Genomic DNA, 115,343 nt, shown 5'->3' on the forward strand with positions numbered 1-115,343 from the left:
TCCGAAATTGAAATTGTTGGAGAGCTTCCTCAAAATATTAGTATTCAAAATGTAATATTAGATCATGATGGAACTATTTCAACATTGCGCGAAGGCTGGGAAACCGTAATGCATAAAGTAATGATTGAAGAAATTTGCGGTGATAAATTACAAGAAATATCTTCTAATGAATACAATCGACTTTCAGTTAAGTGTGATAAATTCATTAATGATACAACCGGAATTCAGACAATTATTCAAATGATGGGTTTGCAAGATATTATCCTAGAAGAAGGTTTTATTCAAAAAGAAAAAGTAAAAACTCCAGCCGAATATAAAGCAATTTATCTTGATAATTTGATGTTTAGTGTTAATGATAGAATAAAAAAATTTGAAAATGGTGAACGTTCAATTCATGATTTTACAATTTTAGGTTCAGTTGAAATGTTAAAAAAAATTCATGAAAAAAATCTTAAACTATTTTTAGCAAGCGGAACAGATGAAGACAGCGTAGTTACTGAAGCTAATGCTTTAGGTTATGGGAATTTATTTTCGGGTGGAATTAGAGGTTCAAAAGGAAATGAAATTGGTGATGCAAAAAAAATAGTTATAAATAGAATTATTGAAGAGGGAAATTGTAAAGGTGAAAATTTAATGGTAATTGGCGATGGTCCGGTTGAAATAATTGAAGGTAGGAAAGTTGGCTCTCTATGCATTGGTATTGCATCAGATGAAGTTAGAAGACATGGAATGAATTATAAGAAAAGAACACGTTTGATTAGAGCTGGTGCACATATTATTATTCCGGATTTTTCTCAACTCAATTATTTATTAAAAATTATATTCAAAAATTAAAATTGTATGAATAAAATTTTATTGCAGCATAATTGGAAATTAATTTCTTCGGATAAATTATCAAATTCAAATGGTAAAGAAATATCAACAAATAAAATTAATTGCGAAAATTGGTATGATGCAAAAATACCTTCAACTGTTTTGGCAACTTTAGTTGAAAATGGAGTTTATGAAAATCCTTATTTTGGTACAAATCTAAAAAATATTCCAACTGAACAATTTAAAATTCCTTGGTGGTACAGAACAGAATTTGACTTAGATGAATTTCAAAGAAATCAAAATATTCAAATAAATTTTGATGGAATTAATTACAGTGCAAATGTTTGGTTAAACGGTAATTTAATTGCCGATAAAAAAACTTTTTTTGGTGCTTACAGAAGATTTCAATTAAACATAAATGATTTTTTAAATGTTGGCAAAAACATTTTAGCAATTGAAGTTATTCCGCCCAAACCCGGTGATTTTACTATTGGATTTGTTGATTGGAATCCTAATCCACCGGATAATAATTTGGGAATTTTTAGAGAAATTTCACTGCAATTTAATAATGGAATTGAGATAAAAAATCCGTTTGTAGAAAGTGAAATTGATTTAACTAATTTGAAATTTGCTAATCTTAAAATTTCTTCAGAAGTTATAAATCATCTTAACAAAAAATCAAGTTGTGAATTAGTTGGACAAATTGGAAATATTAATTTCTCTCAAACTATAAATGTTGAAGCAAATCAATCTAAATTAATTATTTTCGATTCAAAAAATATCCCTCAATTAAATTTTGAAAATCCAAGAATTTGGTGGCCGAATAATTTAGGTGAACCAAATCTATATGAGTTAACTTTAAAAATAAATACCGATGAAAAAATTTCAGATGAAATTTCAACAAAATTTGGAATCAGAAAAATTGAAGATTACATAAACGAGGGCGGTCATCGCGGATTTAAAGTTAATGGACATAAATTATTGATTAGAGGTGCTGGTTGGACAGATGACTTATTTTTGCAAGATACTCATGAATCGTTAACCACGCAGATTCAGTATGTAAAAGATATGAATTTAAATTGCATTCGCTTGGAAGGGTTTTGGGGAAAGGATCAAAAACTTTATGAACTTTGTGATGAAAATGGAATTTTAATAATGATCGGCTGGAGCTGCCAATGGGAACATAAAGAATATTTGGGAAAAGAAGTTCATCCAAAGTACGGCGGTGTAATTGAAAAAGATGAGATTGAATTAATTGCACAATCTTGGGAAGATCAATTATTATGGCTGAGAAATCATCCTTCAATATTTGTATGGACAATTGGAAGTGACATGCTGCCTCATCCGGATTTAGAAAAAAGATATATTGAAACTTTTAACAAATATGATAAAACTCGTCCTTACTTAAATTCAACGGGTGGTGTTGGAAGTGATCAAGGCATTATAACTTCAACAGAAATAATAAGTGAAATTAGTGGATCATCAAGAGTAAAAATGCTCGGACCATATGCCTATACTCCGCCAATTTATTGGTACACAAATAAAAATTTAGGCGGTGCTTATGGATTTAATACTGAAACTTGTCCCGGCGCAAATGTTCCGCCAATAGAAAGTCTTAGAAAATTTATTCCCCAAAAAAATCTTTGGCCAATTGATGAAGTTTGGAATTATCATTGCGGTAAAAATTATTTTTCACATATTAATAGAACTCAAATTGCAATTGAAAAAAGATATGGCAAGCCAAAAAGTGTTGAAGATTTTGCTTACAAATCTCAAATGTTGAATTACGAATTAATGCGACCAATGTTTGAGGCTTTTCAGGTAAATCAAAAAAATGCCACTGGAATAATTCAATGGATGCTTAACTCGGCTTGGCCAGAATTGTATTGGCAATTATATGATACTTTCTTAATGCCGAACGGAGCTTATTTTGGTGCAAAAAAAGCTAATGAACCAATTAAGTTAATTTATAATTATGATGATGAAAATATTTATTTAGTAAATAATTCACTCAAAGATCTTGAGAATTATACAGCTGTTATAAAAATATTTGACATCAATTCAACACTAATCTTAAATGAAAAAATAAATGTTTCCATTGCTAGGGAATCAGTAATGAAAATTTTTACAATTCCTCAGAATTTAAATTTTACAGAAGTTAATTTCTTAGATATGAAACTTTTCGATAAATCAGAAAATGAAATATCGAATAATTTTTATTGGTTATCTATCCAAAAAGATATTTTGGATTATGAAGCAAAAGTTGAAGGATGGAATTATTATACTCCAAGCAAGCAATTTGCAGATTTTACCAAAATAGAAAATATGTCTAACGTATTGATAAATCTTGAATATATAATCATTGATGAAAATAAAATTTCGATAAATCTCGTTAACAAAAATAATGTAATTGCATTTTTTATTGAAATATTACTTTTTGATATTACCACAAGTGAAGTAATCTTACCAATTTTGTGGAGTGATAATTATATCAGCATTTTACCAAAAGAAAATAAATTGATTGAAGCAAAAATTTTAAAGAATCAAAAAAACGAAAATGTTGAAGTTAGACTTAAAGGTTGGAATTTAAAATAAATTTTTAAGTAAATAGGCGAGGAGAAAATGGCAATATTAGCAATAAATGGCGGCAATCCTGTTAGAAATATAAAAACAAATCCTTGGCCTGCATGGCCTGTTTGGGATAAAAATGAAGAACAAAGTTTGCTAGAAGTTTTACACAGTGGAATTTGGTCATATAATGGTCCAAAAGAAATTCAATTCAATAAAATGTTTGCAGAATTTACTGGAACAAAATATTGTATATCAGCAGCAAATGGAACAGTAACATTACAATTAGCGCTTGAATCTCTCGGAATTGGATTGGGCGATGAGGTCATTCTTCCCGGATTAACTTGGCAAGCTACTGCAGCAACTATCCTTGATGTAAATGCAACACCAATTCTTGTTGATGTTTGTGAAGATACTTGGTGTATTGACCCAAAAGAAATTGAAAAAGCAATCACTCCAAAAACAAAGGCTATTGTTCCGGTTCATCTTTATGGAAACTTTGCAGATATGGATGCAATTATGGAAATTGCAAAAAAATATAATCTTTACGTAATTGAAGATTGTGCTCATAAACATGGCGGTGAGTGGAAAGGTAAAAAAGCCGGAAGTATTGGCGATGTTGGAAGTTTTAGTTTTCAACTTTCAAAACATTTAACTGCTGGTGAAGGCGGAGCTTTAACAACTAATAATGAAGAATTAGCTGATAAATTAGATGGATTGAGAAATTGTGGAAGAAGACCGGAAAAAGAAGATTTGCAAAATACAGATAAGGGAGCGGGAGTTTATTTTGATGAAGGAAATTTTATACAATCCGGAAATTATAGAATTACCGAATTTCAAGCTGCAATATTAGTTGAGGGAATGAAACGACTTCCAGAACAGAATAAAAATAGAGATGAAAATGGCGTTTATATAAATTCTCTGCTAAAAAATATTCCCGGAATTTCACCAATGAGAAGAGATGAAAGAGAAACAAAAGTTGCATATTTTAATTTTACATTTAGATATATCAAAGATGAATTTAAAAATTTGCCGATTGAAAAATTTAGAAATGCATTGAGTTCTGAACTCGGAGTTTCCGTTGAACCTTGTTACGAGCCATTAAACAATGCACCTTTGTATGTCCCTCATACAAAACCTTCGCGACACAAATTAAACGATCAATATTGGAATGATATAAATCCGGCAAGATTTTCTTTACCAGTATGTGAAAAAATTTATAAAGAAATATCAGTTTGTTTTCATCATAAAATTTTAATGGGAACGAAAAAGGATATGGATTTAATTGTTGATGCAATTAAAAAGATTTATAATAATGTTGAAGAATTGAATTAGTGTTGGAAAAATGAAAAAAATAAAAATTGCGTTAATTGGTTGCGGATATATTTCGGAATACCATACAAGAGGTTTACAGCAATTAGAAAATGTGGAAATTGTTGGAGTTGTTGGTCTACCGATTGAATCAGCTAAAAATTTTGCAAAAAAATACGGTATAAAAAATTATTCAGATAATTATCAAGATTTTTTGAATGATAAAACTATTGATGCTGCAATAATTAGCACACCAAATAAATTTCATTCACCGTTTGCAATTGAATTTTTGAATCATGGAAAAGATGTTTTTATTGAAAAACCTATGGCAATTAATCCAATTGAAGGTGAAAAAATAAAAAATGCGGCAATTGAAAATAATAATCTTGTTATGGTTGGACATATGTGGAGATTTGATATTGAAGTGAATTTCATTAAGGATTTGGTTCAATCTGGTAAACTTGGAAAAATTATTAAAACGAAAGGCTATGGAATCCATGAAAATTGGGGACCTGAAGGTTGGTTTACAAATAAAGATTTAGCTGGCGGTGGTGCATTAGCGGATATGGGAGTTCATGCAATTGATACTGTAAGATTTATTCTTGGAGATCCCAAATCAAGAGAAGTTTATGCAAAAATTGGGACATATTTTGGGAATTATAATGTTGATGACAGCGGAATCATTATAATAACTTGGGAAAATGGAATCTCTTCAATAATTGAGAGTGGTTGGTGGCATCCGCATATGGATGGACCTGAAGCAAGCACGCAAATTTTCGGAACCGAAGGTTATGCTTCTCTTTTCCCAACAATTGTTAAGATGAAATCCGGAGAAATTATTGAAGTTCCCAAAACAGAAAAAAGTGAACATTGTGACCAAACAATTTATTCTGAACAAATGAAAAATTTTGTTGAAAGTATTATTTTTAATAAACGACCTAATCCCGGAATATTAGAAGGACAAGAAGTAATAAAAATTGTTGATGCAGCATATAATTCCGCTAATTCTGGAAAAGTAATTCATTTATAAAATTTTTGGAAAAACATTGAAAAAAAAACAAATTATTGGTATAGATTTAGGTGGTACTAATATAAGACTCGGTTTAGTTGAAGGAAACAAAATAATAAAATTATTTACAAACAAAATTTCATCCAAAGAAAATCAAGATTTAATAGTAAATGAAATTACTCTTGTCATTTCAAAAATAATCACAAAAAATGTAAAAGGAATTGGAATTGGAGTTCCAAGTATTGTTGATATAAATAATGGAATTGTTTATGAAGTTCATAATATTCCATCGTGGCGAGAAGTTCATCTAAAAAAAATAATTGAAGAAAAATTTGGAGTTCCAACATCAGTTAACAACGATGTGAATTGTTTTGTGCTTGGTGAAAAACATTTTGGTAAAGGTAAAATTTATAAGGATATAATTGGGCTTGCAATGGGAACCGGTTTAGGTGGCGGAATTATAATTGATGGAAAATTATACGCCGGAAAAAATTGCGGTGCTGGTGAATTTGGTCTAATGAAATATCTTGATAAAAATTATGAATATTATTGTAGTGGACAATTCTTTCAATTTAAGTATGGAATGAAAGGGGAAGAAGTTTTAACGAATGCAAAAAATAAAGATGAAAATTCACTAAGAATTTTAGAAGAATTTGGTGAACACATGGGTAATTTAATAAATTCGATAATGTATGCGTTAAATCCGGAATTAATTATTTTGGGAGGTTCAGTTAGCAAAGCATACAATTTCTTCAGAAAAAGTATGTTTGCAAAAATAAATGAGTACGAATTTAAGACACAATTGAAGGAAATTAAAATAGAAAAATCAGTATTAAAACATTCAGCTATACTAGGAGCTTCATCACTTGTAGAAAATTAAAAAGACTGAAAATAAACAATTCCTTAACATTACCTTAATACTCTTGTAACATAAGCTGAGTAAAATTAAAAACAGATTTTATATCGAATGAAATAAGTTATTGCAAAAAGGTTATGGAGCTTTTTCACTTGACAAATTATTTAAATATTGTTAACATTGAGTTAGGCAATCGTTTGCATTAAAATTTTCAAGGACATTAAAGTAATTTATTTACGATTTCCATTTCCATGAATCTTATTTTCCTTTGTTTCATCTGTTATGAATGTAAATATTTATTCACATAATTTTCAAAAAACTTAACGGGAGGCAGTATGAAAAAACCTTTGCAGCTTTTAATCCTATTGGTAATGCTTTTTTCTTTTTCCAACGGGTATTCACAAATTTTTATGGATGGGGATGATTCGGATTGGACAAATGAGCCAGTTCTATTTCAAGCTCCTAATAATGAAGATGGAGTTTTTCCAGCTGAAGTTGGTGCCGTTGTAAGTGATATTGTTGATATTAAAGAAGCTAAAGTAAAAGTTGTTGGGAATGTAATGTATGGACTTTTAAGATTTTGGGGAGGTCCTGCATGGCCTAATAATGCTTATCAAAATGATCATGGCGGTGTAGTTTATAATGAATCAAGAGGTTATTATCATTTTCTTCTTGATTTAGATAATGATGCAGCAACTGGATGGAATACTGCATGGTATGAAGCACATTATACTCCGGTTGGTTATTTAATTGCTCAAGGTGTTCAAGGACAAGAGGCGATTGGTGCAGAAGTAATGCACGAATGGGGTGCGAGAACTAATGATGATTGGAAAGTTGCAAATGAAGGTGCCAATCCGATTAGAAACCTTGATCATTGGTTTGCTGATTATTCTGAATATAATGGCGAAACCGATTTGGGAAGTGATTATGAAATTTTAAATATAACAGTACCAAATGCTGATTCAGCAAAAGTAATTAGCTGGCAAGGTTCTGCAAAAATAAATAGTAGTGATGATGAAACATTAGTGAGTAATTCAATTTCATATTGGGTTGGTCATGCATGGGGTAATGATTTCTTAGAATTTGGTTATGAAATTACTCCTGTGAAAAAATATTTTGCAAACAAAGGAATTGACTATTTTAATCCTGGTGATGTAATTGGAATTTGTGGAATGACAGAAACACCAATTGATGATTGGGGTGTTGATATGACTACTCGTGGTGAATACACTCTTCCAAATGAATTGGTTTCTCGTTCAACAAAATTTACATTTGATGGGGATGATTCAGATTGGGCATCATTACCAGTAATTTTGAGTGCACCTAATAATGAAGACGGTGTTTTTCCTGCTGAAGTTGGTGCAGTTGTTACAGATATAGTTGATATTAAAGAAGTTAAAGCAATGATTGATGAGGAAAATATTTATTGGTCTTTAAGAATGTGGGGTGGACCTTGTTGGCCAAATAATGCATACCAAAATGATCATGGTGGTGTTGTTTATGATGAATCAAGAGGTTATTACCATATTCTTATGGATATTGATAATGACGTAGCTACTGGATGGAATGTTGCTTGGTATGAAGCTCATTATACTCCTGTTGGTTATTTAATAGCACAAGGCGTTGAAGGACAAGTTGCAATTGGCGCTGAAGTTATGTTGGAGTGGGGTGGAAGAACAAATGATGATTGGAAAGTAGCTAATGAAGGTGCAGCACCTATTAGAGGATTAGACTATTGGGCAGCAGACTATTCAGAATATAATGGTGAAACAGATCTTGGTTCTGATTATGAAATTTTCAATTATGAAGTAATGGATAAAGATAGTGTAACTATTGTTCAACATGATGGATTTTTATTATGTAATTCCAGCGATGATCCAGCAACAATGGATGGACAACCTGATTGGATGGCACATGCTTGGGGAAATGATTTCTTAGAAGTAGGTATGTCACTTCGCACATTAAAAATGTATTACAAAAATAAAACTGGAGTTGATTATTTTAATGTTGGGGATGTAATTGGAATTTGCGGAATGAACGAAACTCCAATTGATGATTGGGGTACAGACATGACTACCCGCGGCGAAATTTCTGTTGTTACAGATGTTAAACAAGAAAATCAAAACTTAATTTCAAGCAATTTCGTTCTTAGAAATAATTATCCAAATCCATTTAACCCAGAAACAAATATAAGTTTCTCAGTTCCAAAAGTATCTGAAATTTCATTAAATGTTTATAACTCATTAGGACAAAAAGTAAAAACATTAATTAGCGGAAAAATGATTTCCGGAAATCATTCAGTTGTTTGGAATGGAAAAAATGAATTTGGAAATAATGTTCCCAGCGGTATTTATTATTATAGATTAGAAGCTGGCTCAAACTCAATTACCAAAAGAATGGTATTGTTAAAATAAAACTCTTCAATTGGGTGAATGGAGAATTCTTTCTCCATTCACTAATATTATTTCAATTGCTATCTTAGTAAAAAAAATCAAAATAATTCTGAACTAAAGTGGTTGGGTACTGAATAATATGTTGAAAAATTTTCTATTTATATCCGTAATCATTTTAATGTTTTTTTGGAATTGCACAAGTAATAATCAAGAAACAGTTTTAGCTGAATTTGAAAACGGAAATGTAATACAAAGTGAGTATATAGATCATTACCTATTAAGTACAAAGTTTAAACCCGAAAAACTTCCTACAAAAGAAAATCTTGAAGAAATTGTTGTAAACAAAGCTTTGGAAAAAATTTCTGTTCAAGAAGCAATTTTTAGAAACATAGAAAAAGATTCAATTTATATAAATATTATTAGAAATAATGAACGTAGACTATTGTACCAGCATTTTATTCAGAAAGAAATTAGTCCTAAAATTATTTCTGATAGTTTAATAAATAAATTCTACACAGAATTTACACCACAATATAGAATGCGTTACATAATGCGTCCATTTCTTGAAACTTCAGATAAAAATTTTCATAATTTACAACAAAATGAAATTAATAAAGCTTACGGACTTTTGAATATTGGAAAAAGTTTTGAAGAGGTTGTTCAGCAATATTCTCAAGATATATCAACAAATAAAAAAGGCGGGGACCTTGGCTGGATAATTCGGGAATCAATTGGCGATGATTCTATCCGCAAAGTAATGGATACTTTGCAGCAATTTAATTTTTCTAAACCATTCAAAGGATACGGCGGGTATTACATTTTATATAAAGGTGATAAAAGAGATGTTGAAGTTCCAGCATTTGATGAAGCAAAGCAGAAAATTTGGCAGTCACTTTATCACAGTAGAAAGGTTTTTATTCAAAATAAGATTGATGAAAAAGTGAAAGATTTGGAACTTAAATATTATTTTAAAATATTTAGCGAAAGATTTGATAGAATTCTATCAAGCAAAGAAAATTCTAATAATGTAGAAATTAATTTTGATCAAATATTAGAAAAAGAACAAAATTTAGTTTTGGCAGAATATTTAGATGGAGTAATTTATTTAAAAGATATTTTTTCTGATAGAAAGAAATCTCCAACAAATAAAGAAGAATTTTATAATAGATTTGAATCTATAAAAGAGCAGCATCTAATTTCGAAATTTGCAAAAGAAATAGAATTTGATGAAGATGAAGAAATTTCTAGTCAAATTAATAAGATGAAATCTTCACTACTTAGTTCATTATTGTATCAAAAAGAAGTAAAAGATAAAGTAAATTCAGAAATGCAGAATGTTTCAAATTTATCCAGTTTAGAAAAAGTTAAATATAGAAGCGAGAAAGAGAAATCTCTGAGATCTGAATTCGAAAAATATTTGAAAGAAAAATATAAATTTAAGTTTGTTGATTCAAATTTTGAATCAGCTTTAAAAAGAGCAACAGAATTAAAAGCTGAACAAAATCTTAAGAAATAAAATTATTAGCTAAAAGATTTTTAGAAAAAATTTTAAATTGATCAAAAAATTTTCAAAGATAATCTATAGGTTAAAGAATGATATTGTTAAAATATAAATCAATCTTTTCATTCCTAATTCTAATTATATCACAATTAACATTATTTGCCGGGTCAACCGGAAAAATTGGCGGGAAGGTAATTGATGCCAGAACCGGAGAACCATTGTTTGGTGTTAACGTTGTTGTACTTGATGCCGGCGGGGTTGGCTCTGCGACCGATGTTAATGGTGAATATATTATTATAAACTTACAGCCAAATTCATATAAATTAAGATTTTCAATGATTGGTTATAAAACTGTGGAAATTTCCGATGTACGAGTTTATATTGATAGAACTGTAAATCTTGATGTAAAATTGGAAGAAGCAATTATTGAAGGTGAAGTAGTTCTTGTTGTTGCAGAACGAGAAGCAGTTGAATTAGACCGAACAAATTCAGCTTCATATGTAAATAGTGATGAAATTGAATCTCTTCCGGTCTCAACTTTAGATGAGGTTATTCAACTTCAAGCCGGTGTTATTAAAGATGCAAGCGGTAATTTACACATACGCGGAGGAAGATCAAGAGAAATTTCTTACATGATTGATGGTGTTCCAGTTACAAATACTTTTAGTCAAAGTGGTGGATCAAATGTAAATGTTGAAAATAATTTTATTCAAGAATTGCAAGTAATAACTGGAACATTTAATGCCGAATATGGTTCTGCACAATCAGGTGTAATAAATGTTGTAACAAAAGTTCCTGAGCAGAATTTTTCTGGAACAGTTGAAGCGTTAACCGGAGGATATTATTCACCAAATTCACCAATGTATGTCGGAGGTTTGGATGATTTTGATCCAATGAACGAAAGCGAAGTAAAATTTTCGATTTCTGCACCGGTAAAATTTTTCCCGGAAAGTTTTGGAAAACTTGGATTTTTATTTAATGGAAGAATAGAAGATTCAAAGGGATATTTAAATGGTGAAAGAAGATTTATGCCGGAAGATGGCTGGGAAATTGCAGTATATAGAGAATGGTATAGAGCAAGATTTGATCCTCCTGATCCTTTAGTTATTCCATTGCCGGATTCACTTCATACCGGAAATGGCAAAATGGTAAATATGGAAACATTTAAGAATTATAACTTCAATACAAAATTAGTTTACCAACCATTTGGTGGTTTAACAACTTCATATAGCATTTTTTATAGTAACCAAGAATCAAGGGATTTTAGTAATAGTTGGAAATTTTGCCCGGACGCTGTTCCAACAACCTATAATGATAATATAACTCATATGTTTGTAATGACGCATACTCCTACTGATAATATTTATTACAATCTCAGATATTCATACCAAATCAATAAAGAAAAAGAATATATGTATGAAAGTGCTGATGATCCGCGATATCAAACAAATGCAGTAAATCAATGGGATCCCGGAGCAAGCACTGGTTTTGATTATGGCGGAATTCAAAGTTGGGATAGAAATTGGTTTGATCAAAAAATACATCTTGTAAACGGTGATTTAACATGGCAAATAAATAAGGTACTTGAAGTAAAATTTGGTTTTGAAGGTAAATCTTATAATATTCATTACAAAAATGCACCAATGAAAGAAGTACTCGGACATGAAATAATGCAATTCCCATACACTCAAAGTGAAATTAGAGCCTTCGAATTACCATATTATGAGTTTAGAGAAGCTACCAGAAATTATGCTTATGGTACAATACTTTTGCGTGAAGCACATCCGGATAGTTCTGCTGATGATTTATTTTATATTGATTATAGCCGCAAACCAATTGAAGGAGCCGCATTTGCTCAAACTACATTAAATATGGGAGAAATTGTTTTAAATGCCGGTTTAAGATTTGATTATTTTGATTCAAGAGATCGTTATGCTCCAACTTATTCTAATGTAATGCCGGAACTTGTTGGCGATGATCAATATTATGTCGATGTAAAAAGTAAGTATCAATTTAGCCCAAGATTAGGATTATCATTTCCGATTTCAGATGGTGGTGCTTTAAGATTATCATACGGTCATTTTTTCCAAACACCTAGTTATGAAAAAATGTTTGATAACCCAGTCCTTCCGCATTACAATCAGTTTAGTATTGCAAACAGAACAATAGGAAATCCAAATTTAAAACCGGAAAAAACTGTTCAATATGAAATTGGTGTTCAGCAAGCACTAAATAATGAGCTTTCAATGGAATTAAGTGTTTACTATAAAGATATTAGAGATTTATTAGGAATTGAATTATTAACTCTTAGTAATGCTACCGCATTTAGCAGATACATAAATAAAGAATACGGGCATTCTTCGGGCTTAACTTTTGCGTTAAACTTCAGATCAGATGATGGAAGATTTACAAGTGGAATAGATTACACTTATATGATTGCAAAAGGTTCATCATCTTCTGCAGATGCATTATTAGCTGTTCAAATTCTTTCTGGCCCAAGTCAAGGAGCTTATACATTGGCTACAAGAAATATTGAATTTTTAGATTGGGATCAAACCCATTCTTTAAATGGTTCATTTAGCTTTAAACCGTGGGAAAGGACAATTTTAAGTATTTTAGGAAGATTAGGTTCAGCATTACCTTATACTCCTTCAACTATTGACTACGCTTTAGAATTACCAAGTGGATGGTGGTCAAATATTGATAGAAGACCAATTAGATGGAATATTGATATGAAAATATCAAACGGATTTACATTATTTGATTTAAATTTTATTGCAAGTTTAAATATATATAATGTTCTAAATCATCTTGAAGAAAACCATGTTAACTCAATTACAGGGCGTGCTGGTCCAAACGCATATATTCCTGAAATTGGTGAAAGACGATATGAAAGAATTGATGAAGTTGGTGCATTTACACATGATGAAGCAGATTATAATCCATCATGGTATTCTAGACCAAGATTTATTCAAATTGGATTAGGGATTCAATTTTAATTAAAAATTATTTTAAGAAAAAATATGAAAACATACATACTTTCAATATTTATTTTACTTTGTTCTGCGTCTCAATTATTTTCACAAGTTAGTTCAAATGATTTAGGATATAATACTGATGCGAATAAACGCGGCTCAAATGCTGCTGCAATGCTTGGTATTGGAATTGGTGCCAGAGCAGAAGCAGTTGGGGGAGCATTTGTTGCAATTGCTAATGATCCTTCTGCATTATATTGGAATCCAGCTGGAATTACTCAATTATCGTCAATTTCAGTACAAGTAACAAAAACTGAATGGTTTGTAGATACTGATTTTAGTTCACTTGGATTAGTTATACCGGTACCATCCATTGGTGGTTCATTAGGATTTCATCTTGCAATGTTAAATTATGGAGAAAATCCGGTAAGAACTGTTTTTAGACCGGAAGGTAATGGCGAAACATATTCAGCATCAGATTTTGTAGCTGGATTATATTACGCTATGAATATAACTGATAGAGTTTCTGCAAGTGTTGGGGCAAAATATTTTAGACAAAGTATTTGGCATGTAAGCGGTTCTGCATTCGGCTTTGATATGGCAATATTATTTCAAACCCCAGTTAATGGTTTAAAACTTGGTGGAACAATTAGTAATTTAGGAGCAGAATTTGGATTATCTGGAAGGGATTTAACTGGAATTATTGATGTTGACGGTCGTAAAACTGTTTATTTAAATAATGATAACGTACCAATTAATCTTGCCACTGAAACCTATGCACTTCCATTATTGTTTAGGTTTGGTGTAGCATATGAAATGGAACTTGATAACAATAATTCAGTAACTTTTGGAAGTAATTTGAATCATCCAAGTAATAATGTTGAGACTGTTGACTTTGGTGTTGAAGCAAAAGTTTTTAATTCTTTTTATTTAAGAGGCGGTTATCAATCACTTTTTTCTGATACTGCTGAAAATGGGTTAACTTTAGGTGCTGGAATAAACTATAAAATTCTTGATCTCGCAACATTCACTGTTGATTATTCATGGTCGGATTGGGGAGTATTAAGTTCAGTAAATAGATTTTCAATTGGAATTAGTGCATACTAAAAAAATAATTTTGTAGAATTAGTAAAACAGGAGATTTTAGGTGTTATTACTTAAAAATATTAGATCAATAAAATTATTTTCGTTTTTATTCATAACAATAATACTTTTGGTTCATTCTGAAAATAAATTTTATGCACAGGTATCAGGTTCTACTTCGGATTCTCACCCAATGCATTGGGCTAGGTACTGGGCTCGCGGATTATTTGATAGAAACCTGATTTATACATCGGTATGGAATGTTGGAAATATCACTGATGCTGGAATGCAAGGTGGAGTAGGAATGCGATGGCCCGGAAGTGAAGGTTTAAATTATTTATCAGGTGCGAACTTTTTAGTTGCTGCTTATGTAACGGATATGGCATCTTTGGAAGGAAAAATTGTCCCCGAAACTTGGGATGGCGAACAATTTGGGATATTAAGTAATGCATATTTACCTCACGTGAGTAATGCAACAGTTGCTCAATTATCATCAGATAGAACTCATCAACAAATATGGCAACCAATTCCAGGATGGTTTAATGATGGATTTTATGGTTATATATGGGGTATTAATGAAGATGTTAATGGTGACGGCGAACTATCACCAAGTGAAGATGTAAATTTTAATGGAAATCTTGATTTAAATTTAGATCCACCTACGAGTATTCTTAAAAGTATGGCAATTAGTACAGACAGGCGAACATGGCCACAATTTTGGCCTGGCGGTTCTTATGTTGGTGATCCTCGTCCTCCTGCAGGAAGACCACCAAGAACAATAATTGCTGGACCAAGAGCTGGTAAATGGAATGGGGAGTATAAAGCAGGAACCATAGCCGATCAAGAAACTGTATATATGTTAGATGACCATGAAAATGATTATTGGGAAGATTATACAACATTGCGGTATTGGCCATTGAAAAACTCAGATGGAACTCCAAACACAACAAAATGGAAAGATCCTGATGTAAATAAAATTAGTGTTAGAGGAATGGGCGTAGAAGTTGAATCAAGAACATATGCTTGGTTTCATCCTTTGGCGGAAGACATTTTAGTTTCTGTATATCGAATTAGAAATTATAGTGACTATAATCTAAATAGAGTAGTTACGGGAATGTGGGCAGATGCAAGTATTGTTCAAAGTACATTTAATGCTGTAGATTATGTTGTTGCAGAATTTGGAACTGGCGACGAGGGAAGATTGGCATTCGATATTTTATATCAATGGCATAAATTTCCGGATCAATTAAATACATATCAGAAAGTTGGAGTTTATGGATTTGCATTTTTAGAAAGTCCTGGAATTGAAGATAACGGAGTTGACGATGATAAGGACGGACTTGTTGATGAAAGTATGTTTGATAAAATAGATAATGATGGCGATTGGGAATCTTTCAGTGATACAGGTTTACCTTCAATAGAAGGAACTTCCGGAAATGGGTTATGGGATACCGAAGATAAAAATCTAAATGGTGCATTGGATCCAGGAGAAGACGTAAATAAAAATGATAAATTAGATTTTGAACCTGTAAATGATGATAGAGGTACAGACGGAGTTGGACCAGATGAAAACGGATGGCCCGGACCGGATAACGATGGTAGCGAAACCAACGGCAGAATTGATATTGGTGAATCGAATTATGATATTACAGATATTGATGAAGCAGATCAAGCTGGTTTGGGACACATTTATGTATATGAGTCTAATAAGGAATTGAGAAATCAAAAAGGTTTTTGGGAAAAATATTTAAGTAAAGTTGAAGAACCTGAAATAGAAGAAACGGATGACGACATAGTTTTTATATTCGGTGCCAAAGATGTAAAATTGGAAACAACAGACGCACTTGAACAAGCTCAAAGACCGGTTTGGAAAAGATTTACAATTGCTCTTTTAATGGGTGAAGATCAAGAAGATATAGTTAGAAACAAATCAACTATGCAAAGTATCTATAACGATAATTATAGATTTTTAACTCCACCATTACAACCTACTTTAATATCAAATGTTTCAGATAGAAAAGTACAGTTGTATTGGGATACTGAAGCCGAATTTTCAAAAGATCCATTTTTCGGATTGGATTTTAATGGGTATCGACTTTATAAAAGTACCGATCCGGAATTTTTGGATATTAAAACTGTTACAGATGCATTCGGAAATGTACTGCTATTTGAACCACTTGAAATTTACGACAGATCAGATGATGGTTTGCGTGGAGCACATCCGGTTCCGTTCCCAAATCTTGGAGTTCACTATGATATGGGAAATAATAGTGGACTTAAACATTCTTATGTTGATACTTTAGTTGATAATGGCAGAACCTATTATTATGCTGTAACCTCAATTGATGCCGGTAATGATTTTGATTTTTTTGATAGAGGAATTGTTTCAGAAAATTATCCATTACAAGCAATGCCAAGTGAATGTGCATTTAATATCACAGTTAATGAACTTGGAGATGTGGTTTATAGAGATAGAAATACGGCAGTTTGCAAACCGCAAGAGTCAGCTGCTGGCTATACAGAACCGCATGTTGATTCACTTAAAATAAATCACGAAGGCGGTTATGCAAGAGGTGGGAAATTTAATATTGATGTTTATAATAAAAATCATGCAACGGATCATTTGGGGGATATTTATCAATTAACGTTTAAAGATGATGGATGGCTATCTGCTCTAACACCTTTGTACAAATGGGGTGGAACAAGAGGTATAACGTTAATGAATATTTCAAATGGAGATACTCTGTTTAATATCATACATCCCGGTCCTTCTGAATTTGTTAAAAAAGGTTATGCAGCAATTGAACGGGGTGTTTTTCAAGGTGTAAAATACGATTTTGAATTTCCTATAGAAGATGAGATTAATAATAATAATGTTAGAGGTATTTCTGTAATTAAGTACAACAAATATAAAAGAGAAACAACCGATTGGAAATTGTGGGCAACTCCAACAAAATCAAATGTAAGATGTAATGCTATAGAACTTACTGGCTCAGGTTATGCATTGCCAAGAGATTTTGATTTAGTTGTGTATGACCATATTGTTGATACATCTTATGCTCCACCCGGATCTTTAGTGTTAAAAGAATATCCAATTAATTTTGCGGTGTGGGATGTAACTGACCCAAATAATAAAATTAAAATGACAGTAAACGTGATTTATGAAAAAAATAGGAATAATGGAAATTATTTGCCTCCGGAAATGTTCGGACAAATTTGGGATAGTACAAGAGTTGTAATAAAATTTCCTAAACATGATAATGTTGTAAGTAACGATAGATATTGGTCTTCTTGGGAATTAAGATTTTTCAAACCGGATTTTGAAAGAAAGGATCCAACAGTTATTCCTCCAGCTCCGGGTGATATTTATAGTTTTAGGACGGAACGTAATCCGACAGAACAAGATACTTTTCGTTTTGTAATTGAAGGCGGAGAATGGAAAGCAGTTGATGTAAAATATACTGATGATAAAAAAGTTTACGTTGTTCCGGATCCATACGTTGCTGCAAATTCACTTGAAGCAATTTATGAATTAGCCGGTAATTCTCAAAGAAGAGTTGATTTTGTAAATCTTCCACCTAAATGTACAATTTATATTTTTACTGCTAGCGGTGATTTGGTTAAAAAAATTGAGCACGAAGATGCATTTGATGTTGGCAGACATGCTTGGGATTTAACCACAGATGACGGTCCAGAAGTTGCGTTCGGTATGTATTTCTTTGTTGTGGAAGCAAAAGGATTGAAAACACAAAGGGGAAAATTTGCAATAATTAAGTAATAAGTATTAAAGGTTAAATATATTTTGAAAATACATATAGAAAATTTTACTAACCCGGTTATTGTTATAATAATCGGGTTATTTTTTTTATCGTGTTCAGATGATAAAATTCCAGAAGAACAGATTGTAGCTAAGGTTGGTGATAAAATCATTACCGTTAATGAATTTAAAAATAGTTTTGAGTTTAGTTTAAAGACATTACGATTAAGTAATAATCCGAGAAAACATTATTTAGATTTAATGATTAAAGAAATGTTAATCGCCAATGATGGTTACACCAAGGGATTTCATAAAAGTAAATACGTTACTGATCGAATAAATAATCGAACAAATAATAATTTGCTTGAATCTTTTTATTCTAAATATGTTCATGCAAGAGTAAATGTTCCGGAAGAAAAAATTATCGATGCTTTAAAAAAAGCAAGTATAAAATTCCGATTACTAATTTATCCTACTCCTTCATTGCAAAAAGCAGCAGAAGCTTATGATCAAGCAAGAATATCAAATCTCGGTGATTACATTGATAAACAAATCCAAAAACTAGAAGTTCAAAATGTGAAAAAAGAAAACTTTGAAACTGATTGGATGGACTTTATGGAAATGCCTCCGGAAATGTTTGCTTCAATCAAAAATTTAGAAATAGGAAAACCATCCGAACCAATTCCTTTTAACAACGGTTATGCAATTTTTCAAATAATTGAACTAAAACGTGAAGCAATAAAAAGTGATGAATTGAAATATGGTGCAAAAAGAAAAAAAATGTACGCACGATTATATAATGTTGAATCGGATAAAATAGTTCACAAAATTATGGATTCTTTATTAACTCCGCTTAACGTTAGATTGAGCAACAGCACAATTGATAAAATGATAAAACCTTTGTTGGAATGGATTGATGCTGGTATTACAAAAAAGGGTTCAATTGTAAAAAATTTATCTCACGTGAATGATAGTTCAAAAAATTATTTGAAGGAATTAAAAAAATTATTACCACAAAAATTATATTCATCCGTTGATGGAATTACCACTGTTGAAGATTATTTTAATTATATGAATTATCACAGAAAAAATATTATTGAAAGTAAGGATTTGAATGATCTTAAAAATAGATTGATTACTGAAATTGGAACAATGATTAAAAATAAGAAGTTTATCGAAATTGCAAAATCTGACGGATTTCTAGATTCATCAAAAGTTAAAGATGATATAAAAATTTGGGAAGAAAAATGGACTTATGATATTTACCGAGATCACCTTGTACAAAAAATTTCTGTTACCGAAGATGAAATGAAAAATTATTTTAAATATAGATGGCGAGAATTAAATATATCAGATATAGATACCACAAGATTTTACAAATACAAAGATGATGTTTATAACGCAATTTTATTCGAGAAGCACAAAAAAATTCTCGATACCGAACTTGATCAACTTAAAAAGAAATATACTGTTTGGATAAATGAAAATATTCTTAATAGCATTAAATTAAATGACGGACCGAAATCTTTGGAAACATCTTTGATTGTAGTGAAAAATTTTACCGGTGAATTTCTTGTGCCAACTGTTGATACACGATGGTTTTATTATTAAAATAAATTTGGAAAAGAATGAAGAAAATATTTTATTTCTCACTTATAATATTAATAAACCACTCTTGCAGTTCAACAATTAAAAAAATATATCTAGATAATAATTCTGCAATTATTTCTGAAGAATTTATTTATGAAATATCTGATGCTCAAACTCCGCAATGCCACGCATCAACAATAGCGATAAGTGGTAATAATAAAATTGTTGCTTGGTTTGGCGGAACCCATGAAAAAAATCCCGATGTTGGAATATGGGTTTCTATAAAAGAAAATGGAAAATGGTCTAAAGCGAAAGAAGTTGTTAATGGAATTCAAAATGATGGAACACGATTTCCTTCGTGGAATCCGGTTTTATTTCAGCCAAAATCTGGCCCATTATTTTTATTTTATAAAGTTGGACCTAGCCCACGAGAATGGTGGGGACTTTATGTAACTTCATCTGACAATGGAAAAAGCTGGTCAAAGCCAATAAAATTACCGAATGGAATTTATGGACCAATTAAGAATAAGCCAATTCAATTGAAAAGCGGAGAAATAATTTCTCCAACCAGTACAGAACATGATGGTTGGAAAATTCAAATAGAGACAAGTGTAGATCTTTGTAAAACATGGATTTCTTCTGGTGACTTAAATGATGAAAAAGAATTTGGTGCAATTCAACCAACAATTTTAATACATCCAAACAATAAATTACAATTACTTAATAGAACGGAAAATGAAGTTATCTCAAATGTTTGGTCAAATGATAATGGAAAAACTTGGGGCAAAATGACTTCACTTAATTTGCCTAATCCAAACTCTGGCATTGACGCAATAACTTTGAATGATGGTCGACATTTATTGGTTTATAATCCTACAAAGAAAAACTGGGGGAATAGAGTTCCGCTTTCTGTTGCAATTTCCAAAGATGGAATTAATTGGGAAAAAGTTTTAGATCTTGAAAATGAAAGTGATAAAGAAAATTCTGAGAAAGATGAATATTCTTATCCGTCAGTTATTCAATCAGAAGATGGTTTGGTGCATATCGTTTATACATGGAATAGAAAAACTGTAAAGTATGTTGTTTTAGATACGGCAAAGATTTAACAATAACTTAAAAATAATTAATATGAAAAATTCAATAAAATTACTTTTTTTTATCACATTTTGCTCAACGTTGGTAATTGGACAAAATAATATAATAATTGATGGAAATTTTGATGATTGGTTAAATGTTCCAATTGCTGTTGTGGATTCAGCAAATAACGTTCATGATACCGATGGATATTCTGAAGGAGACAAACCTGCACAATTTATAAATTATTCTGATGTTGACATACTTGAAGTAAAATTTTCCAATGATGATTCAACTTTATTTGGATACATTAAATCGAAAGGATTTATTGGAAGAACTTCTTCATCAAATTTAGGGCACACTAAAAGTGGAAGGTATTATTTTATTTTCACAATTGATGTTGATGATAATGATACAACCGGTTATCCGCTAAGAGAAGGTGGTTACTTTCCGGATAGTAAAGGTTATGATATGAATATGGAAGTTGAATTTTTTAATGGAGAATATAATACTGGTCATTACTTAAATCATGAATACATTTCAGAAGCTGATTATAATGCAAATTGGGAAAATGACCTTGCACTAGGAATTGTAAGATTAGCGCCAGGAACATACGATTGGTATTCCCAATGGGTAATGTTTGAAGATTCAACTTATGTTGTTGTTGAAGATAAAGGTCCGGTTTACTATGGAATAATAAGAATAGCAGTGTCAGATGATGGTCATGAAGCTGAAATATCAGCACCTTTTTGGGGATTTCTAAAAACTCATGAAGGAAAAAATATTATTAATCTAAATCAAAATATAAAAATATCTGCTTCACTTGAGGGTAGTGGAGAATTATCAGAAGAAGCTGTAAAATTAGGTTATACTCCCGGAAGCAAATCTGTTTGGGGTTCAAACACTGCTCTTCCTTTCAATTATTTTATAAAATCCACAGAAATTGTTTCACTTACAAGTGAATTAAATCTTCCATCAATTTTTGAATTGAAACAAAATTATCCCAATCCATTTAACCCAAGTACAACAATTAATTATACTATTCAGTCAAAAGTGAAAAGTGAAAATGCAAATGTAGCCTCAGAATTTAGTTTGAGTAATGTAACATTAAAAATTTATGATATTTTAGGAAGAGAAGTTGAAACTTTGGTTAACGAAAATCAAAAACCGGGAAATTATAAAATTCTTTTTGATGGAAGCAATTTTCCAAGCGGAGTTTACTATTATCAATTAAAATCCGGAAATTTTAATCAAACAAAAAAAATGATTTTGGCTAAATAAAATTTTCAGAAAAAAAATTATTTCATTCAAATCATTTCTCAATTTTGTAATTTCATACCAGATTTAAAATTATTTTAAATAAGTGTTTTATATTCTTATTCAAATAATGAACTTGAAAAAATCTTCATTTATAAAAAAGTATTAAGCAAATATTTAAGGAATATTTTCCATGAAACAAAAAAAAATTTTTAAAGATTATAATTTAATTTTATTGTTATTAACATTTTTAATTTCACCAATTTTAATTTTATGTCAAGAAGAAGGAAATCCAAAATTAACTGAAGTTTGGGATCCGGTTCCACCTATTGTTAAACCAGGAGAAAATAATCTTCCACCATCCGATGCAATTATATTGTTTGATGGAACTAATTTAAACGAATGGGAAAATGTAAATGGCGGAGAAGCTAAATGGCAATTGAATGATAATGCAATGACTGTTGTTAAAAAATCCGGTAGTATAAAAACTAAAAAAATTTTTGGAGATTGCCAATTGCATATTGAATGGAGAACACCTGAAAAGGTTGAAGGTGATGGACAAGGACGTGGAAACAGCGGAATATTTTTACAAGATAGATATGAAGTTCAAGTTCTTGATTCTTACAATAACGTAACATATTCTAACGGTCAAGCCGGAAGCATTTACAAACAGTTTATTCCCTTAGTTAACGTATGTAAAGCTCCTGGGGAATGGCAGACTTATGATATTTTTTTCAAAGCACCTAAATTCAAAGAAAATGGCGAACTTGAAAAACCAGCTTATATTACAGTTATACAAAACGGAGTTTTAATTCAAAATCATGTAGAGCTCAAAGGAACTTCGGTATATATTGGTCAGCCAAAATACGAAAAGCATAATACTAAAGAACCAATTTCTTTACAAGATCATGGAAATCCAGTAAGTTATAGAAATATTTGGATAAGAGAACTTTAATGCTGAAAATTTTCGAAATTGGGTAATTAACTTAAATTATTTCACAATTGTAAAAAAATATCTGCATATATTATTAAATATTTGCCAATATTGAAAAAAATACATAATTTAGTTTTACAATTAGACAAACGATTGTCTTTTCGAATAAAAGTTCTTTTCGTATATTTTTTTTGAGATTTACATATTATTCACTTCAATTTAAAATTAAGGGGTAACGAATGAAAAAGTTTCTTCTTCTAATCACGCTATTTATAATCTCATGTAGTTCACATTGTGTAAAAGATTCAAATAATCATTGGATTTCTTTATTTAACGGCAAAAATTTAGATGGATGGTTTGTAAAAGGAAAAGCTGTTTGGGAAGTTAAAGATGGAATAATGGTAGGTGACGGTGGTATGGGACATATTTATACAAATGCCGTTGCAACCGATTTTGAAGTTAAAGGAACTTTTAAGATAAGTGATAAAGGAAATAGCGGATTATATTTTAGAGCAAATCCTCCTACAGAGAATCCCGATAACTGGCCAGCTGGTTATGAAGCTCAAATCGATAATCACCAAAATGCGCACACTGGTTGGATCTGGAAACCCAGTACACCATCTGCAAAAGCTAATAAATTAATTACAAAAGATAATGAGTGGTTTACAATGAAAGTAAGAATGGTTGGAACTCAAATTCAAGTTTGGGTAAATGATGAACTAATGACTGAGTATACAGATAAAGACTACACAAAAGGTCATTTTGCAATTCAAGGTCATAATCCGGGACAAACAATTGAAATTAAAGAACTTGCATATAGAGATTTAGGTAAAAAGTAAAACTTACTTAAATAATTTTGGGAGAATTTATGAATGCTGAGTTGCGCGAAAAATTAAGCAAGTATTTAAATGTTACAACAGATTATTTAAATAATAATCTAATTCCATTCTGGGCAGAGAGAGCTGTTGAACCTAAATTTGGCGGTTTTCAAACAAATTATGATAGAGATGGAAATCGAACCTCAGTAACTGAAAAATCCTTTCTCTCTCAATGCAGAAGTATTTTTACAATCTCGCATACATTGAGATTAGGTTTTAATTGGCCAAATGGATTGGAAACGATAAAACAAGGAATTGATTTCCTATTTAAATATTTTTATGATTCAGAAAACGGTGGATTTTATTGGATTGTAGAAGAAGATGGAACTCCAAAAGATGTTAATAAAATAATATATGGTCATTCATTTTTCATATATGCACTTTCAGAATATGCATTGTTAACCGGTGATGAATTTGCAAAAAATGAAGCTGTAAAAGTTTTCAATTTACTTCAAAAAAAAGTTGCTGATAAACAATTTAAAGGATACCTTGAACATTTTGATCAATACTTTAATTTAAAAAGTTCGCGAGGTGATATTGGTGTTCATAAATCACTAGATGTGCACATGCATTTAATGGAAGCATTCACAACACTTTATGAATTAACTAATGATGAAAATCATAAAAAAGCTTTGGAAGATGTCATAGAATTAATCTTTGATAAAATGATTGATCCGGAAACTGGAACCGGAATTGCAATGTTTACACAAGATTGGAAACCGATAGCAAACGTTGAACTTGATACGGTTTGGGGTAGAGATAGATTTGATGAAAACGGAAAATCTACAGAGATAACTTCATACGGACATAATATTGAATTTACTTGGCTTTATTTACTTTCTCAAGATATTCTTAAAATCCCAAGAGATAAAAGCTTACACAGAGTTTTACCAATTTACGAGCATACTTATGTTAATGGAATTGATTGGAAGTATGGCGGAATTTATGTGGAAGGTAAAAAAATCGGTTCAGTAACTGAAGCAACAAAAGAATTTTGGCAACAAGCAGAAGCAATGGTAGGATTTTTAGATGCATTTCTATTAACCAAAGATGAAAAATATTTGAACGCATTTTTTAATGTTCATGATTTTGTTTTTACAAAAATGATTAATTGGGAAAAAGGCGAATGGTTTGCGCTTCTTGCTGAAAATGGAGATTTGATTTGGGATTATATGGGAACAAGCTGGAAAGTTTTTTATCACACAGTGAGAGGAACTTGTCAAGTAATTAAAAAATTGGAAAAATGCATTAATAAATAATATATTTTATAGATATAATGGAGAGTTTTAAAATGGGAGAAAAAAACACAAGTGGAATGTCGAGACGTAAATTTATTGGGAATGTAACAATGACCACTGCAGCATTTTCAATAATTCCAAGACACGTACTTGGCGGAAAAGGTTTTGTAGCTCCAAGCGATAAACTAAATATTGCTATTATTGGTGCTGGAGGAAAAGGTAGATCAGATATGTGGAGTGTTGCTACTGAAAATATTGTTGCATTGTGTGATGTTGATGATAGAAAAATTGAAGAAACAATGACTAAAACAAAAGAAGAAAATAAACTTGATCTTTATGAAGCACTTCAGAAAGTACCAAAATACAGAGATTTTAGAGAAATGCTTGATAAACAAAAAGATATTGATGCAGTTACCGTAAGCACACCTGATCATACACATGCTGTTGCTGCAGCTTATGCAATGAGGAGAGGTAAACATGTTTTCGTACAAAAACCATTAACTCATTCAGTCAAAGAAGCAAGAATCTTAAATCAAATAGCCAAAGAAACTGGTGTTATTACTCAAATGGGAAATCAAGGTCATGCTCAAGAAGGAATTAGATTAATTGCAGAATGGTTAGCGGATGATGCAATTGGCTTGGTAAATAAAGTTGATTGCTGGACTAACAGACCAGTTTGGGAAACCGGCATGGATAGACCAACAGAAATTCCTTCGGTGCCAAGAGATATTGATTGGAATCTTTGGTTAGGTCCTGCAGAATTTCGTCCTTATCATCCAGCATATATGCCATGGAGCTGGAGGGCTTGGTGTGAATTTGGAACTGGAGCATTAGGTGATATGGGGGCACATATTTTTGATATTCCATACGAAACCTTAAAACTTGGTTATCCAACAATTATTGAAGCAAGTTCAAGTAAATTTAATGGCGAAAGCTGGCCGGTTTCGGAAATATTCCATTATCATTTTCCAGAACGAGGAAATTTACCTGCCGTAAAATTAAGCTGGTATGATGGTGGAGTTATGCCGCAAAGACCAGATGAACTCGAACCCGGCAGAAGAATGGGCGATGAAGATGGTGGAGTTTTATTCCATGGTACAAAAGGTAAAATTATGTGCGGATGTTACGGCAGCAGTCCAAGATTAATTCCGGAAACAAAAATGCAAGAATATAAACAACCGGAAAAAACAATTCCAAGATCACCAGGTATTCACGAAGAATGGATTGAAGCAATTAAGAAAAATCAACAAGCTACATCAAATTTTGAATATGCATCTAAACTTGTTGAAACAATGATGTTAGGCAATATTGCAATTCGTATGGCTGAAAAATTTGATAAATTGCATTGGGATGGAGAAAAAGGTGAGATTACTAATATTCCGGAAGCTAATGAATTTTTAATAAGAAAATATCCAGCTGGTTGGGAATTATAATTGAAAATTTTCTAACTTTAAACCACTATTATTCTATAGGAGCATAATCTTATATGGATACACAAAATATTAATTCAAAAAAATTGTTTTTAATGAGCTGTATTGCACTAATTGTAACAGCAATAAGTTTTGCACTGAGAGCAAGATTGGAACCAATTTTCATGGGTGATTACGGACTTTCGGCAACTGATATAGGATTTGCTTTTGGTCCAGCATTTTATGGTTTTACAATATCTATGATTTTATTTGGCTCATTTGTAGATTCTTGGGGAATGAAAAAAGTTCTGACTATGGCTTTTATTTTACACTTTATTGGAATTACCGGAACAATTTTTTCTACAGGAATGTGGAGTCTTTTCTTTTCAACTGCTGCAATTGGTATTGGAAATGGTGCCATAGAAGCAGCATGTAATCCATTGGTTGCTTCGTTATATCCCAAAAATAAAGCAACAATGTTAAATAGATTTCATGTTTGGTTTCCTGGCGGAATTGTAATCGGAAGTTTGTTAGCATATTTTATGCTCGATGTTATAAATTTAAATTGGAGAATTTATGTTGCAGTATTATATATTCCACTAGTTATTTATGGATATATGTTTTTAAAAGAAAACTTCCCTCAAACTGAAAGAGTTACTTCTGGAGTTACAACTTCAGAAATGTGGAAATCATTACTAAAACCAATTTACATTTTCATGGCATTTAGCATGTTGTTAACAGCTGTAACCGAATTAGCAACTCAACAAAGAATTAGTACACTTTTAGCAGATGCACATGCAGTTCCAATGCTTGTATTGGCATTAACAACCGGTTTAATGGCATTAGGAAGAGCATTTGCTGGACCAGTAGTTCATAAGTTAAGTACATCTGGAATGTTGTTGTTTTCTGCAGTAATGTCCTTTATTGGTTTGCAATTGTTAAGTAATTCTGATGGAATAATGGTTTATTTTTCAGCAGCTGTTTTCGCTGTTGGTGTTTGCTTCTTCTGGCCAACTATGTTAGGTTTTGTTGCTGAAGAAATTCCGGAAAGTGGAGCTTTAGGTTTATCTGTAATTGGCGGTCTTGGAATGTTTTCAGTTTCAATTGTATTACCTATTATGGGAGTTTTTATGGATACGGGAACCCAAGGTTCTGAAACATTAAGATATATGTCTGTTTTACCGGCAATTTTAATTATTCTTTTTGGATTTTTATATTTTAAATTTGGCAAAAGAAAAAAAGTTCAAGTTAATGGTTAATAATTTTTAAAAGTAGAGTTAAATAATGAAAAGAAAATTAAAAATGGGAATGCTTGGTGGTGGACCTGGAGCATTTATTGGTGAAGTTCACCGAAAAGCAGCAAGAATGGATGGAAATGTTGAAATTATTGCCGGAGCATTTGATATTGATCCAATTAAATCTCATCAAATGGGGAAAGAACTAAATTTAAATTCAAATCGTGTTTATGATAATTATCAAAAAATGATTGAAGGTGAATTAAATCTTCCCAAAAATGAAAGAATTGATTTTGTATCAATTACTACTCCGAATAATTGGCATTTTCCAATGGCAAAAGATTTTTTAAATGCCGGATTTCATGTAATGTGCGAAAAACCAATGACAATTACAGTTGATCAATCTTTGGAGTTGGAAAAAATTGTAAAAAATACTGGAAAAGTTTTTGGGCTTATGCATACATACACCGGTTACCCAATGGCAAAACTTGGTAAAGATTTGATAAAAAATGGCGAACTTGGTGAAATTAGAAAAGTTGTTGTTAGATATCCTCAAGGTTGGTTAACTAATGCAATCGAAAAAACCGGACAAATGCAAGCATCGTGGCGAACAGATCCAAAACAAACCGGTGCCGGTGGAAGCATTGGTGATATTGGAATTCATGCAGCAAATTTAGCAGAATATTTTACTGGATTAAGAATAACAGAAATTAGTGCTGATATTACTTCATTTGTTGAAGGAAGGCCTGTTGATGACGATGCAAATGTTTTATTGCATTTAAACAATGGCGCTAAAGGAGTTTTATTTTGTAGTCAAATTTCAGTTGGTGAAGAAAATGATTTAGCAATTTGGGTTTATGGAACAAAGAAAAGCTTAGAATGGCATCAAGAAGAACCTAATTTCCTTTATCTTAAAGAAGGTGATGGTCCTGTTCAAATTTGGAAGCGAGGAAATCAATATGTAAATAATTATAGTAAAGCAGCAGCAAGAGGAACTAGATTACCTTCGGGACATCCAGAAGCACTCTTAGAAGCAATCGCAAATATTTATAATAATTTTGGTGATACAATTCGTAATAAAGAAGATAATCTTGAGGTTGATCTGGAATTGATTTCTGATTTCCCAAATGTTGATGATGGTGTTAGAGGAATGAAGTTTATCGATGCTGTTATTAAAAATTCCAGAGGAAATGAAAAATGGACTTTAATATAAAATTTTAAAAGAGGTTTTACTATGGCTCGACCAATAACATTATGCACTGCACAATGGGCAGATATTCCTTTAGAAATATTGGCAAAAAAGGTTAGTAACTGGGGATATGATGGAATCGAACTAGCATGCTGGGGAGATCATATGGATGTTTTTCGTGCTGCAGCAGATAAAGATTATTGTGATTCTCAATTAGAAATTTTAAGAAAAAATAATTTAAAACTATTTGCAATCAGTAATCATCTTGCCGGACAATTAGTTTGTGATTTAAATAATGATGATCGCTCCGATGGTTTTGCTCCAAAGGATTGTGCCGGTGATGCAGAGAAAAAAAGAGCATGGGCCGTTGAAGCTATGAAAAATTCTGCACGAGCTGCTAAGAATTTAGGTATTAATGTTGTAAATGGATTTACAGGTTCATCAATTTGGCATTTGTTATATAGTTTTCCGCCGGTTTCTCCTAAAACAATTGAAGAAGGATTTTCCTACTTTGCGAAAATGTGGAATCCTATTCTTGATGTTTTTGATGAATGCGGAGTGAAATTTGCTCTCGAAGTTCATCCAACAGAAATTGCTTTTGATATTGTAACTTCTCAACGCGCTATTAATGCAATTAGTGGAAGAAAAGCATTTGGATTTAATTTTGATCCGAGTCATCTCCATTGGCAAATGGTTGATCCAGTTGTTTTTATTCACGAATTTTCGGACAGAATTTATCACGTTCATATGAAAGATGCAGCAAGGCAGTTAAATGGAAGAACTGGAATTTTAGCTTCACATTTGGATTTTGGACATAAAGATAGAGGCTGGGATTTTCGTTCTTTGGGTCACGGTGGAGTAAATTTTGAAGAAATTATTAGAGCATTAAATCATATTGGATATAATGGACCTTTATCTGTTGAGTGGGAAGATAGCGGAATGGAACGTGAACACGGTGTTAAGGAAGCTTATGAATTTGTTAAAAAAATAGATTTTCAGCCATCAAATATAAAGTTTGATGCAGCTTTTGATGAAAAATAATTTTTAATCATTATTTTTTAACTAAGCTATTTAATCATCATCTTAAGTTGATTAAGTAGCTTTTTTATTTTCAATATTTTTAATGTAATAAATGATAGATATTTCAGTAATAATTCCGGCATATAACGAAAGCAAAAAAATTTCTAAAGATATTTTTGCAGCAGATGAATTTTTTAAGTCGCAAAAATTTACTGGTGAAATTATTATTGTTGATGATGGAAGTTCCGATGACACTTTTCAATCCGCAGAAAATTGCAGAATCCAAATAAATAATTATTTATTGGTGATTAAACTACCGACCAATATTGGTAAGGGTGGCGCAATAATTGAAGGAATTAAAAATTCAAAAGGGAAAATTATTATTTATGCAGATTCTGGATTAACTGTTCCCTTTGAAAATGCCCAAATGGGAATTGATTTAATTAAAAATGCTAAATGTGAAATTGCAAACGGCTCAAGAAAAATGGAAGGTTCCAATATTATAATTGAGCAAGATTTAAATAGAAAAGTTATTTCGAAAATATTTGGAATTGCAGCAAAATTGTTTTTAAAAATCCCCAATTATCTAACGGATACTCAATGCGGGTTTAAAGTCTATAAAGGTGATATAGCAAGATTTTTATATCCAAAATTAATTACTCAAGGATTTTTATTTGAAATAGAATTAATTCTTTTAGCTCAAAACGAAAATTATAGAATTCTGGAATTTCCGGTTACGTGGACTTGCGATAAGGACAGCAGATTAAGTATTAATAAAAGTTCAAAAAAAATTATAAAAGATTTTATAGTCTTATATAAAAAATTTATCAGCAAAAAAATTATCTGAAATAAAAATATCTTCTTTTTTTAATTTTAAAGAATCACATAAGATTATCAAACCACTTATAAAATTATTTTTTTCACAAAGTTCAGAAATTTCATCAATTGGCATTAACATAAATGCTGTTGAAATTGCATCTGCAATTGTGGCGGATTCTGTAATTACCCAAGTTGCAACTCTTTCAATATTTGGCAGAAGAGTTTTTGGATTAATTATATGATTATTCTTTTGTTTGCCAGAACTTCCTATTGAAAAATTCTGCATGTTAATTTCTGCAATTGTTTGATGATTATTTTTCGGATTGCTAAGTGAAATTTTCCAACCTTTTTCATTTCCAAATCTTCCAATAGCTTTTACAGAACTTCCACCACCATGAATAATTGCATTTTCAATATCCCATTCATTTAACAACTTGATTCCATAATCAACTGCATAACCTTTTCCAATTCCGCCTAAATCGAAACTTAAATTTTCATTTAAAATTTTTATGGTAAAATTTAATTCGTCCAAAATGAAGTAATTATTTCCAAAATCTGAAATGTTTAAATCATTTATTTTATTTGCCAATAATTTATTTTTCCATTTGTCAATAACATTGCCGGTTGTAATATCAAAAAATCCATTTGTCATTTCATAAATCTGCTTAGCAATCCAAATGCATTCAAATGTTTCAAAACTTAACTTTATTTCTTCACCGTTTTTTGAGTTATTAATTTTTGCAATTTCAGTGTTTGATCTAAATCTGCTAAATTTATTTTCCAGCTTATCAATTTCATTAAAAACATTATGTGCAGCTTGTTCGGCATAGTTTTTATCATCAAGATTTATGATTACTTCAAAAACTGTTGCCATAGCTTCATGAGCAAAATGATGAATATTTATAGTTTTAGTTGAAGGAAGATTTATCATTTTAAATTTTCAATTTGTACTTTATTTTGATTTCGCAAATATTTATCATTCAAACTATTTTGTACAAATCCTCTGATTTCAATATTTGGTCTAAGAGAAGTGTAATTATCAAATATCGGAATATACAAATTAATTTTTCCCGGTTCCGGCAAAGTATATAATTTTTCTATCAATTCATTTTCTAATTCTGGAGTTATAATAATTACTTGAAACAGATTTATATTGTTTGGAATTGTTTCATTCCAAGCAACATTTTTTATTTTACGTAAATACCATGGCAATGGCCAATAATCATTATTATGAGAAATAATATTTACATAAATATTTTGATCAGATGAATCACTTTCAATAACATCAATTATTTTTTTTGATGCTGAAACTATTTCCGGAGTTGGCTGAGAATACGTAAACGGATTTTCTGGTTGATAAGGGAATTTAAAATTTGTTAAATATGTTTGATAAAAATTATGTGATAAAATTATTACAATAAAAATTGAAAAAAATATTTTAAGATTTTTTCTTGGCAATAATTTATATAAAGAACAAATTCCAAAAGCTGCAATTAACAAAAAGCCAATCCAAAAGTTTAATGCAAGCCAGGGAGTTTTATATGGAATTATAAAATAAATAATTGCTTGAATAATGCTGAATAGTATAATATAATTTAAAAAAACATTATGCTTATTTTTTTTGAATTGAAAAATAATTCCAACTATAAAAAAAATAAATAATGGAAGTTCAGTAAAAGTTATTAAATCATTTTTTGTGAACAACAAAAAATTTAAATAATAATCCCACTGTTGAATATGATCAGAATTACTACCAGCTTTGCTGAAATAATTGGTAAAAGTTTTTAATGAATCAAATATTCCATTTGGATTTGTAAAAAATGAAGAATAAAATAAAATTGTAACAGAAATAAAAATTATGAAAAACAAAATTATGTGAATTATATTAAACGAAAATTTTGATTTTAAATCTCGATTTGATAAATAAATAAATAAGAAAGAAAAAATTCCCGCAAAGAAAATTATTATTGATGTTTCTTTTGTTGCAAAAATTAATGCACAAAATAAGGATGCAAAAATTCCCCAATAAAGTTTTTTTAATTTGAAATATTTGTAAAATGAAATTATTGATGAAAATGTAAAAGAAACAAGCATTGATTCTTGAATATAATATCTGCTGTAAAAAACATAAATTGGAGAAATTGAAATTAATGATGCAGAAAACAAAACAATAATTTTATTTTGCGCATTCAAAATTGAAAATAAGAAAATAATTAAAATTATTGATGTAAAAGCTGGCACTATTCTTAAGGTAATTTCATTAACTTCAGATATTTTTTTTTCGTTAAAAATATAAGCGGGTATTAGAGAAAAATAATTTAAAGTCGGACCATGATATTCTATTGGATCATAAATATATTTTCCGGATTCAAGTAGTTCCCCGAATTTTATGGCATGAACTGCTTCATCCGTATGGAATGGACGATTATTTAAATCATATAATCTTAGAAAAAGAGCAAAAAAAATGACGATCACAAAAATGTAACCGTCATTAAATTTTGATAATATTTTTTTACTTTCCGTAAACTGCAACTTCAATGTAATGATTTAAATCGTTACTATTATTTCCTTTGCTGTACATTCTAACATATCTGGCTTTTTCTCCTTTTGCATCAATCAATTTTCCTTCGGAAGTTTCTACATAATGCCAATCTGTTCCTTTACCTTGTTTGCTTGAATTATCCAAATCATTATTGAAAATTGTCTTAACATTTTTCTTAAAATCCTTATCATTTGAAAGCTGGACAACAACATCAAAATATACTCTTGGTTGCTTATGGAAATGCCATAAAACAATTGCATAAATGTTGTATTCTTTTTCTAAATCGATTGTAATGTGTTGAGTGAAAGGTCCAAGTTCAACAAAATATCCTTCGTCACCATTTTTATCACCATCGGTAATGTAATCAATTTCACCAATAATGGGCATATCATCCGTGCTTACTACTTTTTTATTTAACGCAACATTTTTGGTGCCTTCCGGAGCTAAAAAAGGAGGGCGAGGTTTACCTAGAGGTTTTTCTAATTTATCGATTGTCATATTTGTTGGTGTTCCAACGAACATAGCTTTTGGAAGATCAATTTTTATTGGAACCATTTTTTGAGAAAAAACATTTGTTGTAAAAATTCCCAAAAACAAAGCAAGATAAAGTATTATACTTAATTTGTTTTGTTTAATTAACATTTGTACTCCGATTTTTATTTTTTTAAAAATTTAATTCGATTTTGATTTCAATAATCCAATAAGTAAAACTAATAAAATAAATAAGACTAAAGCAGAATATCTATGAATTTCTAACAAAATATTTTGCCCTTCTGTTCCAAAAATTGGGAACATGCTTATTATTATTGAAATAATTGTAGGGAGTGAAAAAAAAGTGAAAAGCCAAAATATTAGTTTTTGATAACCGATTTTATTTAATTTGACTGATTTTAAATTACTTAGTTCAATTTTATTTTGTAAATCTTTTCCCTCAAATTTATTTTGATGCGAATACAAAATAATCACCAATGCCAATGATAAAGCAAAAAATGGCGCAGCGGTAGCATGAATTAAAAGAAAAATTCCGGTAAGATTTCCACCAATAATTAAAGAAGGTATAAATGCTGAAATTGCTAATACCAAAAAAAGTGAAGTTGTGAGTAAAAATAAAATATTTTTAATTATAAATATTTTTTCGCTTAAAATCTTTTTCTTAAATTCAGCAATATTTTTGATTGAGTTTTTAAAATCTGAAAAAAATTTTTGAATTATTTCAACAATAGAAAATCCATTCTTCTTTCCAAAATTATAAAGCCAAAATATTGAACTAGTAATTCCAATAAATAATAAAATTCGAAACATAAAATTTTCTAAACTCCTTCAGAATTATTAGAAAGGAAGAATTTTGAAATTGATTTGAATCCGCTAAACGAATATCCTATAAATACAATCAAAATAACAAATGCCGAAAAGATTATGATATATTTAAGCAATGGTCTAAAGTAAAAAGTAAGTGAAAAAAGTGATTGATAAATTTCACTATTATTTTGAAAACGGCTTATAGATAAAGTTTTATTATTTTCTTTAAATAAAGAACTTTCTACAAATACATCGCTTGTGAAAAATGCTGAATTAACTGAATGACAATCCACACAACCGTTTACACCAAGTGCTTGCGAAGCTGGTCTAACCGAGTGAGAAATTTTCCATGAATAACCTAATTCATTATAATCTTGGCTTGCGAGTGATTTTTCTTTAACATAAAAAAACTTTCCTCCGGAAATTAATGCCGGTTGCCCATTAAAAATTTTCATACTTTTAATCGAATCTAAAATTGAAATTACAATACTATCTTTTACATTTGGCCAAACTCCAAAATTAAATAATGAGTCAAATCCAAGCATTGGTCTAATATTTTGTTCTACAAATTCAATTGGAAATGGAATAATATTTTCGGTACTATCTTTGTATCCCCAAAAAGATGGGAAAATTAAATTTCTTGGTTCTATTTTGTCTGAATTATTTTCTGTATAAACATTTGTAAAAATATGAGGGAAAACATCCGGTTCTTTATTTGTTCCATGCATTCCTAAAAAATGTGCTCTGGATGTTTTAATCATTTCCGGTTTGTCTGTTGGAAGTTTACCAGAATGGCAAACCGTACAAGTCAATCTTTCAAAATGAACTGCGGGAATTCCTAAATGTTGTGGAATTGGAGCTCCTAAATTTCCGTTTGTAGGGGTACCATTTTCTGAATTCGGTATATGACATCCTTCACATGTAAAAGTCTTTGAGTTAGCTAATTTATCATCAGCAGTTCCTTTTATCATATTATGATCAACACCATTTCTATGACAATCAACACATTTCAGTCCAGCTTTCAGATGAACATCTTCTTCATTTTTCCAATTTGCATGAAGATTTTGATCAGCTATTATTGACGAATGGCAATAGTAACAATTATCATTTGGAATATTTTTTGTTACATTGAAATAAACTTTATTTGCAGAATTAAATTTATCTTTATCATACTTTAATGTTGGCGGAACCGAAGATCTTTGATCAATTGTTTGCACAGTTGTTAAATTGTAAATATCATAATTATTAGGCATTTTTGATGCATTACCTTTAAATTCCGCAAAACTTGTACTTGCAACTGCTGCCCATTTAAAATTTTGTTTTCTAATATTAGAAGCATATTCTGCTTGATCATAAAACGGATCGGCATCATGACAAATTAAACAATTGACTTCAAGTTTTCCGGAAACATTCCAGCGCAAAAAATCTTTAGGATTTTCTAAACTGTCAAATTCACTAATATCACCGCCGGCATAATATGGACCAAATCTGAATAAAAATTGAATTGGTGAAAGTTCAACATCATCCGGAGAAAAAGTTCCATTTTGTTTTTTATAAGATAGTGGCAAAATTGTTAATGTTGTGGGGTCTGTATAAATCCATGGTTCGCTATTTTCAGATTTGTTATTATTTGTATCATGAAAGTTAAAATGAAATCCATCACTAATTTTTTCATAATTATGACATTCATTACCACAAGTTTTTTTTGTAGAAAAGGGGATTGCATATTCATAATTTGGATCAATTATATTTCCATCTGAATCCAATAAATTTAGTAAATGAACTGGATGAATTTTACTGCCATCATTTACATCACCAACTTTTCTATCTTGACTAAAATTAATTGTTAAAAATAAAATTGAGAATCCAATAAAAAATTTTCCAAAAATTCTGAAGTTATATTTCATAATAATCTAGATTTTAAATTCGGATGGATTAAAATTAATTTCTCTTTTTGCTTGAATTGCATCATTAACTTTTAAAACCGCAACTGCTGTTTCATAACCAACTTCTACGGGACAGTTTAAAGTATCTTTACCACGAATTGTATTGAAGAAATTTTCTAAATGCGGTTTATGATACGGATCATTAAATTGAATAGGCAATGAATATTTTGGAGGAGCTGCTGTTTCTCGAACATCTAAAATTGCTGCTGTATTTTCTTTTTTTGGTTCTTCTTTTGGTGCATCAAGAAATCTTTTTGTAACCCATTGATCCCAAAGCGGCGCGTTAGCTTCTTTGTATACACCAACTCTTCCGGCTGATTCAGAAATTGTTAATGCTCCTTGATCACCCATAAAAGTTTCAAAATATCCTTGATTACTATTTGTTGTAATTGTTTGATAAAATGCACGTACAATACCACTTGGAGTATTATATTTAAATGTTGCTAAAACTGTATCATACCATTCGTGAGTACTCTTTTCATAATAATCGGTTCCACCGCTTGCCATAACAGAAGTTGGTGGAACACCAATAAACCAAGTATAAATATCAATTTGATGAGAACCTAAATCAACAATTGGACCACCGCCTAATTTTTTATACCATCTCCAATTTCTATGTTCTTGCATATTTTTATAACCATATTTGCTTAAAATATGTTGAGGGATAGGAAATTTTTGAGGCCAGCCATTGTCCGGCTGTACAGATCTGTTCCATTGACCATTAACGGTTGTGATTTTTCCTAACAGCTTTGCATCTTTTATTAGATTATTATATGAATGCAAATAATATGGATTGCTTCTTCGCTGATGCCCAACTTGAACAATTTTCCCGGTTCTTTTTTGCGCATGAACAATTTGACGCGCACCTTCCAAAGTATTAGCCATTTCCTTTTCTAAATATACATGGAGTCCAGCTTCCATTGAATCTATTGCATGACGTGCATGCCAAAAATCCGGTGTTGCAACAATCACTGAATCCAAATTTTTTTCTTTGGCAAGCATTTCCCTATAATCAATATACGGATTTGCTTCGTGGCCAAATTTTTTAAGTAATCTTGTTGCACGAGTTAAATGATAATTTTCCCAAATATCACAAACTGCTTTAAATCTAACATTTGGAATTTTTAAACAAGCATCCATCAAAACTTGTCCTTCAGCACCAGCACCAATTAACCCAACATTTATATCATTTGTTAATGATTTTTGTGCAGAAGTTTTTATATATGGCGAAACGAATAATCCAATACCAACGGCTGCTGAAGTTTTTAGAAAATCTCTGCGAGAAAATCCAGAATTTTTTTGATCCATAATTTCTATCTTAAATTGTTTTGAAAAATAATATTTGATAATTTACATTTCCCAACCGCTTGGATATTTTTTGGTCAATAATTCATTAGCTTCATCCATATTTTTAAATTGACCATTTTTACCATCATATTCTAAAATTGTATTTTTTTCTTTAAGCTTAATGGCAATATTTCCGAGCAACATTGTTTCAGTTAATTTAGAACTGTACTCAAAATCTGTTGAGCTTTTGGTGCCGTTTTTAATTGCCTCAAACCATTCTTCATAAATACCGGGTGATCTTGGTAAAGTTTTTGGGGGAATTTTAAAATCTTTCATTTCTGTTTCTGGAATTAATCTTGGGCTATCACCATATGCATCATGCATTAAAATTCCATCTGAACCGTAATAAATGCAAGAACCAATTTTTCTGCCAGGTTCTAATTCTGCTGGTCTTGGCGGTAACAATCCGCCATCATACCAAACAATTTTAACCGGAGCTCTTCCATCTTTTTCCGGGAAAGTCCATGTTACAATTGATGAAACCGGAAAAGTTTCTTCATTAAATTCTGAAGAAGTAGCTTGAATAGTATCTGGAAAATCTAAATCTAACGCCCAAAATGGTTGATCTAAAATATGTGCACCCATATCACCAAGAGCGCCGGTTCCAAAATCCCACCATCCGCGCCAATTGAAAGGATGATATGCTGGATGGTATTCTCTGTAAGGTGCAGGTCCCAACCATAAATTCCAATCCAAGTAATTTGGTAATGATGGTATTTCTTCCGGTTTTTTAATTCCTTGTGGCCAAATTGGTCTGTTTGTCCATGTATGAACTTCATGAACATCACCAATTGCACCAGCCGCAATCCATTCATTTATAAGTCTTGCACCATCTCCAGCATGTCCTTGGTTTCCCATTTGACTAACCACATTATATTTTTTTGCAGCTTCTGCAAGTTTTCTTGCTTCATAAACTGTATGTGTTAATGGTTTTTGAACGTATACATGCTTTCCTAATTGCATTGCAGTATAAGCTATTATTGCATGAGTATGATCTGGGGTACTAATTGTTAATGCATCAATATTTTTTTCTTTTTCAAGTAGTACTCTAAAATCTTTGTAGAATCTTGCATTGGGGTATTTAAGTCTTGTTTTTGAACCATTTATTTCATCTACATCACAAAGAGCAACAACATTTTGACTTTCCATTGCTTCAGCATCAGATTCACCTTTTCCGCCAATTCCAATACAAGCAATGTTTATTTTATCACTTGGTGCTATATAACCTTTACCCAATACATGTCTTGGAATAATTGTAAAAGCTGCTGTTGCCATTGCAGTTCTGCCAATAAAACTTCTGCGTGAAATTCCATTTTCGTTTTTCATTTTTACTCCTAATTAGAAGGAATTAGTATTTATTAGAAATTTTGAAATAATCAATTTTATCAACATTTGAAAATATAAAAAATGTTTGAAATTTGTTTGTGGAATATTTAAAAAATTAGTTTATTTTAAGAACAATCGTTTTACTTGCAATATAATATTTTTTCAAGTGTAGCTCAACTTTTAAGAATTATTTTTATTGGTTTGCAAAATAAATTATTTTAAAAGCACATATTTATTTTTTTCAATTTCCGGGGTAAATTATGAGTGTTAAAATTCGTTTAGGAATTATGATGTTTCTCCAATATGTTATTTGGGGAGCTTGGTATGTAACTGTTGGAAATTATATGGGTGCAATTGGAATGACATCCGTAATTCATTGGGCTTATACGGTTAGTCCAATTTCATCAATAATTTCTCCTTTCTTTTTGGGAATGGTTGCCGATAGATTTTTTGCAACTGAAAGAGTTTTAGGTGTATTACATATTATTGGGGGTATTGCTATTTTGTTAACGCCAATAGCTGCCGCTACTTCTCCAACATTGTTTATTTTGCTACTTTTAATTCACATGTTAGCATACATGCCTACAGTAGGATTAACAAATACGCTTGCCTTTGCAAATCTTACCAATCAAGAAAAAGAATTTCCAGTAATCAGAGTATTTGGAACAATAGGATGGATTGTTGCCGGTATATTTGTTAGTAAAGTATTAGGTGCAGATGAAACTTCTCTTCCATTAACAATTGCCGGAATTGTAAGTTTATTTATGGGGTTTTTTAGTTTCACACTTCCTCATACTCCACCACCTGCAAAAGGTGAAAAAACATCTTTCAGAAAAATTATTGGTATAGATGCTATAAAAAAGTTAAACACAAAATCCTTTATGATTTTTATTATAAGTTCATTTTTAATTAGTATTCCTCTTGCAGTATATTATGCTTATGCACCGGTTTACTTAAATGAAACCGGAATTCAAAATCCCGCATTTGTAATGTCATTTGGACAAATGTCCGAGGTTTTATTTATTTTAATTATGCCAATGTTGTTCCCAATTTTAGGTGTAAAAAAAATGTTGTTAACTGGAATGGGAGCTTGGGCACTAAGATATTTGTTATTTGCGTTAGGTGCTGATGACTCAATTGCATGGATGATTATTACTGGCGTCATTCTTCATGGGATTTGTTACGATTTCTTTTTTGTTGCTGGATTTATTTATGTAGATAAAACTGCACCTTCTGATATTAGAAATCAAGCACAAGGTTTTATAATTCTTGCAACTTATGGATTGGGAATGTTAATCGGTTCACAAATAGCCGGTTTGCTATTTAATAACTTAATTACTGGAAATAGTCTAATTGAATGGCAGAATTTTTGGTTTATCCCAGCAATTTTTGCAACATTAGTTATGATATTTTTCGGAATAATGTTCAAAGAAAATAAATCGTAAAAATTAAAAATATTTAAGGAAAACATATGGGGAAAAAAAGATTAGGAGTTGGTTTAATCGGTACCGGATTTATTGGAAAATTTCATATTAGATCATGGGTTTCTGTTAGAGACGGAGATATAAACGGAATTTTTGACAAAAATATTAAATCTGCAAATGAAGCTGCTGCTTTGGTTAAACAATTAAATGTTGGGGATCCTAAAGTACATAACTCAATAGCAGATTTAGTTGCTGATCCGAATATTGATGCAATCTGGATTTTAACTCCAAATTTTACTCGACTTGAAGTGATGGAAGAAATTGTTAATGCAGTTGAATCCGGGAAAGGTGAATTAATTGGAATAGCTTGTGAAAAACCACTCGGGAGAAATGTTTATGAAGCAAAAAAAATGCTTGAACTTGCACAACGAGCTAAATTATTAGATGGATATTTAGAAGATCAAATTTTTGCACCCACTTCAATTAGAGGAAAACAATTATTGTGGTCAAGAGGAGCAAATGCCGGAAGACCATATTTAGCAAGAGCTGCAGAAGAGCATAGCGGTCCGCACATGCCGTGGTTTTGGGAAGGCTCACTTCAAGGCGGTGGAGTTTTAAATGATATGATGTGTCATTCAGTAGAAGTTGCGAGGTATTTACTAACTGAACCAGGTAAACCACGCGAAAGTTTAACTCCAGTAAAGGTTACAGCACATACAGAATGTTTGAAATGGCAAATTCCAAAATATTCTGAAATATTATCAAATAATAGTAACGGAAAAGTTGATTATCAAAATCGTCCATCTGAAGATTATGCACGTTCCGTTATTGAATATAAAGATGAAAATGATAAGAAAATTATTGTTGAAACTACAACTTCTTGGTGTTTTGTCGGCGCTGGTTTAAGATTAAGTATGGAAGTACTTGGTCCAGAATATTCACTTTCTATAAACTCCCTTGATACAGATATGAAAATATTTTTGAGCAGAGATATTCAAGGAAAACAAGGTGAAGATTTGGTTGAAAAACAGAATGCCGAAGTTGGTTTAATGCCAATTGTAAGTAATGAAGAAAATGCTTATGGATATGATAATGAAAATCGTCACATGGTTCAGTCTTTCTTAAATGGTAAAAGACCGGAAGAAAATTTTAGTGATGGCGTTAATGTAACTGAATTACTTATGACTGCTTACAAAAGTGCAGAAGAAGAAAAAACAATTAAATTTCCACCTGATGATTTAGAAACTTTTATTCCAAAAGTTGCAAAAGGTGAATGGAATCCAAAATTAAAAAAATAGAATGGAGAATTTATGAAACTATTAAAGTATTTAACATTTTTGCTAATTATTTTTTCCTTTACAAATGTTTTTCCGCAGAAAAAATTAACTGATGTGAGTAAAGAAATTATGAATACAAATTATTCTGAAGTAAAAATAAAAGAGATTCCAGCTGCAATGCAATGTTGGACTTTTAGAAAACTTTCATTTATGGAAACATTAGAAAAAGTAAATAATCTTGGAATAAAATATTTAGAAGCATTTCCCGGACAAAAATTTTTACCAGATAATGAGGAAAAAACTTTTGGACCCGGAATGAGCGAAGATGATATGAAATTAGCAAAGGAAAAACTTACTGAATATGGAATTACACTTCGTGCATTTGGTGTTACAAATTTTGAAAACAATGAATCAGAAGCAAGAAAGACATTTGACTTTGCAAAAAAAATGGGAATTCAAGTTATCATGCTTGAACCAAATTATGATGATTATTCCGTAATTGATAAAATGGTTAAAGAGTATAATATAAAAGTTGGAATTCATAATCATCCTCAACCATCAAAATATTGGAATCCGGAAACTGTTCTAAAAAATATATCTAAAGTTGATTCAAGAATTGGCATTTGCGGAGATACTGGTCATTGGTTAAGAAGTGGTGTAAATCCACTTGAAGCTTTAAGATTATTAAAAGGTAGAATTCATAATATTCATCTTAAAGATTTGGATAAATCTGGGGTTAAAGAAGCTGAAGATGTTCCATTTGGTTCCGGCAAAGTAAATATTCATGATATTTTAGCTGAATTAACTTTGCAAAATTATAAAGGAACTTTTTCTGTTGAACACGAAAGAGAAGATGAGCAACCGGATCCAAGCTCATCAATAAAAAAAGGTTTGGATTATGTTAATAGCATTACTTATTACAAAGGTTTTACTGAAGTTTTAGGTTCATTTGATAATGGTAAATTTCATAAACACGGTTGGAATCATTACGGTCCCGGTTATTTTGAGTTAGATGAAAATACTGGTGTGTTGACTTCAAGCGGTGGAATGGGATTGTTTTGGTACAGCGTTAAAAAGTTTGATAATTTTATTCTTGATTTAGAATATAAATGTTTAGCCCCACAAACTAACTCCGGTGTTTTTGTGAGAGTTCCGGAAATACTGACTAGTGATGATTACATTTATCATTCGTTTGAAATTCAAATTGATGACGATGCAGATCCATCTCATAAAACCGGATCAGTTTACGATGCTGAACCTGCGAAAGTAGATGCAACTAAAAAGACAGGAGAATGGAATCATTACAGAATTACATTTAATGGTGATAATATAAAAGTAGAATTAAATGGAAAACTTGTAAATGATTGGAATGCAGAACCACGTGGAAAAATAAAAGATTTTGCTTCAAGTGGATATTTTGGATTACAAAATCATGATAGCAATGCAAAAGTTTGTTTCAGAAATATTTTTGTAAAAGAATTATAAATATTACATTTCAGAAAAGATCCAATTTAATTTTAAGTTGGATCTTTTTTCAATTTCTCAATATCTCTCAGTTCATTTTCTGTTAAAAATTAAGTATAAAAAAATAATTTTCTATTGTCTAATTAATCTTGTAAAAGCCGATATTAATTTCTAATTTAAGTTAGGAAATCGATTGACTAATCTAAAAATGCAATATTGAATTCTTTGATAATTTCTTAGAAATCGATTATTCACTATTTGAAATTCAAAATTTATTGACACAAATTATGGATGAAAGTAAAATTGTTGAAAAGTTAAAATCCGGTTCAAGAATTTATGGTACTTCAATAGTCGCTACTTCATCACTTTGGCCAGAACTTATAAAAAATGCAAATTTAGATTTTATATTTATTGATACCGAACATATTCCTCACGGAAGAGAAACGGTTTCAAATTTGTGTAAAATTTATTCTGCACTCAACATTCTCCCTATTGTTAGAATTTCTTCACCTGATCCTTATTCAGCTTGTATGACTTTGGATGGCGGTGCAAGTGCAGTTTTGGCTCCGTATATTGAATCAGAAGATCAAGTGAAAAAATTAGTTGGTGCAGTAAAATTTAGACCTCTTAAAGGTGAATTGTTAAATGCCATTTTAAATAATCAAGAATCAATATCTCCCAAACTTGATGCATATATAAAAAATAGGTGTAGAAACAATTTACTTTTTCTAAATATCGAAAGTGTTCCAGCAATTAATAATCTTGAAACGATTTTAAGTGTTAATGGAATTGACGGAATTATTATTGGTCCGCATGATCTTTCATGTAGTTTGGAAATCCCCGAAGAGTATGATAATTCCTTATTTGAACAAAATGTTAAAACTATAATTCACAAGTGCAGAAATAGAAATATATCCGTTGGAATTCATCTTTCCGAAGAACCGGAATATCAGATAAAATGGGCAAAAGAAGGAGCAAATATTATTTTGCATAGTTCTGATATGACGATGTTTTATCGTAAACTTAAATCGGATTTTTATAAAATCAAAACTGAATTAAACGAATATCCAAATCACATAAATGATAATTCTATAATAATTTAAGGACATTATGAAAATTATTTTTTGCGTTTTAATAAGTTCAATACTTTCATTTTCACAAATAAAAAATTCTGACATTTTTAAGCAAGAAGTTGCAACAATTTACGCTCCCAAAGAAGGTTTACCTGAAGAGGATTTTATAAAAATAGTTATTAATGAAAATAAAAATATTTCTGCATTTTCAAATAATGACGAATTTATATTTGATGGAAAAGTTTGGAGTCAGTCGAAAAATAAATCGAAATTAATTGATACAGATGCAACAAAAAAAATACAAAATTTTAATGAACCAATATTTGCACAAGTAAAATTTAATAGCAGAGAATTTGTTGGTACAAAAAATGGATTATTTGTAAAACCGAATTTAGATTCTGAGTGGAAAGAAATATTTCCGAATGATGAAAAGTACAGTTGGAAATTAACAAATGTAAAAGTATTAATTGTTGATTCGAAAAACAGACTATGGTTTGGATCAAACGAAGGTGTGGGATTTTTAGAAAATAATAAATGGAAATTATTTACCGGAAAAGAAGGTTTGCCATATAAAAATTTTACATGTATTTCAAAAACGAATAACGGTGAAATTTGGTTTGGAACAGATAAAGGTGCTTTTAGGACAGATGGTGAAAAGTTTTTTTATCGATTTAGCAGAAGATGGCTAGCTGATGATTTTGTAAATGATATTGCAGTTCAAAATGATAGCATAATTTGGTTTGCAACAAGAAAAGGTGTAAGCAAAATTGAGTTGAAAGATTTTTCTTATGAAAATAAAGCTGATTATTTTACTGCTCAAGTTGAGGAAAGACATAATAGAATGGGATTTATTGCCCAGAACAAACTTGAAAATAGATTCGATAAAACAACTTGGAAACATGATATTTCAGATAATGATGGAATGTATACTGCAATGTACGGAGCTGCACAAGCTTTCAAATACGCTGTTACAAAAAATCCAGAAGCAAAGAAATTAGCAAAAAGAAGTTTTGAAGCTTGTAAATGGTTAGTTGAAATAACACACGAAGAAGGTTTTCCAGCAAGAGTAATTATTCCAATTGATTGGTATGAACCAGTCAACGAACAATATAGTCATGAATATAATTTAAAAAAACAGCAAGAAGATCCATTCTGGAAAGACATTATTCCAAGATTTCCTAAAAGTAAGGATGGAAAATATTTATGGAAATGTGATACAAGTTCGGATGAACTAACTGGTCATTATTTTTTCTATGCAATTTATTATGATCTTGTAGCAGAAACTGATGAAGAAAAAAATCAAGTTAAGAAAGTTGTTGCGGCAATTACGGATCATATAATTCGTCATGGATTTAAACTTGTTGATCACGATGGAAAACCAACAAGATGGGGAAATTTTTCTCCGGAATATTTTAATTCAATTTGGGGTTGGGATCAACGCGGACTAAACTCGATGATTATGCTTTCTTTTCTAAATGTTGCAAATCATGTTACTGGAGATGGAAAATATCTTAAAACTGCAAAAATGTTGTGTGATAAACATTATTATCATATAAATGCAATGCAATCTAAAATGTTCTTTCCGCCGGAAGATGTTGTGCCTTGGGATAATAATCTCTGTTTGATGAGCATGTACGGATTACTGAATTATGAAAAAGATCCCGAATTAATTTTAATGTATAGAGAAAGTTTTGAAAATTCTTGGCTTCATATTAGTAAACAAAAAAGTGCATTTTGGAATACACTATACTATGCAATGGCCAAAAAGTTTAATGATTTAGTTGATACAAAAATTTATGAAACTGGTAAAATATTTTCGGAAGCTGGACAATATTCTAAATATACAGCTGAAAAATTTTACATGAATGAGTTTTCTTCAAATGATATTATGGAAACATTACAAAGACTTCCGCTTGATTTAATTGGTTACCAAATGGATAATAGACATAGACTAGACATTCAATTTGATTTAACACCAGGACAAATTGTGAATGAAGGATGGCGGCCAATCGATCCTATAAGAAGTGAAAATGTTTTTGAATACGCAAAAGTACATGACTTAAAAGTTGGTTGGAGTGTAGTTGATGGCAAAGCTTTACCAATTGATGAAAGATGTCATGTTAGATTAGATCGTGATGGATTTGTAATTGATTCAAATGAAGGAAATGGTTTTACAGAAAATGAAGGAACAATTTACCTTCTTCCATATTACATGGCAAGATTTCACAAACTTATAAATTAGAAAATTAATTAACTAGGTTCCCAAATGAAAAGTAAAATTTGGATTCTATATTTTTTATTTATCGCAATAAATTTTGCTCAACAAGAAAATCTTTGTGTTGGTAATTATTGGACGGAAGATGAAGCAAATTTAAAAATGAAAGAATTTTTATCTCAGTGGAATGATTTAAAATCTTGGGAAGAGCGTGCTGATAAAATTAGAAAAAATATAATCGATGGAATGAAATTAAATCAAATGCCCAAAATTATTGGAAATTTTAATCCAATAATTAGAGATGCAAAAATTATGGATGGTTATATTGTAGAAAATATTGCAATTGAAAGTTTCCCCGGATTTTACATTACTGGAAATTTATATAAACCTCTTAATCCTAAAGAAAAAAATGCAGCAATTCTTTGTCCGCACGGACATACAGAAGAAAAAAGATTTAAAGATGTTGTGCAATATCGCTGTGCAGTATTAGCAAAAATGGGTGCAATCGTTTTTGCATATGATATGATTGGTTATGGTGAATCAACTCAAATAAATCATAAAAATTCTATTGCGTTAGTTATGCAAACATTTAATAGTAAGCGTGTATTAGAATATTTACTTTCCAGAAATGATGTTGATTCAAATAGAATTGGAATGACCGGAGAATCTGGCGGAGGGACTCAGACTTTTATCTTAACAGCAATCGATAAAAGAATAAAAGTAAGTGTTCCGGTTGTGCAAGTTTCAGCACATTTTTTTGGAGGATGTGTTTGTGAAAGTGGAATGCCTATTCATAAGAATGAAAATTTTCAAACCAATAATGTTGAAATCGCTGCACTCACTGCTCCTCGTCCTTTAATGTTAATTTCAGATGGAATGGATTGGACAAGAAATACACCACGGATTGAATATCCTTATATTCAAAAAGTTTACTCGCTTTACAATGCTGAACATAAAGTAGAAAATGTACATTTCCCAGCTGAGAGACATGATTACGGTTATTCTAAAAGAACAGCTGCTTACATTTTTTTAGCTTACCATCTTAAATTGAATGAAAGGGCTGTTGATTTTGATAAAACAATTGATGAAAGTTTTGTTAAAATACTTCCCAGAAAAAGTTTGCAGGTTTTTAATGATGAAAATCAAAGACCTTCTAATGCACTTATTGGCGAAGAAACTATTAAAGAATTTTTGAAATTTGAATAATTATTTTTCAAAAAAACAATTCAAATAATTGTTATGAAAACAAAAATTAATTGGGGTATTCTTGGAACAGCGACAATTGCCATTGATCAAATTATTCCTTCAATTCAAAAAAGTTACAACTCACAATTAGTAGCTATTGCTTCAAGAAATTTTGAAAAAGCAAAAATCGTATCTGAAAAATTTAGTATCCCTAAATACTATGGAAAATATGAAGAATTATTAAGAGATCCCGAAATAGATGCAGTTTATATTCCTTTGCCAAATCATTTGCATGTTGAGTTCGCAATAAAATCTCTTGAAAATGGTAAAAATGTATTAGTCGAAAAACCAATTGGGATGAATAAAAATGAAATAATTAAATTGATTGAAACTTCAAATAAATATCCAAATTTAAAAATTATGGAAGCATTTATGTATAAGTTTCATCCGCAATGGAAAAAATCAAAAGAATTAATAACAAATGGTAAAATTGGAGAACTTAATTATATTCAATCTTCATTTACTTTTTATGATGATAATCCAAACAGCATAGTCAATAAAAAGGAATATGGCGGCGGGAGCCTAATGGATATTGGTTGTTATTCAATCTCACTTAGTAATTATCTTTTTGAAAAAAATCCGAAAACAATATTTGCAGTAAATGAAATTCATCCAAATTGTAAAATTGATATTACAACAAGTGTAATATTGGAGTATCTAAATGGATGCTCTTCTTTTTTTTGTTCAACTCAAATGGAAGAAAATCAAAATGTAAAAATATTCGGAACAAAAGGAATTATAGAATTACCAAAACCTTTTAATCCTTCTAATGATAAAAAATCATTTATTTTATTAACCAAGAATAATGTTATTCAGAAAATTGAATTTGAAATTTGCAATCAATATGAAAAACAAATCAGTGAATTTTCTGAATCAATTATAACCAATAAAAATTTACCAACAACACTTAATGAATCTTTATCAAATATAAATATAATTGAAAAGATTTTTGAAAGTGCAGAAAAAGGTGAGAAAATTTTCATGCAATATTAATAGGATTTTATGAAACACAAAATCTACTTTTTATTTATAATATTTTACCCATATTTTAATTTATCTGCACAAATTAAAGATACTTTGTTCAGGCAAGAATATCATGAAACGTATCCGTTTGAAAATGAAAAATCAGAAAAGGTAAATACAATAATTGTTGATTTAAAAGATAATATTTGGGCTGGCACAGATGATGGTTTATTCACTTTAAATAAATCAAATAAAAAATGGATACAAAAATTATCTGATGATAACAAGGGTCCAATATTCGATTTATATTCAGATAAAGACGGAATGATTTGGATTGCATCTTGGAATGGATTATCCTATGGAGACGAAAATCAAATATATAAAATAGATGAAATAAATTTTCCAACTTCAGCTGTAAATAAAATTCATAATGAAATTGTAGCAATTACTCCGGAAAAAATATGGTATAAAAAAGAATCTGCGTGGGAAAGTGAAGAATTAAATACATCTAAACTTGTTAGAAGTATTATACAAGACAATGATGATGGATTTTATTTAGGTACTGGTAAAGGATTATTTCATAAATCAATAAATGAATCAAAACTTTTTAGAAATGAAAATGAATTAGTAAGTGATAATATTTTTAGTTTAGATTATGATTCGCAAAATAATTTATGGATTGGTGGACTTGGCGGAATTACTGTTTATAAGAATAATGAAAGAATTAAAAGCTATATTCCGAAAGATGGAATTCCAAGTGGCTGGATAAGATGTGTGAAAAAAGCTCCGGATGGAAAAATGTGGATTGGAACAGATTTTGGAATTTCAAGATTTGATGGAAAATCATGGTCGGTAAGAAATAGCAAAAGATGGCTCATTGATGATAATGTGAAAGATATTGCATTCGATCAAAATGGAAATGCTTGGATAGCTACATCAAACGGAGTTAGTGCAATAAAAACTAAAATGATTACTCTCGAAGAAAAAGAAAATTACTACAAAAACATAACAGAAAAGCGACACATAAGAGAACCTTATTTGGTTGAAAAATGCAAACTAAAAACTCCCGGCGATACTACAAACTGGGCACCAAAAGATGACGATAATGACGGACAATATACTAGCATGTATTTGGTGATGGAATCTTTAAGGTATGCAGTAACAAAAAACCCAGATGCAAAATTGAATGCTCAAAAAGCTTTTAATTCTTTGAAATTTTTACAAACAATCACGGAAACAAATGGTTTTTTTGCAAGAACAGTTATTCCTTCTGATTGGAGCGATATGGCAGATCCTAATGAAATTATTGAAGATAGAGAATGGGCGAAGAGACTAATTGAAGATTCAAGACAAAACCGACTTGAACAGCATTGGGTATTATCAGCAGATAAAAAATGGTTATGGAAAAGGGGAACAAGCAGTGATGAAGTTACAGGACATATGTATGGATATTTATTCTATTATGATTTAGTTGCTGATGAAAATGAAAAAAAAATTGTAAGTGAGCATATTATTAAAATTGTAAATTATATAATTAATTGCGGTTATGTTTTTAATGATATAGATGGAAAACATACTGAGTGGGGGGTTTGGGCTCCAGAATATTTAAACGAAAAATTGGATTGGGCGACTGAACGAGGAATAAATTCTCTAGAAATATTATCTTTTCTAAAACTTGCATATCACGTTTCCAGTGATGAATATTATCAGAAAGAATTTTATAAACTTTGGGATGAACATGATTATAAGAATAATATATTAAATGCCAAAACCACATTGCCATCTTGGCGGACATACATTGATGATGAATTACTCGCTTTAACATTTCCAGCTTTATTTTTGTATGAAACTGATTCACAAATTTTAGATTATTTGAAAAAGAGTTTAAACAATTGGTACCAAGCTTTTATAAATGATGATAATCCTTATTTTTATTTTACCTACAATTTTTTAACAAATAATAAATTGAATTTAGACAAATCAATATTTTTGCTTCAAGATAATCCGCTAGATTTAGTTAGATGGAAAATTGATAATTCCAAAAGAGAAGATATTTTTTTAACGAGAACTCCAATTTTAGAGGACATCCAAACTCATAAATTAATTCCCCCAAGTGAAAGAGGAATTATGAGATGGGATAATAATCCTTGGCGAGCAGTACAAGGAGATGGAGGTATGACCGAAAGTGATGGAGTTTATTGGCGACTAGCTTATTGGTTAGGAAGATATATCAAATTGATTATTTAAAATGTAAATTTTATTTGAGGTTATTATGAAGTTAAAAAAATATCTCACAATTCTACTTTTGATTTTTCAAATATCTACATTATTATATGCACAATCTTCAAGTTTAACAAATCTGTATAAATTAAATGATGGAATATCGCGTTCAATTAGTCCGGAAAACTTTACAGGAGAAAAAGGTAAAGGCGGTATGGCAACTCTTGATGAAGGAACAGCAGCAAGAGCCGCAAGAAATTTAGGACAAGGATGGAAAGTAAATCCGTATATACACATTGAGCCTGAAAAAACATTTATACTTGGGGAAATTAATTCCTCTGGAATTATTAATCATATTTGGATGACACCAGTTGGTGATTACAGATTGTTAATTTTAAGATTTTATTGGGATGATGAAACTTCGCCATCCATTGAAGTTCCAGTTGGGGATTTCTTTGCTTCTGGATGGGGAATGATGAATGAACCAATAATTAATTCTATTGCAGTTTGTGTTAATCCAAGAAGCGGTTTTAATTCATATTGGCAAATGCCATTTAAAGATAAATGTAAAATTACTATGGAAAATTTAAGTGATAAAAAAGCAACAATATATTATCAAATAAATTATACTTTGCAAGAAATTGAGAAAAATACACCATATTTTCATTCACAGTTTAGAAGAATAAATCCGTTGCCGTATAAAGAAGTTTTTACAATACTTGATAATGTGAAAGGAAAAGGACAATATGTTGGAACATATTTGGCACATGGCGCAAGAAAAAAAGGCTGGTGGGGGGAGGGTGAAATAAAATTTTATCTTGATGGTGATAAAGAATTTCCAACTATTTGTGGAACTGGTGAAGAAGATTATTTCTGTGGCTCTTATGGATACAATGATCATGATGTAAATGGAAAAACTAAATATACTGAGTTTAGCAGTTTATATACTGGATTTTATCAAACCAAGGATTCAACAATTTCAGATTATGTTGGAGCTTTCGGCCAATATAGATGGCATATTGAAGATCCAATAAAGTTTGAAGAAGATTTAAAAATTACAATTCAGTCTTTAGGTTGGGGATCCGATGGTTATTTACCTTTAGAAGATGATCTGGCATCGGTTGCATATTGGTACCAAATTGAACCGCATGTAAATTTCCCCGCATTACCATCAAAAGATAAATTGATTATTAAAAAAAATAAATGAGTATAAAATGTATAAAAAGATTCTTTTCTTATTAACAATATCATATGGTATAAGTTGCAGTCAATCAGAAATTAATAATCCAATTAACAAAAAAAATATTTTAACGGATGATGAAAAAAATGAAGGATGGATTTTATTATTTGATGGAAAAACTTTAAATGGATGGCATGAATTCGGTAAAAAGAATGTTGAAAAAGGTTGGCTTATAAAAAACGGTGAACTTATTGCATTTAGTGATTCAATCAATCACAGTTCGGATATTATTACTGATAACAGTTTTTCGAATTTCGAATTTGTATGTGAGTGGAAAATATCAATTGGTGGAAATTCTGGAATATTTTATCACATTGTTGAAAATGAAAACTTTACAAGTCCAATTCAAACTGCTCCGGAATATCAATTAATTGATGATATCGGTTTTCGGGAAAAATTAGAAGATTGGCAAAAAACCGGTGCAAATTATGCGCTTCATATTCCAAAGAACAATAAAATTCTAAAAAAAGTTGGTGAATGGAATAAGAGTAAAATTATTGTAAAAGATTCAACTGTTGAACATTATCTTAATAGTGAAAAAATATTAGAATTTAAACAATGGACAAATGAATGGAATCACCTTGTTGAAAATTCTAAGTGGAAAGATTATCCAAATTACGGACTTTCGAAAGAAGGTAAAATTGGATTGCAAAGTCATGGAAACAGCGTATGGTTTCGCAATATTAAAATCAAAAAACTAAATTAATTGGAAATATTATGAAAACATTTTTTGCAAAATCGTTACTAATTCTGATAAGTATTTATATAGTATCTTGCACATGCTGCAAAATTCAAAACACATCTGAAAAAATAAAACTTTTTAATGGTAAAGATCTTTCCGGATGGACAATTCATGGAACAGAAACATGGTATGTTGAAAATGGCGAATTAATTTGTGAAAGTGGACCAGATAAGGAATATGGTTATTTAAGTACAAATGAAAAATTTAAAAATTTTGAATTGACTTTAGAATTTAAGCAAAGTGCAGATGGTAATAGTGGAGTATTTTTCCGCTCAAGTATTGATGGAACAAAAATAAGTGGTTGGCAAGTTGAAGTTGCTCCGCCAAATCATGATACCGGTGGGATATATGAATCATACGGACGCGGTTGGTTGGTGCAAATTCCGGATGAAAAGGAAAATATTCTCAAAATGGGTGAATGGAATAAATTGAAAATTCGTGTTATTGATAATAATGTAAAAACATATTTGAATGAAATAGAAATGATTGATTTTACTGATAATAAAATTGGAGAGGGATTTGGATTTATTGCACTCCAAATTCATAGTGGTGGAGGAATAAAAATTAATTGGCGAAATATTGAAATCATAAAACTATAAGAGTTAATGTGCTTGAGTTATTTCAAAATCAAGTAAGTGGATTTATTTTAGATAAATGAATTTAAAATTATTTGGAACCAAGATGAAAAATATTTTAGTATTATTATTTATAATTTCTGTTAACATCCAAGCGCAATCAGATAATCTTTTACCAAAAAATTTAAGATGCGAGTATAAAGTCAATCCGATTGGAATTGACATTGAACAACCAAGACTTAGCTGGGAATTATTTTCGGAAAAACGAGGAACTAAACAAACCTCATATCAAATATTAGTTTCTAAAGAGCTAACTAAGTTAAATGAAGTTGAAGCTGATATTTGGAATTCCGGAAAAATAATTTCAGATAATTCAATTCAAATAAATTATGAAGGAAAAAAACTTGAAAGCAACCAAAAGTATTTTTGGAAAATAATAGTTTGGGATGAAAATAATAATTCTTGCCAAAGCGAAATTGCATTTTGGTCAACTGGATTAATGAAGGAAAACGAATGGAAAGCAAAATGGATTGGTCTCGATAAAGCTTTTGGAATTGATAATCCAAACACACCTCATAGAATTTTATCAGCACGAATGTTGAGGAAAGAATTTTCAATTAATAAAAAAGTAGAAAAAGCAACAGCATTCATTTCTGGATTAGGTTTATTTGAACTATTCTTAAATGGAAAAAAAGTTGGTAGTGATGTGTTTGTGCCCGCCGCAACTGAATATAATAAAACTTCATTTTATTTGACGTACGATATAACAAAAGATTTGTTGAATGATCAAAATGCCATTGGTGTAATTTTAGGAAATGGAAGATATTTCGCTATGCGAAGTGAAATCCCAACAAATATGCGAACTTATGGATTTCCCAAATTAATTTGTCAAATTGAAATAGAGTTTAATGATGGTACAAAAGAATTAATTGTTTCTGATGAAAGTTGGAAAATAACTACAGAAGAACCAATTAGAAAAAATAATGAGTACGATGGCGAATATTATGATGCAACGATGGAAATTGAAGATTGGGATAAAGCAAATTTTGATGATTCACAATGGATGAGTGTGGAATTGGTTGAAAAACCAGGAGATAAATTAATATCTCAACCAAATGAACCAATAAGAATCATGGATGTTGTAAATCCAATTTCTGTAAAAGAAATTAAACCCGGTATTTTTATTTACGATATGGGACAAAATATGGTTGGCTGGGTTGAACTTTTTGTGAATGGTAAAAAAGGTGATAAAGTTACTTTGAGATTTGCGGAAACGTTAAAAGAAGATGGAAGTTTATTTCTGGATAATATTAGAAGTGCCGAAGTTACAGATACGTATATTCTTAAAGGAATTGGCAATGAAAATTGGGAACCGAAATTTACATATCACGGATTCAGATTTGTTGAAATGATCGGCTATCCAGGAATTCCTAATCTAAATTCAATAAAAGGAAAAGTAATTCATGATTCCTTGGAAATAACCGGAATATTTAATTGCTCAAACGAATTAATAAATAAAATTTACAGAAATGCATTTTGGGGAATTAGAGGAAATTACAGAAGTATGCCTACCGATTGTCCGCAAAGAGATGAACGACATGGATGGCTTGGTGATCGTTCTTCAGAAAGTTTTGGAGAAAGTTATATTTTCAATATTTCTAATCTATACAATAAATGGGAATGCGATATTCAAGATGCACAAAACGAAAAGGGAAGTATACCGGATGTTGCTCCTTCCTATTGGCCATTCTATAATGATAATACAACTTGGGCTGGTACTTATTTATTTATAGCAGATATGCTTTATTCACAATATGGAGATTTGCGTGCAGTACAAACTCACTATCCAAATATGCAGAAATGGATTAAACATATGAATCAATATCTTAAAGATGGAATTATGTATAAAGACACTTATGGCGATTGGTGTGTTCCGCCGGAAGATGTGAAATTAATTCATACAAGTGATCCATTAAGAACAACAAGTTCAGAATTTATAGGAACTGCCTTTTTTAATTATGAATTAAGATTAATGGCAAAATTTGCTAAACTATTAAACAAACCGGATGATGAAAAATTATATTTACAGCAAGCAAAAGAAATTAAATTAGCATTTAACAATAAATTTCTTGATAAAAATTTAATTCAATATGGAAATAATTCTAACACATCAAATATTTTAGCAATTGCATTTGATTTGGTTCCAGAAGAATTCAAATCAAAAATTATTGATAATCTTTTGCAGAAAACTCTTGGCGAAAATGAAGGTCATGTTGGTAATGGAATTATTGGTGGACAATGGCTGATGAGAACTTTAACAAATAACGGACATTCAGATGTGGCATATTTATTGGCTTCACAAACTACTTATCCAAGTTGGGGATATATGGTTAAACAAGGTGCTACAACTATTTGGGAATTGTGGAATGGAGATCATGGTGATCCAGGAATGAATTCGGGTAACCATGTAATGTTGCTTGGTGATTTGATAATCTGGTTTTATGAAAGCTTAGGTGGAATCAAAACTGATCCTTTAAAATCCGGTTTCAAACATTTGATAATGAAACCGCAAGTAATAGGGGATTTAACATTTGTTAATTCAAAGTATAATTCAATTCGTGGTGAAATTATTAGCAATTGGAAATTAAGTGAAAATAATTTTACTTGGGAGGTTAAAATTCCGGCTAATACAACAGCAACAGTTTACGTCCCAACTCTAAATAATGAAATTGTAAAAGAGAGTAATAAAATAGCCGGTAAACAAGAAGGTGTTAAATTTATTGGGTGGGAAGACAATTTCGCAATTTATGAAATTGAATCCGGAAAGTTTTCTTTTTCGTCAAATGGAGTTAAGAAAAAATTTACTAAAAAGTATACGTCAAATGTAAATATTTATCCAAGAGATTCTACAGTGTTTCTTGGAGATAAAATATCTGTCACATTATTTTGCAAAGATAGTAAAGCGGTAATTCATTATACAATTGATGGAAGTACACCTAATTTAGATTCTCCAGTTTATTCGCAACCTTTTGAAATAGTAGAAAACATTGAAATTAAAGCACAAGCATTTAAAGATAATTATCATCCAAGCATGCCGGCAAAAGCTATTTACAATTTTATTGATTCCAATAAAAATGGAATTGAGTGGAAATTATACAAAGGCGAATTTAAGAAAATTCCAAACTTAGATAATATGCAACCCGATGCTTCCGGATTTATTTATCAATTTGGTTTATTAAATATTCTGGACTTACCGAAATATAATTTTGCACTACGTTTAATCTCACATATTAAAATTGAAAATGATGGAGAATATGAATTTCATACTTCATCAAATGATGGAAGCAATTTATATATAAACGATAAATTAGTAGTTGATAATAATGGAGAACATGCTCTTAAGCAAGGAACCGGAACAATATTTTTGCAAAAAGGTTTTCATAAAATTCGCGCAGAGTATTTTCAAACCGGAGGAAGTAAAGCATTACAAGTTATGTACAATTCAAAAGATATTGCCTTTCAACCAATACCAGCCGGTGTTTTATTCAGAAATAGTGAATAGTTAAATCATGATATTAAAAATATTTATTGTAATAATTTTATTTACTAATGTATTATTTTCTTTTTATAGTAATGAAAATAATAAACCATTTGGTTTATTATGCGAATTGTTAAGATATCCGGAAACGGCAGTGATTACAGATTCTTTACCAGAATTTAGCTGGATTGTACCAGAAAAATTTGAAGAGCAGAAATACTATAGAATTTTAGTCTCATCAACAAAAAAAATATTAGAAAAAGATTCTGCAGATTGTTGGGATTCACAAAAAACAGAATCAAATATTTCTACAAATATTGACTATTTTGGAAAGGCTCTTTCTGAAAATTCATCATATTTTTGGAAAGTTAAAGTTTGGGATAAATTTGATAATGAAAGTGATTACAGCGAAATTCAACAATTTAACATATCAAAATTTTCTAGAGAAAATTTGAATTGGTCTTATCAAAGTAATTTTATAAAACTAAATGATAGTATTTGGGTTTCTGAAAATAGGCAGACATCAACATTCCATAAAGTATCGTTAAAAAAAATAATTCAAAAAGAAAAAAGTTGGTTTATTGATTTTGGCAAATCTGCATTTGCTACATTGGAATTAAACATTAATTCAATATCTGAAAATGATTCGATTAAAATAATTTTAGGTGAACGTAAAAATGAAATTTTTGCAATAAATAGAAATGTTGGAAAGTCTAATATTGGATTGATGGAATCTATTATAAAATTAAAAAAAGGTAATAATAAATATAATATAGAGATTCCAACACATCATTCAAATTCACCCAATCACCAAAAACTCGCTCCCTTTTATCCGGAAGTTATTCCGTTTAGATTTGTTGAAATTATTTCTGATAAGAAAATAGAATTATTGGAAATCAACCAGTTAGCTTTATATTATCCTTTTGATGATTCTGCTTCTAATTTTAAAAGTTCTGATGAGAACTTAAATTGTGTTTGGGATTTATGCAAATACACACTTAAAGTAACACCGTTTTTAGGAATTTATGCGGATGGCAATAGAGAACGAATGCCATATGAAGCTGATGCATTTATTCAACAACTTGGGCATTATTCTGTTGATAGAGAATTTTCAATTGCTAAATATTCAGCAGAATTTTTACTTTTCAATCCAAGCTGGCCTACTGAATGGCATATGCATTTAATTATGATGGCATGGAATCACTTTATGTACACTGGTGATAAGGAATTTCTCAAAAATAATTATGAATTACTTAAAAATAAAACACTAATTACACTTGCCCGTGAAGATGGGTTAATTAGCACGTGGACAGAAAAAAATAATGATGATTTTTTGAAACGTATAAATTTTAGTGGAAAAAAAATAGAGGATATTGTTGATTGGCCAAAGGGAACACCAATTGGTTCAAATCAAGCAAATAATGCTGGACCAACACCAGAAGGTGAGAGAGACGGTTTTGAATTTTCTGAAATAAACACGGTTGTTAATTCATTTCATTATAATTCGTTAATCTTAATTTCAAAAATTGCCGAAGTCTTAAATTTTGAAGAAGATAAGAAATTCTTTTGTGAGCGAGCAGAATTGGTAAAAAAAAGTATTCAAGTAAAACTATTTGATATTGAAAATAAACTATTTAATGATGGTGAAAGCACAAATCATAAAAGTCTTCATGGAAATATGTTTCCGCTTTTATTTAATCTTGTACCAATCGAAAATTCTAAAAATATAATTGAATTCATAAAATCGAAAGGAATGGCATGCAGTGTTTATGGTGCACAACATCTTCTTGAAGCATTATTTAATTTTAGTGAAGCCGAATATGCAATTTCACTAATGAATTCAAACTCAAAAAGAAGTTGGATGAATATGATAAATGTGGGTTCAACAATGACAACTGAAGCTTGGGATGAATATTACAAACCAAATTTAACATGGAATCATGCTTGGGGAAGTGCCCCAGCTAATATTATTCCAAGAAAAATATTTGGCATTGAACCAATCGAACCAGCTTTTAAGAAAATTAGAATTACACCACAACCTGGAAGTCTGAAATCAATGAATTATAAATTACCAACCATTTCCGGGAATATTATTTTAGATTTTAAAAATGAAAATAATAGTTGGTTGATAAGTTTAAAAACTCCTTCTAACACAACTATGGAATTACTTCTTCCTTGCGAATTTATGAATGTAGAAATCAATTCGAAAAAAATAGAACCTAATAAAAAAGTTTTTTTTGCCGGTAAGGAGAAAAATTTATTTAAACTAAAAAATGGTTACTTTACTATTAAGGCAAACTAAATACTATCACGCTGTTTAATAAATCTATCAATTACTTTTACCAATTCTGAATTCTTTGCTTTGAATTTTTCATCTTCAACATTTTCAATGAAATATAAGATATATTCTTTAACTTTTTCCGGATTTGATTTATGCAAATGCCAGCCTACACGATTTATTCCATCTTCAACAGTTTCTTTTAAGTCTGATTGATTTATATATGTTTTAAAAATATCTAATGATTTAAAATCATCAATACGACCAATGCCATCTAAAGCAATATTTTTTTCGTTACTCGTTTTAGATAATTCTAAGGATTTTTTATAAAATTCAATTTTTTGATCTACCATCAAATCTTTATCAATTTCAATAAAATTAGTAAAACCTTTAAGAGCTGCACTTTGAATTACACCGTCAGATTGCTGAGCAACATTTAATAAAATATCACGTGGTTTAGAGTTCTTCCATAATGAAATTCCGTTAATGGCAGAAAGTGAAATTTCCTTGTTTGGATTATTTAATTCTTTGACTAGAATATTATATGCATTATCATTTTCGGTTTGTCCAAGCAATCTTAAAAATGAAAATTTATCATTATCATTTTTACTTTCATTGAATTCAATAATTATTTGATCAGCCGCAACATTTTTATTATCAGATTTTTTCAAAATTGTTGAGATTGTAAATTCAGCTTTTCTTTTATCGCCATTATCTTTTTGGAGTTTAAGAATATTAATTATTTTGTTTATATCATTTATTGTTGCAATTTCTTCCAAGGTTTTAAATGATTCAGATTTTACAATTTTATTTTCAGATTTTGTTAATTCCAGAATTTGATTAACAGCATTTAGAATTTTTCTATTACCAGCAGATCTAATTAATTCCGGTAATAATTTCTCATTGTTATTCTTTAGATTTTCCATAATTGATTCATCAACATTTTGTCCATTAATAACATCTAGAATTTCTCTTGCATAGTATTTTTCATCACCTTCTTTTTCAGTTGCTGTATTTGCTAAAAATATTACATCATCTTTGTTTCCAATTTTTCTAAGAGATTTAATTGCGGCAATTCTAACATGCTCATTTTCAGAATCAATTAAATTTTTTATAAAAGGTTTAGTTTTTTCACAACCAATTATTTCAAAAACTCCTAAAAGTTGTATTTGATTTTCTGCACTCAGCGATGTTAATAATTTTGCAAAATTTGTAAAATCGGTTTCTTTGGGGAGATATTTAATCTTTGAAATCGGGATAAATTTCAATTCATTTGGTTCATTTTTAATTCTTACTAAAATTTCTTCACTCAAATTTGATGAAGAATTTAGTAAACCCAGCAAAGCAGCTTGCTTAATTGAATTTGGAATATTATCTGATTCATATAATTTTAAATATTTACTATGTACATTTTTTTCTATGGAAATTTTATCTAAAATATTAATGTAAGAATGAAAAATCTCATTTCTTAAATTCATGTTTGATACAGAAAAATGATTTTCTAAAATTGGTAAGCAATCTTCGTTAGCAATTTTACCCAATGCTGATGCAGCTGAAACCCTAATATATTCATCGTTATTGTTTAACAATTCAGATAATATTTTTATTGAAAATTTATTTTTACGAACACCCAAAGAATTAATAATTCCAATTTGGTTCTCTTTCGATACTTTCGGTATAGTTTCACAAAAAAGAATATCTACTTTTTCATTTTCAATAGATTCTAAAGCATATCTTGCAAGAGAACTCATTTTTTCATTTTGTAAAAATTCTTTTAAATCATTTATTGATTTTTCTGATCCAACAATTCTTAATTCTCTGCTTGCAAAAAATTTAGCATCATAGGAAAGATCTGATTTTATAAAATTTAATAGTTCAGCTTCAATTGTTTTTACTTTTTTTTCGTCAGAAAGAGAATTAACAATAATGCTTGATATTTCAGTTAACTTGCTTCTATCATCACCAATTTTATATTTAGAAATATCATTAAATAAATTTTGCGGAATTATTTGAGAATAGAAATTTGAATAAAATAAAATGAAAAAAAATAAAAAAATATTTTTAATAGTGACTTTTTGAGTAATCTCTAAATGCTCAATTGACATTAACAACCTCTTAAATTTTATTAATCAAAACAAAATATGATATCATTTTAAAGATGATAAGGACTTCTCATTGGTCTTCCTAGCAATCTTGAAGCAACTGGATCATCTAATATTTCTTCTGTATCGGGATTAAAATTTATTGTTTTTCCAAGCAGCATCGCAATTTGGCCCAAATGAGCTGGCGTTGCAGAGCGATGCGCAGTTTCACAAGGTGTGATAGTTTCTTGTCTGCTTCTCACACAATCTAAGAAATTTCTTACATGTCCTGGTGATTTGAATAAATGAATTTCATTTGGTTTTATAGTATCATGCAGTAAAAGTTTATTGCTTGAATCTAATCTTTCACCTCTATCAACCCAAATCCAGCCTTCATTTCCAATCCATTTGGTTCCCATTCCGCCATTACAAACATCAGAATGTCCTCCAGCTAAAATCATTTTAACACCATTTTTATATTTGGTTTCAACACGATATTTTGTTGCTGTATTAAAAAGTCCGGTTTTAGGATAATCACCCACACCGGAAATCTCAATTGGTCCAGAATTATCCAAACCTAATCCCCAATGTGCAATATCACCATGGTGACCAATCCAATCCAAAAATTGTCCTCCCCCGTAATCTAGATTCCATCTCCAACTTTTATGAACTCGAGCAGAACAATAAGGAGCAAGCGGAGCTGGACCCAACCAAGTTTCATAATCCAATTCTTTGGGAGGTTCGGTAATAATATCATTTCCGCCATAATCAGAGTGCCCAGAAGGTAAACCAACTTCAACAGTATGAACATTTCCAATTCTTCCATTTCTTACTAATTCGCATGCAAACCTAAAATGATTTTGAGATCTCTGCCAGCTTCCGGTTTGCCAAATTCTATTATATTTTTTTACTGCATCACAAATTGCCCTTCCTTCCATTAAATTATGTGAAAGTGGTTTTTCACCATACACATCTTTCCCAGCTTGAAGCGCAGCAATAGAAATTATTCCATGCCAATGATCTGGAACTGCAATAGATATTACATCAATATCATTTTGAGCAATTAATTCTTTGTAATCATGATAAGTTTTACAATCATTGTTTCCGTAAAAATTATCAACAGTATTTTTTCCATGCTGTAAGTGATTTTTGTCAATATCACATACTGCAACAACAATTGCGTCTTTTTCATTTAAAAATGATTCCATATTACCAGGACCTTGCCAGCCAAGTCCAATACATCCAACCCGAATTTTATCACTTGGCGAAATAAATTTATTTTTCCCAATTATGTTTGAAGGAATAATATATGGAAACGCCGATAGTCCAATAAAAACTCCACTACTTTTTTTTATAAAACTTCTGCGTGATAATTCTTTCTTAATCATAATCTACCCTAAAATTTTTTTGTTTGTTTATCTAACAGCCCAAAGTATACCGCGTTTCAAAATTTCCAATACTTCAAAAATTTCAAAATCTTTCATTGAGTGCCCTACCGAAGAATAAAAAACTTTTCCTTTGCCAAATTTTTTCTTCCAGACAACCGGCATTTTTACGTCTTTCACCCAATTTGCATGTTCACCGGAAAATGTTGTTGTTGCCAAAACTTCTACTCCGGGATCAACAAGCATATAATATTGTTCGGAATGTACTTGAAAATCTGAAATACCTTTTGTTATTGGATCGTTATGATTTTCAATATTAACAACAAAATTAATTTGTCCGCCGGGATGTGCTGCAAATTGTCCGCCAACCATAAATAAATAATTTGTATTTGAACGAAAAGAATCACCTAATCCACCATGATAACCGGCAATACCACAACCGTTTTGAACTGCTTTTAGTAAACCTTCTTCTTGTTCTTTAGTAATTTGTCCCATTGTCCAAGTTTGAATTATTAGATCGAAATTATTCATTCCGGCTGAATCAGCGTAAACATCTAACGTATTTGAAATGGTTACATCAAAACCTTGTTCGTGAAGCCAGGGTAAAATTAAATCCTTAAATTCTGTTGGTTGATGTCCTTCCCAGCCGCCATAAACGAGTAACACTTTTTTAGGATTTGCATTTAAAATAATAAATGCAAAAAAGAAGATTATTATAAGTTGTGATTTAATTATTGATCGCATAATTCTCCCAGAATTTTATTAAAAATTAAGAAAATAAAATAAGGAAATAGTCAAACAATTTTATCATTATAAAATTCTGAGGATAAGTTACATATTTTTTTTGATATTAGGCAAACGATTGTCTAACTTTATATGAAAATTATTCTTTTCATTTTTCAATAAAAGGAGATGTAATGAATTTTGTAAAAGCCATAATCTTTTTTGTATTTTTTGGAATTAACATTTTTTCTCAAAAATATTTAGACAAACCATTCATTCAAGATATTGCAGAAAAATTTGAATATAATGAAAATAATCCCGCAAAATTATTTGAAGTAAGATGTGATAGAAATGGCGTGGTAAATATAAATTCCAGCAATGGTTTACTGCAACCTTGGGAAAAGAAATTAGTCCCAGATATTCGATATCGTCTTTTAGCAAACGTAAATATAGTTTCAATTCAAACATTTCAAAATCAATTCATATATTTAACTGATAAAGCTGTATTGAGCAATGCTTGGGCTGGAGAAAAATATTTTGAGCATGGAATTAAAGATGCAAATAATTTTACTGTTGCACACAATTTTACAGTTTTGATTTCCTCAAAAAGTAAAATAGCATTATTCCAAAATGGAAAAAATGTATGGGAAAAATCTTTAGATAATTCTAAAATTATAAAATTGTCTTTTGATGAAATTGGAAAGAGATTTTTAATACTTACAGAAGAAAGTTTATTTCAACTGAAATGTCCGGAAAAAGATTTTACAGAAATTTACTCCGGCAAAAATTTAACTGCTTTTGAAATATTTAATGATGAAATTATTTTAGGAACTCAAGAAGGAATTATAAAAATTAATTCAAAAACAAATATTGCTTCGGAATTAAATTCAAAACTTCCATGTGCAGAAATAACATGTATAGCAGAAATCAATAACAGGCTATGGTTTGGTTCACAATTTGGGGCGTTTGTTTTACGTGATGATGGTAAATATGATTATTATTCTTCAAAAAGATGGCTGGTTGATGATGTGGTTGTTGATATTTCAAAAGGTTCGGGAAATAGTGTTCTCGTTTTGACAGAAAAAGGATTAAGTAAAATTAATTTTGTAAAAATGACATTGGCGGATAAAGCTGAACATTTTCAGAAAATTCAAAGATTGCGTCATGTAAGATATGGTTTTAGTTCAGAAGGATATTTGAAAACTCCCGGCGACCTTTCTTCGATGGTCTTACATGATACTGATAATGATGGTTTATGGACCTCAATGTATTTAGCGGGAGAATTATTCCGGTATGCTGTTACTAAATCGGATGACGCGAAACAAAACGCTTATGAAGCATTTGAGGCAATGGAACGACTAACCAAAATTAGTACAGTTAAAGGTTTCCCAGCTCGTACATATGAAATTGATTCATATCAGTCAAGTGATACAGATCCAAATATGCCTGAAGATAAAAAAATATGGCAACTTGCTGAGGATAAAAGATGGCGTTGGAAATCAACAACAAGTAGTGATGAAAGCTGTGGTCATTTTTTTGTGTATGCACTTTTTGCAGAAATTGCGCCGGAAAAAGAATGGAGAGATCGGGCAATTCATCAACTTAAAATAGAAATGGATCATATTATTGAAAACGATTGGTATTTAAGAACTTGGAATGGTAAAATTACACAATGGGGAAGATGGCATCCGGATTATGTTAATAAATTTTCTATTCACACAGGTGATAGAAGATTAAATTCTTCACTTATAATTGCTTTTCTGCAGGCAACATATCATTTTACCGGCGATGAAATCTACAAAGAAAAAGCATTTGAGCTAATGAAGAATTTCGGTTATGATGATAATACTGCATTGCCGGCAACTGTAATTGGTTTTGTGGAAGGCGAAGATTTAAGCGATACTTGGAACCACTCTGATGATGAAATGTATTTTCTAACAATTCCGAATCTTATCAATTATGCTTTTAACGATGAACTAAAAAATAGATTTTTTGATGCGGCAAAAAGTCATTGGAATATTGAAAGATCAGAGAAAAATCCTTTATGGAATTACATGTATGCTCTTGTTGGGGGTAAAGATTATGATTATGAAGAATCTGCTTGGTGGTTAAGAGAATTTCCAATGGATTTAATTTCTTGGAGCGTGCAAAATAGCCACAGAAAAGATCTTAAAAAAATTGAGTTAAATTTTAGAAGGCAAGAGTATTCTGAAGTTTTGCCGCAAGATGAAAGACCTTTACATTTGCACAATAATGCATATAGAAATAACGGTGGTGACCTTATATTTATTTGCTTCCATATTGGGCGGGAAGATATGTAAATGCAATAAGTGAACCAATTTCTGAATAATCAAATATGCTAATAAAGATTCTAAAATTTGTAAAATCTTTTTTAATTTTAGTAACTTTTTTAAGTTGTGGTAAAATGCAAAACAATAATGAAATAATCTTTTTACCAATGGTTGAAAAGCAATTAACAAATAGTTCTAAAAATCATGCATTGGATAATAATGATAATTTTTCTCCGGATGGAAATTATTTATGTTACGATACGCGAGCAACAATTTACAATGAAAATCTTGCGAATTGTAAATCAATTGAAAAAGTGGAGATAGCTACCGGAGTTGAAACTATCTTATGGCAACCAGAAAATATTACTGGAGAAAATGCTGCACCGGGCATTGCAGCAGTTTCATATCATCCAAAAGAAAATAAAGTAATTTTTATTCATGGACCTTTTCTTAGTGAAGTAAAACATCGAGGATATTATAACATCCGCAATAGAAATGGAGTTGAAGTTGATGGAAATGGAAAAGGAATTTTAACAAAAGTTGATTTTAGAGATATTTTAAATTCGGAAACTACACACGGTGCACACCGCGGCGGAACACATAGACATGAATATTCGCGAACCGGAAATAGAATTGGTTTTACTTATGATGATTTTATTTTACAAACCTATGATAGGACAATTGGATATTTGGAGAAGAGTCCAAATTCTGCTAATGAAGCTACACATTTCTTTTCTGTAATATTGAAACCATCTGAAATTGGAAAATCTAAACCGGGAGAAATTGAAAAGGCAAATGATGATTCTTGGGTTGATTCATTGGGAACAATGCGAGCTTTTATTGGGAAAGTTAGAAATGGAAATGGAATTGATTATAGTTCTGATTTGTTTGTTGCTGATATTCCACTTGATGTTGATATTACATCTTCATTTTCCGGAAATAAATTTGAATATCCAAATCCCGCTAAAGGAATAAAAATTAGACGGTTAACAAATGGAATGAAAGCAAGTGGAATTGTTAGAGGTTCCTTTGATGGAAAATCAATTGCTTTTACTGCGCTTGATGAAAATAGTATAAAACAGCTCTTTATAATAAAAGCTGATGGATCTCAAATTGTACCAAAAAAAGTTACAAATTTTAATTCTGATGTAAACAATATTAGATGGCATGCAAATAACAATTGGATTTTTTTCATTAGTAATGGAAATATTTTTGCTGCAAATGTGGACTTGGAAAATTCTGGATTAACAATTCAATTTACAAATGATAATTTAGAACGAAGCCAGCTTGTTGTATCTAATGATGGGAAATTACTTGCATATGTAATTCCTACTGAAACAAAAGATAAAAAATCTAAAGTAATTAAAGATGCTGTTGGTAGGGACTTTATGCAAATTTTTATTATGCAAATAAATTGGGATGAAATTAATTCTCAATAATATAATCTCTAGAGTATTTTTGAATTTATCAAAAGGTTTATATGAAAATATATTTTTGGGGAATATTAGTTTTAATAATGCAATTCACACAATCCTTTTCGCAAAAAATAAATTTAATCAATTCAAATATTATAATTTCTAAGGATGTAGAGATAAAAATCAATAATACAATTCAGAAAATTTTAACTGACGAAATTTCAAAAAGGGCATATACTTCGTTAAAGTTTGTTAATAATTGGGAATCTTCACAGAACTATATTGTTATTGGTTATGTAAATTCAAAAAAGATTTTTGGAAAAGAAATTCCTAATAGTAAAATGGAAAACAATTCTGATCAAAACCCGGAAGGTTTCAGAATTCAATATACATCAGAAAAAAATAAAAATATATTTTGGATTTTAGGTGCAGATAATAGAGGGATATTATTTGGAATTGGGGAATTTTTACGTAGGGCAGAATTTAATAAAAATGAAATTTTAATTGATGAGAATTTAGAAATTATTTCATCTCCAATGTTTTCTATAAGAGGACATCAACTTGGATACAGAAATACTGCAAATTCTTATGATGCATGGACAGTTTCTCAATATGAACAATACATTAGAGATTTAGTAATATTCGGTACAAATGCGATTGAAAATATTCCACTTGGTAATAACGGAGATGAAAGTCCGCATTTTAAAATCCCACGAAAAGAAATGAATATTGAATTAAGTAAGATTTGTGATAATTACGATATTGATTACTGGGTTTGGATTCCAGCAACTGTTGATTTATCAAACGACTCACTATTTAATGCTGAAGTAGAAAAACATGAAGCATATTATAAAGAAACTCCTCGAATTAATGATGTATTTATTCCCGGAGGAGATCCAGGGCATAACCATCCAAAATTTGTTTTACCGTTTCTAAAACAATTATACTCAAAATTAATTGTGTATCATCCAAATGCCGGCATTTGGCTTTCGCTGCAAGGATTTAGTGAAGAGCAAATTGATTACTTCTATAAAAATCTAAATGATGAAAAACCAAAATGGTTAAAAGGGATTGTTTCTGGTCCAAGCAGCCCGCCAATTGCAGAAACAAGATTTCGTTTGCCGCAACAATATTTACATCGTCAATATCCGGATATTACACACAATATAAGATGCGAATACCCGGTTCAAAATTTTGATCAAGCTTATGCTTTAACAATTGGTAGGGAAGGTATAAATCCGCGTCCAGATTATTATTCAAAGATTCATGCTGAATATGCAAATTTTACGGATGGATTTGTTTCATATTCCGATGGGTGTCATGATGATGTAAATAAAATAATTTGGAGTCAATGTGGTTGGAACTTAAATAAAAGAGTTAGAGATATTTTAATTGAATATTGTAAATATTTTTTCGGAAATAAAGTTGCAGTAAATTCAGCAGAAGGAATTCTAGCTCTTGAAAAAAATTGGAATGGACCTTTGAAATTAAATGGCAGCGTCGAAACAACATATTCATTTTGGAAAGATTTAGAAGTTCAAAATCCCAAACTAAAAACAAATTGGCGATGGCTTATGCTACAGCTTAGAGCAAGTTATGATGCATATGTTAGAAAAAGATCGATTTATGAAAAACAACTTGAATATGATGCAAATTTTATTCTTTCTGAAATTAATAATTCCAATATCAATTATACAATGCAAAGAGCTTTATCAAAAATATTTGAAGCTGAAACAAAACCAATTGAACTTAAATTAAAATTGGAAATTGAAAATTATTGTGAAGATTTGTTCAAACAAATTGGATTGCAGACAAGCGTAAAATTATATAAAGCTAATAATTCACAAAGAGGCTGTATTCTTGATTTTGTTGATTATCCGTTAAACAATCGTTGGTGGTATCAAGATGAATTTAAGAAAATTGAAAATTTGCAAACTAATGAAGAAAAAGTTAAACAATTAGAAATTATTCGCAATTGGGAAAATCCCGGAAATGGAAGTTATTATGATGATGTTTCCAATATTTCTAATAGTCCTCACGTAAAAACTACAGTTTATGATGCAGTAGATTTTGGTTGGTGGAATGATGGTTATAGCAGAATGAGATTATCTTCACAAGTTTATCAGAGTGAACCAATTCTTGAATATGAAAATTTGGATCCGAATGCAAGATATCTAATAAGAGTTACCGGTTTTGGAGATGCACTTCTCCGTATTGATGGCGTAAGAATGGAACCAATTTTATATAATAAAGAACTTGAACAATTTAAAGAATTTGTTGTGCCTAAAATTTTAGTAGGTGATGGTAAAATAAAAATATCTTTCGATAGACCTGAAGAATCACATTTAAATTGGCGAAATTATTCCAGAATTTCTGATGTATGGTTATTAAAAAGGTAATCAATGAATTATAAAATTTCACTTTTTCAATTTCTAATAATATTGATAATCCACTCTTGTTCTTCAAATAATATTAGTAATAATGAAGGCAAACGAATTTATATAGATACTCCTTATGTACAAGATTATTCCATAAAATATAATTTTGAAAGTGAAGAAATAATTCCCCAAAAAGTGAATTGCGATAGAAACAATGTTATTCAAATTCTTGCCCAAGGAAAATTATTTAAACCAGTAAACGGTAAATTTCAATATCCAGGAAAATTAAAGATTGATCAAAGTTATGAGCCAATGTTGGATTTTAATATATTTGATTTTATTGAATATAAAAGTCAATTTATTTATTTGACAAACAATGCAATACTAAGTAATGCTTGGGCAGGAAAAATTTACATAAAGCATAATCTTGAAAATGCAAATTTAATTGTGGGTGGAAATGATTTTAATTTCATGTTATCGAATGGAAAAAAAATTCAATATTTGAATGAGTCAAAATCCATCTGGGAAACTGATCTTAACGATGAAATTTGTTTATCAATTAAATTCAGCAATAATAAAAATGGTTTTTTTATTCTTACTGAAACAACATTGTATTTTTATTCTATAAAAAATAATTCTATTGAAATTATTATCAAGGAAAAGAATCTCACAAGTTTTGATATTTCAGAAAATCTAAAAAAAATTGTAATTGGAACAAAAAATGGATTTATGGAAATAGATTATTCTGGGAAGAAAATATCAGATTTGAATGACAAACTTCCATGGTCTCAAATTACTGTAATTAAAATTATTGATGAAAATATTTGGTTTGGTTCAAGAATGGGCGCATTTATGTTAAAGAGTGATGGAAAGTTTAATTATTATTTTGGTGAAAGATGGATTACCGGAAAGATTATAAATTATATAGAAAATGGACCAGAAAATTCTGTATTAATTCTATCAGAAAAAGGATTGAGTCAAATATTCTTCGAGAAAATGACGCTTGAAGAAAAAGCAATGATTTTCGAAAAACAAGTTAGAGAAAGACATATTCGTTATGGAATTAATTCCACTGTGACAAAACTTGAAGATAATGACTTATCAACCAACGTTTTACAAAAAGCTGATAGTGATAATTTATGGACAGCAATGTATTTGGTTAGTCAGCTTTTTAGATATAAAGTAACCGGTTCGGAAGAAGCTAAACAAAACTGTTATGAAGCTTTTGAAGCAATGGAAAGGCTTCACACACTCAGCGGAATAAAAGGATTATTTGGTAGAACGATTGAACGTTCGGGATACCAAAAATTTGAGAAAGAATATAGAAGCTATGTTGAAGATTATTGGTATCCAAACTACAATAATAATATTTCATGGTATCACGCAAGTGAGCAATGGGATTGGCGCGGAACTGCAAGCAGTGATCAAACGGTTGGACAAATATTTGCAATGACACTTATTGCGGAATATATTGATGATAATAATTGGAAAAATCGTGCAATAAAAATTCTTGACGATTTAATGACATATATTGTTGAAAATGATTTCAATCTTGTGGATAAAGACGGAAAGCCATCACTCTGGGGAAGATGGAATCCTGAGTACGTAAACAGATTTGATAAAATAGTTGGCGATAGAAAAATTTGTTCATCAAATATTATAGCGTTTTTACAAAGTGCATATCATCATACCGGAAAAGAAATATTTAAAGAGAAAGCAAATTATTTAATTAATCAGCATGGATATCTTGAAAATTTATTGCGACCGTTTAATCAAATTGGCAAAGCTCCGGAAACTGCAGATAACTGGAGTAAAATGCTTTCTGAAGAATGGAATCATTCTGATGACGAAATGTACTTTCTTGCATATTGGGCTTTATATCCTTATGCTTTTGATGATTCATTAAAAAGTAAATATTATGAAGCAATCAAAGATCATTGGGAATTTTTAAGACCTGAGAAAAATTCTTTATGGAATTTTTGTTATGCATATACTGGTGCAAATGAATTTGATTTAAATGAATCAATATGGCATTTGAAAGAATGGCCTTTAGACATGGTTCAGTATGAAACTTTAAATAGTCATAGAAAAGACATTGAATTACTTGAGCCAAATTTTATGGGACAATTGACAAAAGAAGTACTTCCACCAGATGAAAGACCTGAATTAAAACATAATAGAAGTCCATTTAATTTAGATGCTCCGGATAGGAAAAGCGAATTAAGTGCCGGTGATACTTTTTTATTACCATATTGGATGGGAAGATTTTTAGGAGTGATAAGTGAACCAAAAATTCAAAACAATTAAATTATTGCGCATATGAAAAAATATTTATTACTCTTAATGATAAAATTTATTTCAATTGAATTTTATTTCGCGCAAAATAATTCCATAAAAATTGGAATGTGCTCCGATGTGCATCTTCCAACAATGCATGATTCCGAAATGAGAATTACTAAATTTATTGATAGTATGAAAATTGTGAAGCCAGATTTCATTATTGAACTGGGAGATTTTGTTATCCCAAATGAAAAATATGAAAAACTTTTCCATATTTGGAAATCTTATCCCGGTGAAAAATATCATGTTATTGGGAATCATGAAATGGATGGCGGAACAAGTTTGAACAAAGCATTAGATTATCGAAATATGAAAAGTTCGTTTTATTCTTTTTCAAAAAACGGATTTAAATTTATTGTTTTGGATGGAAATGATAAAAAAGATTCCACTCAGAAAGGATACAGCTCATATATTGGAAATCGTCAACTATTATGGTTACAAAGTGAATTGGAAAAATCTTCCGAACCAATAATAATTTTTTCGCATCAAGGTATTGGAACAGATCCCAATAATCCGGGTGAAAGATATTCAGTAGAAAATGCTGATAGTGTAAGAAAGATTTTTGATCTACATAATAAATCAAATAAAAGTAATAAAATAATTTGCTGTTTTAATGGACACACTCACCACGATTTTGCAGAAGAAATAAATGGAATTTGGTATATAACAATTAACTCAATGTCATATAAATGGTTGGGGGATGAGTATTTACATGTTAGATATAGTGAAGAAGTTGATAAAAATTTTAAATGGATTAAATATACTGCTCCTTACAAAGATCCGCTTTTCGCAATAGTAGAAATATCAAAAGATGGCTTTATTAAAATTTCCGGAAAGAAATCTGAATATGTTGGACCTACGCCTTGGGAATTAGGTTATCCTGAACATTTAAAAAAATTTGTAAGACCCGAAATATCAGATAGATATTTAAATTTTAGTTTAGAATAGAATAAATTATTTTTTAATTAACCAAACTTCCGAAACGATTGTACCCCAGCCACCGGAATTTCTCCATTGTTCAATTTCCACTCTTGATCTATTTGCAACACTTTCTGTTTTTTCTAATTTAATCGTAAGCTTGCCATCTTTGGTCGCTTCAAATGGAATTTGAAATTCGTAAAAATCACTCATCTTTAATGGGATTTCTAATTCCTTTGAAATTATTAAATCATCGGCATAAATTGTTTGTGATTTTTGATTCATTCGATAATCATATCTTGGTTGATACCAAGGTCTAACGAATGTGAATCTAACAGAATAATTAGCAGTTGAATCTAAATTATCATAATATAAAGTTACACCTTGATTTTCGTTTTGAGTAAAATGCATTGATCTTTGACTTGGTCGGTTTCCTTCGTCCAACATTTCATTTACATATGGTTGTCCATGATCATAAGGATAACCAAAAATTACATGGGGAGCATTGTTATATGTCCCTAAATTATCATAATATCCGCCTTCTCCAGCATTTTCGTAATTTATAATCAGTTGTAAAAGTTTTAATCTATCCATTTCATTTTGAGTATTTTTCGCCCTTTCCAATTGACGTTTTAACCAGCCCAAACCAATAAAATCATGTTGAAGATTAAAATATCCTTCATTTCTTACACCAAATAATTTATTTGTTTCTTCACCAAGTATTTTTGCTTCTTCTTTTAATAATTTCATTTCTTTTGTTTCATTAATGGTGTCTATCATTTTTAAGAGTTCATCAAAATTTAATTTGGAATTATTTTTAATTGATTTGGCAACAATTTCTTCAATTCTATTTTGTAAATGCTTTTGTTGAGCTACTGCAAGTTTAACATATTTATCTAGCGCTGCTTTCTCCATATATGATTTCCAAATCCAATTTTTAGAATATTTCTCATGAGGAATTTTTTCTCCAGCAGCTTTAACTAATTTGTAATATTTATCTATTCCTGACTTTTGATCCAAAGGTAATTCTTTTATTTCTTCTAAATTTTGTTCTAGTTGAAAAATTGCTTCAGACATTTTTGGAGTGGCTTCTTTTCCAAACCAATATTTACAATATTCTTCAACAACTTGTTCAACCGTTAAACGAGGCGACCAGAGCAATCTTTGCCACATCCATTGATTAAAATGATCGTGATGTCCGCTTGAATGTGTAATATCACCAATGCTATATCGCATCAAATCATTAAATACACGGTGATAATATTTTGGCCATGCATAAAATGTTAAACGGTTATAAACCATTGTTAAAAATTGATCCGGTCTACGTTCGTAAATATCATGACTCCAATGTGGTGGTTGATCTCCATTTCTATCGGCACGTGGATACATTTGAATATATCCATGTTGAGAATATTTCCAATGAGTTATTTCACTATAATAAACCAATTTTTGTTGTGGAGGAAGTTGATGTAAAATTTCTTTTGGATAAAGCGAAAAAGGTCCAAACCCGGGATATTTAAAAAGATCCATTCGATGTGTTTGACGGTGACCCGGCTGCCAAGTTGTTGCATCAGAACCCGGACCATAACCCCAAGCCCACAACCAATTTCTTGGTTTTTCTTGAAGATACTTAAAAATTGCATGATCGTCTTCATTGTCAAATTTCTGATTTGTAAAATATACCTTTGTGTGTGGATGATATTTATGAATAATTTCTGCCATTTCTTCTACAAGTTTAATAAATGTTAATCCGTAAGGATTGCATTTGTCGCATTCGCAGCCTCCGCCATCTCCGCCATGAAAATTTATTAAATCATAAGTTTGTGAGTATCTAAAATGTTCTTCACATTTATTAAGCATGAATTTTCGTGCTTCTGGAACAGACAAACATACGTATCCAGTTCGACCAATAGATTCATAAGCATTCCATTCTTTTGGAACATCAATATTTGCAGTATTTGCTCCAAATCCACCTTGAGTCATTAACCCAAAAGATTTAATAAAATCAAACATAATCCCAGGTTGTACATTAAAAATATTTGCTCCGGCAAGCGCATATTCTAGTATAACTCTTTGGGTTTCTTTTTCTGTCCAATCTCTAACATGAGCAAGGCTTTTTGCAATATGACTTTGCCCAAATTGCGTTCCACGTATTTCAAACGCTGGAGCGGTTCTAACTTCAAGATTTTTCTCGATTTCAATTAAATTCTTATTAAAAGTTACTTTTCTTAAAAATTCACCAACACCATATAAACATCCTCTTGCATCTATTCCGGTAATAATAAGTACATTATTTTGTGGAAAAAATTTTAATAAAAATCCTTCTGAGCCCGGATTTACTTCTGTCAGTTGTTCAATTCGATTTTTACTAAATATTTCTAAAATCTCTTTATGATTGGTTGAGATACCAAATAAAATTTTAAGGTGATCAGCAGAATTTTCTTTTTCCGAATTATTATTTACGAAAACTTCAGTTATTCCATTTTCAATTAATCTTTCATACAGCAGCTGCGAAATATTCATTTCAATTTTATTATAACTATTACTACTTATTATTGAAATAGATTTAAATGATTTTGATTGAGCAAATGATGATTCGAAATTTAGAATTACGAGAAGTAAGAATACGATTCTATCAATTTTTAATAACATATAAGTTCTATAATTTATTCTAAATTATTTTGCTAATGAATTAACTTTGGTTATTTTTATATATCTACAAACAAACGATTGCCTAACAAAATAAATAATAAATTATTTAGTTTCCAACATTAAATTATTGGGCAGTTTTGTGAAAAAAAAATATAACATTTTAACGAAAATTTTAGTAGAAACAATATTATTGTTTTTTGTTTTCACTTCACAAATTTCATCAACTCACTTTGAAGAAAAAACTCTTACCAAAATCTTATTAAATAAGAATTGGCTTTTTCATCCGGATGAAAAAAATATTGGAAATTTAGAAAAATGGTTTGAAATTAATTTTGATGATCAAAATTGGGATACTCTTGATGCCGGCAATCGATGGGAAAATCAAGGTTATCCTAATTTAGACGGTTTTGCTTGGTATAGAAAAAAAGTTTACATTCCATTTGAATGGAAATCTGAAAATGTTTGGATAAAATTTAGCGGAATAAATGATGAATATAAATTATATATAAATGGTGAGGAAGTTAATTCAGTTGGAGAAGCCAAAATAAGTTTTGCAAGTAAACCATTTTTTTCAAATATCACTAAATTTGCAAAATTTGGTGAAGAAAATTTACTGACAATTCAGGTAAACGATTGGGGCAATAGCGGTGGTTTGTGGCAAGAACCAATATTGATTACAATAGATAAAAGTGAAGTTGATAATTTATTCAAACCAATTTCGCAAATTCCTTTTATTCCAGAAAGTGAAGGATACAAATTATTTTGGGAGGATGAATTTAATGGAAATTCACTCGACTCGACAAAGTGGTTTGTTAGAGGTGTTGGATCTAGAGCAGTCGGATTTGTGTCAAAAAAAGCTGTAAATATTAATAACGGTAATTTGGAATTATATGCTGTAAAAAATGGTGACTCAATTTTAATTGGTGCGGTGGGAACACAAAATTTATTTATGACTAAATATGGTTACTTTGAATGTAGAGCACAATTGCAAAAATCAAAAGGGATCTGGGCTGCATTCTGGATTCAATCACCGGGAATTGCATCTGGTGAAGACCCAGCTAAGTTTGGAACTGAAATTGACATCTTTGAATATTTCAAGAAAAACGGTGATAATATTATTTCACATAATCTTCATTGGGCTTATGGACCAAACCAGCAAACAATTGGTGGTTTGCAAAGCATTGTTGATGGAATAGATAAAGGATTTCACACTTTTGCTCTGGAATGGACACCTGGAAAGTATTCATTTTTTATTGATGGATTAAAATATTATGATGTTACGAAAGCCATATCACATACTGATGAATATATAATTTTAAGCATGGAACTACCGCAGAAAATTGAAGAATTATCTGAATCTGTTTTTCCGGATATTTTCATAATTGATTATGTGAAAGTTTATAAGAAATAAGTAAAGGAAAATTTGATGAATCTAAAAAGAAAATTAAGTTTTCGAAATATTATTTTCTTTTCAATATTTTTTATATTGAATTACCAACAAATTTATTGTCAAAATAATTCACTTGATGAAAAAGCAAAAGAAATAATTTCAAAATTAAAAGTTGAAGAAAAAATTGGATTGATTGTTGGTGATGGAAGGTTTTTACCTTCGGCAGAAATCCCAATCGAAAAAGTAAATGATGTATATATTGCAAATAGAAATTCAAAAATTGTTATACCGCGCTTAAAATTAAAATCAACTGCACTAACAGACGGACCAAGCGGAATTAACAAATCTGCACCACCCGAAGGAGTTGATAATTATACTTTTACAACTGCATTTCCTACATCTACATGTTTAGCTGCAACTTGGAATACTGAACTTGTGCAAAAAATAGGTGAAGCTCTTGGAAATGAATTGCTTGAATATGATTATGACTTAATTTTAATGCCAGCTTTAAATTTGCATCGTAATCCTAATTGCGGCCGTAATTTTGAATATTATTCAGAGGATCCATTACTTTCCGGAAAAATATCTGCCGCAATAGTTAATGGAATTCAATCTAAAGGCGTTAGCGCAACATTAAAACATTTTCTTGCAAACAATCAAGAATCAAACCGAAGAAAATATAATGCTGTTATTAGTCAAAGAGCACTTAGAGAAATTTATCTAAAAGGATTTGAAATTGCAGTTAAAGAAAGTAAGCCAAAATCTATAATGACTTCTTACAATAGATTAAATGGATTTTATACTGCTGAAAATCCGGAGTTGTTGAAAGAGATTGTAAGAAATGAATGGAAATTTGATGGATTATTTATGACAGATTTCGATGGATATTATGGTGACGCAGTTGCAAAAGTTCGTGCTGGAAATAATTTATTAATGAGCGGAAATAAAGATGAAATAAATGAGCTGACAAATGCTATCCAAAATAAAAGTATAAGTGAATCATTATTAGATGAAAGTTTAATTTACAATATTAAATTAAAACTTGATTCGCCAAGCATGAAAGGTTATAAACCTTCGTTCAAACCAAATTTAAATGAGCATGCCAAATTAGCAAGAGAAGCTGCAAGTGAAGGAATTGTTCTTCTAAAAAATAATAATGTTCTTCCTTTAAAAAGTAACTTGACCATTGCACTTTTTGGAAAAATTTCGTATTACCTAATTGAAACCGGTACAGGAAGCGGTGGAATAAACAGTAACAAATATGCAATTTCAGTTTGTAAAGGATTGCAATCAAACGGATTCAAAATATTACCTGAACTCGAAAATTTATATACAGAATATATAGAACAAATAAAAAAGGAAAATCTTGTTCCAGATTATTTTAACAATCCGAAGATGCGAGCAGATAATGGGATTACAAATGATCAAGCTCCACCACATTTTAAGAAAAGATTAGTTGCATTCAGCAGAGATAAAAAATTATCATTAGAAGAAATTAATCGATATGAATCAACTACTGATGTTGCAATTATAACGTTAGGAAGAAGCGGAGGAGAAAATTATGAAAATGGATATTTACCAATTACGGAAATTGAATTAGAATTAGTAAAAAATGTCAGTGAAATTTTTCATGTAAAAAATAAAAAAGTAATTGTGGTGTTAAATGTCGGAGGAGTATGGGAAACAGAAAGCTGGCAAAATTATGTTGATGCAATTTTACTAATGTGGCAACCAGGACAAGAAGGCGGAAATGCTTTAGCGGATATTATTTCCGGTAAAATAAACCCCTCTGGCAAACTGCCGGATTCTTTCCCGATTAAATATGAAGATGTACCATCTGCTAAATCTTTTCCCGGCGAACCGAAGGATGAACCAGTAAATTCTTTTTATGATGAAGGAATTTATGTGGGATACAGATATTATAATACATTTAATATTCCTACTTCATATGAATTCGGTTTTGGTTTGTCATATACAAATTTTGAGTTTTCAGATTTGGCAATAAGTAATAAGAAATTTAATGGTAAAATTGAAGTCTCAGTTAAAATTAAAAATATTGGGAAAGTTGCAGGAAAGGAGGTAGTTCAATTATATTTATCTGCACCACAAACGGAAATTGAAAAACCTATTTATGAATTAAAAAGATTTGTAAAAACAAAATTATTAGTTCCAGGTGAAAGTCAACAATTAAATTTTTCATTGGATACAAAATCTCTTTCATCATTTTGGAGCGGAATAAGTTCTTGGGTTGCTGATAAAGGTGAATACAAAATTTACATTGGTTCCTCATCAAAGGAATTAAAACTTTCTGAAACATTTCAATTAGATAAAGATATTTTAGTTGAAAAAGTTCACGATGTACTTTATCCAAATTTTCTTTTGAAAGAATTTAGCCAAAGGAAAAAATGAGAATTACATTATTACAATATTTGATATAAAGGAAATTTATATGAAAAGAGTATTTGTTATTTGTCTTGCTTTTGTTGCTTTATCATGTTCACAATCACAAAAAATAAAAATATTACAACCACCAGGTTTTGATAAATATTGTCAAATAGTTGAAAATGGTGAATCAGTTTTACCAAGTGGAAGAACAGTAACACCATTTGGTAAAGTATCAAGAATAACTAATGATCCATTCGGTTTAACACTTTCGCCGGATGGTTCAATTGCTTTAGCTGTTCATGATAATGTACTAACATTCATAGAAATTAATTCTGATAGAATTATTAGACTTCCAGATTATGAAGGTAAACATGCCAATCCATTTGAAGGAAAAGGTTCGTATATGGGCGCGGCAATTTTGAAGAATAATTCTTATGCATATTTAAGCGGAGGTGATAGCGGTGACTTGATTTATTTTAATCTAAAAAACCTAAAAAGTGAAAAACGAATTTCATTAAATGGAACTTTTAATAAAATTAAGTATGAGGATAGTTTTGTTGGCGATATAAAACTTTCTGGGGATAATTCAAAACTATTTGTCCTTGATCAATTTAATTTCCGATTTGTAATTGTTGATTTAAAAACTGAAAAAGTTATTCTAAGTTTAAAAGTGGGCAGATTCCCATTGGGATTAGAAATATCAAAAGATGAGAAATTTGCATATGTAGCAAATACCGGAATTTATGATTATCCGTTAGTTCCAGAATTAGATAAAAAAAATATTGAAGAAAAAGGTTTGGACTTTCCTCCTTATGGTGTTCCTTCAAAAGAAGCAGAACATGGTGTTACAATTGATGGTAAATATATTCCCGGTTTGGGAAGTCCACATGTTCCAGAAGCTGTTTCTGTTTGGACAATTGATTTATCGACAAATGAAATAATTGCAAAAGAAAAAACCGGTTATAGAATGGGTGAAATGGTTGAAGGTATTGAAGTTGAAGGCGGTTCAAGCCCAAACTCAATTGCTGCCGGAAAAGAAAAAGTTTTTATAACAAATGCAACGAATGATAACATATCAATTTTAAATCCGAAAACTGGAAAAATTATTAGGATAATAAAATTAAATATTTCAAAAAAGATTGATTCTTTTAGAGGACTCATTCCCTTTGGAATTAAATTAAGTAACGATGAAAAAAAACTTTACGTTGCTTTAAGTGGATTAAATGCAGTTGCAGTTGTTGATGCAATTAGTGAAAAAGTTCTGGGTTACATTCCAACAAGTTGGTTCCCAACAAAACTTGAAATATCCCCTGATGATAAATCTTTGTATGTTGTTACTGCAAGAGGCTATGGCTCTGGTCCAAATGGTGGAAAAGATTTTGTTGTTCCAGTTCAAGGTACGTATGTCGGTGATATAATGTTAGGTTCGTTTGAGAAAATAAATTTAAGTGATGTTGATTTATCAAAATCAACTGATCAAGTAATTAATAATACATTTAGAGAAATTGAAATATCCGATGATGAGAAAAACCCTTTACCGCCATTATCGGGATTAAGAAAAAGTCCGATAAAACATATTGTATATATCACAAAGGAAAATAGAACATTTGATGAAATTTATGGAGAATTAGAAAACGCAAAAGGTGATGTAACTATTGCTAAATATGGTCTTAATGCAACTGTAAGCAATAATGATAAAACTATAACATATGATAAAGTTAACATTATGCCCAATCATCAAAAAGTGGCAAGAGAGTTTGCCGTTAGTGATAATTTTTATTGTGATTCTGATGCTTCAGTTCACGGACATAGATGGATGGTTGGAACTTATCCAAATGAATGGGTAGAATTAAATAGTTCTATGAAAATTTCTCAAAATTTATTTAGTTCCGCACCAGGCAGAAAATTTGTATCGGGTGCTTCCGGAGCTGTATACCCAGAAGATTACAACGAAGCCGGAGGAATGTGGGAACATTTAGCAAGACACGGTATAAACTTTTTTAATTTTGGCTTGGGATTTGAATTTACTGGAGCTGAAGAAGAGCAATGGCATAAATATTCCGGGGTTAAAATGGGAGTAATTTTCCCACTTCCTTTACCTTTGTATAATAGAACTTCAAGAAAATATGCAACATATAATACAAGTATACCGGATCAATTTAGAATTGATATGTTTGAGGAAGAATTAGAAGATAAATGGCTTTCCGGCAAAGAAGAATTTCCTTCATTAATTACTATGATGATTCCAAATGATCATATGTCTGGAGAACGACCACACGATGGTTATCCATATCGTCAATCATATTTAGCTGATAATGATTTAGCATTGGGAAGAGTTTTACAAAAATTAAGTCATACAAAATGGTGGAAAGAAATGTTAATAATTGTTACAGAAGATGATGCTCAAGCCGGTGTTGATCATGTTGATGCACATAGATCTCTATTAATGATGATCAGCCCATGGGTAAAAAGAAATTATGTTTCGAAATCACATGCAAATTTTGGAGCAATTTTAAAAACTATATATTTAATTTTAGATATGCCTCCTCTTAATCAGTTTGATGCAACAGCAACATTACTTCAAGATTTCTTTACTGATAAACCAAATTTTACACCTTACAAAGTTGAAATGGTTGATAAAAGAATTTTTGATCCGCAAAAAGCTCTTGATCCATATGATGTTAAATTTAGATGGGAATCGTTAAATGAGTCACCGGAAATAGATAATGAAGATGATTTTAAGGAAGGTCACTTAAACAATAAATAATTTTCTATTTGGATTATTTATGAGAAATATAATATTTCAAAATGTATTTGCAATTATTTTACTAAATATTGTTAGCTGTAATTTTACTCAGTCAGAATTTATAAAAATAAATGAGTGGCTGAAAGATTAGAAAATTATTGGACCTTTTAAACTTGGTGAAAGTCTAGATAATACTATACATTTACCAGATTTTGAAAAAGATATTCCGATAGATTTTGGCTGTGAAAAGAATTTCAAATATGATGGAACTTATGAAAAAATCATTAAGATTGTTAAACGTGAAGTAATAACTCATTTTGCTGAAGCAGGTAAACCGCATGTTGAAGCTTTTCATAAGCAAATAATAAATGCAAAATAATTTTAATGAATGAAATAAAATTCTTATTTGGAGTAAATATGAAATTTTTAATTCTTCTTGTAATTACTTTTTCATTAAATATCCTTTTAGTAGCACAAAATAAAATTATTGAAAAAAATATTTTTCCTTTTCAAGAAAAACATGTTCATTCGAGTTCAATTGTAGAATTACCCAATGGCGATTTGCTTTCTTGCTGGTTTCAAGGTAGTGGCGAAAGATGGGCAAATGATGTTGTAATTAATGGAGCAAGATTAAAAAAAGGCGAAATGAATTGGAGCAAACCTTTTTTAATGGCTGATACACCAAATCATCCGGATTGCAATCCGATGTTGTTTTTAAATCCCGAAAATGAATTATTTTTGTTTTGGATTGTTGTGCAAGCAAATAAATGGGAAACTTCAATTCTAAAATTTAAATCAACAAAAAAATATTCTGGGAATGTTGCTCCCGAATGGGAATGGCAAGATATTATTTTATTTACACCGGATGATAATTTCGCGAAAACAATTGAAGATCAATTTAATTCAAATGAAGGATCCGAAATGGTTTATGCAGAATATGCTCCCAAATATGAAACTATGATTATTGAAGCTGCTAAAGATAATAAGAAAAGAACAATTGGCTGGATGACAAGAACTCACCCAACAATTTTAAATAATGGAAGAATTTTAATGCCAATATATTCTGATGGATTTAATTTAGCAATGATTGCAATCTCTGATGATAATTGCAAAACTTGGACAAACAGTTTGCCAATTGTTGGACGAGGAAATAGTCAGCCAAGTATTGTACAAAAAAATGATGGTTCACTTGTAGCATTTATGAGAAATGACGGAGATTATCCGGGAAGCATTATGCAAAGTTTTTCAAATGATAATGGAGTAAGTTGGAGTTATTCTCAAAAAACTGAAATTCCAAATCCAGGCTCAAGTTTGGAAGCTCTAAAATTAAAAAGCGGAAACTGGTTATTAATTTTCAATGACACAGTTGAAGGAAGACATCAGCTTGCTGCAGCACTTTCTGATGATGAAGGTAAAACTTGGTACTGGAAAAGGTATATTGAAAAATCAGAAAAGGGAAAAGGTTCTTTTGCTTACCCATCAGTAATTCAAACAAATGATGAAAAAATTCATTTAACTTATTCTTATCACTTATCTGAAATGCAAAGAACAATTAAACATGTTTCATTTGATGAAAATTGGGTAAAAGAGTAAAGTAAATTTTAAGAGAATTATGAATATCGAAAAAAAACTTTGGGGTTTCTCAAAAAAATCTGAAAAAATATATTTATTCACATTAACAAATGATAATGGAATTAAAATTAATATTTCAAACTATGGAGGAATAATTCAGTCATTAATTACTCCAAATAAATTTGGAAAGTTTGAAGATATTGTTTTGGGTTATGATAATTTGGAAGACTATCTAAAACGAACTCCATACTTTGGTGCAATTTGCGGAAGATACAGCAATCGTATAAGTAAATCTAGTTTTATTATTGATGGAACAAAATATAATTTATCTACAAATGAAGGTGAGAACCATTTGCATGGCGGATTTACTGGCTTTGATAAAGTTGTTTGGAAGTATGAAGAAAATTCTTCAAATGAAAATACTTCAGTAAATTTATTTTATTTGAGTAAAGATGGAGAAGAAGGTTATCCAGGAAATTTGGAAACAAAAGTTATTTATTCCTTAAATAAGGATAATGAACTAATTATTGAATATTCTGCGACAACTGATAAATCAACTCATGTTTGCTTAACGAATCATACTTATTTTAATTTATCCGGCGATTTTCAAAATACAATTTTAGATCATAAAGTTTGGATAAATGCTGATAAATATATTCCGATTGATAATTTAGCAATTCCGTTTGGAACAATAAAATCAGTATCTGAAACTCCATTTGATTTTATGAATTCTACAAAAATTGGTGAAAGAATAAATTCTAAAGATGATCAATTGAAAAATGGATTTGGCTATGATCATTGTATGGTATTTAAAAATTTTGATGGAAGTTTAAAACATCAAGCAAATCTTTATGAACAAAATAGCGGAAGATTAGTTGAAATGTTTACAACAGAACCAGCTGTTCAATTATACTCCGGAAATCATTTAGAAGAAACTTTTATTGGGAAGAATGAAGTTAAGTATTTAAAGAGAACCGGAGTTTGTTTGGAAACTGAGCATTTCCCAAATTCACCAAATCAACCGAATTTTCCTTCAACATTACTTAAACCGGGAGAAATTTATTCTTCAAAAACTATATATAAATTTTCAACAATAAAATAAAATCAAAAATTATGGATTTATTATGCAAACAAGTTTGGAAAGATTTAAAGAAATATTTACTAAAATAAATGAAATAAAAATTGGTTTATATGGCGACTTTTGTCTCGATGTTTATTGGATTTTAGATCCGAGAGGTTCTGAAATATCACTTGAAACCGGATTGCAGGCTCAAGCAGTAAAAAAGCAAAATTATTCTCTTGGTGGAGCTTCAAATGTTGCCGCAAATATTGCCGCTTTAAAACCAAAGGAATTAAGACTTTTTGGAATTTATGGAAATGATGTTTTTGGTGCAGAAATGATTTCTCAGTTAAAATACTTGAATGCAAATATTGATGGTTTTGTACAACAGACCGAAAATTTCGATTCTTATACATTTTCAAAATTGATTTTGAATGGAAAAGAGCAACCAAGAATTGATTTCGGAACTTATAATATTAGGTCCAAAAATTCTGATGATACATTGCTTGAAAATATTAAAAACTCTATAGATGATTTAGATATTTTTGTAATTAATCAACAAGTTCCGGGAAGTATAACAAATCTCAGATTTATAGATGGATTAAACGAAATTATTACAAACAATCCGAATAAGACTTTCATTTTGGACTCACGACATTTTGCATCAAAATTTAAGAATGTTTGTTATAAAGTAAATAATAAAGAAGCTTCATTTTTGGCATTCAATAATTATCTTGAAGATCGAGAATTGGCTCCGGATGAATTAAAGAAAATTGCAACTGAATTGAACTCAAAAACCAAAAAACCGGTTTTTATAACTCGAGGAGAAAATGGAATTATTGCATTTGATAAAACTGGATTCTTTGAAACTCCCGGAATAAAATTAGATTGTGAATTGGATATCGTCGGCGCAGGCGATACAGTTTTTTCTGCAATTGCATGTGCTTTAGGTTCAAAATGTACACTTCAAGAAACAATAGAATTAGCAAATCTAGCTGCAGCAGTAACAGTTCAAAAATTATTTCAAACCGGAACAGCAAATGAAGAAGAAATTATTGATTTATTATGTAAAAAAAAGTTATAAATTTGTTTCTAATACTCTTTAATTGACATTATGCAAATGATTGTTTATCTTTAACTTAAGTAAACAATCGATTGCATTTCTAAAGATTTATACATCATGAAAAGTTTAGTTAAAAAATTTTTAAACATTACAATATTTAATTTTCTAATAATCCTAAATTTATTTTCGCAAACTTCAGATACAACAAATTATAAATGGGTTCCAAGTTTAATTGGTGGATTAAATTTTAGTCAAATTGCATTTAGTAATTGGACAAAAGGCGGCGAAAATTCTCTTACTTGGACACTAAATATGGATTTTAATCTAAACTATGAAGATGAAGTTTTAGGTTTTAAAACAAAATTCCGTTCGTTGTACGGAAGAACAAAATTTAATGGTAATGATATTAGAACAAATGAAAATGAAATTTATTTAGATCAAATTCTTTCATATCATGCAAATTGGAAAGTTGATCCATTTTTTAGTAATTCCCTAAGAACACAATTAACTACCGGATTTGATTATACTGGACCAACACCAGTAAAAGTTTCGGATTTTTTTGATCCGGCAATTATTACACAAAGCTTAGGTTTTACGTATGATAGACTTTCTGCATTGCAAACAAGATTGGGAATTGCACTTCAACATACAACTGCTGAGAATTATAGAAAATATACAAACGATGTGGAAACAATAGATAAGGAAGAATCTTATAAATTTGAAACTGGTTTTGAAAGTGTAACCAATGCGAAATTCAATTTGGATGATAATATTGTTGCTGAATCCAATTTAATATTATTTACAAGATTTGAAGAAATTGATGTTTGGGATGTAAGATGGGATAATAAAATGGTAGCCAAAGTTAATAGCTGGCTGAATGTAAGTTTTACATATAATTTTATTTTCAAAAAATCTGAATCAATTATGGCTCAGATGAAAGAATCCTGGCAAATGGGAATTAGTTATAACTTTATATAAAACTTTTCAAATTTATTTCAAAAACTACCACTAAATATTTTTGCTTAAATTTTGTAAAAGGGAATTATGGGAATTGCTGAAATTGTTGGTTATATGGCAGCATCAATAGGGGCTTTAATTTTTGTTCCTCAAGCAATTCAAACAATTAAAACCAGAAACACAAGATCTCTTTCTCTTCCTACATTTATTTTAATTTCACTTAATAATATTCTTTGGATGACTTACGGAATATTAACATCAGATGCCGCAATAATACTTTCTCAAGTTTTTGTTCTTCCGTTGGGTTTGCTGATTTTAATTTATAAGTTTAAATATGGTTAATGTTTTGAGTTTATTAATGAAAAATAGAATTTCACGGAAAGAATTTATAAAATATTTATCTGCTTCATCTACTGCATTATTGATTCCCGGTTTCAATTCAATTTCTGAGAACAATAATAAAAATTCAATGAAACTTGGTCTTGTTACTTATCAATGGGGAAAAGATTGGGATATTATTTCATTAATAAAAAATTGTGAACTTGCCGAAATTTATGGTGTTGAATTACGTGTTGAACACGCTCATAAAGTGGATATAAATTTATCAAAATTTGAAAGAAAAGAAGTAAAAAAAAAGTTTTCGGATAGCAAAGTTAAAATTCTGGGAATGGGAACAAATCAGCAATTTGATTATATGGATCAAAACGAATTACGAAACTCTATTGAAATTACGAAAGAATTTATAAAACTAAGCTATGATATTGGTGGAAGCGGTGTTAAAGTTAAGCCAAATGGATTTCATAAGGAAATCCCTAAAGAAAATACTATTGAACAAATAGGAAAATCTTTACACGAATTAGGTATGTTTGCAGAAAATTTTAATCAACAAATTAGACTTGAAGTTCACGGAAAAGAAACACAAGAATTACCAAATATTAAAGAAATTATGGATATTGCAAAACATCCAAATGTAAAAGTATGTTGGAATTCAAATCCGGAGGACTTAATTGGCGATGGTTTGGAATACAATTTCAATCTGGTTAAAAAATATTTAGGCGATACTGTTCATATTAGGGAATTAAATATTGGTGATTATCCTTACAACCAATTATTTACTTTACTAAAAAAAGAAAACTACAATGGATGGATATTATTGGAATGCAGAACTGAACCGGTTGATAAAGTTAAAGCGTTGATTGAACAAAGGCATATTTGGGAAAAAATGATCTAATAACAATCAAATTGTTTTAATAAAAAATGAAAGTATGAGTATGTTTATATTTAAGAGTAAAGCTCAAATATTAATTATTTTCTTATGTATAAGTTTTTGGATAAATGCTCAAAGTGAAAGATTAGTTAAAAATGTTATTGATGATTTAGTTACAAAATTGTACAATGAATTTTCCGAAGCTGAATTGGCAAATCTTAATGAAGAAAAAATAATATCACTTTTAACACAAAATGATTTAGAGATTCTTGCAACAAAACATTGGATGTTTGATGTGAATGTTCCAGTTGTTGTTTCAATTATGCAAGATAAATCACAATCAACAATTCCGTTTTGGTTGATTGAATCCAGCTTTACAAAAACTGAGCTTGAAGTTAAAAATGAACATTCCAACTATATAGTTTGGCAGAAAAAGTTTTCAATTGGGAGAGTCAATTTGGGAATAAATGGTTTTGATAAACATAGACCACATTATTTTGTTTCTGTACAACCTCAGAATAAATTTGATAAACTTGAAATATTAAATTGCTATCCGGAAAATCAATTTATTTCTTTAATGGATATCGGTTCATTTACTTATCACGATTGGGATGAATTAGTTTTAACTGAAGTTCCGGGAAGTTTAAAAGGTGGTAAATTATTAACAACAGTTCGAGGAAGAGCAAGAGAAGCACATCTGATAAATGCATTTCGTAAAACTGAATTTCCGTCATCCGAAAAACCGGATCAAATAATTTTAACATGGAGCGGAAATCCTTCATCATCTCAATCAATACAATGGAGAACAAATAATTCAATAAATAATGGTGTTGTAAGATATTGGTTAAAAGATAATAATCCGCAATCTGAATTTCTTGAAAAAATTGCAAATGTAAAAATAATTGAGGACAGACTTCTTCAAAATGATAGATATATAAATCATTTTACAGCAGAATTGGAAAATTTACAATCTGGAAAAACATATAATTATATTGTTGGAAATAAAGAGAAAAATATTTGGAGCGATACCGCTGAATTTAAAACTGCTTCAAATTCGGAAAACTCGTTTTCGTTTGTTTATTTTGGAGATACACACAAATCAAAGGGATTTGGTGAACTTGTTGAAATTGCTCATGAGAATAATCCTAATGCGGCATTTTATTCAATTGGCGGAGATTTGGTAAGCACAGGTTTACACAGAGATGAGTGGGATTTATTATTCAATTATTCATCAAAAGTTTTTAAGAATAAACCGCTAATGCCAACGCTCGGAAATCATGATAGTCAAGATGGACTTGGTTCTTGGATGTATCAAGATTTATTTAATTTTCCCAAAAATGGTCCTGATAATTTGCCTTTAGAAACTACGTATAGTTTTGAATATCAAAATACCTTTTACTTAATGATTGATGTAACTGCTCCATTTAAAATGCATACAAAATGGATTGAAAAGCAATTAAGTGAATCTAATGCTATATGGAAATTTGTGATGATACATTTTCCACCATATTCTAATGATGAAGTTTATCCAGTAATTAAAAAGGAATGGTGTAGTTTATTTGATCAATATCATGTTGATATAGTTTTTAGCGGTCACGTTCATTATTATATGAGATCAAAACCAATGTTTAATAATCGGCCGGTAAATTCAGCTTCAGATGGAACCATATATGTTATTTCAATATCAACAAATGATAATGATAGACCTCGCGAAATGGAAGATTATGTTGAAGTTCAGTTTGGGGGTGAATATTTGTATAATCTTATAAATATAGAAAATAATAAGTTAGAATTTAAAGCAATAAATCAAGAAGGAAAAATTCTTGATAATTTTAGTATTACAAAATAGTTTAGCTGGAGAAATTTATGTTTGTGAAATTACTTTGCTTAATTTGCAGTTTGTTGATTTTATCATGTTCAACATTTGTAAATAAAGTTGAAAAAAATAGTTCGAATAATTTGAATATTTTATCCGAAAGTGAAATAGAAGATGGATGGGAATTATTATTTGACGGAAAAACATTTAATGGTTGGAAAGGAATAGGAATTGATTCAATTCCAAGTGGACATTGGAAAATTGAAAATGGTTGCATTAGAAAAATTAAAAGTGGTGATGTTCCTTTAAGAGCAGATGGCCAACCTTTAAAGGGCGGTGATTTAATTTCAAGAAACAAATTTGAAAATTTTGAATTAATATTTGAATGGAAGATTAGCGAAAACGGAAATAGCGGAATTAAATATAATGTTGATGAAAACTATTCAATAATAAATGGCTCCTCCAATGCACTTGGTTTTGAATATCAAGTTTTAGATGATGAAAAAAATACTGATAATGCAATTCCATCGCACAGATCAGGTTCCTTATACGATTTAATTGAAGCAAAAGACAAAACACTGAAACCGGTTGGTGAATTTAATTCTGCAAAAATTATATTTACTGGAAATCACGGCGAACATTGGCTTAACGGTAAAAAAGTTGTTGAATATGAATTGGATTCGAAAGAATTTTTTGAATTATTTATGAAAAGTAAATATTCCAAACATGATGATTTTATCAAGCACAAAATTGCTCATATTGTTTTACAAGATCATGGAAGTGATTGTTGGTATAGAAATATTAAGATCAAAATACTAAAATAATTTTATTTGAATTACTTATTTATCTTTTAATAAAAAGTGAGGTAACATTGAAAACCAACAGAAGAGAATTTATTAAAAAAGTCGGATTAGGCACAGCCGCAATTACGGTTGGTCAATCATTAGTTAATACAACTTCAACAATTGCTAAATCAGAATCAAAAATTATAGTAACCGATGCAATGCATTATAACAGAATTATTGGAGCAAATGATAGAGTTAGAGTTGGTGTAATTGGTTTCTCCGGAAGATTTAGAGGGTCATTAAGTAAAGCTTTTAATGCTCATTCAAAAAATTTAAATATGGAATTTGTTGCTGTTTCAGATATTTGGAATAAAAGAAGAGATGAAGGAGTAGCATATTTATCCGAAATGCAAGGTACAAAAATTACTGGTTACAGAAATAATGAAGAACTTTATGAAAAATCGGAAACTGATGCTGTAATTATTAGTACAGCTGATTTTCAACATGCATATCATGCCACTGAAGCTGTTAAATCCGGAAGAGATGCTTATGTAGAAAAACCTTTAGCAGAATCTATGGATGATAATATTATGGTTCTTAAAGCTGTTAATGAAACCGGAAAAATTGTTCAACTTGGCTCGCAAAGAAGAAGTGGTAATAATTATCAAACTGCAGAAAAATATATTAAATCTGGAAAATTTGGTCCAATAAAAATTGTTGAAATGTCTTGGAATGTAAATCAGCCAGATAGATGGCGGCTTCCCGATGTTGTTGCCGGTTTAAAAGAAACAGATGTAGATTGGAATAGATTTTTAATAAATCGTGAAAAAGTTCCTTTTAATCCACGAATTTATTGTGAGTATAGATTATTCTGGCCTTATTCTTCTGGCATTCCTGGGCAATGGATGGTTCATCAAATTGATACAGTTCATTGGTTTACTGGTTTTAATTATCCTTTGAATGTTATTGCAAGTGGCGGGATTTATATGTGGAATGACGGTAGGAAAAATGCCGATACTTTAACTGCAATTTTAGAATATGGTCCATCAAACGATCCAGATCCGACTAAGAGATTCCAAGTAGTTTATTCATCTAGATTTACAAATTCAGCCGGTGGAGTAAAAGAAATTTATTATTCAAATGGTGGTGAATTAAATTTGGATACCAATAAAGTTACATCCAATGGGGGTTTAACGAAATCTCACGCGGAAAAATATCCTGAGTTTGGTTTAAAAGAAAATCTCTTAGCTGATTTTAATTTGGCAGAAACCGCTTCACAAGTTGTTACAAGCGCAAATACCGGAACCGATTCTGATACAACAAATCATATGCTAAATTGGATGGAATGTTTAAGAAGCAGAAAACAACCAAATGCTCCAATAGAAGCTGGTTATAATCATTCGGTTGCAAGTTTAATGGTTACAGAATCCTTGTTGAGAGGTAAAAAAGTAAAGTTTGATGAATCAGAACAAAAAATAGTGGATGCATAATTATGAAACTAAAAATAATATTTTTAAGTATTTCTGCAATGTTACTACTAAGTTGTGCCAATAACAATTTAAATCAATCAATGAATCATATAGAAATTGTTGATAATAAAGATTCAAAAAAAATTGATGTTTTGATTGATGGAAATCTTTTCACATCTTATATCTATGATGATAAAATTTCGGTATTAAAAAAGACTGTTTTATTTCCATTAATTTCTGCAAATGGAGTTGCTGTTACTAGAGGATTTCCGCTTTATCCAAAACCAAAAGAACGTGTTGATCATCCTCACCACATTGGGGCTTGGTTTAATTACGGAGATGTAAATGGATTGGATTTTTGGAATAATTCCGATGCAATTTCCGAAGAACGAAAAAAAGAAATGGGTACAATCCGACATGGTGAAATTCTGCAAATGCAAAACGGAAATGGAAAAGGTCAATTAGTTATTTCTGCAAATTGGTTAAAACCGGATGGAGAAATCTTACTAAAAGAAAAAACAAATTTAAATTTTATTGCTAATACGGATGCAAGAATTATTGATAGAGAAGTTACATTAACAGCGCAAAAAGAAACGGTTCTTTTCAAAGATAATAAAGAAGGAATGATTGCGATTCGTGTTGCACGGCAGTTAGAGCATCCGAGTAATGAACCGGTAACTTTAAGTGATTCATACGGAAAAAAAACAGATGTTCCAGTTTTAGATAATACCGGAGTTAGTGGTCATTATGTTAGTAGTGAAGGAATTGAAGGCGATGATGTTTGGTCAACACGTGCACGTTGGGTTTCATTAAGTGGAACAATTGATGAAAAGGAAGTTACAGTTGTAATTTTTGATAATCCTGAAAATGTTGGGTTTCCAACATATTGGCATGCGCGTGGATATGGACTTTTCGCCGCTAATCCTTTAGGTCAAAAAGCTTTCAGCAAAGGAAAAGAAGAGTTAAATTTTAAATTAGATTCTGGTAAATCTGTAACTTTTAATTATAGAATATTAATTCAAAATGGAAAACTTAGTAAAGAAAAAATTGAAGAGTGTTATAATAATTTTTCAAAAACTAACTAATAAGGAATAAGTAATGCTGAAAAAATATTTATTGATGATTTGCTTATTTTCGCTTGGCTTTACCGGAAATAAATTAAACATGGAATGGGAATATTTGTTTAATGGTAAAAATTTAGATGGATGGGAAAAACGCGGTGGTGAAGCAATTTATGAAATTGAAGATAATATGATAGTTGGAATTTCCGGGAAGAATACACCAAACACTTTTTTATGCACCACGCAGAACTATGCAAATTTTATTTTTGAAGTTGAATTTTTAGTAGATGATAGAATGAATTCCGGAATACAAATAAGAAGCAATAGCATTGAATCATATATGAATGGAAGAGTTCACGGATATCAAATTGAAATTGATCCATCTGAAAGAGCATGGAGTGCGGGAATTTATGATGAAGCAAGACGCGGCTGGCTTTACGATCTAAGAAATAATGAAGCTGCGCGCAAAGCATTTATTCATAATGATTGGAATAAACTTCATATTGAGGCAATGGGAAATTCAATTAAAACTTGGCTAAACGGAGTTCCGGCCGCTAATTTGCAAGATTCTTTAACTAAGGATGGATTTATTGCTCTGCAAGTTCATCAAATGGAAACGCCGGGTGTAAAAATTAAATGGAAAAATATTAGAATAATGGATTTGGGAACTAATACTCAATTCCCTCAATTAATTGAAACGAATTAGTTAATTTTCCATTTTAATTTTTTATTTAGAATTATTTGTTATGAAATACTCGATTATTCAAACTGCAGTTTTGCTGATTTTACGATTAGTGCTCGGTTATCATTTCTTGTATGAAGGAATTGATAAATTATTAAATGAAACTTGGACATCTGCGCCATTTCTATTACAAGCAAATTGGATTTATACTGATTTCTTTCATTCGCTTGCCAACAACCAAACTTATTTAAGAATTACGGATTTGCTAAACATTTGGGGACAAATTCTTATTGGAATAAGTTTAATAATAGGACTCTACTCAAAAGTTGCTGCATATTTTGGAGCTTTTCTTTTATTTATGTATTACATAACTGTTCCGCCATTTCTAAATAACCAAATGTTAATCGATAAAAATGTAATAGAATTTTTATGTTTTTTAGTAATTGCAATTTTTCCAACAAGTCAAATTTTTGGAATTGATTTTTTGTTAAAAAAAACAAAATGAGTTACAAATGTTAGAGAATGATTCATCTGAAAATAAAAAAGTTTCGAGACGAGATTTATTAAAAGGACTCTCGACTGTTCCAATTCTTGGTGTATTTGCTTATGATTATTGGAAAAAGAAATCGTTTGAAAGATTAAAAGATAAAGCTGTTCATCTTAACTTAGGATTAAGCAAAGATTCTCCTAAAGTTATTTCAAATAATAACGAAAAAAGTTTAGGCGATGTTATAAAAATTGGAATTATTGGAGTTGGCGGAAGAGGAATTGCATTATTAAAAGCCGCCGGATTTGTTGATCCAAGTGAATATAATAGTTTAAGCAAAAAAGCAAAAAGTGGTGATGAAAGTGCAAAATCAAGAATTGCTTCTTATCAAAATCAAACATTATTAAATGTTCAAATTATTGGAATTTGCGATGTTTTTGATATGAGAGCTGAGAAAGCAATCACAATTGCATCAAATGGAATTCAGCCAAACAGCGAACCGATAAATTTAAAAAATGTTAAAAGATATTTGCGATATCAAGATTTGCTTGCCAATCCGGAAATTGATGCAGTAATTATTGCAACACCGGATTTTCATCATGCGCAAATGACTATTGACGCAGTAAATTCCGGTAAACATGTTTATTGTGAAAAAGCAATGACTTTAACAGAAGATGAACTTAATAAAGTTTATGAAACTGTGAAGAATAGTAAAATTGTTTTTCAATTAGGTCATCAAAACAGTAAGAATGAAACTTTTAAAAAAGCGAAAGAAATTATTGATAAAAATCTTCTCGGCAAAGTTACTTTAGTTGAAACAACAACAAACCGAAATAGTAAAGAAGGCGCTTGGATTAGACATCTTGATTCAAGTGGGAAACCAAAACCAGGATCACCAAAAACAATTGATTGGGATCAATGGCTTGGGAATACTCCAAAAATTCCATTTAGTCTGGAAAGATATTACGGATGGGCTCGCTGGTTTTCTTATGATACCGGACTTGCCGGGCAATTGTTTTCTCACGAAGTTGATGCGCTAAATCAAATAATGGGATTTGGAATTCCTAAATCTGTAACATCTTCCGGAGGAATTTATTTTTTCAAAGAAGATCGTGATATGCCGGATACGTTTCAATCAGTTTTAGAATTTCCGGATCGTCAATTTACAATGTTGTATTCAGCTTCACTTGCAAATAGCAGATCTCGTGGAAGAGTTTTTATGGGACATGATGCAAGTATGGAAGTCGGCGGAGATCTAAAATTAATTGCAAATGATGATTCAACACAATTTAAAGATAAAATTTCTAACGGAATTATAGATCCTTCCAAACCATTTTATACTTTCCCGGAAATTTCAAAATTAAAAATTGATGGAGTAACATCTGCAACAGAAAAATATTATGCCGAGCGAGGATTGATTGATACAAATATAAATGGAAAAAATATTGATATCACACATTTGCATGTAAAAGAATGGATTGATGTAATTCGTAATGGAGGCAAAACCGGATGCGATATAGAAAAAGCATTTATCGATACTGTTTCTGTTTTAATGGTTCACAAATCATACGTAGAAAATAGAAAAGTGGAATGGGATCCGATAAATAAGAAAATTATATAATTAAAAATTTTTCTTTGGAATAAAATGAAAAACATTTTTAAATTCAAAATTCATAAAAACAATATTGTAATAATTATGTTATTTACAATTTTTTCTTTATTAGCTTGTTCAGATAGTGAATCATTAATTGCTCAAGAATTAAAAGGAAATAATTGGGCAGAAAAATTAGGTTTTCCGGAAGGGAAAAAAGTTTTAATTTTTCATGCGGATGATGTTGGAATGTGTGAAGAAGCAAATACTGCAGCAATCGCATATCTTGAAAAAAGTGAAATTCTAAGTGCAGCAATTATGGTTCCTTGTCCGAATGCAAATAATGCAATTTTGTGGGCTGCAAATAATAGAAATAAAGATATTGGTTTGCATTTAACTTTAACAAGTGAATGGAAAACTTATAGATGGGGAACTGTTGCTGATTCCAATTTAGTTCCTGGTTTGCTTGATGAACAAAATAAAATGTACAGAAGTGTTGAAGAAGTTATAGCAAATGCAACTCCGACTGAAGTTGAAAAAGAAATTAGAGCACAAATAGATAAGGCAGTTTCTTTGGGAATGAAACCAAATCATATTGATACTCATATGGGAACTCTTTATGGCTCAGCGGCATTTGTGAATGTTTTTTTTAGAGTTGCAGAAGAATACAATATTCCGGCAAATGCAATTGATTTATCTAAAGCTGAAGTTGCCGAACATTTTAGAAGTGCTGGTTATCCGATTGATGAAAATGTTATTCAATCTGTAAATGAATATAAATTGCCAAAGTTAGATTTCTTTTCAAGTGTGCCAAACGGAAATACTTATGAAGAAAAAAGAGAAAACTTTTTCAATCATATTAAGGAATTGCCCGCCGGTTTAACTGAAATAATTTTCCATCCTTCAATTGAATCTGAAAATTTAAAGAATATTACAAATTCTTGGCAGCAAAGAGTTTGGGAAGCTCAATTATTTTCTGATCCAGTTGTAAAACAATTTTTAATTGATGAGGAAATTGTATTTACGAATTGGAAAGAAATTATGGAAAAATTCAATTCTTTTATAAAATAGTAAAATCCTATACCTAATATTTGTAATTGTTTTTGAAGAAGATTTTGCAATGTTATTTCATAAAAATTGTACAAAAATTTAAATTGTATTAAAAATCTCACCATTGTTATTTGAAGATAAACAAACGATTGTCTAAATTATAATTGATATTTGATAAATTATAAGATTTCAAATTTCACTAAAATTTTTTAATAAATTGTTTCTAAAATTTTCATTTATTCTTACGGAGTTTTTATGAAATTACATTGGGTCGATATTATCACCCTTGTGATATATTTAGGTGCAGTTCTTGGAATTGGTATTTATTTCAGTAAAAAAACTAAAACAACCGAAGATTATTTTGTTGGAGGAAGATCTTATAAAGGCTGGGTAATTGGTTTAGCAATGGTTGGAACTTCTATAAGTTCAATTACTTTTTTAGCTTATCCAGCGGATGCTTTTAAAACTGCTTGGTTAAGATTTTTGCCAAATTTAGCATTGCCTATTGGAGTAATTCTTGCAATGTATTTTTTCCTACCTTTTTATAGAAGAAAAAAAACAATTTCTGCTTATGAATATTTGGAAGATAGATTTAGCCCATCAATAAGAGTCTATGGAGCTGTAACATTTATTATAGGTCAATGTGTTAGATTAGCTCTTATTCTATTTTTAGTTTCACTTTTAATGTATGAAATTACCGGGCTTGGTGCACTTGAAAGTATATTATTAATGGGAATTGTTGTATCAATATATACCGTTTTAGGTGGAATTGAAGCTGTATTATGGACGGATGTTATGCAAACAATTACGCTAATATTTGGCGGTTTAATAATTTTAGCAGTAATAGTAATTGATCTACCTGGCGGTTTCGGTCAAATTTTTGAAATTGCAAATGCAAACAACAAATTTGCTGTTGCCGAATTAACAAATGGAACTTTACAGCATGTTCCATGGAAATTTACGTTAACAGATAAATCAGGACTTATGATGCTGTTGGTTGGATTAACAGTTTGGCTTCAAGAATTTGGAACAAACCAAAATGTAATACAAAAATATGCGGCAGCGAAAAGTATGAAAGAAGCTCGCAAAGGATTGGTTACAATTGGAATTATGAATATTCCAATTTGGGCTTTATTTATGTTTATAGGAACTGCATTGTATGCATTCTTCCAAGTTTTTCCAACACCAGAAGCTCATGCAATGTTAACAGGAGATAAAAAAGCAGAAGGAATTATGCCGTATTTTATTCTGAATTATTTACCGGTTGGAATTCCGGGAATTGTTCTAAGTGCTGTTCTAGCTGCAGCAATGTCATCGTTGGATTCAAGTATAAATGCAATTTCTACAGTTGGTGTAAACGATATTTACAGAAGACATTTCGTTAAAAATAGAGAAGATAAACACTATCTTATTGTTGCATGGATTATTGCAACAGTTACTTCAATAATTATGATTTTGGGTGCAATAATTTTGGTTGAAACCGAAACTAAAACTCTTCAAGATGCAATAACAATTTTGAACTCTGTTGTTATGGGTGGAGTTTTTGGAATGTATTTATTAGGATTTATTACTACTAGAGTTAATGCAAAATCAATCTGGGTTGGAATAGTTGTAACAGTTATATTTTCTGTCTGGGTAATTCTTTCAGAAAGAAATTTACTTCCGCAATCAATGATTATTCCATTTGATTTATATTATACCGGAATGGTTGGCCATATTTTATTATTTACAACTTCATTATTAACTTCAATATTTGTGTTCAGAAAAAAAGATAAAAATGATTTAACAAATTTAACTATTTGGACAAAAGACGGAACTCCAATTGAGTAGTAATATATTTCAACAAAGAAAAAATATAATTCTCATTTTGTTTTTTCTAAATATTACGAATTTTCTTATTGCTCAAAAAACTGTTGAAATATTAGATTTCGCAAAACCTAAAAATGGAAATACTTATGTTATTGCTCACCGTGGAGCTCATAAAAATTTTTCGGAAAATACAATTGCAGCATATAAAAGAGCTATAGAACTTGGATGTGATTTCATTGAAATTGATATTAGAATAACTAAGGATGGAAAATTTGTAAGTATTCACAATTCCCAAATTGATGAATATGTTAAAGGAATTTATGGAGATGTAAGTGATTATACACTTTATGAATTAAAGAAAATGAATATATCTAATAAGTCTGCTGAAATTAATGATGATGAAAAAATTCCAACTTTGGAAGAAATATTGGAATTATGTAAAAATAAAATCGGAATTTATTTGGATTTGAAGGAACCATTCGTTGAAGAAATTTCAACGATAATTAAAAAATATGAAATGGAGAAAAATGTTCTTTGGTATATTCCTTTTTCATATTTAAACGAAATTAAAAATCTAAAAGAAGTTTGCAAAGAATGTATTCCAATGCCGGATCCGGAACTGAAAGAAAATTTGTTATATTTAATTTTACAAACAAATCCTAAATTAATTGCTACAGATATGAGTCAGTTAGATTCCGAATTTGTTGAAATTTGTCACAATAAAAATATTAGAGTTTTTGTAGATGAAAAAAATGGTACCGTAGAGGAATGGAAAAATATTATTAAGTTAAATTGTGATGGAATTCAAACTGATAATCCGGAAGAACTTATAAATTTTCTAAGAAATAATTAAGCATTTCACAATATTCAAATTGCAATAAATCACTTCATAAAGGTTGTAAAATTTATAACTTATAATTACTTTACATTTCAATTATATTTGTTTGTAATTAATACATGAAGATTGGAGAGTTTCTGTGAGATATATTTTTCAAATATTTTTAATAATAATTTTATTCTATTCAATTCATTTTTCAGAAATTTTAGAATCAACAAAAAGCATTCCCAAAATACAAGAGCTAATTGATAAAAGTAAAAATGGCGATACGGTTTTAGTTCCTCCGGGAATTTATTATGAGAATATAAATTTCAAAGGAAAAAAAATTGTCGTTATGTCTTACTTTTTGGAAATGAAAGATTCATCCTACATTCAAAGCACAATCATTAGCGGAATGCTGCAAGGCTGTGTTGTAACTTTTGAAAACGGTGAAGATTCAACAGCAGAATTAAATGGATTTACCATAAGAGAAGGAATTAGTTATTCTGATACATTGCACGGAGGGGGAATTACAATTAGGAATAATTCTTCTGCAACTTTGAAGAATTTAATTGTTACAAGAAATGCAGTTGAAGACTGTAACGGTGCCGGAATTTTATGCAGAGATAATTCAAAAGTTATTTTTGAAAATTTAATTATAACTGAAAATGAATCGAAAAACGGAAACGGCGGTGGAATTTTTATAATTAATTCAAATGCGAAAATTAGTGATGCGATAATTTCAAATAATAAATCAAATTCCGGTGGGGGAATTTTAAGTTATAATTCTAAATTGAAAATAATAAACACAAAAATATTTAATAATATTTCTGAAAATGGAATTGGAGGAAGTGGACTTTTACTTGATAATAATTCAAACATAACAATTCTAAATTGTGAAATTACAAAAAACAATATTTTGTGGAATTCTGATGCTGCAATTGCTCCAAGCGGCAATGGTGGAGGAATATTTATAAAGAATAATTCATTTTTAAAAATTGATTCATCTAAAATAAGTAATAATATTTCCAAAATTGATGGCGGTGGAATTTCTTTAGATAGTTCACAAATCGAAATAAATAATTCAATTATTGAAAATAACATTAGTCAAAATAACGGCGGTGGATTTTTTATAAATCCCGGAAATGAACAAATAAAATTTTCAAATATAGTTGTTAAAAATAATTCTGCAGAAAATATTGGAGGAGGAATTTATTCTAATTTCGCAATTGAATTAAATGACAATATGAACAATAGTATTTTTCTAAATAAAGCAAATTTGGGAAGTACGGATATTCATTTTGAAATAATTAATTCAAAATTTCCAAATATTATAAGTTTAGATACAGTAACAGTTTCTGAACCGGAAAAATATCATATAAATATTATTGATAAAATCAGTTTTAATTTTAAGCATTCAATTTTCAATTCGGTAAATTCAGATTTATATGTTTCACCAAATGGCTCAGATTCAAATAATGGAATTTTACCAATTTCACCATTGAGAACAATTTCTTTTGCAAATTTAGTTGCAAAAACAGATTCTGTAAATCAGAGAATAATAAACTTACTTCAAGGTGTATATTCAAGTTCGACAAATGATGAAACATTTCCAATTTATTTACGAGATAATATATCCTTAGTTGGTAATAAAGTTGATCAAACAATTCTTGATGGAGAAAATAAAAATAGTCTTATAAAAATTAATCCTAAAAATAAAAATGTAAATGTTGAAAAATTAACAATTCAGAACGGATATGATTTGAACGGAAGTGGAATTTCAGTTTCCGGTAAAAATATTTTACTTAAAGATTTGTTAATCAAAAATAATACTTCAGAAAATGATGGAGCTGGATTAGCTATTAGCTTGGCTGAAAATGTTAAACTAACTAATTTAACTGTTGCGGAGAATATTTCGAAAAACCAAACTAGCTCTGCTGGAATTTTAATTAATGGGGAAAAAGTATCAGTAATTAATTGCATCATTTACAATAATAAACCAAAAAATATAAAATTACGAAAAGGATTTTTACCAAATTCGGAATTAACAATTTCAAATTCAAATTTAGTTGGAGGAAGAAATAATATAGATAATTTGGATAGTATAAGAATAAATTGGTTATTCGGTAATACTGATTCTGATCCGATGTTTATTGGTGGAGAACCTTTTGATTATAGTTTAACTGAAAATTCTCCGTGCGTAAATTCCGGAACTTCTTTTTTAGTTTGGGAAGGTGACACATTAATTAATTTGTCTGCTGATGAATATATAGGTTTTGCTCCGGATATGGGAGCAATAGAATCTGATTTTTTAATTTCCATAAATGAAGATGAAAATTTGCCAACTGAATATTCATTATCCCAAAATTATCCCAATCCGTTTAATCCATCAACGAAAATAAAATATTCAATTCCGTCGCAAGTGAAAAGTGAAAAGTCAAATGTGGAATTAGTAATTTTTGATATTTTGGGAAAAGAAGTTAAAACACTAATAAATCAATATCATAATCCCGGAAATTATGAAGTTACCTTTGAAGCACAAAATTTACCAAGTGGAATTTATTTTTATCAACTTAAAACTGACAATTTTTCGGAAACTAAAAAATTAATTTTACTTAAATAGAAAAAAGTAGTTAATTCATTTCAAAAAAATCAAAAGAACCTAACAAGTATTAATTTTATTTGATTATCTTAAATTCAAGTTATATATTAGGCAAACGATTGTTTAATCATTTTATATTACTGAATTGTAGAAGATTGGAAAGTTATGCAAATATATAAAGGAATTTGGCCGGTTTTAATAACACCATTTAATGATGATTTATCAATTGATTTTATTGGATACCAAAAAATGATTGAATGGTATTTGCAATTTAATCTTGGCGGAATTTATGCAAATTGCCAGTCAAGTGAAATGTTTGAATTGACCGATAGCGAAAGATTAAAATTAATTTCTGATGCAGTGAAAATTGTTAATGGTAAAATTCCAGTTGTTGGAACTGGTAATTTTGGTGAAAATATAAATGATCATTTGGAATTTATAAGAAAAGTTTCTGATACAGGTGTAGATATTGTTATGTTGACCGTTCCGGAATTCTTAAATAATGATGATGAATTAGAAAAATACTATTTAACCATTGCTGAAAAAACCAATGTAAAACTTGGGATTTATGAATGTCCGGTTCCGAGAAGATATTATTTAGGGTTTGATTTAATAAAAAAAATTGCAGAAACCGGAAAATATTTTGCATATAAAGAAACAAGCTGTGATTTGGAAAAGATTAAGAAAATTACAGATATTACAGTTTCGACAAACTTTGCACATCTTCAAGCAAATGTTCCGTATTTGTTGGAATCAATAAAATATGGAACGCCGGGCTCCATGAATATTGCAGCAAATTGGCTTCCAGATTTGGAAGTTACAGTTTATGAAAACGGAAAAAACAATAATCCAAATGCTGAAAAATTTCATAATATTTTATGTGGGATGGAAATGGCGCAGAGATCAGTCCATCCTATGGGTGTAAAATATTTAATTAGCAAAAGAGGAATATCAATAAAATCCTTAACAAGATATCCTAGAAAATTATCTTTAGAAGAAATGTTTGGTTTAGAGCAAGCAGCAAAAAATTGGTTCACAGAAGATGGTAAATTAAAAATATTGCATTAATTTTATTTTCGTAAAATATGGAAATTATCAATCCTGGTAATGAAGATTATCATATTCATTCAATAAATTTTTCCGATGGATTAAATACAATTGATGAAATTGTAAAATTTGCCGGAGAAATTGGTTTAAATAAGATTGCAATTACAGATCACAACCAAGCATATTTAGATACTCGAAATTTCGCTCGAAAATCTTACAGAGGAATTATAAAAAGATGGCAAAATATTTTTAATGATGTTGATGTAAAATTTGGAATAGAGGCGGATATTTTAAATTCCAATGGTGATGTGTGTATGGATATTCAAGGTGAAGAATCGGATTTTATTATTCTTTCTACTCATCAAAATCCGCCGTATCAGGAAGATTCAAGAACCATAACCGAAGCATATCTAAATGCAATTGAAAGATTTCATTTCAAAATAAAATTTCTTGGTCATCCTTGCTCAATTTACCACGGAGATAATGTTGATATTATTGCCGTAACCGAATTATGCAATAAATATAATGTTGCCTTGGAAGTAAACGGAGCAAACCTTTCAACAAACAGAACAAATTTAAGTAAACTTAAACAAATGTTAAAAATCGCAAATAGAATTTATATTAATAGTGATTCTCACACTTTATATGAATTAAAAACTGTTAGAAAAATTGCTTTCCAATATCTTAAAGAAAACAGTTTTATAAATAAAATATTTTAATTAAGATTTAAAATATTGGTCTTTTTTCTCCATTATATTTTTCAGCTCCATTTTTTTGATTGAATAAATCTTTATATCTAATTAAATCTTCGTCATTTGTTTTTGGTTCAGAAATAATTCCAAAATATCTTCCCATCCAATAATCATGAATAAAATCAGTAGGATCCATAACTCTTTTTCCATTTGCTCTTCCATCCAAATTTATTGAATTCCTATTTCCGGATGATTCTCTCGGAGAAATAATTTTTGTTCCTCCTTCATAAGAAATATAACCGGGTTCAACAAATAAATCATCTCTATGTGAATTTGTGTAATTATGTTCAACACAATCCAAAGTCCATTTTCTTAAATAATTTACAGCTTGTTCTGCTTCACAATCATTTCCAGTCATTACTCCATATGCAAAATTAAACCAAGCTAAATGTTCAATTCTTTTAGTTTCCCAAGATCTTTCCAGACTTCTTAAGTAAATTGATTTTAAATTTTGATCATCTACATAGCGGAGCAAGGTAAAATATGACCAAAATGCTAGATTGTCATCCCACGGAGCAATATTCTCAGGTGGGAAAGTATTTTTTTGACGAACTGTATGATTTAAATAACCCCAATCTACCAATTGCTGAAATGCATTTGTGAATTTTGAACTTCCGCAAATTGCCAATGCAGATTTTGCAATTGCTTGTGCTTCTAATCCATTTAAGCCTTTATCAACCCAGCCGTATGGATTGAGAAGATAATTAGCATCCCACCGACCCCAACGTGTAGGCTTTCCATCCATATCAATTAATTTCCAGCCATTATCTACTATATACCTTGCTATTTTTTCGATATGTTCTTTGGCTAATTTTTTATCATTTCCTTCTGCAATTAAATCATGAAATAATGTTACTGCATAAAAATGCGCCATAATTTCATCACTTGAAGTATCACCTTTCCAGTACCATTTTCCGTCTTTTGTTTGATACCATTTAGCTGGTAAACCCCCGGACCCATGTTTACTTCTTTCATCTTCATCCCCAGTTGGTGACCAAATTGCGCGTGCGATAAATCCATCAATTGGAGTGATTTTTTCAAGCCAGATCATTGCATAAAATGAGTTTAGTGCTTCTTGTTTTGCAGTTTCATCTCCGGTAACTAAATATTTATAACACATTGCAGCAAGATATGGAGCAGTATGTCCTCCGTCATTATCACTTATTTCCCTTATCCATTTATTATTTTTCTTATATAACATATGAATAAATCCAAGTCTTTTATGTCCCCAAGTTTCCAAATGTTGTTCATAAAAATCAACTTTCTTTTGCAACGTAAATCGTTCATAATTAATAATTCCAATTCCCTTATCAGTTGCAACACAAACTGTTTCATTCATTACAGATATATCATTTACCTTTTCTCCAGGGAGCCAATGATCTGCACCAAAAAACTGCCAATCATTTTCCAACTTTCTGATTAAACCTTTTTTTGTTCCGATCCAAACATCATTATCAAACCCTTTTTCTAAACAAGTTGTATTTTCGAAAGGTAAACCATTTTCTCCTTTAATTGTATAAATAGAAGCACCTCTTAAAATACCAATTCCACGATCTGTACTTATATAAATCTTATTCGCAACACTTAAAAAATCATTAGTATTAGTTGAAGGTAGTTTTCCCCAATCAATGAAATCTTGATTAACAATTTTTCCATCAAATAATGCAAGTTCACCAAATCTTAAAATATATAATGTTCCACTATAAGAAGTAATTTTTTGAATTGGACCAATATCAACCGGATCTGCATGGAGTTGCGTTCCATCTTCCATAAGCATTGTCATATTACTTGAATAATATCCGCCTTCCGGTTTTATATTTAGTAATTTATCATCATTTAAACGAAAAACATCATTTGTGGTTGCTGCATAAATTTCATTGTTATGTAAACATAAATCAACAAAAATATTTTTGTCAATTAATTTCCATTCATGATTTAGTTGAAATAATCCATTTCCAGTTAGCGCAAATAATAAATTGTTAAGAGAAATTATTCGATTAATTCTATTCGGTGAATTTTCAACTTTTTCAATTCTATCTTTTTCAATCCAGAATAATTCTGAATTCATAACTAAATAAAATTTTTCCTTGAATGAAGCTACTGAGGTAATTTCACTTTCAGTAAAAATTTTGGTTGAATATTCTTGTAAGTAAACTTTATCTTCAACCGTTCTCCATTGAGGATTATCATGTTTATAAATTTTTTGAGAAAATGTAATTTGATAAATGATAATTAAAATCATTGAAAATAATTTGAAATTTAATTTCATATTACACCTCACTTTAATTCAAATTTTCTTGAAAGTTATTTAAAATATATTCAGCTACATTTTTCATTACTTGAGAATTTCCTAAGTCATTTAAATGACGATCTTTAAAATCAACGCAAATCTCATCATTACCGCTTATCTCAAACATAAATAAATTTTCATTTGAAACTGTATTTTGCAAAAGTTCAATAAAATTTTGTTCAACTTTAAAGTAATAACCCCGGAAATAATAGCTTTTAACATACTTAACATTTTTACTGCTAATTTTATCAAAATCATTTCGTATTGGATAAAAGACAACCGTTTCTGCATTATTTTTATTTGAAATTTCTTTAATTCGATTTATCAAAGCCCTCGTTATGTCAATTGAATAATTATCGCGAGCGGATTTAGGAATTATGTAAGGAGTAAAATGACTTCTTCCATTTACAAAATCCTCATAAGTTAAAATTGTAATATTTGTTGAATCTGTAAGTTGTAAAATTTTTTGCGAGTATAGATTTAAATCTATTTCAAAGGATTTAATTTTTTCTTTCCTTGGAAATTTATTATGATTTGGTAAATCTTTAACCCAATCTTCAAGTATTAATTGCTCAAGAGTTTGTTTTTTATAATTCTGGATTGCAGAATAAAAAAGTTGTATGATAACACTATTCTTATAATAACTATTTTGAGTATAAAATGGTCCTTCCAAATTCTTGTTGAAAAGTTTAAATGTTGGTTTTAAATGACCGGCAATTTTTCCTACGTTTCTATCGGGAAATGTATTTTCCCAAAAATCGTTTTTGGGAGTTGACCAAATTAAAACCAAATCTGCTTTATATTTTGTAAAATAATTTTCTAAGGCAATAATTTGCTGATCTTGACCCCAACCGGATGCAGCTAATGAAAAAACTTTTACTTTTCTATTTGTAAATTTTGTAAGATAATTTTCTAACAAAATTTCTGGCATTTTATTTTTGGAAGAAGTTGCAGATTCAACTTGACTATCACCAAGTAACAGTATAACAAAATCATTTTGATTATACATTATTTTTTGTCCTCGTAATCCCAATTGATTTGGTTCATCATTTTTGCAATTTGACAAATTTCTTCTTGGCGAATCATTCCAACCCCAGCCGGAGTTAAGCGGTTCATAAAATAATCTTAATATAATTTCTGAAAGAAATAATAGAAGAATAAATGTGAAGAAACTAATTGATAGATTTTTCAGCAAATTTAAATTCATTAGTAAATTATTGTGGAAAATATTTTATAATATTTCAAAATTTTATAAATATAAAATGCTATTTTAATAACCGCGAATATAAATTAAAAAAAAATCTAATTAGAATCTTTATTATTTGTGTTAAACAAACGTTTTCATTATTATTACAATTAAATGAAGAATTATTCTGAATAGATTTTCAGATAAATTATAACTAATCAAAATACTATGTAATCTTAATTTTTAAATAACCAGCGGGATAAATTAAAATGAAAAATTTTGACAAAACTAAAAACATTGACAGAAGAAACTTTATTAAAAATATTTCGCTTTCAGCTGCCGCATTAACTTTTGGAGCAAGTAAAATAAACGCTAAAGATACTAACTTAGCAAAATCAAATACTCAAAAATTTAAAATGAATTTCGCTCCGCATTTTGGAATGTTTGAAAATAGTGCTGGAAAAGATAATATCGATCAGTTAAAATATATTGCTGATCAAGGATTTACAGCGCTTGAAGATAATGGAATGAAATCAAAATCGATTGAAGATCAGAATAAAATTGCTAAAACAATGGAAAATCTAAATTTGGCCATGGGTGTATTTGTTGCTCATAATATTTATTGGGATAAACCAAATTTAGCAAGTGGAAATATTGAACTAAGAAATGAATTCTTAAAAGATATTAAAGAATCTGTAGAAGTTGCAAAACGGGTAAATGCTAAATGGATGACTGTTGTTCCTGGTCATGTTGATCTAAAATTAGAAATGGATTATCAAACTGCAAATGTTGTAGAAAGTTTGAAACAAGCAAGTGCAATATTAGAGCCTCACGGATTGGTTATGGTTCTTGAACCTCTAAACTTCTTTAATCATCCTGGATTATTTTTGAAAAAAGTTCCTCAAGCTTATCAAATTTGTAAAGCTGTAAATAGTCCGGCATGTAAAATATTGGATGATTTATATCATCAACAAATTACAGAAGGTAACTTAATCCCCAATATTGATGCTGCTTGGGATGAAATTGCGTATTTCCAGATGGGTGATAATCCTGGTAGAAATGAACCAACTACTGGTGAAATAAATTATAAAAATATCTTTGAACATATTTATAATAAAGGATTCAAAGGAATTTTAGGAATGGAACACGGGAATAGTAAAAAAGGTAAAGAAGGTGAAATTGCCGTAATCGAAGCATACAGAAAGTGTGATGTAAATTGATTTAAGGAGAAATCAATATGTTGAATAATATGTCATTTTTACTTTTATATTCAACCTTACTAATTTCATGTTTCAATATTCCTAAAACAGAAAAATCAACTGCGGATGAAAGGAATTTTATTCCACCAAAAGAAAAAATTACATTGTGGAATGGAAATGATTTTTCAAATTGGACAATTTTTATTCCCGATAAAAATCTTGATGTTAAAACAGTTTGGAATGTTAAAGACAATTTGTTAAACTGTTCCGGAATCCCGATATCTTATATCAGAACAAATGTTAATTATTCAAATTACAAACTTACTGTTGTTTGGCGGTGGCCATCTGAACCGGGAAATAGCGGTGTACTCATTCATGCTCAACTTCCCGATGAAGTTTGGCCTAAATGTATTGAAGCTCAACTAATGCATGAAAATGCCGGTGATTTTTATGTAATAAATGGAACAGATTTTACTGAATTAACAGATAAAAATTCCAGACGATTACAGAAGAAAAACAATAATAGTGAAAATAAACCCGGAGATTGGAATAAATACGAAATTTTATGCAAAGGAAATTCGATCGAACTTTTCGTAAATGGAGTATTTCAAAATAAAGCTACTAATTGTACTGTATCAAATGGAACAATCGGCTTACAAAGCGAAGGAAAACCAATTCAATTTAAAGAAATATTTATTGAACCTATTGATTAAATTTTACTCATTTTATGTCATCAGATAAAAAAAGAAAATCGGTTTATTTAAAATTATCACTAATTATCTTTGGTATGTTTTTATTTCTTATTCTAAATTATGGATACGAAGAAACTTCATCAAATGAATTTTGTGAATCATGTCATGTACATCCTCAAGCAACACAATCTTGGAAAATTGGTCCGCATGTATATAATGAAAGCGGGGTTGCCGTAAATTGTGTTGATTGTCATTTACCGCCAAGTGGAATAGAAAAATTTACTGCAAAAGCCACAACGGGAATTAGAGATTTATATGGTTATTTGTTTAAGGATTCCTCAGATTTCAATTGGGAAAAAATGTCTCAGAGAGAATTTGCAGATAAACATGTTTATCAAGAAGGATGTTTAAATTGCCATAAAAATCTTTTCCCACCAAAGCTTTCAAAAAAGGGTGAAGATGCACATTTGTATTTTGATCAGAATAAAGAAGAAATTAGATGTATAAATTGTCATCTCGAAACCGGTCATTATCATGAAAAAATAGAAGAGGAAGCTGTTGATATTTCCAAATATGAAATTATTTATAGTGAAGCATCAAGAGTAGATTCATTCCAGAATTTTGTTGAAAAAATTCCAGGAACAAGTGTTGATTTTGAGATGATTGCAATTCCTTCCGGCAAATATTTATTTGGTAGTTCTCAAAATCTTGAAATCGTAAAAGAAAATGAAAAACCCGAAGTTGAAATTGAGATAAGTAAATTTTGGATTGGCAAAGCTGAGATAAGCTGGAATGAATATTATGCATTTATGAAAGAAACCGGCACAGAAGGAAGAACTGAAGATCAGTTAATAAAATCAAGGTTAAATAATGTTGATGTAATTTCTGGTCCAACTCCGCCTTATGGTGATCCAGGACAAGGTTGGGGAAAAGAAGATCGTCCAGCTATTACAATGACACATTTTGCAGCAAAAAAATACTGCGAATGGTTATCAAAAAAAACCGGCAAAAAATATAGACTTCCTACAGAAGCTGAATGGGAATATGCAGCTAGAGCAAATGTAAAAGGGGAATACTTTTTTAATGGTACGTCATTAGATTATACAAGTGAAGGTTTTTGGAAATCAATATTTGGTGTTGATACAAGTGTAATTAATTCGTATTGCATTTATAAGGAAAATAGTTTTAACAAAACAAATATGCCAAATTCAGTTAAACCAAATCAATTTGGATTAGTTAATATGCTTGGAAATGTAAAAGAATTTTGCTCCGATTTTTACTCAGATAATATTCATGAGAGTTTAAAAAATCATAATACATTTAGAAATCCGCTAGGACCATTAGAAGGAACAGAATTTGTAATTCGTGGTGGATCATACCTTAGCGATGCGGTTGATTTAAGAATAACAGCAAGAGAATCAACAAACCAAAAAACATGGTTGCGTACAGATCCGCAGGTTCCTAAAAGTATTTGGTGGTATTCAGATTGTAAAGATGTAGGATTTCGTGTTGTGTGTGAAGTTTCTGAAAGTATTAAATAAAACGAATTATAATTAAATATTTTACTTGAACAAAGAAAAGAGGTAAAATCATGTCAGAAAAATTAAACCGCAGAGATTTTCTTAATATGAGTGCAGTTGCAGCAACTGGAATAATTGTTGGATGTAGTGTTGCTTCTGATAAAAAAAGAACTATGGAAGAAAAAGTTTTTCTTGATCAAGCTCCGGATGGTAAAGTTTTAAAAGCTGGTTTAATTGGCTGTGGAGGCAGAGGAAGCGGAGCTGCAATTGATTTCTTAAGTGCTGGCCCAAATTTAAAAATTCATGCAATTGGTGATGTATTTAAAGATCGTGTTGATGAATGTAAATTAAAACTCAAAAATGAAAAACAAGAAATTGTTGCAGATGAAAATTGTTTTGTGGGATTTGATGCTTTCGAAAAAGTAATAAATTCCGGAGTTGATGTAATTATTTTAGCAACGCCTCCTCATTTTAGACCATTACATTTTGCAGCTGCAGTTGATGCAAGAAAACATGTGTTTATGGAAAAACCAGTTGCCGTTGATCCCGTTGGTGCAAGATCAGTAATTGCATCCTCAAAAAAAGCAGAAGCTCTCGGTTTAGTAGTTGCAACCGGAACTCAAAGACGTCATCAAAGAGATTATGTTGCAACTTTCAAAGAAATATATGAAGGAAAAATTGGAGAAATAGTTTCAGCAAATTGTTATTGGAATCAGAGTCAATTATGGTTTAGAAATCCTCAACCGGAATGGTCTGAAATGGAATATATGATTCGCGATTGGGTAAACTGGACATGGCTTTCCGGTGATCATATTGTTGAACAACATGTGCACAATATTGATGTAATTAATTGGTTTACTGAAAAACACCCAATTAAAGCAGTTGGTTTCGGATCAAGGCAAAGAAGAGTTACCGGTGATCAATATGATAATTTTAGCGTTGATTTTGAATATGAAAGTGGCATGCATGTTCACAGCATGTGCAGACAAATAAACGGATGTACAGATAATGTTTCTGAATTAGTTTTTGGTTCTCAAGGTTATACAAATTGCAGAAATAAAATATTTGATTCAAAAGGAAATGTAATTTGGGAATATCAATATCCCAAAATTGAAGGGGTTGAGAAAAACGAATCCGTAAAGGTTTCGCCATATGTGCAAGAACATATTGATCTTGTTCAAGCCATAAGAGAAAATAAGCCATTTGTCGAAGCTGAAAATACAGCAATTTCAACAATGTGTGCAATTATGGGAAGAATGTCTGCTTATTCCGGTAAAGAAGTTACATGGGATGAAGTTATGAATTCTGATTTAAAATTAGGTCCGGATGTTTATGAATTAGGGAAAGTTAATATTGAAAAAATAATTCACATTCCAGGAATTGCATAAAATATTTTCTTGAAAACTGTTTTGCAAAAAATATATATCTACTTTTTAGGTATTCATATTTTACTTTTTGGTATTTCAATTTTCGCACAAGAAAATTTGAAAATAAGAAATTTAAAATGTGAATACCTTTCTTCTCCCATTAATATTGATGTTACAAATCCTAGATTAAGCTGGATTATCAAATCTGAAGAAAGAGGGCAAACTCAAACTGCATATCAAATTTTCGTTTATTCAGACAAGGAATTAACTAGCGAAGTTTGGAATTCGGGGAAAATATTTTCATCGGATAATTCACAAATTATTTACAATGGAAAAAATCTAAAATCCAATTCTCAATATTTTTGGATGATAAAAATTTGGGATAAATATGCAAAGGAATACAAAAGTGGTGTTGAAGAATTTTGGACTTCAATTCTTGATTCTACACTTTGGAAGGCAAATTGGATTGGGGCAAATTCTCATACAGAATATTTTCCTAAAAACGGATTTTTTCAAGATCCAAATGAACAATATGAATTGCCCGATACAATTCAGCACGAAGGAAATTCGATATATCTAAGAAATGAATTTGAAATAAAAAATAAAATTAAAACTGCAAGAGTTTTTGTAACCGGTTTAGGTTTTTACGAATTCTACCTTAATGGAAAGAGAATTGGCGATCATTTTCTTGCACCGGCAAAAACTAATTATAGAAAAGAAGTTTTATATGTTACATATGATGTTACTAACAATTTAGAAAATGGAAAAAATGCTATTGGAATTCATTTAGGAAATGGATGGTTTAATCCTTACAAAAAATGGTGGCAACAATATAGAATGCAATGGTTTGGAGCTAAGCGGGCGTTGATGCAAATGCATATTGAATATGAAAATGGTAAAACTGAAATTATTACATCGTCGGGAAAATGGAAATATGAAAAAGGTCCGGTATTACATAATTGCATTTACGATGGTGAAACAATCGATGCAAATCTGGAAATTAAAGGTTGGAATAAAATTGGATTTGATGATTCAAAATGGAAAAATGTAAAAATTCTTTCATCAACGGATGGAAAATTAAAATCACACACAATGCCGGCTGTTAAAATTATTGAAACTTTGAAACCAATAAAACAAATTAAATTAATTGATAAAAAATTCGTTTTTGATTTCGGACAAAATTTTACCGGCTGGATAAAAATTTCCATTTCTGGAAAAAAGAATGCAAAAATAAAATTACAATTTGCAGAAGATATAAATGATGATGGTACTATAAATATTACTAGTAATGAAAATGCAAAAGCTCAATACATGGTAATTTTAAGTGGTGATTCAATTGAAACTTTCCAACCAAAATTCACATATTTTGGTTTCAAGTATGTTGAAGTTTCAAGCAATGAAGATTTTTCAATTAAAAATATTGATGGACTTGTTCTTCATACGGCAATTGAAAATGCCGGGAAATTTGAGTGCAGCAATGAAACAATAAATAAAATTCATAACGCAACTATTTGGTCTCAGAAAAGCAATATAATTGGTTATCCAATGGATTGTCCGCAAAGAGATGAAAGACTTGGGTGGCTCGGTGATGCACAAGTTACAATTGATGAAGCTATGTTAAATTTTGACACTCCGCAATTTTATATGAATTGGTTGAGCGGAATTCGATCAAATCAAAATTCAGATGGCGATATTCCAATCATTTCTCCTCGCCCATATATTTGGGATGAAGGCGTTGAATGGAGTTCTACTTATATTATTCTCGTTTGGAAGTTTTATCAAAATTTTGGTGATAAGAAAATTCTTATTGAACATTATTCTGCAATGAAAAAGTATTTGGAATTTCTAAATTCAATTGCGGAAAATTTTATAATCAAAAAAGGTTGGATTGGTGATTGGGGAAGCTTAGTAAAAGGTTGGAAAGAAGGTGAACCGGAATCAGTTCCGACTGCATTTTATTTTTGGAATGCAAAAAATTTATCAAAAATTGCAAATGTTTTAAATAATAAAGAAGACGAAATTTATTTTAATAATCTTAGTGAAAAAATAAAATTGGAATTCAACAATAAGTTTTACAATTCTGAAACAAAGAATTATAATGATGGAAGCCAAATGGCGAATGCATTTCCGCTGTATTTAGATCTCGTTCCGGAAAATGATGTAAATTCTGTTTTAGAAAATCTTGTAAAAAATATTGTTGTAGAAAATAACGGTTATCTAACAACCGGTGTTCTTGGTTCAAAATATATGATTGATGTTTTAACAAAATTTGAAAGAGAAGATATTGCCTATTTGCTTGCAACACAAACCGGTTACCCAAGCTGGAGCGATATGGTTGAAAAATATACAACAATGTGTGAGTTTTGGACTTTAAAACAATCACATAATCACATAATGACCGGAAGTATTGATGCATTTTTTTATAACACGTTAGCTGGAATTAAATTCGATGATAAAAAACCCGGAAATAAACATTTAATTATTAAACCTTATTTTCCGGAAAATCTATATTTCGTAAATTCTTCTATCGAAACAATAAATGGTAATTTAAAAGTCAATTGGCAAAAAGATAAATATTATTTAAAACTTAATATAGAAATTCCGGTTAATTCAACTGCTGAAATTTATATTCCCAATTTATTTAGTAAAAGAATTTTTGAAAATAATATTCCGATAAATAAAGTAAGCGAAATAAAACTTCTTGAATCTTCAAACGAATTTACAAGATTATTTGTTGTTTCCGGTAATTATGATTTTATTGTAAAATAAGTTTGTTAATTAATTTTCTTCAATAAAAATCTAAGCAAGCATGTTAAAGATTAATTCCCTAAAGGAAATATTTTATGTATACTTTTTCATTATAGTTTTTTCAATATTGACCTTTGAAAATTATTTTGCACAATCTGAAATTAATTTTACTACAAAAGAAGTTGTA

80 protein-coding genes (2 of these 80 cut by a window edge) are annotated in these 115,343 nt (G+C 30.0%); 67 read left to right on the top strand and 13 right to left on the bottom strand.

The window, feature by feature from the left end:
* The 21 genes from IPM32_13215 to IPM32_13315 all read left to right on the top strand — a co-directional run.
* Nucleotides 1-834: the final stretch of an HAD hydrolase-like protein gene (locus IPM32_13215; GenBank protein ID MBK8946210.1), read on the top strand. 1,059 nt of this gene lie to the left of the window's left edge; only the last 834 of its 1,893 coding nucleotides appear in the window; its start codon lies off the left edge, out of view; its stop codon occupies nucleotides 832-834.
* 6 nt (nucleotides 835-840) lie between these two features.
* Nucleotides 841-3,408 carry a glycoside hydrolase family 2 gene (locus IPM32_13220; protein MBK8946211.1) on the top strand — a complete coding sequence of 856 codons (2,568 nt, stop codon included), beginning with the start codon at nucleotides 841-843 and terminating at the stop codon, nucleotides 3,406-3,408.
* Nucleotides 3,409-3,435: 27 nt separating this feature from the next.
* The gene (locus tag IPM32_13225) at nucleotides 3,436-4,716 is read left to right on the top strand and encodes a DegT/DnrJ/EryC1/StrS family aminotransferase (GenBank protein MBK8946212.1); all 1,281 of its coding nucleotides are present in this window, start codon (nucleotides 3,436-3,438) and stop codon (nucleotides 4,714-4,716) included.
* Between the two features lie 10 nt (nucleotides 4,717-4,726).
* Nucleotides 4,727-5,722: a Gfo/Idh/MocA family oxidoreductase gene (locus IPM32_13230; GenBank protein MBK8946213.1), complete on the top strand. Its 996-nt coding sequence runs from the start codon at nucleotides 4,727-4,729 to the stop codon at nucleotides 5,720-5,722.
* A gap of 16 nt (nucleotides 5,723-5,738) precedes the next feature.
* Complete coding sequence (locus IPM32_13235) at nucleotides 5,739-6,581, top strand: ROK family protein (GenBank protein ID MBK8946214.1); 843 nt, start codon at nucleotides 5,739-5,741, stop codon at nucleotides 6,579-6,581.
* Nucleotides 6,582-6,892: 311 nt separating this feature from the next.
* A complete protein-coding gene (locus IPM32_13240; protein ID MBK8946215.1) occupies nucleotides 6,893-8,971 on the top strand; it encodes a T9SS type A sorting domain-containing protein in 2,079 nt (692 codons plus the stop codon).
* A 118-nt stretch (nucleotides 8,972-9,089) separates the two neighbouring features.
* Nucleotides 9,090-10,466 (top strand): peptidylprolyl isomerase, encoded by a 1,377-nt coding sequence (locus IPM32_13245; protein MBK8946216.1) that lies wholly within the window; start codon nucleotides 9,090-9,092, stop codon nucleotides 10,464-10,466.
* Between the two features lie 77 nt (nucleotides 10,467-10,543).
* Nucleotides 10,544-13,450: a TonB-dependent receptor gene (locus IPM32_13250; GenBank protein MBK8946217.1), complete on the top strand. Its 2,907-nt coding sequence runs from the start codon at nucleotides 10,544-10,546 to the stop codon at nucleotides 13,448-13,450.
* A gap of 24 nt (nucleotides 13,451-13,474) precedes the next feature.
* Nucleotides 13,475-14,533, top strand: coding sequence for a PorV/PorQ family protein (locus IPM32_13255; protein MBK8946218.1), 1,059 nt, complete (start codon nucleotides 13,475-13,477; stop codon nucleotides 14,531-14,533).
* Between the two features lie 40 nt (nucleotides 14,534-14,573).
* Nucleotides 14,574-18,287 (top strand): hypothetical protein, encoded by a 3,714-nt coding sequence (locus IPM32_13260; GenBank protein ID MBK8946219.1) that lies wholly within the window; start codon nucleotides 14,574-14,576, stop codon nucleotides 18,285-18,287.
* Nucleotides 18,288-18,311: 24 nt separating this feature from the next.
* Nucleotides 18,312-19,877 carry a hypothetical protein gene (locus IPM32_13265; protein ID MBK8946220.1) on the top strand — a complete coding sequence of 522 codons (1,566 nt, stop codon included), beginning with the start codon at nucleotides 18,312-18,314 and terminating at the stop codon, nucleotides 19,875-19,877.
* Nucleotides 19,878-19,894: 17 nt separating this feature from the next.
* Nucleotides 19,895-20,962 (top strand): exo-alpha-sialidase, encoded by a 1,068-nt coding sequence (locus IPM32_13270; protein MBK8946221.1) that lies wholly within the window; start codon nucleotides 19,895-19,897, stop codon nucleotides 20,960-20,962.
* 604 nt (nucleotides 20,963-21,566) lie between these two features.
* Nucleotides 21,567-22,211, top strand: a complete 645-nt coding sequence (locus IPM32_13275) for a T9SS type A sorting domain-containing protein (protein ID MBK8946222.1) — start codon at nucleotides 21,567-21,569, stop codon at nucleotides 22,209-22,211.
* Nucleotides 22,212-22,380: 169 nt separating this feature from the next.
* Nucleotides 22,381-23,142: a DUF1080 domain-containing protein gene (locus IPM32_13280; GenBank protein ID MBK8946223.1), complete on the top strand. Its 762-nt coding sequence runs from the start codon at nucleotides 22,381-22,383 to the stop codon at nucleotides 23,140-23,142.
* Nucleotides 23,143-23,360: 218 nt separating this feature from the next.
* Nucleotides 23,361-23,960 carry a DUF1080 domain-containing protein gene (locus tag IPM32_13285; GenBank protein ID MBK8946224.1) on the top strand — a complete coding sequence of 200 codons (600 nt, stop codon included), beginning with the start codon at nucleotides 23,361-23,363 and terminating at the stop codon, nucleotides 23,958-23,960.
* A 29-nt stretch (nucleotides 23,961-23,989) separates the two neighbouring features.
* Nucleotides 23,990-25,258 carry an AGE family epimerase/isomerase gene (locus IPM32_13290; protein MBK8946225.1) on the top strand — a complete coding sequence of 423 codons (1,269 nt, stop codon included), beginning with the start codon at nucleotides 23,990-23,992 and terminating at the stop codon, nucleotides 25,256-25,258.
* Nucleotides 25,259-25,290: 32 nt separating this feature from the next.
* Nucleotides 25,291-26,670, top strand: a complete 1,380-nt coding sequence (locus IPM32_13295; protein ID MBK8946226.1) for a Gfo/Idh/MocA family oxidoreductase — start codon at nucleotides 25,291-25,293, stop codon at nucleotides 26,668-26,670.
* Between the two features lie 53 nt (nucleotides 26,671-26,723).
* A complete protein-coding gene (locus IPM32_13300) occupies nucleotides 26,724-27,905 on the top strand; it encodes an MFS transporter (GenBank protein ID MBK8946227.1) in 1,182 nt (393 codons plus the stop codon).
* Nucleotides 27,906-27,930: 25 nt separating this feature from the next.
* Complete coding sequence (locus tag IPM32_13305; protein ID MBK8946228.1) at nucleotides 27,931-29,094, top strand: Gfo/Idh/MocA family oxidoreductase; 1,164 nt, start codon at nucleotides 27,931-27,933, stop codon at nucleotides 29,092-29,094.
* Between the two features lie 21 nt (nucleotides 29,095-29,115).
* Nucleotides 29,116-30,111: a sugar phosphate isomerase/epimerase gene (locus tag IPM32_13310; protein ID MBK8946229.1), complete on the top strand. Its 996-nt coding sequence runs from the start codon at nucleotides 29,116-29,118 to the stop codon at nucleotides 30,109-30,111.
* Nucleotides 30,112-30,202: 91 nt separating this feature from the next.
* Nucleotides 30,203-30,937 carry a glycosyltransferase gene (locus IPM32_13315; protein MBK8946230.1) on the top strand — a complete coding sequence of 245 codons (735 nt, stop codon included), beginning with the start codon at nucleotides 30,203-30,205 and terminating at the stop codon, nucleotides 30,935-30,937.
* Here IPM32_13315 and IPM32_13320 read toward each other — a convergent pair.
* The 7 genes from IPM32_13320 to IPM32_13350 are packed head-to-tail and all read right to left on the bottom strand — an operon-like array spanning nucleotide 30,902 to nucleotide 39,369.
* The gene (locus IPM32_13320; protein MBK8946231.1) at nucleotides 30,902-31,840 is read right to left on the bottom strand and encodes an FAD:protein FMN transferase; all 939 of its coding nucleotides are present in this window, start codon (nucleotides 31,838-31,840) and stop codon (nucleotides 30,902-30,904) included. The two genes, IPM32_13315 and IPM32_13320, sit on opposite strands and share 36 nt — an antisense overlap.
* The gene (locus tag IPM32_13325; GenBank protein MBK8946232.1) at nucleotides 31,837-33,384 is read right to left on the bottom strand and encodes a TIGR03663 family protein; all 1,548 of its coding nucleotides are present in this window, start codon (nucleotides 33,382-33,384) and stop codon (nucleotides 31,837-31,839) included. Before IPM32_13325 ends, IPM32_13320 begins: the two co-directional genes overlap by 4 nt.
* A 37-nt stretch (nucleotides 33,385-33,421) precedes the next feature.
* A complete protein-coding gene (locus IPM32_13330) occupies nucleotides 33,422-34,093 on the bottom strand; it encodes a hypothetical protein (GenBank protein MBK8946233.1) in 672 nt (223 codons plus the stop codon).
* Nucleotides 34,094-34,123: 30 nt separating this feature from the next.
* Complete coding sequence (locus IPM32_13335) at nucleotides 34,124-34,753, bottom strand: hypothetical protein (GenBank protein MBK8946234.1); 630 nt, start codon at nucleotides 34,751-34,753, stop codon at nucleotides 34,124-34,126.
* Between the two features lie 8 nt (nucleotides 34,754-34,761).
* Nucleotides 34,762-36,657 (bottom strand): hypothetical protein, encoded by a 1,896-nt coding sequence (locus IPM32_13340; GenBank protein MBK8946235.1) that lies wholly within the window; start codon nucleotides 36,655-36,657, stop codon nucleotides 34,762-34,764.
* 6 nt (nucleotides 36,658-36,663) lie between these two features.
* Nucleotides 36,664-38,004, bottom strand: coding sequence for a Gfo/Idh/MocA family oxidoreductase (locus IPM32_13345; GenBank protein ID MBK8946236.1), 1,341 nt, complete (start codon nucleotides 38,002-38,004; stop codon nucleotides 36,664-36,666).
* 42 nt (nucleotides 38,005-38,046) lie between these two features.
* Nucleotides 38,047-39,369 (bottom strand): Gfo/Idh/MocA family oxidoreductase, encoded by a 1,323-nt coding sequence (locus IPM32_13350; protein ID MBK8946237.1) that lies wholly within the window; start codon nucleotides 39,367-39,369, stop codon nucleotides 38,047-38,049.
* Nucleotides 39,370-39,629: 260 nt separating this feature from the next.
* On the opposite strand from IPM32_13350, the gene IPM32_13355 reads away from it, so the two are divergent.
* The 13 genes from IPM32_13355 to IPM32_13415 all read left to right on the top strand — a co-directional run bounded on the left by IPM32_13355 (nucleotide 39,630) and on the right by IPM32_13415 (nucleotide 59,647).
* The gene (locus IPM32_13355) at nucleotides 39,630-40,814 is read left to right on the top strand and encodes an MFS transporter (GenBank protein ID MBK8946238.1); all 1,185 of its coding nucleotides are present in this window, start codon (nucleotides 39,630-39,632) and stop codon (nucleotides 40,812-40,814) included.
* Nucleotides 40,815-40,840: 26 nt separating this feature from the next.
* Nucleotides 40,841-42,091 (top strand): Gfo/Idh/MocA family oxidoreductase, encoded by a 1,251-nt coding sequence (locus tag IPM32_13360; protein MBK8946239.1) that lies wholly within the window; start codon nucleotides 40,841-40,843, stop codon nucleotides 42,089-42,091.
* Nucleotides 42,092-42,103: 12 nt separating this feature from the next.
* Entirely contained in the window at nucleotides 42,104-43,555 is a 1,452-nt protein-coding gene (locus IPM32_13365) for a DUF1080 domain-containing protein (GenBank protein MBK8946240.1), read from the top strand.
* 266 nt (nucleotides 43,556-43,821) lie between these two features.
* The gene (locus IPM32_13370) at nucleotides 43,822-44,637 is read left to right on the top strand and encodes an aldolase (GenBank protein ID MBK8946241.1); all 816 of its coding nucleotides are present in this window, start codon (nucleotides 43,822-43,824) and stop codon (nucleotides 44,635-44,637) included.
* Nucleotides 44,638-44,644: 7 nt separating this feature from the next.
* Nucleotides 44,645-46,849, top strand: a complete 2,205-nt coding sequence (locus tag IPM32_13375; protein MBK8946242.1) for a hypothetical protein — start codon at nucleotides 44,645-44,647, stop codon at nucleotides 46,847-46,849.
* A gap of 24 nt (nucleotides 46,850-46,873) precedes the next feature.
* The gene (locus tag IPM32_13380; GenBank protein ID MBK8946243.1) at nucleotides 46,874-48,028 is read left to right on the top strand and encodes an acetylxylan esterase; all 1,155 of its coding nucleotides are present in this window, start codon (nucleotides 46,874-46,876) and stop codon (nucleotides 48,026-48,028) included.
* 33 nt (nucleotides 48,029-48,061) lie between these two features.
* The gene (locus tag IPM32_13385) at nucleotides 48,062-49,060 is read left to right on the top strand and encodes a Gfo/Idh/MocA family oxidoreductase (protein ID MBK8946244.1); all 999 of its coding nucleotides are present in this window, start codon (nucleotides 48,062-48,064) and stop codon (nucleotides 49,058-49,060) included.
* A 9-nt stretch (nucleotides 49,061-49,069) separates the two neighbouring features.
* Entirely contained in the window at nucleotides 49,070-51,277 is a 2,208-nt protein-coding gene (locus IPM32_13390; protein MBK8946245.1) for a regulator, read from the top strand.
* A gap of 25 nt (nucleotides 51,278-51,302) precedes the next feature.
* Complete coding sequence (locus IPM32_13395; protein MBK8946246.1) at nucleotides 51,303-52,457, top strand: DUF2961 domain-containing protein; 1,155 nt, start codon at nucleotides 51,303-51,305, stop codon at nucleotides 52,455-52,457.
* Between the two features lie 7 nt (nucleotides 52,458-52,464).
* Complete coding sequence (locus IPM32_13400) at nucleotides 52,465-53,196, top strand: DUF1080 domain-containing protein (protein MBK8946247.1); 732 nt, start codon at nucleotides 52,465-52,467, stop codon at nucleotides 53,194-53,196.
* An 11-nt stretch (nucleotides 53,197-53,207) separates the two neighbouring features.
* Entirely contained in the window at nucleotides 53,208-53,831 is a 624-nt protein-coding gene (locus tag IPM32_13405; GenBank protein ID MBK8946248.1) for a DUF1080 domain-containing protein, read from the top strand.
* Between the two features lie 82 nt (nucleotides 53,832-53,913).
* Nucleotides 53,914-57,369 carry a family 78 glycoside hydrolase catalytic domain gene (locus IPM32_13410; GenBank protein MBK8946249.1) on the top strand — a complete coding sequence of 1,152 codons (3,456 nt, stop codon included), beginning with the start codon at nucleotides 53,914-53,916 and terminating at the stop codon, nucleotides 57,367-57,369.
* Nucleotides 57,370-57,376: 7 nt separating this feature from the next.
* A complete protein-coding gene (locus tag IPM32_13415; GenBank protein ID MBK8946250.1) occupies nucleotides 57,377-59,647 on the top strand; it encodes an alpha-L-rhamnosidase in 2,271 nt (756 codons plus the stop codon).
* Here IPM32_13415 and IPM32_13420 read toward each other — a convergent pair.
* From IPM32_13420 to IPM32_13430, 3 genes are read right to left on the bottom strand one after another with little or no spacing between them, the layout of a single operon-like run.
* On the bottom strand, nucleotides 59,644-61,728 hold the full coding sequence (locus IPM32_13420; GenBank protein MBK8946251.1) for a HEAT repeat domain-containing protein: 2,085 nt from the start codon (nucleotides 61,726-61,728) through the stop codon (nucleotides 59,644-59,646). The two genes, IPM32_13415 and IPM32_13420, sit on opposite strands and share 4 nt — an antisense overlap.
* Before the next feature lie 47 nt (nucleotides 61,729-61,775).
* On the bottom strand, nucleotides 61,776-63,092 hold the full coding sequence (locus IPM32_13425; protein MBK8946252.1) for a Gfo/Idh/MocA family oxidoreductase: 1,317 nt from the start codon (nucleotides 63,090-63,092) through the stop codon (nucleotides 61,776-61,778).
* Between the two features lie 27 nt (nucleotides 63,093-63,119).
* On the bottom strand, nucleotides 63,120-63,833 hold the full coding sequence (locus IPM32_13430; protein ID MBK8946253.1) for a ThuA domain-containing protein: 714 nt from the start codon (nucleotides 63,831-63,833) through the stop codon (nucleotides 63,120-63,122).
* Between the two features lie 173 nt (nucleotides 63,834-64,006).
* Between IPM32_13430 and IPM32_13435 the strand changes: the two genes are divergently transcribed.
* From IPM32_13435 to IPM32_13455, 5 genes are all read left to right on the top strand, one after another.
* Nucleotides 64,007-66,133 (top strand): hypothetical protein, encoded by a 2,127-nt coding sequence (locus IPM32_13435; protein MBK8946254.1) that lies wholly within the window; start codon nucleotides 64,007-64,009, stop codon nucleotides 66,131-66,133.
* A gap of 104 nt (nucleotides 66,134-66,237) precedes the next feature.
* Entirely contained in the window at nucleotides 66,238-67,542 is a 1,305-nt protein-coding gene (locus IPM32_13440) for a DUF3748 domain-containing protein (GenBank protein ID MBK8946255.1), read from the top strand.
* Between the two features lie 41 nt (nucleotides 67,543-67,583).
* Entirely contained in the window at nucleotides 67,584-69,917 is a 2,334-nt protein-coding gene (locus IPM32_13445) for a hypothetical protein (GenBank protein MBK8946256.1), read from the top strand.
* Nucleotides 69,918-69,920: 3 nt separating this feature from the next.
* A complete protein-coding gene (locus IPM32_13450; GenBank protein ID MBK8946257.1) occupies nucleotides 69,921-72,203 on the top strand; it encodes a hypothetical protein in 2,283 nt (760 codons plus the stop codon).
* Between the two features lie 12 nt (nucleotides 72,204-72,215).
* Nucleotides 72,216-73,184, top strand: a complete 969-nt coding sequence (locus IPM32_13455) for a metallophosphoesterase (protein ID MBK8946258.1) — start codon at nucleotides 72,216-72,218, stop codon at nucleotides 73,182-73,184.
* Nucleotides 73,185-73,190: 6 nt separating this feature from the next.
* Here IPM32_13455 and IPM32_13460 read toward each other — a convergent pair whose 3' ends face one another.
* On the bottom strand, nucleotides 73,191-75,806 hold the full coding sequence (locus tag IPM32_13460; protein ID MBK8946259.1) for a hypothetical protein: 2,616 nt from the start codon (nucleotides 75,804-75,806) through the stop codon (nucleotides 73,191-73,193).
* 139 nt (nucleotides 75,807-75,945) lie between these two features.
* On the opposite strand from IPM32_13460, the gene IPM32_13465 reads away from it, so the two are divergent.
* The 22 genes from IPM32_13465 (at nucleotide 75,946) to IPM32_13570 (ending at nucleotide 104,121) form a co-directional block, all read left to right on the top strand.
* Nucleotides 75,946-77,217, top strand: a complete 1,272-nt coding sequence (locus tag IPM32_13465) for a family 16 glycosylhydrolase (protein ID MBK8946260.1) — start codon at nucleotides 75,946-75,948, stop codon at nucleotides 77,215-77,217.
* A gap of 15 nt (nucleotides 77,218-77,232) precedes the next feature.
* Nucleotides 77,233-79,605, top strand: coding sequence for a glycoside hydrolase family 3 C-terminal domain-containing protein (locus tag IPM32_13470; GenBank protein ID MBK8946261.1), 2,373 nt, complete (start codon nucleotides 77,233-77,235; stop codon nucleotides 79,603-79,605).
* A 40-nt stretch (nucleotides 79,606-79,645) separates the two neighbouring features.
* Nucleotides 79,646-82,348, top strand: coding sequence for a bifunctional YncE family protein/alkaline phosphatase family protein (locus tag IPM32_13475; protein MBK8946262.1), 2,703 nt, complete (start codon nucleotides 79,646-79,648; stop codon nucleotides 82,346-82,348).
* A gap of 396 nt (nucleotides 82,349-82,744) precedes the next feature.
* Complete coding sequence (locus IPM32_13480) at nucleotides 82,745-83,920, top strand: exo-alpha-sialidase (protein MBK8946263.1); 1,176 nt, start codon at nucleotides 82,745-82,747, stop codon at nucleotides 83,918-83,920.
* A 19-nt stretch (nucleotides 83,921-83,939) separates the two neighbouring features.
* Nucleotides 83,940-85,001, top strand: coding sequence for a galactose mutarotase (locus tag IPM32_13485; GenBank protein ID MBK8946264.1), 1,062 nt, complete (start codon nucleotides 83,940-83,942; stop codon nucleotides 84,999-85,001).
* A 22-nt stretch (nucleotides 85,002-85,023) separates the two neighbouring features.
* Nucleotides 85,024-86,043, top strand: a complete 1,020-nt coding sequence (locus tag IPM32_13490) for a hypothetical protein (GenBank protein ID MBK8946265.1) — start codon at nucleotides 85,024-85,026, stop codon at nucleotides 86,041-86,043.
* A 96-nt stretch (nucleotides 86,044-86,139) separates the two neighbouring features.
* On the top strand, nucleotides 86,140-87,000 hold the full coding sequence (locus tag IPM32_13495) for a DUF3078 domain-containing protein (GenBank protein ID MBK8946266.1): 861 nt from the start codon (nucleotides 86,140-86,142) through the stop codon (nucleotides 86,998-87,000).
* Nucleotides 87,001-87,066: 66 nt separating this feature from the next.
* Nucleotides 87,067-87,321 (top strand): glutathione synthetase, encoded by a 255-nt coding sequence (locus IPM32_13500; GenBank protein MBK8946267.1) that lies wholly within the window; start codon nucleotides 87,067-87,069, stop codon nucleotides 87,319-87,321.
* Between the two features lie 16 nt (nucleotides 87,322-87,337).
* Complete coding sequence (locus tag IPM32_13505) at nucleotides 87,338-88,210, top strand: TIM barrel protein (protein ID MBK8946268.1); 873 nt, start codon at nucleotides 87,338-87,340, stop codon at nucleotides 88,208-88,210.
* A 40-nt stretch (nucleotides 88,211-88,250) separates the two neighbouring features.
* Nucleotides 88,251-90,035, top strand: a complete 1,785-nt coding sequence (locus tag IPM32_13510) for a metallophosphoesterase family protein (protein ID MBK8946269.1) — start codon at nucleotides 88,251-88,253, stop codon at nucleotides 90,033-90,035.
* A gap of 17 nt (nucleotides 90,036-90,052) precedes the next feature.
* Nucleotides 90,053-90,826: a DUF1080 domain-containing protein gene (locus tag IPM32_13515; protein ID MBK8946270.1), complete on the top strand. Its 774-nt coding sequence runs from the start codon at nucleotides 90,053-90,055 to the stop codon at nucleotides 90,824-90,826.
* A gap of 179 nt (nucleotides 90,827-91,005) precedes the next feature.
* The gene (locus IPM32_13520) at nucleotides 91,006-92,277 is read left to right on the top strand and encodes a Gfo/Idh/MocA family oxidoreductase (protein ID MBK8946271.1); all 1,272 of its coding nucleotides are present in this window, start codon (nucleotides 91,006-91,008) and stop codon (nucleotides 92,275-92,277) included.
* 2 nt (nucleotides 92,278-92,279) lie between these two features.
* Complete coding sequence (locus tag IPM32_13525) at nucleotides 92,280-93,341, top strand: PmoA family protein (GenBank protein MBK8946272.1); 1,062 nt, start codon at nucleotides 92,280-92,282, stop codon at nucleotides 93,339-93,341.
* A 34-nt stretch (nucleotides 93,342-93,375) separates the two neighbouring features.
* Nucleotides 93,376-94,023: a DUF1080 domain-containing protein gene (locus IPM32_13530; protein MBK8946273.1), complete on the top strand. Its 648-nt coding sequence runs from the start codon at nucleotides 93,376-93,378 to the stop codon at nucleotides 94,021-94,023.
* 40 nt (nucleotides 94,024-94,063) lie between these two features.
* Complete coding sequence (locus IPM32_13535) at nucleotides 94,064-94,504, top strand: DoxX family membrane protein (protein MBK8946274.1); 441 nt, start codon at nucleotides 94,064-94,066, stop codon at nucleotides 94,502-94,504.
* 7 nt (nucleotides 94,505-94,511) lie between these two features.
* Nucleotides 94,512-96,107, top strand: a complete 1,596-nt coding sequence (locus tag IPM32_13540) for a Gfo/Idh/MocA family oxidoreductase (GenBank protein ID MBK8946275.1) — start codon at nucleotides 94,512-94,514, stop codon at nucleotides 96,105-96,107.
* A 24-nt stretch (nucleotides 96,108-96,131) separates the two neighbouring features.
* Entirely contained in the window at nucleotides 96,132-97,148 is a 1,017-nt protein-coding gene (locus tag IPM32_13545; protein ID MBK8946276.1) for a polysaccharide deacetylase family protein, read from the top strand.
* Nucleotides 97,149-97,382: 234 nt separating this feature from the next.
* Complete coding sequence (locus tag IPM32_13550) at nucleotides 97,383-98,957, top strand: sodium:solute symporter (GenBank protein ID MBK8946277.1); 1,575 nt, start codon at nucleotides 97,383-97,385, stop codon at nucleotides 98,955-98,957.
* On the top strand, nucleotides 98,950-99,789 hold the full coding sequence (locus IPM32_13555) for a glycerophosphodiester phosphodiesterase family protein (GenBank protein MBK8946278.1): 840 nt from the start codon (nucleotides 98,950-98,952) through the stop codon (nucleotides 99,787-99,789). Before IPM32_13550 ends, IPM32_13555 begins: the two co-directional genes overlap by 8 nt.
* Nucleotides 99,790-99,913: 124 nt before the next feature.
* Nucleotides 99,914-102,376: a right-handed parallel beta-helix repeat-containing protein gene (locus tag IPM32_13560; protein MBK8946279.1), complete on the top strand. Its 2,463-nt coding sequence runs from the start codon at nucleotides 99,914-99,916 to the stop codon at nucleotides 102,374-102,376.
* A 144-nt stretch (nucleotides 102,377-102,520) separates the two neighbouring features.
* Nucleotides 102,521-103,423 carry a dihydrodipicolinate synthase family protein gene (locus tag IPM32_13565; GenBank protein MBK8946280.1) on the top strand — a complete coding sequence of 301 codons (903 nt, stop codon included), beginning with the start codon at nucleotides 102,521-102,523 and terminating at the stop codon, nucleotides 103,421-103,423.
* 17 nt (nucleotides 103,424-103,440) lie between these two features.
* Entirely contained in the window at nucleotides 103,441-104,121 is a 681-nt protein-coding gene (locus IPM32_13570) for a PHP domain-containing protein (protein ID MBK8946281.1), read from the top strand.
* Nucleotides 104,122-104,128: 7 nt separating this feature from the next.
* Here IPM32_13570 and IPM32_13575 read toward each other — a convergent pair whose 3' ends face one another.
* Complete coding sequence (locus tag IPM32_13575) at nucleotides 104,129-106,423, bottom strand: hypothetical protein (protein MBK8946282.1); 2,295 nt, start codon at nucleotides 106,421-106,423, stop codon at nucleotides 104,129-104,131.
* A 13-nt stretch (nucleotides 106,424-106,436) separates the two neighbouring features.
* Nucleotides 106,437-107,639, bottom strand: coding sequence for a hypothetical protein (locus IPM32_13580; GenBank protein MBK8946283.1), 1,203 nt, complete (start codon nucleotides 107,637-107,639; stop codon nucleotides 106,437-106,439).
* Between the two features lie 287 nt (nucleotides 107,640-107,926).
* Between IPM32_13580 and IPM32_13585 the strand changes: the two genes are divergently transcribed.
* The 6 genes in view from IPM32_13585 to IPM32_13610 are tightly spaced (at most 50 nt apart) and all read left to right on the top strand, a layout consistent with a single transcriptional unit that may run on beyond the window.
* On the top strand, nucleotides 107,927-108,850 hold the full coding sequence (locus IPM32_13585) for a TIM barrel protein (protein ID MBK8946284.1): 924 nt from the start codon (nucleotides 107,927-107,929) through the stop codon (nucleotides 108,848-108,850).
* Nucleotides 108,851-108,867: 17 nt separating this feature from the next.
* On the top strand, nucleotides 108,868-109,542 hold the full coding sequence (locus tag IPM32_13590) for a DUF1080 domain-containing protein (GenBank protein MBK8946285.1): 675 nt from the start codon (nucleotides 108,868-108,870) through the stop codon (nucleotides 109,540-109,542).
* A 14-nt stretch (nucleotides 109,543-109,556) separates the two neighbouring features.
* Nucleotides 109,557-111,062: an SUMF1/EgtB/PvdO family nonheme iron enzyme gene (locus tag IPM32_13595; GenBank protein ID MBK8946286.1), complete on the top strand. Its 1,506-nt coding sequence runs from the start codon at nucleotides 109,557-109,559 to the stop codon at nucleotides 111,060-111,062.
* Between the two features lie 50 nt (nucleotides 111,063-111,112).
* Nucleotides 111,113-112,429, top strand: coding sequence for a Gfo/Idh/MocA family oxidoreductase (locus tag IPM32_13600; GenBank protein ID MBK8946287.1), 1,317 nt, complete (start codon nucleotides 111,113-111,115; stop codon nucleotides 112,427-112,429).
* Between the two features lie 21 nt (nucleotides 112,430-112,450).
* Entirely contained in the window at nucleotides 112,451-115,177 is a 2,727-nt protein-coding gene (locus IPM32_13605; GenBank protein ID MBK8946288.1) for a family 78 glycoside hydrolase catalytic domain, read from the top strand.
* Between the two features lie 40 nt (nucleotides 115,178-115,217).
* Nucleotides 115,218-115,343, top strand: the 5' end (the start) of a protein-coding gene (locus tag IPM32_13610) for a TonB-dependent receptor (protein ID MBK8946289.1). 1,947 nt of this gene lie beyond the right edge of the window; only the first 126 of its 2,073 coding nucleotides appear in the window; it begins with the start codon at nucleotides 115,218-115,220; the stop codon falls past the right edge of the window.

Source organism: Ignavibacteriota bacterium (assembly GCA_016716225.1).
Lineage (GTDB): Bacteria > Bacteroidota > Ignavibacteria > Ignavibacteriales > Melioribacteraceae.

Bases quoted from the DNA above. Each gene is read 5' to 3' on its own strand.
- IPM32_13440 (MBK8946255.1), top strand. From the start codon at position 66,238: ATGCAAAACAATAATGAAATAATCTTTTTACCAATGGTTGAAAAGCAA.
- IPM32_13240 (MBK8946215.1), top strand. From the start codon at position 6,893: ATGAAAAAACCTTTGCAGCTTTTAATCCTATTGGTAATGCTTTTTTCT.
- IPM32_13230 (MBK8946213.1), top strand. From the start codon at position 4,727: ATGAAAAAAATAAAAATTGCGTTAATTGGTTGCGGATATATTTCGGAA.
- IPM32_13505 (MBK8946268.1), top strand. From the start codon at position 87,338: ATGAAAAATAGAATTTCACGGAAAGAATTTATAAAATATTTATCTGCT.
- IPM32_13255 (MBK8946218.1), top strand. From the start codon at position 13,475: ATGAAAACATACATACTTTCAATATTTATTTTACTTTGTTCTGCGTCT.
- IPM32_13270 (MBK8946221.1), top strand. From the start codon at position 19,895: ATGAAGAAAATATTTTATTTCTCACTTATAATATTAATAAACCACTCT.
- IPM32_13305 (MBK8946228.1), top strand. From the start codon at position 27,931: ATGAAAAGAAAATTAAAAATGGGAATGCTTGGTGGTGGACCTGGAGCA.
- IPM32_13565 (MBK8946280.1), top strand. From the start codon at position 102,521: ATGCAAATATATAAAGGAATTTGGCCGGTTTTAATAACACCATTTAAT.
- IPM32_13400 (MBK8946247.1), top strand. From the start codon at position 52,465: ATGTATAAAAAGATTCTTTTCTTATTAACAATATCATATGGTATAAGT.
- IPM32_13395 (MBK8946246.1), top strand. From the start codon at position 51,303: ATGAAGTTAAAAAAATATCTCACAATTCTACTTTTGATTTTTCAAATA.
- IPM32_13425 (MBK8946252.1), bottom strand. From the start codon at position 63,092: ATGATTAAGAAAGAATTATCACGCAGAAGTTTTATAAAAAAAAGTAGT.
- IPM32_13530 (MBK8946273.1), top strand. From the start codon at position 93,376: ATGATTTGCTTATTTTCGCTTGGCTTTACCGGAAATAAATTAAACATG.
- IPM32_13300 (MBK8946227.1), top strand. From the start codon at position 26,724: ATGGATACACAAAATATTAATTCAAAAAAATTGTTTTTAATGAGCTGT.
- IPM32_13360 (MBK8946239.1), top strand. From the start codon at position 40,841: ATGGGGAAAAAAAGATTAGGAGTTGGTTTAATCGGTACCGGATTTATT.
- IPM32_13545 (MBK8946276.1), top strand. From the start codon at position 96,132: ATGAAAAACATTTTTAAATTCAAAATTCATAAAAACAATATTGTAATA.
- IPM32_13405 (MBK8946248.1), top strand. From the start codon at position 53,208: ATGAAAACATTTTTTGCAAAATCGTTACTAATTCTGATAAGTATTTAT.
- IPM32_13460 (MBK8946259.1), bottom strand. From the start codon at position 75,806: ATGTTATTAAAAATTGATAGAATCGTATTCTTACTTCTCGTAATTCTA.
- IPM32_13245 (MBK8946216.1), top strand. From the start codon at position 9,090: ATGTTGAAAAATTTTCTATTTATATCCGTAATCATTTTAATGTTTTTT.
- IPM32_13600 (MBK8946287.1), top strand. From the start codon at position 111,113: ATGTCAGAAAAATTAAACCGCAGAGATTTTCTTAATATGAGTGCAGTT.
- IPM32_13550 (MBK8946277.1), top strand. From the start codon at position 97,383: ATGAAATTACATTGGGTCGATATTATCACCCTTGTGATATATTTAGGT.
- IPM32_13420 (MBK8946251.1), bottom strand. From the start codon at position 61,728: ATGTCAATTGAGCATTTAGAGATTACTCAAAAAGTCACTATTAAAAAT.
- IPM32_13535 (MBK8946274.1), top strand. From the start codon at position 94,064: ATGAAATACTCGATTATTCAAACTGCAGTTTTGCTGATTTTACGATTA.
- IPM32_13340 (MBK8946235.1), bottom strand. From the start codon at position 36,657: ATGAAATATAACTTCAGAATTTTTGGAAAATTTTTTATTGGATTCTCA.
- IPM32_13570 (MBK8946281.1), top strand. From the start codon at position 103,441: ATGGAAATTATCAATCCTGGTAATGAAGATTATCATATTCATTCAATA.
- IPM32_13225 (MBK8946212.1), top strand. From the start codon at position 3,436: ATGGCAATATTAGCAATAAATGGCGGCAATCCTGTTAGAAATATAAAA.
- IPM32_13540 (MBK8946275.1), top strand. From the start codon at position 94,512: ATGTTAGAGAATGATTCATCTGAAAATAAAAAAGTTTCGAGACGAGAT.
- IPM32_13510 (MBK8946269.1), top strand. From the start codon at position 88,251: ATGTTTATATTTAAGAGTAAAGCTCAAATATTAATTATTTTCTTATGT.
- IPM32_13310 (MBK8946229.1), top strand. From the start codon at position 29,116: ATGGCTCGACCAATAACATTATGCACTGCACAATGGGCAGATATTCCT.
- IPM32_13410 (MBK8946249.1), top strand. From the start codon at position 53,914: ATGAAAAATATTTTAGTATTATTATTTATAATTTCTGTTAACATCCAA.
- IPM32_13500 (MBK8946267.1), top strand. From the start codon at position 87,067: ATGGGAATTGCTGAAATTGTTGGTTATATGGCAGCATCAATAGGGGCT.
- IPM32_13445 (MBK8946256.1), top strand. From the start codon at position 67,584: ATGAAAATATATTTTTGGGGAATATTAGTTTTAATAATGCAATTCACA.
- IPM32_13450 (MBK8946257.1), top strand. From the start codon at position 69,921: ATGAATTATAAAATTTCACTTTTTCAATTTCTAATAATATTGATAATC.
- IPM32_13435 (MBK8946254.1), top strand. From the start codon at position 64,007: ATGAATTTTGTAAAAGCCATAATCTTTTTTGTATTTTTTGGAATTAAC.
- IPM32_13370 (MBK8946241.1), top strand. From the start codon at position 43,822: ATGGATGAAAGTAAAATTGTTGAAAAGTTAAAATCCGGTTCAAGAATT.
- IPM32_13415 (MBK8946250.1), top strand. From the start codon at position 57,377: ATGATATTAAAAATATTTATTGTAATAATTTTATTTACTAATGTATTA.
- IPM32_13330 (MBK8946233.1), bottom strand. From the start codon at position 34,093: ATGTTAATTAAACAAAACAAATTAAGTATAATACTTTATCTTGCTTTG.
- IPM32_13350 (MBK8946237.1), bottom strand. From the start codon at position 39,369: ATGAAAAACGAAAATGGAATTTCACGCAGAAGTTTTATTGGCAGAACT.
- IPM32_13335 (MBK8946234.1), bottom strand. From the start codon at position 34,753: ATGTTTCGAATTTTATTATTTATTGGAATTACTAGTTCAATATTTTGG.
- IPM32_13515 (MBK8946270.1), top strand. From the start codon at position 90,053: ATGTTTGTGAAATTACTTTGCTTAATTTGCAGTTTGTTGATTTTATCA.
- IPM32_13345 (MBK8946236.1), bottom strand. From the start codon at position 38,004: ATGGATCAAAAAAATTCTGGATTTTCTCGCAGAGATTTTCTAAAAACT.
- IPM32_13365 (MBK8946240.1), top strand. From the start codon at position 42,104: ATGAAACTATTAAAGTATTTAACATTTTTGCTAATTATTTTTTCCTTT.
- IPM32_13595 (MBK8946286.1), top strand. From the start codon at position 109,557: ATGTCATCAGATAAAAAAAGAAAATCGGTTTATTTAAAATTATCACTA.
- IPM32_13375 (MBK8946242.1), top strand. From the start codon at position 44,645: ATGAAAATTATTTTTTGCGTTTTAATAAGTTCAATACTTTCATTTTCA.
- IPM32_13280 (MBK8946223.1), top strand. From the start codon at position 22,381: ATGAAACAAAAAAAAATTTTTAAAGATTATAATTTAATTTTATTGTTA.
- IPM32_13590 (MBK8946285.1), top strand. From the start codon at position 108,868: ATGTTGAATAATATGTCATTTTTACTTTTATATTCAACCTTACTAATT.
- IPM32_13380 (MBK8946243.1), top strand. From the start codon at position 46,874: ATGAAAAGTAAAATTTGGATTCTATATTTTTTATTTATCGCAATAAAT.
- IPM32_13480 (MBK8946263.1), top strand. From the start codon at position 82,745: ATGAAATTTTTAATTCTTCTTGTAATTACTTTTTCATTAAATATCCTT.
- IPM32_13520 (MBK8946271.1), top strand. From the start codon at position 91,006: ATGCATTATAACAGAATTATTGGAGCAAATGATAGAGTTAGAGTTGGT.
- IPM32_13315 (MBK8946230.1), top strand. From the start codon at position 30,203: ATGATAGATATTTCAGTAATAATTCCGGCATATAACGAAAGCAAAAAA.
- IPM32_13495 (MBK8946266.1), top strand. From the start codon at position 86,140: ATGAAAAGTTTAGTTAAAAAATTTTTAAACATTACAATATTTAATTTT.
- IPM32_13485 (MBK8946264.1), top strand. From the start codon at position 83,940: ATGAATATCGAAAAAAAACTTTGGGGTTTCTCAAAAAAATCTGAAAAA.
- IPM32_13455 (MBK8946258.1), top strand. From the start codon at position 72,216: ATGAAAAAATATTTATTACTCTTAATGATAAAATTTATTTCAATTGAA.
- IPM32_13470 (MBK8946261.1), top strand. From the start codon at position 77,233: ATGAATCTAAAAAGAAAATTAAGTTTTCGAAATATTATTTTCTTTTCA.
- IPM32_13295 (MBK8946226.1), top strand. From the start codon at position 25,291: ATGGGAGAAAAAAACACAAGTGGAATGTCGAGACGTAAATTTATTGGG.
- IPM32_13285 (MBK8946224.1), top strand. From the start codon at position 23,361: ATGAAAAAGTTTCTTCTTCTAATCACGCTATTTATAATCTCATGTAGT.
- IPM32_13525 (MBK8946272.1), top strand. From the start codon at position 92,280: ATGAAACTAAAAATAATATTTTTAAGTATTTCTGCAATGTTACTACTA.
- IPM32_13290 (MBK8946225.1), top strand. From the start codon at position 23,990: ATGAATGCTGAGTTGCGCGAAAAATTAAGCAAGTATTTAAATGTTACA.
- IPM32_13390 (MBK8946245.1), top strand. From the start codon at position 49,070: ATGAAACACAAAATCTACTTTTTATTTATAATATTTTACCCATATTTT.
- IPM32_13250 (MBK8946217.1), top strand. From the start codon at position 10,544: ATGATATTGTTAAAATATAAATCAATCTTTTCATTCCTAATTCTAATT.
- IPM32_13490 (MBK8946265.1), top strand. From the start codon at position 85,024: ATGCAAACAAGTTTGGAAAGATTTAAAGAAATATTTACTAAAATAAAT.
- IPM32_13220 (MBK8946211.1), top strand. From the start codon at position 841: ATGAATAAAATTTTATTGCAGCATAATTGGAAATTAATTTCTTCGGAT.
- IPM32_13475 (MBK8946262.1), top strand. From the start codon at position 79,646: ATGAAAAGAGTATTTGTTATTTGTCTTGCTTTTGTTGCTTTATCATGT.
- IPM32_13575 (MBK8946282.1), bottom strand. From the start codon at position 106,423: ATGAAATTAAATTTCAAATTATTTTCAATGATTTTAATTATCATTTAT.
- IPM32_13320 (MBK8946231.1), bottom strand. From the start codon at position 31,840: ATGATAAATCTTCCTTCAACTAAAACTATAAATATTCATCATTTTGCT.
- IPM32_13355 (MBK8946238.1), top strand. From the start codon at position 39,630: ATGAGTGTTAAAATTCGTTTAGGAATTATGATGTTTCTCCAATATGTT.
- IPM32_13275 (MBK8946222.1), top strand. From the start codon at position 21,567: ATGTTTGAAGATTCAACTTATGTTGTTGTTGAAGATAAAGGTCCGGTT.
- IPM32_13385 (MBK8946244.1), top strand. From the start codon at position 48,062: ATGAAAACAAAAATTAATTGGGGTATTCTTGGAACAGCGACAATTGCC.
- IPM32_13430 (MBK8946253.1), bottom strand. From the start codon at position 63,833: ATGCGATCAATAATTAAATCACAACTTATAATAATCTTCTTTTTTGCA.